Annotated in this window: 96 protein-coding genes and 1 pseudogene (2 of these 97 only partly in view); 49 read left to right on the top strand and 48 right to left on the bottom strand. The window is 70.2% G+C overall.

Annotation, left to right across the window (positions count from 1 at the left end; all coding sequences use genetic code 11):
- Window positions 1-920: the 3' portion of a 2-hydroxyacid dehydrogenase gene (locus BKK81_RS21890; RefSeq protein ID WP_071017682.1), read on the top strand. It extends 16 nt beyond the left edge of the window; the window shows 920 of its 936 coding nt (coding positions 17-936); its start codon lies beyond the left edge, outside the window; it ends in the stop codon at window positions 918-920.
- Between the two features lie 74 nt (window positions 921-994).
- Here BKK81_RS21890 and BKK81_RS21885 read toward each other — a convergent pair whose 3' ends face one another.
- From BKK81_RS21885 to BKK81_RS21860, 6 genes are all read right to left on the bottom strand, one after another.
- Complete coding sequence (locus BKK81_RS21885; protein WP_071017680.1) at window positions 995-2,317, bottom strand: sensor histidine kinase; 1,323 nt, start codon at window positions 2,315-2,317, stop codon at window positions 995-997.
- Window positions 2,317-3,030 carry a response regulator transcription factor gene (locus BKK81_RS21880; protein ID WP_071017679.1) on the bottom strand — a complete coding sequence of 238 codons (714 nt, stop codon included), beginning with the start codon at window positions 3,028-3,030 and terminating at the stop codon, window positions 2,317-2,319. The genes BKK81_RS21885 and BKK81_RS21880 overlap by 1 nt, the downstream gene beginning before the upstream one ends.
- Before the next feature lie 96 nt (window positions 3,031-3,126).
- Window positions 3,127-4,140 (bottom strand): glucokinase, encoded by a 1,014-nt coding sequence (gene glk / locus BKK81_RS21875; RefSeq protein WP_071017677.1) that lies wholly within the window; start codon window positions 4,138-4,140, stop codon window positions 3,127-3,129.
- Window positions 4,141-4,153: 13 nt separating this feature from the next.
- Window positions 4,154-4,834, bottom strand: coding sequence for a 6-phosphogluconolactonase (gene pgl, locus BKK81_RS21870; protein WP_071017676.1), 681 nt, complete (start codon window positions 4,832-4,834; stop codon window positions 4,154-4,156).
- A gap of 101 nt (window positions 4,835-4,935) precedes the next feature.
- Entirely contained in the window at window positions 4,936-6,384 is a 1,449-nt protein-coding gene (gene zwf, locus BKK81_RS21865; protein ID WP_071017674.1) for a glucose-6-phosphate dehydrogenase, read from the bottom strand.
- Window positions 6,385-6,557: 173 nt separating this feature from the next.
- Window positions 6,558-7,373, bottom strand: coding sequence for a PaaX family transcriptional regulator (locus BKK81_RS21860; protein WP_071017673.1), 816 nt, complete (start codon window positions 7,371-7,373; stop codon window positions 6,558-6,560).
- Window positions 7,374-7,660: 287 nt separating this feature from the next.
- On the opposite strand from BKK81_RS21860, the gene BKK81_RS21855 reads away from it, so the two are divergent.
- The 3 genes from BKK81_RS21855 (at window position 7,661) to edd (ending at window position 12,149) form a co-directional block, all read left to right on the top strand.
- Window positions 7,661-8,458: a crotonase/enoyl-CoA hydratase family protein gene (locus BKK81_RS21855; protein WP_071017671.1), complete on the top strand. Its 798-nt coding sequence runs from the start codon at window positions 7,661-7,663 to the stop codon at window positions 8,456-8,458.
- A 93-nt stretch (window positions 8,459-8,551) separates the two neighbouring features.
- The gene (locus BKK81_RS21850) at window positions 8,552-10,114 is read left to right on the top strand and encodes a class I adenylate-forming enzyme family protein (protein ID WP_071017669.1); all 1,563 of its coding nucleotides are present in this window, start codon (window positions 8,552-8,554) and stop codon (window positions 10,112-10,114) included.
- Between the two features lie 208 nt (window positions 10,115-10,322).
- Window positions 10,323-12,149, top strand: a complete 1,827-nt coding sequence (gene edd / locus BKK81_RS21845; RefSeq protein ID WP_071017667.1) for a phosphogluconate dehydratase — start codon at window positions 10,323-10,325, stop codon at window positions 12,147-12,149.
- Window positions 12,150-12,198: 49 nt separating this feature from the next.
- On the opposite strand, the gene BKK81_RS21840 is transcribed toward edd, so the two are convergent.
- The 4 genes from BKK81_RS21840 to BKK81_RS21825 form a co-directional block, all read right to left on the bottom strand.
- Window positions 12,199-13,275 carry a porin gene (locus BKK81_RS21840; protein WP_197524034.1) on the bottom strand — a complete coding sequence of 359 codons (1,077 nt, stop codon included), beginning with the start codon at window positions 13,273-13,275 and terminating at the stop codon, window positions 12,199-12,201.
- A gap of 172 nt (window positions 13,276-13,447) precedes the next feature.
- The gene (locus BKK81_RS21835) at window positions 13,448-14,338 is read right to left on the bottom strand and encodes a mechanosensitive ion channel family protein (protein ID WP_071017665.1); all 891 of its coding nucleotides are present in this window, start codon (window positions 14,336-14,338) and stop codon (window positions 13,448-13,450) included.
- A 538-nt stretch (window positions 14,339-14,876) separates the two neighbouring features.
- The gene (locus tag BKK81_RS21830) at window positions 14,877-16,130 is read right to left on the bottom strand and encodes an MFS transporter (RefSeq protein WP_071017664.1); all 1,254 of its coding nucleotides are present in this window, start codon (window positions 16,128-16,130) and stop codon (window positions 14,877-14,879) included.
- A gap of 278 nt (window positions 16,131-16,408) precedes the next feature.
- Entirely contained in the window at window positions 16,409-17,329 is a 921-nt protein-coding gene (locus tag BKK81_RS21825) for a LysR family transcriptional regulator (RefSeq protein WP_071017662.1), read from the bottom strand.
- 266 nt (window positions 17,330-17,595) lie between these two features.
- Here BKK81_RS21825 and BKK81_RS21820 point away from each other — a divergent pair, with 266 nt between their 5' ends.
- Window positions 17,596-18,384 carry a sulfite exporter TauE/SafE family protein gene (locus BKK81_RS21820; protein WP_083384332.1) on the top strand — a complete coding sequence of 263 codons (789 nt, stop codon included), beginning with the start codon at window positions 17,596-17,598 and terminating at the stop codon, window positions 18,382-18,384.
- 54 nt (window positions 18,385-18,438) lie between these two features.
- Here BKK81_RS21820 and BKK81_RS21815 read toward each other — a convergent pair whose 3' ends face one another.
- Window positions 18,439-20,013, bottom strand: coding sequence for a peptide chain release factor 3 (locus BKK81_RS21815; RefSeq protein WP_071017660.1), 1,575 nt, complete (start codon window positions 20,011-20,013; stop codon window positions 18,439-18,441).
- A 131-nt stretch (window positions 20,014-20,144) separates the two neighbouring features.
- On the bottom strand, window positions 20,145-21,119 hold the full coding sequence (locus BKK81_RS21810) for a YihY/virulence factor BrkB family protein (protein ID WP_167366701.1): 975 nt from the start codon (window positions 21,117-21,119) through the stop codon (window positions 20,145-20,147).
- 334 nt (window positions 21,120-21,453) lie between these two features.
- Here BKK81_RS21810 and BKK81_RS36095 point away from each other — a divergent pair, with 334 nt between their 5' ends.
- Window positions 21,454-21,612 (top strand): hypothetical protein, encoded by a 159-nt coding sequence (locus BKK81_RS36095; RefSeq protein ID WP_167366692.1) that lies wholly within the window; start codon window positions 21,454-21,456, stop codon window positions 21,610-21,612.
- Window positions 21,613-22,634: 1,022 nt separating this feature from the next.
- On the opposite strand, the gene BKK81_RS21805 is transcribed toward BKK81_RS36095, so the two are convergent.
- The 3 genes from BKK81_RS21805 to BKK81_RS21795 form a co-directional block, all read right to left on the bottom strand.
- Window positions 22,635-24,005: a sigma-54-dependent transcriptional regulator gene (locus BKK81_RS21805; RefSeq protein ID WP_071021984.1), complete on the bottom strand. Its 1,371-nt coding sequence runs from the start codon at window positions 24,003-24,005 to the stop codon at window positions 22,635-22,637.
- Window positions 24,006-24,115: 110 nt separating this feature from the next.
- A complete protein-coding gene (locus tag BKK81_RS21800; protein ID WP_071017656.1) occupies window positions 24,116-24,574 on the bottom strand; it encodes a hypothetical protein in 459 nt (152 codons plus the stop codon).
- A gap of 485 nt (window positions 24,575-25,059) precedes the next feature.
- Entirely contained in the window at window positions 25,060-26,412 is a 1,353-nt protein-coding gene (locus tag BKK81_RS21795; RefSeq protein WP_071017654.1) for an NCS2 family permease, read from the bottom strand.
- Between the two features lie 344 nt (window positions 26,413-26,756).
- Between BKK81_RS21795 and BKK81_RS21790 the strand changes: the two genes are divergently transcribed.
- Window positions 26,757-26,960: a cold-shock protein gene (locus BKK81_RS21790; protein WP_071017653.1), complete on the top strand. Its 204-nt coding sequence runs from the start codon at window positions 26,757-26,759 to the stop codon at window positions 26,958-26,960.
- Between the two features lie 1,638 nt (window positions 26,961-28,598).
- On the top strand, window positions 28,599-29,693 hold the full coding sequence (locus BKK81_RS21785) for a replication protein RepA (RefSeq protein WP_071017651.1): 1,095 nt from the start codon (window positions 28,599-28,601) through the stop codon (window positions 29,691-29,693).
- 137 nt (window positions 29,694-29,830) lie between these two features.
- Here the strand turns inward: BKK81_RS21785 and BKK81_RS21780 are convergent, their stop codons facing one another.
- A complete protein-coding gene (locus BKK81_RS21780) occupies window positions 29,831-30,034 on the bottom strand; it encodes a cold-shock protein (RefSeq protein ID WP_029045138.1) in 204 nt (67 codons plus the stop codon).
- Window positions 30,035-30,408: 374 nt separating this feature from the next.
- Between BKK81_RS21780 and BKK81_RS21775 the strand changes: the two genes are divergently transcribed.
- Window positions 30,409-31,065, top strand: coding sequence for a ParA family protein (locus BKK81_RS21775; protein WP_071017650.1), 657 nt, complete (start codon window positions 30,409-30,411; stop codon window positions 31,063-31,065).
- A 16-nt stretch (window positions 31,066-31,081) separates the two neighbouring features.
- On the top strand, window positions 31,082-32,098 hold the full coding sequence (locus tag BKK81_RS21770) for a ParB/RepB/Spo0J family partition protein (protein WP_071017647.1): 1,017 nt from the start codon (window positions 31,082-31,084) through the stop codon (window positions 32,096-32,098).
- Window positions 32,099-32,219: 121 nt separating this feature from the next.
- Here the strand turns inward: BKK81_RS21770 and BKK81_RS21765 are convergent, their stop codons facing one another.
- Window positions 32,220-33,812 (bottom strand): phage integrase family protein, encoded by a 1,593-nt coding sequence (locus BKK81_RS21765; protein WP_071017645.1) that lies wholly within the window; start codon window positions 33,810-33,812, stop codon window positions 32,220-32,222.
- A 569-nt stretch (window positions 33,813-34,381) separates the two neighbouring features.
- Between BKK81_RS21765 and BKK81_RS21760 the strand changes: the two genes are divergently transcribed.
- From BKK81_RS21760 to BKK81_RS21710, 11 genes are all read left to right on the top strand, one after another.
- Window positions 34,382-35,131 (top strand): helix-turn-helix transcriptional regulator, encoded by a 750-nt coding sequence (locus BKK81_RS21760; protein ID WP_071017644.1) that lies wholly within the window; start codon window positions 34,382-34,384, stop codon window positions 35,129-35,131.
- A gap of 235 nt (window positions 35,132-35,366) precedes the next feature.
- Window positions 35,367-35,870 (top strand): response regulator transcription factor, encoded by a 504-nt coding sequence (locus BKK81_RS21755; protein WP_071017642.1) that lies wholly within the window; start codon window positions 35,367-35,369, stop codon window positions 35,868-35,870.
- Between the two features lie 95 nt (window positions 35,871-35,965).
- On the top strand, window positions 35,966-36,238 hold the full coding sequence (locus BKK81_RS21750; RefSeq protein WP_071017640.1) for a hypothetical protein: 273 nt from the start codon (window positions 35,966-35,968) through the stop codon (window positions 36,236-36,238).
- A 681-nt stretch (window positions 36,239-36,919) separates the two neighbouring features.
- Window positions 36,920-37,576 (top strand): phosphatase PAP2 family protein, encoded by a 657-nt coding sequence (locus tag BKK81_RS21745; RefSeq protein WP_071017638.1) that lies wholly within the window; start codon window positions 36,920-36,922, stop codon window positions 37,574-37,576.
- Window positions 37,577-37,718: 142 nt separating this feature from the next.
- Window positions 37,719-39,122 carry an undecaprenyl-phosphate glucose phosphotransferase gene (locus BKK81_RS21740; RefSeq protein ID WP_071017636.1) on the top strand — a complete coding sequence of 468 codons (1,404 nt, stop codon included), beginning with the start codon at window positions 37,719-37,721 and terminating at the stop codon, window positions 39,120-39,122.
- Between the two features lie 101 nt (window positions 39,123-39,223).
- Window positions 39,224-39,475, top strand: a complete 252-nt coding sequence (locus BKK81_RS21735; protein WP_071017634.1) for an acyl carrier protein — start codon at window positions 39,224-39,226, stop codon at window positions 39,473-39,475.
- Window positions 39,472-40,677 carry an acyl-CoA dehydrogenase family protein gene (locus BKK81_RS21730; RefSeq protein WP_071017632.1) on the top strand — a complete coding sequence of 402 codons (1,206 nt, stop codon included), beginning with the start codon at window positions 39,472-39,474 and terminating at the stop codon, window positions 40,675-40,677. Before BKK81_RS21735 ends, BKK81_RS21730 begins: the two co-directional genes overlap by 4 nt.
- A 10-nt stretch (window positions 40,678-40,687) precedes the next feature.
- A complete protein-coding gene (locus BKK81_RS21725; RefSeq protein ID WP_071017630.1) occupies window positions 40,688-41,641 on the top strand; it encodes an amino acid--[acyl-carrier-protein] ligase in 954 nt (317 codons plus the stop codon).
- A complete protein-coding gene (locus BKK81_RS21720) occupies window positions 41,641-42,618 on the top strand; it encodes a DUF1839 family protein (protein ID WP_071017628.1) in 978 nt (325 codons plus the stop codon). Before BKK81_RS21725 ends, BKK81_RS21720 begins: the two co-directional genes overlap by 1 nt.
- On the top strand, window positions 42,615-45,203 hold the full coding sequence (locus BKK81_RS21715) for a glycoside hydrolase family 2 protein (protein ID WP_071017626.1): 2,589 nt from the start codon (window positions 42,615-42,617) through the stop codon (window positions 45,201-45,203). The genes BKK81_RS21720 and BKK81_RS21715 overlap by 4 nt, the downstream gene beginning before the upstream one ends.
- Before the next feature lie 400 nt (window positions 45,204-45,603).
- On the top strand, window positions 45,604-46,326 hold the full coding sequence (locus BKK81_RS21710) for a Crp/Fnr family transcriptional regulator (protein WP_071017624.1): 723 nt from the start codon (window positions 45,604-45,606) through the stop codon (window positions 46,324-46,326).
- A gap of 32 nt (window positions 46,327-46,358) precedes the next feature.
- Here the strand turns inward: BKK81_RS21710 and BKK81_RS21705 are convergent, their stop codons facing one another.
- The gene (locus tag BKK81_RS21705) at window positions 46,359-47,399 is read right to left on the bottom strand and encodes a DUF1839 family protein (RefSeq protein WP_071017623.1); all 1,041 of its coding nucleotides are present in this window, start codon (window positions 47,397-47,399) and stop codon (window positions 46,359-46,361) included.
- 356 nt (window positions 47,400-47,755) lie between these two features.
- On the opposite strand from BKK81_RS21705, the gene BKK81_RS21700 reads away from it, so the two are divergent.
- The 5 genes from BKK81_RS21700 to BKK81_RS21680 all read left to right on the top strand — a co-directional run bounded on the left by BKK81_RS21700 (window position 47,756) and on the right by BKK81_RS21680 (window position 55,625).
- Window positions 47,756-49,282: a mannose-1-phosphate guanylyltransferase/mannose-6-phosphate isomerase gene (locus BKK81_RS21700; RefSeq protein WP_156811416.1), complete on the top strand. Its 1,527-nt coding sequence runs from the start codon at window positions 47,756-47,758 to the stop codon at window positions 49,280-49,282.
- An 85-nt stretch (window positions 49,283-49,367) separates the two neighbouring features.
- Window positions 49,368-51,761 (top strand): polysaccharide biosynthesis tyrosine autokinase, encoded by a 2,394-nt coding sequence (locus BKK81_RS21695; RefSeq protein WP_071017619.1) that lies wholly within the window; start codon window positions 49,368-49,370, stop codon window positions 51,759-51,761.
- A 98-nt stretch (window positions 51,762-51,859) separates the two neighbouring features.
- On the top strand, window positions 51,860-53,731 hold the full coding sequence (locus tag BKK81_RS21690; protein WP_071017617.1) for a serine aminopeptidase domain-containing protein: 1,872 nt from the start codon (window positions 51,860-51,862) through the stop codon (window positions 53,729-53,731).
- A 168-nt stretch (window positions 53,732-53,899) separates the two neighbouring features.
- Entirely contained in the window at window positions 53,900-54,718 is an 819-nt protein-coding gene (locus tag BKK81_RS21685) for a class I SAM-dependent methyltransferase (RefSeq protein ID WP_071017615.1), read from the top strand.
- 16 nt (window positions 54,719-54,734) lie between these two features.
- Window positions 54,735-55,625, top strand: a complete 891-nt coding sequence (locus tag BKK81_RS21680) for a glycosyltransferase family 2 protein (protein ID WP_071017613.1) — start codon at window positions 54,735-54,737, stop codon at window positions 55,623-55,625.
- A 100-nt stretch (window positions 55,626-55,725) separates the two neighbouring features.
- Here the strand turns inward: BKK81_RS21680 and BKK81_RS21675 are convergent, their stop codons facing one another.
- The 3 genes from BKK81_RS21675 to BKK81_RS21665 are packed head-to-tail and all read right to left on the bottom strand — an operon-like array spanning window position 55,726 to window position 59,545.
- Window positions 55,726-57,963, bottom strand: coding sequence for a polysaccharide biosynthesis tyrosine autokinase (locus BKK81_RS21675; protein WP_071017611.1), 2,238 nt, complete (start codon window positions 57,961-57,963; stop codon window positions 55,726-55,728).
- A complete protein-coding gene (locus tag BKK81_RS21670; RefSeq protein ID WP_071017609.1) occupies window positions 57,960-58,424 on the bottom strand; it encodes a low molecular weight protein-tyrosine-phosphatase in 465 nt (154 codons plus the stop codon). Before BKK81_RS21670 ends, BKK81_RS21675 begins: the two co-directional genes overlap by 4 nt.
- Before the next feature lie 11 nt (window positions 58,425-58,435).
- The gene (locus tag BKK81_RS21665) at window positions 58,436-59,545 is read right to left on the bottom strand and encodes a polysaccharide biosynthesis/export family protein (RefSeq protein ID WP_071021981.1); all 1,110 of its coding nucleotides are present in this window, start codon (window positions 59,543-59,545) and stop codon (window positions 58,436-58,438) included.
- A 336-nt stretch (window positions 59,546-59,881) separates the two neighbouring features.
- Between BKK81_RS21665 and BKK81_RS21660 the strand changes: the two genes are divergently transcribed.
- Window positions 59,882-61,072, top strand: a complete 1,191-nt coding sequence (locus BKK81_RS21660) for a glycosyltransferase (protein ID WP_071017607.1) — start codon at window positions 59,882-59,884, stop codon at window positions 61,070-61,072.
- Window positions 61,073-61,177: 105 nt separating this feature from the next.
- On the opposite strand, the gene BKK81_RS21655 is transcribed toward BKK81_RS21660, so the two are convergent.
- Together BKK81_RS21655 and BKK81_RS21650 are read right to left on the bottom strand one after the other, a co-directional pair.
- Window positions 61,178-61,732 carry a putative colanic acid biosynthesis acetyltransferase gene (locus BKK81_RS21655; protein WP_071017605.1) on the bottom strand — a complete coding sequence of 185 codons (555 nt, stop codon included), beginning with the start codon at window positions 61,730-61,732 and terminating at the stop codon, window positions 61,178-61,180.
- A gap of 154 nt (window positions 61,733-61,886) precedes the next feature.
- Window positions 61,887-63,155 carry a glycosyltransferase WbuB gene (locus BKK81_RS21650; protein WP_071017603.1) on the bottom strand — a complete coding sequence of 423 codons (1,269 nt, stop codon included), beginning with the start codon at window positions 63,153-63,155 and terminating at the stop codon, window positions 61,887-61,889.
- Between the two features lie 283 nt (window positions 63,156-63,438).
- Here BKK81_RS21650 and BKK81_RS21645 point away from each other — a divergent pair, with 283 nt between their 5' ends.
- Window positions 63,439-64,740: a lipopolysaccharide biosynthesis protein gene (locus tag BKK81_RS21645; RefSeq protein WP_071017602.1), complete on the top strand. Its 1,302-nt coding sequence runs from the start codon at window positions 63,439-63,441 to the stop codon at window positions 64,738-64,740.
- A gap of 78 nt (window positions 64,741-64,818) precedes the next feature.
- Here BKK81_RS21645 and BKK81_RS21640 read toward each other — a convergent pair whose 3' ends face one another.
- From BKK81_RS21640 to BKK81_RS21610, 7 genes are all read right to left on the bottom strand, one after another.
- The gene (locus BKK81_RS21640; RefSeq protein WP_071017600.1) at window positions 64,819-65,946 is read right to left on the bottom strand and encodes a glycosyltransferase family 4 protein; all 1,128 of its coding nucleotides are present in this window, start codon (window positions 65,944-65,946) and stop codon (window positions 64,819-64,821) included.
- Between the two features lie 7 nt (window positions 65,947-65,953).
- Window positions 65,954-66,724 carry a glycosyltransferase family 2 protein gene (locus BKK81_RS21635; RefSeq protein ID WP_071017598.1) on the bottom strand — a complete coding sequence of 257 codons (771 nt, stop codon included), beginning with the start codon at window positions 66,722-66,724 and terminating at the stop codon, window positions 65,954-65,956.
- Between the two features lie 4 nt (window positions 66,725-66,728).
- Window positions 66,729-68,045, bottom strand: coding sequence for a hypothetical protein (locus BKK81_RS36090; RefSeq protein ID WP_071017597.1), 1,317 nt, complete (start codon window positions 68,043-68,045; stop codon window positions 66,729-66,731).
- Between the two features lie 237 nt (window positions 68,046-68,282).
- Window positions 68,283-69,323 (bottom strand): GDP-L-fucose synthase family protein, encoded by a 1,041-nt coding sequence (locus tag BKK81_RS21625; RefSeq protein WP_071017595.1) that lies wholly within the window; start codon window positions 69,321-69,323, stop codon window positions 68,283-68,285.
- Window positions 69,316-70,518 (bottom strand): GDP-mannose 4,6-dehydratase, encoded by a 1,203-nt coding sequence (gmd, locus tag BKK81_RS21620; protein WP_083384328.1) that lies wholly within the window; start codon window positions 70,516-70,518, stop codon window positions 69,316-69,318. Before gmd ends, BKK81_RS21625 begins: the two co-directional genes overlap by 8 nt.
- Window positions 70,519-70,760: 242 nt before the next feature.
- Window positions 70,761-71,636: a response regulator transcription factor gene (locus BKK81_RS21615; RefSeq protein ID WP_071017593.1), complete on the bottom strand. Its 876-nt coding sequence runs from the start codon at window positions 71,634-71,636 to the stop codon at window positions 70,761-70,763.
- Window positions 71,637-72,365: 729 nt separating this feature from the next.
- Window positions 72,366-72,689 carry a YXWGXW repeat-containing protein gene (locus tag BKK81_RS21610; protein ID WP_071017591.1) on the bottom strand — a complete coding sequence of 108 codons (324 nt, stop codon included), beginning with the start codon at window positions 72,687-72,689 and terminating at the stop codon, window positions 72,366-72,368.
- A 599-nt stretch (window positions 72,690-73,288) separates the two neighbouring features.
- Between BKK81_RS21610 and cynS the strand changes: the two are divergent.
- Both cynS and BKK81_RS21600 read left to right on the top strand, forming a co-directional pair.
- A pseudogene (gene cynS, locus BKK81_RS36530) lies at window positions 73,289-73,540 on the top strand (cyanase); the annotation flags it as partial.
- A gap of 144 nt (window positions 73,541-73,684) precedes the next feature.
- Window positions 73,685-74,380: a phosphoribosyltransferase gene (locus BKK81_RS21600; protein WP_071017589.1), complete on the top strand. Its 696-nt coding sequence runs from the start codon at window positions 73,685-73,687 to the stop codon at window positions 74,378-74,380.
- Between the two features lie 27 nt (window positions 74,381-74,407).
- Here the strand turns inward: BKK81_RS21600 and BKK81_RS21595 are convergent, their stop codons facing one another.
- From BKK81_RS21595 to BKK81_RS21580, 4 genes are all read right to left on the bottom strand, one after another.
- Window positions 74,408-74,920: a LeuD/DmdB family oxidoreductase small subunit gene (locus BKK81_RS21595; RefSeq protein ID WP_071017588.1), complete on the bottom strand. Its 513-nt coding sequence runs from the start codon at window positions 74,918-74,920 to the stop codon at window positions 74,408-74,410.
- Window positions 74,917-76,203, bottom strand: a complete 1,287-nt coding sequence (locus BKK81_RS21590) for a 3-isopropylmalate dehydratase large subunit (protein ID WP_071017586.1) — start codon at window positions 76,201-76,203, stop codon at window positions 74,917-74,919. Before BKK81_RS21590 ends, BKK81_RS21595 begins: the two co-directional genes overlap by 4 nt.
- 28 nt (window positions 76,204-76,231) lie before the next feature.
- Complete coding sequence (locus tag BKK81_RS21585) at window positions 76,232-77,233, bottom strand: tripartite tricarboxylate transporter substrate binding protein (RefSeq protein ID WP_156811533.1); 1,002 nt, start codon at window positions 77,231-77,233, stop codon at window positions 76,232-76,234.
- A 139-nt stretch (window positions 77,234-77,372) separates the two neighbouring features.
- Window positions 77,373-78,155 (bottom strand): GntR family transcriptional regulator, encoded by a 783-nt coding sequence (locus tag BKK81_RS21580; protein WP_071017582.1) that lies wholly within the window; start codon window positions 78,153-78,155, stop codon window positions 77,373-77,375.
- A gap of 606 nt (window positions 78,156-78,761) precedes the next feature.
- Here BKK81_RS21580 and BKK81_RS21575 point away from each other — a divergent pair.
- The 7 genes from BKK81_RS21575 (at window position 78,762) to BKK81_RS21545 (ending at window position 85,534) form a co-directional block, all read left to right on the top strand.
- On the top strand, window positions 78,762-80,249 hold the full coding sequence (locus BKK81_RS21575; protein WP_071017580.1) for a hypothetical protein: 1,488 nt from the start codon (window positions 78,762-78,764) through the stop codon (window positions 80,247-80,249).
- Between the two features lie 201 nt (window positions 80,250-80,450).
- Window positions 80,451-80,867 carry a hypothetical protein gene (locus BKK81_RS21570; RefSeq protein ID WP_071017579.1) on the top strand — a complete coding sequence of 139 codons (417 nt, stop codon included), beginning with the start codon at window positions 80,451-80,453 and terminating at the stop codon, window positions 80,865-80,867.
- A complete protein-coding gene (locus BKK81_RS21565; RefSeq protein ID WP_071017577.1) occupies window positions 80,864-81,562 on the top strand; it encodes a C39 family peptidase in 699 nt (232 codons plus the stop codon). The genes BKK81_RS21570 and BKK81_RS21565 overlap by 4 nt, the downstream gene beginning before the upstream one ends.
- 11 nt (window positions 81,563-81,573) lie before the next feature.
- Window positions 81,574-82,407: a hypothetical protein gene (locus BKK81_RS21560; protein WP_071017575.1), complete on the top strand. Its 834-nt coding sequence runs from the start codon at window positions 81,574-81,576 to the stop codon at window positions 82,405-82,407.
- 85 nt (window positions 82,408-82,492) lie between these two features.
- A complete protein-coding gene (locus BKK81_RS21555) occupies window positions 82,493-83,917 on the top strand; it encodes an acetate kinase (protein ID WP_071017573.1) in 1,425 nt (474 codons plus the stop codon).
- Between the two features lie 157 nt (window positions 83,918-84,074).
- Entirely contained in the window at window positions 84,075-84,587 is a 513-nt protein-coding gene (locus BKK81_RS21550) for a DUF1269 domain-containing protein (protein ID WP_071017571.1), read from the top strand.
- Between the two features lie 212 nt (window positions 84,588-84,799).
- Window positions 84,800-85,534 (top strand): SDR family oxidoreductase, encoded by a 735-nt coding sequence (locus BKK81_RS21545; protein WP_231908190.1) that lies wholly within the window; start codon window positions 84,800-84,802, stop codon window positions 85,532-85,534.
- A gap of 2 nt (window positions 85,535-85,536) precedes the next feature.
- On the opposite strand, the gene BKK81_RS21540 is transcribed toward BKK81_RS21545, so the two are convergent.
- Window positions 85,537-86,487 carry a LysR family transcriptional regulator gene (locus BKK81_RS21540; RefSeq protein WP_071017569.1) on the bottom strand — a complete coding sequence of 317 codons (951 nt, stop codon included), beginning with the start codon at window positions 86,485-86,487 and terminating at the stop codon, window positions 85,537-85,539.
- Window positions 86,488-86,621: 134 nt separating this feature from the next.
- Between BKK81_RS21540 and BKK81_RS21535 the strand changes: the two genes are divergently transcribed.
- The 4 genes from BKK81_RS21535 to BKK81_RS21520 all read left to right on the top strand — a co-directional run bounded on the left by BKK81_RS21535 (window position 86,622) and on the right by BKK81_RS21520 (window position 90,028).
- Window positions 86,622-87,986: an acyclic terpene utilization AtuA family protein gene (locus BKK81_RS21535; protein WP_071017567.1), complete on the top strand. Its 1,365-nt coding sequence runs from the start codon at window positions 86,622-86,624 to the stop codon at window positions 87,984-87,986.
- Window positions 87,983-88,321 (top strand): AtuA-related protein, encoded by a 339-nt coding sequence (locus BKK81_RS21530; RefSeq protein WP_071017565.1) that lies wholly within the window; start codon window positions 87,983-87,985, stop codon window positions 88,319-88,321. Before BKK81_RS21535 ends, BKK81_RS21530 begins: the two co-directional genes overlap by 4 nt.
- Window positions 88,322-88,379: 58 nt before the next feature.
- Window positions 88,380-89,360 carry a Bug family tripartite tricarboxylate transporter substrate binding protein gene (locus BKK81_RS21525; RefSeq protein ID WP_071017564.1) on the top strand — a complete coding sequence of 327 codons (981 nt, stop codon included), beginning with the start codon at window positions 88,380-88,382 and terminating at the stop codon, window positions 89,358-89,360.
- A gap of 110 nt (window positions 89,361-89,470) precedes the next feature.
- Window positions 89,471-90,028 (top strand): hypothetical protein, encoded by a 558-nt coding sequence (locus BKK81_RS21520; RefSeq protein ID WP_071017562.1) that lies wholly within the window; start codon window positions 89,471-89,473, stop codon window positions 90,026-90,028.
- Window positions 90,029-90,060: 32 nt separating this feature from the next.
- Here BKK81_RS21520 and BKK81_RS21515 read toward each other — a convergent pair whose 3' ends face one another.
- The 3 genes from BKK81_RS21515 to BKK81_RS21505 all read right to left on the bottom strand — a co-directional run bounded on the left by BKK81_RS21515 (window position 90,061) and on the right by BKK81_RS21505 (window position 91,526).
- Window positions 90,061-90,561, bottom strand: coding sequence for a cupin domain-containing protein (locus tag BKK81_RS21515; protein WP_071017560.1), 501 nt, complete (start codon window positions 90,559-90,561; stop codon window positions 90,061-90,063).
- Between the two features lie 123 nt (window positions 90,562-90,684).
- On the bottom strand, window positions 90,685-91,119 hold the full coding sequence (locus BKK81_RS21510; protein ID WP_071017558.1) for an EamA family transporter: 435 nt from the start codon (window positions 91,117-91,119) through the stop codon (window positions 90,685-90,687).
- Window positions 91,120-91,136: 17 nt separating this feature from the next.
- Window positions 91,137-91,526: a GNAT family N-acetyltransferase gene (locus BKK81_RS21505; protein WP_071017557.1), complete on the bottom strand. Its 390-nt coding sequence runs from the start codon at window positions 91,524-91,526 to the stop codon at window positions 91,137-91,139.
- Between the two features lie 254 nt (window positions 91,527-91,780).
- On the opposite strand from BKK81_RS21505, the gene BKK81_RS21500 reads away from it, so the two are divergent.
- Window positions 91,781-93,265: an AMP nucleosidase gene (locus BKK81_RS21500; RefSeq protein WP_071017555.1), complete on the top strand. Its 1,485-nt coding sequence runs from the start codon at window positions 91,781-91,783 to the stop codon at window positions 93,263-93,265.
- Between the two features lie 113 nt (window positions 93,266-93,378).
- Here the strand turns inward: BKK81_RS21500 and BKK81_RS21495 are convergent, their stop codons facing one another.
- From BKK81_RS21495 to BKK81_RS21475, 5 genes are all read right to left on the bottom strand, one after another.
- Complete coding sequence (locus BKK81_RS21495; protein WP_071017553.1) at window positions 93,379-94,023, bottom strand: OmpW/AlkL family protein; 645 nt, start codon at window positions 94,021-94,023, stop codon at window positions 93,379-93,381.
- 1,165 nt (window positions 94,024-95,188) lie between these two features.
- Window positions 95,189-95,479, bottom strand: coding sequence for a DUF6587 family protein (locus BKK81_RS21490; RefSeq protein WP_071017551.1), 291 nt, complete (start codon window positions 95,477-95,479; stop codon window positions 95,189-95,191).
- Between the two features lie 38 nt (window positions 95,480-95,517).
- Complete coding sequence (gene feoB / locus BKK81_RS21485) at window positions 95,518-97,371, bottom strand: ferrous iron transport protein B (RefSeq protein ID WP_071017549.1); 1,854 nt, start codon at window positions 97,369-97,371, stop codon at window positions 95,518-95,520.
- 17 nt (window positions 97,372-97,388) lie between these two features.
- The gene (locus BKK81_RS21480; RefSeq protein ID WP_071017547.1) at window positions 97,389-97,697 is read right to left on the bottom strand and encodes a FeoA family protein; all 309 of its coding nucleotides are present in this window, start codon (window positions 97,695-97,697) and stop codon (window positions 97,389-97,391) included.
- A 306-nt stretch (window positions 97,698-98,003) separates the two neighbouring features.
- A complete protein-coding gene (locus BKK81_RS21475) occupies window positions 98,004-98,930 on the bottom strand; it encodes a LysR substrate-binding domain-containing protein (protein ID WP_083384325.1) in 927 nt (308 codons plus the stop codon).
- A gap of 182 nt (window positions 98,931-99,112) precedes the next feature.
- Here BKK81_RS21475 and BKK81_RS21470 point away from each other — a divergent pair, with 182 nt between their 5' ends.
- From BKK81_RS21470 to BKK81_RS21455, 4 genes are all read left to right on the top strand, one after another.
- A complete protein-coding gene (locus tag BKK81_RS21470; protein ID WP_071017545.1) occupies window positions 99,113-100,939 on the top strand; it encodes an acyl-CoA dehydrogenase family protein in 1,827 nt (608 codons plus the stop codon).
- 161 nt (window positions 100,940-101,100) lie between these two features.
- A complete protein-coding gene (locus tag BKK81_RS21465) occupies window positions 101,101-102,096 on the top strand; it encodes a Bug family tripartite tricarboxylate transporter substrate binding protein (protein WP_071017543.1) in 996 nt (331 codons plus the stop codon).
- Between the two features lie 99 nt (window positions 102,097-102,195).
- A complete protein-coding gene (locus BKK81_RS21460) occupies window positions 102,196-102,636 on the top strand; it encodes a PaaI family thioesterase (RefSeq protein ID WP_071017542.1) in 441 nt (146 codons plus the stop codon).
- A gap of 54 nt (window positions 102,637-102,690) precedes the next feature.
- Window positions 102,691-103,839, top strand: a complete 1,149-nt coding sequence (locus tag BKK81_RS21455; protein ID WP_083384324.1) for a CaiB/BaiF CoA transferase family protein — start codon at window positions 102,691-102,693, stop codon at window positions 103,837-103,839.
- Window positions 103,840-104,162: 323 nt separating this feature from the next.
- On the opposite strand, the gene BKK81_RS21450 is transcribed toward BKK81_RS21455, so the two are convergent.
- From BKK81_RS21450 to BKK81_RS21435, 4 genes are all read right to left on the bottom strand, one after another.
- Complete coding sequence (locus tag BKK81_RS21450) at window positions 104,163-105,872, bottom strand: lactate permease LctP family transporter (protein ID WP_071017540.1); 1,710 nt, start codon at window positions 105,870-105,872, stop codon at window positions 104,163-104,165.
- 323 nt (window positions 105,873-106,195) lie between these two features.
- Window positions 106,196-107,641, bottom strand: coding sequence for a LutB/LldF family L-lactate oxidation iron-sulfur protein (locus BKK81_RS21445; RefSeq protein ID WP_071017538.1), 1,446 nt, complete (start codon window positions 107,639-107,641; stop codon window positions 106,196-106,198).
- Window positions 107,638-108,420, bottom strand: a complete 783-nt coding sequence (locus BKK81_RS21440) for a LutC/YkgG family protein (protein WP_071017537.1) — start codon at window positions 108,418-108,420, stop codon at window positions 107,638-107,640. Before BKK81_RS21440 ends, BKK81_RS21445 begins: the two co-directional genes overlap by 4 nt.
- Window positions 108,417-109,199 carry a (Fe-S)-binding protein gene (locus BKK81_RS21435; RefSeq protein WP_071017535.1) on the bottom strand — a complete coding sequence of 261 codons (783 nt, stop codon included), beginning with the start codon at window positions 109,197-109,199 and terminating at the stop codon, window positions 108,417-108,419. Before BKK81_RS21435 ends, BKK81_RS21440 begins: the two co-directional genes overlap by 4 nt.
- A 195-nt stretch (window positions 109,200-109,394) precedes the next feature.
- Here BKK81_RS21435 and BKK81_RS21430 point away from each other — a divergent pair, with 195 nt between their 5' ends.
- On the top strand, window positions 109,395-110,117 hold the full coding sequence (locus BKK81_RS21430) for a FadR/GntR family transcriptional regulator (RefSeq protein WP_231908189.1): 723 nt from the start codon (window positions 109,395-109,397) through the stop codon (window positions 110,115-110,117).
- A gap of 99 nt (window positions 110,118-110,216) precedes the next feature.
- On the opposite strand, the gene BKK81_RS21425 is transcribed toward BKK81_RS21430, so the two are convergent.
- The gene (locus BKK81_RS21425) at window positions 110,217-111,254 is read right to left on the bottom strand and encodes an AI-2E family transporter (RefSeq protein ID WP_071017533.1); all 1,038 of its coding nucleotides are present in this window, start codon (window positions 111,252-111,254) and stop codon (window positions 110,217-110,219) included.
- A gap of 240 nt (window positions 111,255-111,494) precedes the next feature.
- Between BKK81_RS21425 and BKK81_RS21420 the strand changes: the two genes are divergently transcribed.
- Window positions 111,495-112,877 carry an ethanolamine ammonia-lyase subunit EutB gene (locus BKK81_RS21420; protein ID WP_071017531.1) on the top strand — a complete coding sequence of 461 codons (1,383 nt, stop codon included), beginning with the start codon at window positions 111,495-111,497 and terminating at the stop codon, window positions 112,875-112,877.
- 116 nt (window positions 112,878-112,993) lie between these two features.
- On the top strand, window positions 112,994-113,318 hold the 5' end (the start) of the coding sequence (gene eutC / locus BKK81_RS21415) for an ethanolamine ammonia-lyase subunit EutC (RefSeq protein WP_442873319.1). 482 nt of this gene lie beyond the right edge of the window; only the first 325 of its 807 coding nucleotides appear in the window; the start codon lies at window positions 112,994-112,996; its stop codon lies beyond the right edge, outside the window.

The following is a 113,318-nucleotide window of genomic DNA, read 5'->3' as shown; positions in this document are numbered from 1 at the left end:
TCCTGCTGATCCACGTCTCGCCCAAGCATCTCGAACAGCTCGGCACCGCCTTCACCGTCCACTACGCCCCCGATGCGGTCCGCCGCGCGGCCTGCGTGGCAGCCGAAGGCGCGCGCATCCGCGCGGTCCTCACCAACGGCTCGACCGGGCTGCGCGCGGACGAGATCGACGCCATGCCGGCGCTGGAACTGCTGGGCGCGCTGGGCGCCGGCTACGAGAACCTGGCGGTGGCCCATGCCCGCGCGCGCGGCATCGCTGTGTTCAACGGCGCCGGCACCAACGATGCCTGCGTGGCCGACCATGCCATGGCCCTGCTGCTGGCCGTGGTGCGCGCGGTGCCGGCACTCGACCGCGCCACCCGGGCCGGGGTGTGGCGCAACGACCTGCCGCTGCAGCCCAACTTCTCGGGCAAGCGCCTGGGCATCCTCGGCCTCGGCACCATCGGCCGGCGCATCGCCCAGCGCGGCCAGGGTTTCGACCTCGAGGTCGGCTACCACAACCGCCAGCCGCGCGCCGACGCCCCCTTCCGCTATTTCGACAGCCTGGCGGCGCTGGCCGACTGGGCCGACTACCTGGTGGTGGCCACGCCCGGCGGCGCCGGCACGCGCCACCTGATCGACGCCGCGGTGATGCGCGCGCTCGGCCCCACCGGCTACCTGGTCAATATCGCGCGCGGCAGCGTGGTCGATACCGAGGCGCTGGCCGCGGCGCTGCGCGCGGGCGAGCTCGGCGGTGCCGGCCTGGACGTCTATGAGAGCGAGCCGGCGCCGCCGGCGCCGCTGCTCGATTGCCCCAACGTGGTGCTGACGCCGCACATAGCGGGCTGGTCGCCGGAAGCGATCGATGCCTCCTTCAACCAGTTCCTGGCCAATGCCGCGCGGCACGCCGCGGGCGAGCCGCTGCTGACGCCCATTCCCTGAGCGGGCAATCTCAAAGGCGCTTCCAGGGCAGGTCCAGGCCACTCAAGGCCACTCAAGGCCACTTCGGGTCCACCTCAGGCCGGCGGGAACACGATGCGCACGCGCAGGCCCGGCGCCGCGTCCTCCAGCGCCACCCGGGCACCGTGCGCCTGCGCGATCTCGGCGACGATGGCCAGGCCCAGCCCGCTGCCGCCGGTGGGTGCGTCGGCCAGCCGGTAGAAGCGGTCGAACACGCGCGCGCGCTCGTCCGCCGGGATGCCGGGCCCGTTGTCCGACACCGCCAGCTCCGCGCCGCCCGCCTCGGCCCGGCGCAGGTGCACGTCGACGCGGCCGCCGCGCGGGATGTAGCGCAGGGCGTTGTCGACGAGGTTGGTCAGCAGGATGCGCAGGGCATCGGCATCGCCCTTGACGGTGAGCTCGCCCGGGTCCGCGTCCAGGCCCAGGTCGATGTCGCGGTCGATGGCGGCCTGGGTCAGGTCGGCCACCACCGTGCCGGCCAGCGCGCGCAGGTCCACCGCTTCATGCGGCGGCGGCGTCGCGCCGGGCTCCTGGCGCGCCAGCGTCAGCAACTGGTTGACCAGGTGGGTCAGCCGCTCCAGTCCCTGGCGCAGCCGCGCCACCGCCTCCTGGCGGGCCTCGGCGCCGTCGGCGCGCTCGACCAGCTGGGCCTGCAGCTGCAGCGCCGCCAGCGGCGTGCGCAGGGCATGGGCGGCATCCGCCACGAAGGCACGCTGGGTGTCGATCGCCTGCGCCAGCCGCGCCAGCAGCTGGTTCAGCGCCTCGCTCAGCGGCGCCACCTCGGCCGGCATGGCGCGCGTGGCCAGCGGCGCCAGCGTGGCGGCATCGCGCGCGCCCACTTCCTCGGCGATCTCGCGCAGCGGCCGCAGGCCGCGGCCCACCGCCAGCCACACCAGCCAGCCCAGCAACGGCAGCAGCAGCAGCAGCGGCGCCACCGTGCGCAGGGCCATGCGCGCGGCCAGCGTGCGGCGCGCGCTCATCGGCTGCGCGATCTGCACCACGGCCGGCCCGAGCTGCACGCTGTAGATGCGCCATTCGCCCTGGTCGGTCCTGACGTCGGAGAAACCCAGCTCGGCCTGCGGCGGCAGCGCCGGATGGGCGTGCGACAGGTAGAGGCTGCGGCCCGAGCCGTCCCAGATATGGATCACCACGTCCTCGTCGCCATGCAGCAGCCCCACCGTGGGACCGGCCGTCAGCGGCGGCGCGACCGGGTCGCTGAACTGGCTGGGCAGGGCCGCCGCCACCTGCTTCATCTGGTAGTCGAACAGGGCATTGGCTTCCTGCCGCGCCTGTCCGTAGATCAGCACGGTGGCAATGGCGATGCCCGCCAGCAGGCCGGCGGCCAGCCACCACAGCAGGGTTTGCTGGATCGAGCGCATCAGGGGGCCGCCTCTGCCTTGCCCGCCACACCGTCGCCGTCTTCCAGGCGCGGCACCACGTAGCCGACGCCGCGGATGTTGCGGATCAGCGCCGCGCCGAGTTTCTTGCGCAGGGCGTGGACATAGACTTCCACGGTATTGCTGCCGACCTCGTCGTCCCAGCCGTACAGGCGCTCCTGCAGCTGCGGCACCGACCACACCTTGCCGGGCCGCGCCAGCAGCGCGGCCAGCAGCGCGAACTCGCGCGCCGACAGGTGCACCGCCTCGCCGGCCAGCGTCACCTCGCGCGTGACCGGGTTCAGCACGATGTCGCCATGGCGCAGCAGCGGCTCGGCGCGGCCTTCGGCGCGGCGGGCCAGCGCGTGCATGCGCGCGGCCAGCTCCTGCAGGTCGAAGGGCTTGACCAGGTAGTCGTCGGCCCCGGCGTTGAGCCCGGCGACGCGGTCGGCGACGGCGTCGCGCGCGGTCAGGATCAGGACCGGCGTGCGCACGCCGCGCGCGCGCAGCGTGCGCAGCACCTCCAGCCCGGAACGGCGCGGCAGGCCGAGATCGAGCAGCACGATGTCGTAGCAGCCCGCCTCGCCCTGGCCGCCTGCGGCGACCAGGCCGGCCTCGCCGTCCTGCACCCAGTCGACCGTGAAGCCCTCCTGGCGCAGCGCCAGCTTGACGCTGTCGCCGATCATGGCATCGTCTTCCACCAACAGTACACGCATGGTCTTGTGCGAGAAATCCTGATCAAGAAAACAAGAAAAGCAAGGGGAGCGGGGAAAAACGGGGAGCGCGGCACGACGGCCGCACGCGCGCCTGCCTCAGCCCCCGTCCTGCAGCGCCTGCGCCAGCGCCGCCGACAGCCCCCACAAGGCGGGATATTCCGCCGTGATGACATGGATCGGCAGCCCCGACAGGTAGTCGCGCATGCGCCCCTTGCCGTCGAAGCGCTCGCACAGGGGCGAGACCCGCAGCGCATCGACGAAGCGCGGCACGATGCCCCCGCCGAGATAGACGCCGCCGCGCGCGCCCAGCACCAGCGCGATATCGGCGGCCACCGAGCCGAGCAGCCCGCAGAAGACACGGAAGCTGCGCTGGCACAGCGGGTCGCCGCGCTGCAGGGCGCCGGCGGTGACCTGGGCCGGCGACAGCGGCGCCAGCAGGAGCGTACCCGTTTCTGCGGCCAGCGCGGCATGGATGCGCGACAGCCCGCTGCCGGACAGCAGGCGCTCGGCCGAGACGTGGCCGAAGGCGCGCTGCGCTGCGCGCCATGCCACCCATTCGTCGTCGGTCTCCGGCGTCAGGCCGATATGGCCGCCTTCGCCGGCCAGCGCCACCGGCGGCGCGCCGGCATGGCCGGGCACCAGCCCCGAGACGCCCAGGCCGGTGCCGGGCCCGACCAGGGCGCAGGGCGCGCCGAGTTGCGCCGCGCCGGCGCGCAGCTCGGCCAGGCCCTGCTTGGGCAGGTGCGGCAGCGCCAGCGCCAGCGCGGTGAAATCGTTGAGCGCCAGCAGGATGTCCAGGCCCAGCGAGCGCCGCATGCCTTCGATCGAGAAGGCCCAGTTGTGGTTGGTCAGCTTGACCTGGTCGCCGGTGATCGGATTGGCCAGGCCCACGGCGGCATGGCGCGGCGCCGCACCGCCGGCGTCGCTGGCGAGGAAGCGGCGGATGGCGGCTTCCAGCGAGGGGAAGTCCGCCACCCGGTAGGCGCTGACCGGGCCGAAGCGGCGCGGCGCGCTTTCCAGCACGAAGCGCACATTGGTGCCGCCGACGTCGGCCAGCAGGCGCGGGAAGTCGGCGGCAGAGGTGGCGGCAGAGGTGGCGGTGGTCGTCATGGCGCCGCCCGGCTCAGGCTTGGAAGACATCGAGGCCGGGGCGGCGCCGGGCCAGCACCAGGCTGACCGGCAGCGCCGGCGTGGCCTGCTGGCGCGCGCGCGCCAGCACGGCCGCCTTGGCCGGGCCGGAGACCGCCAGGAAGATGCGCTCGGCAGCCAGCAAGGCAGCCAGGTTCAGCGTGATGCGCGCGTGCGGCGCCTGCACCGGATGGGTGACGAGGAAGCCGGGCCGCGGCTCGCTCAGCCCGGCCTGCAGTTCCGGCGCGTCGGCGAACAGCGAGGCCGTGTGGCCGTCCTCGCCCATGCCCAGCACCACCACGTCCGGCTGGCGGTAGGCCGCGTTCAGGCGGGCCACGGCGGCGGCGGGATCGGCGGCATCCGCCGCGTCGGCCACCAGCGGCTCGAAATGGGCGCGCCCGGCATCCTCGCGCAGCAGGTGCTGGCGCACCAGCGTGCCGTTGCTGTCGGCATGGCCTGGCGGCACCGCGCGCTCGTCGACCAGCGTGACCGTGACGGATTCCCAGCGCACGTGCCGATGGCGCAGACGCTCGAACATCGCCACCGGCGAGCGTCCGCCCGACACCGCCAGCACCGCCCAGCCCTTGACGCCGATGACCAGCTCCAGCGCATTGCCCACGGAGATCGCCAGGGACTCCGCCTGGTCGGCCGCCGATGCATGTTCGAAGCACCGCATCGATGATTCCTCCTTTCGTCCTGTCCTCACGCCTTCCGGTCTGCCTCCGGGCGGCGGCGCATCGCTGCGCGCCGGGGCGCGCAGCACACCCGCCGCACCCGCTACACCTCTTCGTGCCACAGCGCGCCGTCGCGCGACAGCAGCGCCGACGACGAGGCCGGTCCCCAGGTGCCGGCCGTGTAGGGCTTGGGCGGCACCAGGCTGTCGCGCCAGGTCTCCAGGATCGGCTCGACCCAGCGCCAGGCCTGCACCTGCTCGTCGCGCCGCACGAACAGTCCCAGGCGGCCGCGGATGACGTCCAGCAGCAGGCGCTCGTAGGCGCCGGCGCGGCGCGCCTTGAAGGAGTTGGCGAGGTCGAGGTCGAGCGAGGTCTGGGTCAGCGTCACGGTATCGCCGGGCTGCTTGACGAGGAAGTACAGCCGGATGCTCTCCTCCGGCTGCAGCCGGATCACCAGCCGGTTCTGCGGCGACAGGCCCAGCGGGCGCGGGAAGATCGCATGGGGCACGTCGCGGAAGTGGATCACGATCTCGGCCACGCGCGCCTGCATGCGCTTGCCGGTGCGCAGGTAGAACGGCACGCCGGCCCAGCGCCAGTTGGCGATTTCGGCCTTGATGGCGACGAAGGTCTCGGTGCGGCTGTCCGGCGCGATGCCGCGCTCGTCCAGGTAGCCCGGCACCGGCCGGCCGCCGACGGCCCCGGCCCGGTACTGCCCGCGCACCGTCTTCTCCGCCACCTCCTGCGGCGTGATCGGCTTGAGCGCCTTCAGGATCTTGATCTTCTCGTCGCGGATGGCGTCCTCGGACAGGCTCGCGGGCGGCTCCATCGTCACCATGCACAGCAGCTGCAGCAGGTGGTTCTGCACCATGTCGCGCAGCGCGCCGATGCGGTCGTAGAAGTCGCCGCGCGTCTCCACGCCCAGTTCCTCGGCAATGGTGATCTGCACGTCCTGTATCCACTCGCGCCGCCACAGCGGCTCGAACAGGGCGTTGCCGAAGCGGATCGCCATCAGGTTCTGCACCGACTCCTTGCCCAGATAGTGATCGATGCGGTAGATCTGGTCCTCGGCGAAGTCGCGCGCGACCTCCGCATTGATGGCCTCGGAAGATTCAAGGTCATGGCCCAGCGGCTTTTCCAGCACCACGCGCACACCCGGGTGGTTCAGGCCGGTGCGGCCGAGCTGCGCGCAGATCGGCGCGAACAGCTGGGGCGCGGTCGCCAGGTAGCACACCACCACTTCCGGCGCCCGCTGCAGCACGCGGCGCGCCAGCACGTCGAAATGGGCCGGCTCGTCGGCGTCGACCTGCACGTAGTCGATGCGCGCCAGGAAGGCGGCCCAGGCGTCCGGCGGCGCGTGCTCCAGGCCCGGGCGCACGCTTTCTTCCAGCGCCGCGAGGTAGGCCTCGGTGGTCGACGCGCGGCTGCCGGTGGCGAGGATGCGCGCAGCAGGATGCAGCAGCCCCGCGCAGTGGGCATCGAACAGGGCCGGCAGCAGCTTGCGCCGCGCCAGGTCTCCGGTGCCGCCGAACAGCACCATGTCGAAATCGGGCATGCTCACCCTGGACTCCTTGTCTTGCACGATCCCGTGCGACGCACGCGGCATAGAACACGCGGACATAGAACTGAGTGCGAGTCTGCGCCGCATAAGTTCCAGCCAGTTTACGTGAGTCGCCTGCGCTTGGCGAGCGCGGCGGCTGCGGCACTTCGCCGGGTCCGGCGCCGGGCTCAGTCCGCCTCGGATTGCAGCAGCGTCTCCCAGATCGCCAGCGCGCCGGCCTGGTAGGCGCGCGTGGCGTCGATCAGGGCGTGGCGCTCGGCGCCGGGCTGGATGGCCTCCGGCAGCAGGGGATCGCGCACGATGGCGCGGATCACCGCGCGCCCGACCAGCAGGGTCTCGCGCGCGGCCGCCGCCGGCGACAGGCGCGCCAGCCGCGCCGTGCTGCGCGCCAGCAAGGCGTGCGCATGGCGGTAGCCGGCCAGGATGCCCGGCACGTTCCACAGGCCGGTCATGCGCTGCGCGCTGGCAGGGTCGAACTGCCGTGCGCTGAAGACCAGCGCTTCCCGGGCCAGGCCGAGGCGGCGCAAGGCCGCCTCCATCGTCGGCGCGCCGCCGTCGAGATTGTCAGGCCTCACCCACAGCGCGGTGTCGAGCATGCGGAAGCCGTACAACTCCAGCGCGCGCTGGTGGTGCCGCCACAGCGTCTTGGCGCTGCGCGCCACGGCGGCGTCATGCACCACCAGCCAGTCGCCTTTCCAGTCGCGCAGGCGGCTCTCCTTGTCGAACCAGTACTGCACTTCGTGGTGGGCCGGGTTGCCTTCGAGGCGCACCGCATAGCTGCCGCGGCCGGTCTTGGCCACGCGGCCCTGGCGCTGCAGGCGCGTCAGGGCCACGCGCACGGCGGGCGTGGCGATGTCCATCACTTCGGCGGCGCGCGCCAGCGCCTGCACGGTCAGCGCCTGGCGCGGATGGGTGAACAGCAGGTCGAGCACCAGGTCGGTGGCGGACGGTGCTTCGATTTTGATACCAGCCTTGGCGGCCATGGTGGTTCGGTCGATCGGTCGATGTGTCGGAGGGAATGCGGGGTCGCAGGCCGGATTGTGACATGTGCCGCACGGCCGCCGGCATCGCCGCGACATAGCGCCGGCATCGGGGGGCAGGCCGGGGGGCGGGTAAACGATGAATATTTCCTTAAAATATGAAAATGCCCATTTCATGTAATATTTATGGCAGCGCGATCCCATGTCACGGCCGTAGGGCGGACCTCGAAAAGAACGGCACGGATCACGTCAAGAATCATCGAGAATCATCAAGAATCAGGAAGGAGACGATGCCCGATCCCTATGTCAGGACCGAGACGGATGGTCCGGTCTGCACCATCATCCTGGACCGCGCCGGCAAGCGCAACGCGGTCGACGGCGCCATGGCGGCCGCGCTGCGCGAAGCGTTCGAAGCCTTCGAGGCCGACCCCGCGCTGCGCGTGGCGGTGCTGTGGGGCGCCGGAGGCCACTTCTGCGCCGGCGCCGACCTGAGCGCGGTGGGCGACCCCGCGCGCCGCCATGAACTGGACCCGGCCGGCGGCGGCAGCGGCCCGATGGGGCCGACGCGGCTGGCGCTGTCCAAGCCGCTGATCGCCGCGGTGAGCGGCTACGCCGTGGCCGGCGGCCTCGAGCTGGCCCTGCTGGCCGACCTGCGCGTGGCCGAGCGCGACGCTGTCTTCGGCGTGTTCTGCCGGCGCTGGGGCGTGCCATTGATCGACGGCGGCACGGTGCGCCTGCCACGCGTCGTCGGCATGGGCCGCGCGCTCGACATGATCCTCACCGGGCGGCCCGTCGCCGCCGAGGAGGCGCTCGCGATGGGGCTGGCCAACCGGCTGGTCGCGCCGGGGCAGGCGCGCGCCGCCGCCGAGGCGCTGGCGCACGAGATCGCCGCCTTCCCGCAGCGTTGCATGCTGGCCGACCGCGCCTCGGCGTACACGCAGTGGGGCCTGCCGCTGGAGGCGGCGCTGCACGCCGAGGGCGCGGCCGGGGCGCCGATCGTGTTCGCCGAGGGTATCGACGGCGCCCGGCGCTTCGTCGACGGCGCCGGGCGCCACGGCCAGGCCGACCGCCCCGGTCCGGCCGGCTGACGGCGCGCCCGCCCCGCTTTCCCCCTCCCGGGCCACGGGCGTACCCATTTCTGCGAACCCCGTCCCCCCCTGCAAGGACTGCGAATCCCGACCATGTCCGTCACTACCCTCGAACTGATCCGCCGCGGCGCCGCCCAGCATGGCGCGCGCACGGCCCTCGTCCACGGCGAGCACCGCCTCAGCTTCACCGAGGTCGATGCGCTGAGCGCGCGCCTGGCCCACGCCCTGATCGCGGCCGGCGCCGGCCGCGGCGAGCGGGTCGCGCTGCTGGTCAACAACGGCCTCTACAGCGTGCCGCTGGACTTCGCCTGCGTGAAGGCAAGCATCAACCGCGTGCCCCTGAATGCCCGCCTGTCGCTCGCCGAGCACGCGCGCATGCTGGAGGAAACCGACTGCCGGCTGCTGGTATTCGGCGCCGACCTGGCCGAACGCGCCGCCGCGCTGCGCGCGGCGCGCCCCGGACTGGTCTGCCTCGGGCTCGACGCGAGCCTGCCCGGCGCCATCGACCTGGCTGCCGATGCCCGCGCCCGGCCCGCTACCGACCCGCAGGTCGCGGTGCACGAGGACGACGTGATCCTCACGCTGTTCACCTCGGGCACCACCGGCGTGCTCAAGGCCGCGCGCCACACGCAACGCTCCTACGCCGCGATCTGCCGCAACGTGCTGCTCAACCTGCTGCCGGCCACGCCCGACGACGTGATGCTGCACGCGGCCTCGCTGATCCACGCCAGCGGCGTCTTCGTGCTGCCCTTCTGGCTGCGCGGCGGCAAGACCGTGGTGCTGCCGGGCTTCGAACCCGCCGCCTTCCTGGCGGCGCTGGAGCGCGAGGGCGTCACCGCCATCAACCTGGTGCCGACCATGCTGCAGATGCTGCTGGATGCGCCGGCCCTCGCGTCCACCCGGGTCGATGCGCTGCGCTACGTCATCTATGGCGCTTCGCCGATGCCGCGCGCGGTGATCGAGCGCGCCATGGCAGTCTGGGGCCGGCACCGCTTCTGGCAGTACTACGGCCAGACCGAGGTGCCGCTGTGCCTGGCCGTGCTGCGCCCCGAAGACCACCAGGGCGAGCGCCTCGGCGCCTGCGGCCAGGTCGCGCTGGAGGTGGAGCTGCGCCTGGTCGACGAGGCCGGCCATCCGGTGCCGCCGGGCGAGCCGGGCGAGATCGCCGTGCGCGCGCCCTCGAGCGTGGCCGGCTACCACAACGCGCCCGAGCTGACCGCGCAGACTTTCCTGCCCGATGGGTGGGTACGCACGCGCGACGTGGGCGTGTTCGACGCGGACGGCTTCCTCTACCTGAAGGACCGTACCTCGGACATGATCATCAGCGGCGGCTACAACGTCTATCCGAGCGAGGTCGAGAACGCGCTGCTGAGCCACCCGGCGGTACGCGAATGCGCGGTGATCGGCCTCCCCGACGACAAATGGGTGGAGGCCGTCACCGCCGTGGTGGTGCTGCATGCCGCGCCGGACGCGCAGCGCATGGGCAGGGAAGGGCAGGAAGCGCTGGCGGCGGCGCTGGTCGAGCACGTGGCGGCGCAACTGGCCGCCTACAAGAAGCCGCGCGCGGTGCGCTTCGTCGCCGACATCCCCAAGACCGCGGTCGGCAAGCTCAACCGCCGCGCGGTGCGCGAGCGCCTGCGCGACAGCGGCGCCTGAGCCGCCTGAGCCGCCCGAGTACCTGAGCGGCGGGTCGCGGGCATCGCGCCGCTCGCCCTGCTCGCTCAGGGACCCGCTCAGGGACCCGCTCAGGCGGGATCGAAGTTCCGCCGCCCCTCGGCCACGCAACGCTGCAGCAACGGCGCGGCGCCGCTGCAACCGCCGACAAAGTGCGCTAGTCTGGAACCTCCCCCCGCAGGAGAAGCCCATGCCGCGCCACCCCGTCCTCGAACGGGTCACGTCCCGCATCGTGGCCCGCAGCGCCGCCACCCGGCAGGCCTACCTGGCGCGCACGCGCGCCATGGCCGGCCGCAAGGTGGAGCGCTCGCATCTTTCGTGTACCAATCTCGCCCACGCCATGGCGGCGATGCCCGACCAGGCCAAGTTCCGCCTCAAGGCCGAGGAGCGGCCCAATCTCGCCATCGTCTCTGCCTACAACGACATGCTGTCGGCCCACCAGCCGCTCGCGGCCTTTCCGCAATGGCTCAAGGAAGCCGCGCTGGAGTCGGGCGGCACCGCGCAGTTCGCCGGCGGCACGCCGGCCATGTGCGATGGCGTGACGCAGGGCCAGGAGGGCATGGACCTGTCGCTGTTCTCGCGCGACGTGATCGCGCTGGCCACCGCGGTGGCGCTGTCGCACCAGATGTTCGACGGTGTGCTGTGCCTGGGCGTGTGCGACAAGATCGTGCCGGGACTGGTGATGGGTGCGCTGTCCTTCGGCCACCTGCCTACGGTGTTCGTGCCGGGCGGACCGATGACCACCGGCATGGGCAACGAGGAGAAGGCGCGCACGCGCCAGTTGTATGCCGAAGGCAAGATCGGCCGCGCCGAACTGCTGGAGGCCGAGATGCACTCCTACCACGGCCCCGGCACCTGCACCTTCTACGGCACCGCCAACTCGAACCAGATGCTGATGGAGATGATGGGCCTGCACCTGCCCGGCACCGCCTTCGTCAATCCCGGCACGCCGCTGCGCGAGGCGCTCACGCGCGAGTCGGCGCGCCAGGCGCTGCGGCTGGTGCACGGCGGGCCGCGCTATACGCCCATCGCCGACGTGCTCGACGAGCGTGCCTTCGTCAACGGCATGGTCGGGCTGCTGGCCACCGGCGGCTCCACCAACCATACGCTGCACCTGGTGGCGATGGCGCACGTGGCCGGCATCCTGCTGAGCTGGGACGATTTCCACGAGCTGTCGGCGGCGGTGCCGCTGCTGGCACGCGTCTACCCCAACGGCAAGGCCGACGTGAACCAGTTCCAGGCCGCCGGCGGCCTGCCGGTGGTGATCCGCGCCCTGCTGGCGCTGGGGTTGCTGCACGACGACGTCACCACGGTGGCAGGCCGGGGCCTGGTGGACTACACGCGCGAGCCGGTGCTGCGCGACGGCGCGCTGACCTGGATCGACGGCCCCGAGGCAACGCTGGACGACAGCATCGTGCGCGGCGCCGACGCGCCCTTCGCGCCCGACGGCGGCATCAAGGTGCTGGTCGGCGAACTGGGCCGGGCCGTCATCAAGACCTCGGCCGTCAAACCCGAGCACCAGGTGGTGGAGGCGCCGGCGATCGTCTTCGCGCGCCAGGACGACCTGCTGGCAGCGTTCAAGCGCGGCGAGCTGGAGCGCGATTTCGTCGCCGTGCTGCCCTGGCAGGGACCGGCCGCCTGCGGCATGCCCGAACTGCACAAGCTGACGCCGACGCTGACCCTGCTGCAGGAACGCGGCTTCCGCGTCGCCATGGTGACCGACGGCCGCATGTCGGGCGCGTCCGGCAAGGTGCCAGCCGCCATCCATGTCTGCCCCGAGGCGATCTCCGGCGGCGACATCGGCAAGGTACGCGACGGCGACATCGTGCGCGTCGATGCGCCGGCCGGCACGCTCACGGTGAAGGTGCCGCCCGACGAGTGGGCGGCGCGCGAGCTGCGCCGCCCCGACCTGGAGGCCAACCGCCATGGCGTCGGGCGCGACCTCTTCGCCACCTTCCGGCGCCAGGTCAGCAGCGCGGAGACCGGTGCCTGCACGCTGTTCTCGGCGGAAGACTGAGGACGCTGGAGAGCACGGATGGCGCGGATGGCGCGGCGGCCGGGAACGGTCAGAAGCTGTGGCTCATGCCCGCGCCATACAGCGTGGCGCTGGGAGCGTGGCGGCTGTGGCGGGTCATGGCGGCACCGTACAGCGTGGTGCGCCTGGACAGCGCATAGTCGAAGCCGGCCGACACATAGTCGGTGGCACCCGCCTGGCCGTAGCCCTGGAAATCGCGCGCGGCGGACACTTTCAGCGTGGTCGCGCCGAGGCGCCAGTCCGCACCCAGCGTGGCCGCGCTGCGGTGCGCGCCGGCCTCGCCCAGGAAGCGCTGGCTGGCCGCGCCGAGCCGTGTCTGGCTGTACGAGGCCATCAGCTTGAAGGCGCCGCGCAGGTAGGCCAGGCCGGCGAACCATGTGTTGTCGGCGGCCGCGTTGCGCTCGGCGGCGACCATGGCCGACCAGGGTCCCGCGTCATAGTTGAGGGATGCCGCCAGCGGCCGCGCCTGGTCCACCTGGCCGTACGCATCCGGCACGGCCGAGCGCTCCACGCCCAGCGCGGCGTGGAAATGCAGCCCGCCCCAGGTCGGCGAATCGTAGAAGACGCCGTTGTTCAAGCGCGAATACTCGCCGGCCGGACCGTTGCGGTAGGGATCGCTGCGGTAGGACGGATGGAATACGTACCAGGCCACGGATGCCACGCGGTTGAAGTTGGACCAGTTGTCGTAGTTCCAGTCGTACTGCCACATCGGGGTCAGCGCGCGGCCCAGGCGGACATCGCCATAGGGGCTCTTGAGGCCGACCGTGGACTCGCCCTGGAAGAACGGCGTGGCGCCGCTGGCCTCCAGGCTTCCATTGCCGGCATCGAAGCGGGTCATCAGGTGGAACGTGGCGGCCCAGCCCTGGCCGAGGGCTTCCTGGCCGCGCAGGCCGACGTAGCTGCGCTGGATGGTGCCGAGCCGGGCCTCGCTGCCGGGGCCGGTCTTGAACAGGCCGGCGTCGACGAAACCATAGAGGGTCAGGCCGGATTGGGCGTGGGCTGCGCCGGCGAGGGCCAGCAGGGCCGGCAGGCAGCGGCGGATGAGCCGGCGTGGTGAATATCGATGGCGTGAAAAGCGTGGAGGGCGTGGATGGCGTGATGCAGGCAAATTCAGCAGTCCTTTCGCAAATCGTCGAGGGAGGGGAAAGCGGGAAATGAAGGAAGGGGGTGCAGCGCGCCCTCGGAACCTGCCCGGGCAGGTGGAGCAGAAGGGAGAGTACGCGGGTGCCGCGTCGCGGTCCCGGCCGGCCGGCACAGGCCTGGCCGCGACCGCGCCATGCTCAGCGTGGCGCAGGCGTGCCAGCCCCCGGGTCGGCGGCGCCGGCAAGCGGCCCGGCCCCGGCCGGCATCCGCAGCTCCTGCAGCGGCAGCGCGAGCGGGTAACCGGCCGCCGCCAGCGTCGCCTCGATGCGCCCGTAGAAGTCGAAGCGCACGCCCCAGTAGTCGGCACTGGCGGTCCAGCAGCGCACGTTGAGCGTGATGCCCTGCGGTGCGTAGTTGATCACCATGGCCTCGGCGCGCGGCTCGGCCAGCAGGCGCGGCTCGGCCGCCAGCATGGCGCGCAGCGCCGCCAGCGCGGCCTGCAGGTCGCTGCCGAAGGCCACCGTGGCCTCGATGTCGAGACGGCGGGTGGGGTTCTCGCTGTAGTTGGTGATGGCGCTGCCCCACAGCTTGCCGTTGGGCACGCGCAGGCAGACGCCGTCCGCGGTGGTCAGTTCGGTCATGAACAGGCCGGTCTCGCGCACGGTGCCGGCCACGCCCTGGGCGTCGATGTACTGGCCCACGCGGAAGGGCCGCAGCAACACCAGCATGATGCCGGCGGCGATGTTCTGCAGCGTGCCCTGCAGCGCCAGGCCGATGGCCAGCCCGGCCGCGCCCAGCATGGCGATGATGCTGGCGGTCTGCACGCCGAACTGCGACAGCACCAGCACCAGCGTCAGCACGCGCACGATCCACTGGGTGGCGCTGGCCAGCATCGGACGCAGCGTCACGTCGATGCCGGAACGCTCGAAGATGCGCCGCACGGCGCCGGCGGCACGGGCCGACAGCCACCAGCCCACGATCAGGATCAGCAAGGCGGCCAGCAGGTTCAGCCCCTGCTGCACGGCGGACTGCAGCAGGTAGGTCCAGGCGGCCTGCAGTTTGTCGGCTTCGATGATGTTCAGGTTCATGGGAGTCGGCTCCTGGCGGGAAAGAGGGTGGGAAGGAAGGGCGGCGGCGCGGTGGTCCGCCCACGCGCCCCGTACCCGTTTCTGCGTTGCCGCATGGCGGCTGCGCTGCGGGCCCGGCCTTGGCGGCGGCCGGCGGGAGTATGCGGAAATGCCAGACGATCAAGCCAGGTTGACCGTCTTTGACATATGTTCAGGACAACAGGCGGCGGCTTTGGTTTCATCACGGCACCGGTGCGGCGCGGCGAGAACCCGCGCCAGCCCTGAAGGAGCAAGGGCTGGCACCCGATCGGCTTTTTTTGTGGAGAGACCATCGGAAAGGCCGCTGGGCAGGCTCCGGCCGGGCCAGGGAGGGCGGCGGCCAGGCCCGGGAGCACGCGCCAGGCCTACGCAGAAATGGGTACGCTCCGGGCACGCGTGCGGGCTCGGAGAGGCGATCGGCCGGATGGATCGCCACCGAAGGCAGCGGAGAGGAAGAGGGGAAAGGGAGCGGAAGGAGGGGGAGAGCGCGGCGGCCGGCCCCGCGGCCGCCCGCCCGGTGTCAGGCGACCGCGGGCCGCTCGTGCAGCGCGTCGCGGCCGGCCAGCGTCGGGAACAGGCGCACCCACAGCACCACCACCAGCAGGGTGCCGAGACCGCCCAGCAGGACGGCGCCGACCGGGCCCAGCAGGGCCGCAGTCACGCCGGACTCGAATTCGCCGAGCTGGTTGGACGCGCCGATGAAGACCGAGTTGACGGCGCCGACGCGCCCGCGCATCTCGTCCGGCGTATCGAGCTGGACCAGCGTGGAGCGCACCACCACGCTGATCATGTCCGAGGCGCCCAGCACCACCAGCGCCGCCATCGACAGCGGCAGCCAGTGCGACAGGCCGAAAACCATGGTGGCCGCGCCGAACAGGGCGACCGCGCCGAACATGATGCGGCCCACGCGGCGCTGCAGCGGATGGCGCGCCAGCCAGAGCGCCATTGCCAGCGCGCCGATGGCGGGCGAGGAGCGCAGCAGGCCGAGGCCCCACGGGCCGGTGTGCAGGATGTCGCGCGCGTAGATCGGCAGCAGCGCCGTGGCACCGCCCAGCAGCACGGCGAACAGGTCGAGCGAGATGGCGCCCAGCAGCACCGGACGGCTGCGGATGTAGGCGATGCCGGCGAACAATGTCTGCAGGCTGACCGGCGTGGTGATACGCGGCGCCGCCTGGCGCAGCGTGAGGCCGGACACCAGCACCGCCGCCATGCAGAACAGCACGGCGCTGATCGCATAGACCACGCCCGGGCCGGCCACATAGGCGAAGCCGCCCACGGCGGGGCCGATGATGATGGCCGACTGCGCGGCCGAACTCGACAGCGCGACAGCGCGCGGCAACTGGCGCGGCGACACCACGCTGGGCAGGGTGGCCTGCAGCGTCGGCGTCTCGAAGGCGCGCAGCGCGCCGATCAGCGCGACGAAGACGAAGATGTGCTCGCGCGCCACCCAGCCCGACAGGCTGGCCACCGCCATCGCGCAAGCCACCAGCGCCTCCAGCACCTGGCAGGCGCGCACGATGCGGCGGCGGTCGAAGCGGTCGGCCACGTGGCCCGACATCAGCAGCAGCACCACCGACGGCAGGAACTGCACCAGCCCCACCATGCCGAGCATGAAGGCATCGCGGGTCAGGTCGTACATCTGCCAGCCCACCGCGACGGTGAAGATCTGGTAGGCGATGGTGGTACTGAAACGGGCAAGCCAGAAACGGCGGAAGGCGGGGTCGCGGAACACGCTGTCCGCATCGGCGGTCGGCAAGGGAGCGGAGGTCGACATGGGTGGTGGAGTGGCTCGGGAAGCGCGGCGGCAAAGGCCGCCGGCACGCCGGGGCCCCATCGTCGAAGCCTTGCGGCCGACTCGCCGCAGGGTCTTGACGGGCCCGGAAGCAGCGATTCTAGCCGAGCGCGCCGATGCATGCAGGCGCATGCATCGGCTTCCATGAATCAAAGTTGATACATTGGCACAATGTGAAAAATGCCATCCCGGGAAAGACCTTCATCCGATGGCAACGGCACCGATATGCGCCCTTAAGATCACATAGATCGCCCGCAGCCCTATCCCCGCACTGCGGCGGCGGCCGAAGGCCCCAGTCCTTGCCGCAGCCGCCGTGCCAGCGCCGCCGCGGCGGGGCCGGAATCGCGCCGGGACAGCAGCACCACGCGGGTCTCGCAACCGGGATCCGACAGCGGCACGAAAGCGACCCCGGGCGGTGCCAAGCGGCGCAGCGAGGCCGGTACCAGCGCCACGCCGAAGCCGGCCTCCACCAGCGCCAGCTGCGCCAGCTTGCGCGAGACTGCGGCAGCGGCGCGCGGATAGAAGCCGGCCTCCAGGCAGCATTGGGCGACCCGGTGGCTCAGTCCGCCGCGGTCGGGGTGCGGCAGCGAGACGAAGGCCTCCTCGCGCAGCGCGGCCAGCCCGATGCCGGACGCGCCGGCCAGCGCATGCGAGGCGGCCACCGCCAGCTCCAGCCGCTCCACATAGAGCGGGTCGACCTCGACCTCCGGATAGCGCCGCAGCACCGGCTCGCGCGCCAGCCCCAGGTCGGCGCGGCCCTCCTCGATCTCGATCGCCTGCTGCTCGCTCGAGGCCTGCGAGACGTCGAAGCGCAAACCCGGATGGTCGGCCTGGCAGGCGCGCAGCAGCGCCGTGCAGGCCGGCGTGAGCGGCACCGAGCTCGAATGCAGCAACCGCACCGTCCCCTGCTCGCCGCGCTCGACCTGGCGCGCCTGCGCCGAGGCCTCGCCCAGCGCATCGAGGATGCGGCGCGCCGAGGCATAGAAGGCGCGGCCCGCCGGCGTCGGTTCGACGTGGCGCGGCTTGCGCTCGAGCAGGGCCACCTGCAGCGTCGCCTCCATCTCCTTGACCTGCCGGCTCAGCGCCGGCTGCGCGATGAACAGGCGCTCGGCCGCCAGGCTGTAGCTGCCGGCGTCGACGATCTCGACGAAATAGCGCAATTGCTTCAGGGTGGGGTGCATCGGGAACGGAACCAGGGGAGCGGAAAGGATGGCCTGCGGGGCGGGTACTCTGGTACGCGGGTACGCGGGTACGCGGGTACGCACGGCAGTTTGCCATGGCGGCGGCATGCGCTGCCATGCCGCTTTGCGATCGATCGCTGCCCGATTTGATATTGGCCGGCGTCCCCCGGCCGCCTTACCCTGCCTGCAGAGGCGGTCCGAGGCGCGGACCGCCGTCGCCGATCCCGCCGGCCGCCGCCGCCGGCCAGTCACCTCCTCGATCCCGCATGGAAACCTCACCGCTTCTCGATCTGCCCGGCCTGCTGCTGCCGGGCCTGGCGCCCGCCGAGTTCTTCGCCATGTGCGCGGCCATCGCCTGCGCCTACGTCATCTTCGGCATGGCCGGCTTCGGCACGGCGCTGGTCGCCTCGCCCGTGCTGGCCTGCCTGATGCCGGTGGCGCAGATCGTGCCGCTGCTGGCACTGATGGACTGCAGCGCCTCCGCGCTGAACCTGCTGCGCGATGGCCGCAACGCCGACCGCGCCGAGTTGCGGCGCGTGCTGCCGTGGCTGCTGGCGGGCAGCCTGGCCGGCGCCGCGCTGTTGCTCAAGCTGCGCGCCGACCTGCTGCCGCCGCTGCTGGGCCTGTTCGTGAGCGGCTATGCGCTGTGGTCGTTGGCCGGCAAGCGCCCGGCGGCGCGCTTCACGCCGCGCGCGGCGCTGCCCTTCGGCTTGTTCGGAGGCGTGTGCTCGGCGATGTTCGGCAGTGGCGGCTTCCTCTATGCCATCTACCTGTCCGGACGCCTGGGCAAGGACGCGATGCGCGTCACGCAGTCGACGCTGATCGGTGCCAGCACCCTGACGCGCCTGCTGCTGTTCCTGGCCGCCGGGGTCTACGCCGGCGCTGCCCTGCTCAAGCTGGCCTTGGCCCTGGCGCCGGCCATGATGCTGGGATTGTGGGCGGGCCGGCGCATCACGCTGGGCCTGTCGCGCGAACAGTTCCTGCGCATGGTCAACCTGGTGGTGCTGGCCTCCGGCGTGGCGCTGCTGGCACGCTGGCTGCTGCGCCTCGCATGAGGCATAGGACGGAGCGGGGGCCGTGCGGCCGGACGGCCGCGCGGCGGGACGGGATCAGACGATCTCGCGCGTTTCCAGGAACTTCAGGTTGGGGAAGCGCTCCTGCGTCAGCCGCAGGTTGACCATGCTGGGCGCCAGGTAGACATGGTCGCCGGCACCGTCGAGGGCGACGTTGTGGCCGGCCTTGTCGATCAGCTTGTCGAGCTCGGCCGCGTCACCGTGGATCCAGCGCGCGGTGGCGCAATCATAGCTCTCGAAGATGGCGTCGACGCCGTACTCGTGCTCGAGCCGGTGCGCCACCACGTCGAACTGCAGGATGCCGACCGCGCCCAGTACCAGGTCGTTCGAGCCGAGCGGGCGGAACAGCTGCGTGGCACCTTCCTCGGCGAGCTGCTGCAGGCCCTTCTGCAGCTGCTTGACCTTGAGCGGGTTGTTCAGGCGCGCGCGGCGGAAGAATTCCGGCGCGAACGAGGGGATGCCGGTGAACTTCAGCCCCTCGCCCTCGGTGAAGACATCGCCCAGGCGGATGGTGCCGTGGTTGGGCACGCCGATGATGTCGCCGGCGTAGGCCTCCTCGGTGGTGTTGCGATCCTGCGCCATGAAGGTGATCGCGTTGTTGATGGCCACGGTCTTGCCGGCGGCCACGTGCAGCAGCTTCATGCCACGTTCGAAGCGGCCCGAGCAGACGCGCACGAAGGCGATACGGTCGCGGTGGCGCGGGTCCATATTGGCCTGGATCTTGAACACGAAACCGGTGAACTTCGGCTCCTGCGGCCCGACCTCGCGCGTCTCGGTCTTGCGCGCCAGCGGCGGCGGCGACAGTTCGCACAGCGCGTCGAGCAGCGACTGCACGCCGAAGTTGTTGATGGCCGAGCCGAAATAGACCGGAGTCTGCTTGCCGGCCAGGAAGGCGTCCTTGTCGAAGGTGTGCGAGGCGCCGCGCACCAGTTCGATCTCCACCCTCAACTCATCCGCCTGGCTGCCGAGGATGCGGTCCAGCTCGGGATTGTCGAGCCCGTCGACGATGGCGGCGGTGCCCTTGTCGCCGTGCGGGTCGAACAGTTGCACCTTGTCGTCGATCAGGTGGTACACGCCGCGGAAGGCCTTGCCCATGCCGATCGGCCAGGTCATCGGCGCGCACTGGATCTGCAGCACGTCCTCGATTTCGTCGAGCAGTTCGATCGGCGAGCGGCCCTCGCGGTCCAGCTTGTTGATGAAGGTCAGGATCGGCGTGTCGCGCAGGCGGCAGACGTTGAGCAGCTTGATGGTCTGCGCTTCCACGCCGTTGACGGAGTCGATCACCATCACCGCCGAGTCGACCGCGGTCAGCGTACGGTAGGTATCTTCGGAGAAGTCCTCGTGGCCCGGCGTGTCGAGCAGGTTGACGATGTTCTCGCGGTAGGGGAACTGCATCACCGACGAGGTCACCGAGATGCCGCGCTGCTTTTCCAGCTCCATCCAGTCGGAGGTGGCGTGCCGGTCCGCCTTGCGCGCCCGCACTTCGCCGGCGACCTGGATGGCGCCGCCGAACCACAGCAGCTTCTCGGTCAGGGTCGTCTTACCCGCATCGGGGTGGGAAATGATGGCAAAGGTGCGCCGGCGCGCAATTTCGGATACGAGCGAACTCACGGATTCGACTGGCAGGAAAGGGGGGAATCGGGCCCGGAATGCGGCCGCCCGGCCACGCGGCGCGATCTTTGCGCCGCTGGCGGCGCATGGATCGGGCGGTGGCACCGGAGGCACGCACGGGGAATTGGCCGCTATTCTACCGGGTTCGCCGTCGGCGGCTGCGGTCCCTGGCCGGGCTCGCGCCGGCCAGCGCGCACCGCCTCCGCGCGCAGGCTGCCGAATTGCAGCGCGTACTGGTGGGTCAGCTCGGCGCCGAAGAAGAAGATCTGGGCCGAGTAGTAGATCCACAGCATCAGCGCCACCACCGAGCCGGCCGCGCCGTAGGAAGAGGCCACCGCGCTATTGCCCAGGTAGAGCCCGATCAGGCGCTTGCCGACGCCGAACAGCAGCGCCGTGACGACGGCGCCCATGGCCACGTCGCGCCAGGCCACGCGCGCATTGGGCAGCATCTTGAAGATCACCGCGAACAGCAGCGTCACCACACCGAGCGAAAAGGCGCTCGACAGCGCCTCGGCCACCGGCGCGAACCATGACTCGGTCCAGATCGCGCCCCAGAAGCGATCGACCACGGCCAGCGCTGCGTTGACGATCAGGGAGACCAGCAGCATGAAGGCCAGCACCAGCACCAGGCTGAAGGACAGCAGGCGGGCGCGCAGCAGCTTGAGCCAACCCGCGCTGTGGTCGACCGGCGCCTGCCAGATTTCGTCGAGGCTGCCCTTGAGCTCGGCGAAGGCGCTGGTCGCGCCGACGAACAGGATGCCGGTGGCGACCACCGTGGCTACCCCACTGCCGCCGGCGCGGTGGGTGGCGGCCAGGATCTGCTGGATGGCGGCCGCGCCCTGCTCGCCGACGAGGTCGCGCAGTTGCGCGAAGATCTCGCCGCGCGCGGCCTCGGCGCCGAAGAACAGGCCGGCGATGGAAATCACCAGGACCAGGATGGGCGCCAGCGAGAACAGCATGTAGAACGACAGCGCGGCGCCCTTGCTGGCGGCGCGGTGTGCGAGCCAGGCGCGCACGGAAGCGCCCAGCACCACCAAGGTGCGCGCCAGCGTCAGGCGGTTAGGCAGCCATTGCGCAAAGCGCCGCCGCCAGTTCCCGGTACTCATCGGCATGGGCGGCCGCGCAGGCAGCCGGTCGGTGATGCGCGCATGGTCGCGGCTCCCTCCAAGAAGCGTGTCCCGCCCGGGCGGGCGCATGACGGGCGGGCGAGCGGAGCCGGCCCGACGAAAGTTCATGATAGCGCGCATCGCTCGCCGCGCCCAAACGCCGGCGGACGCTCCGGATCCTCGCTTGCGGTCCGCACGGGCCCGGCTGGGGATGCGCCGGACCGTGGGGGCCGGACCGTGGGGCTGCTACAGTACCGACGAGGGTGTCGCTGCGCACGCGCTGCCAGACTGCGCGCCCCGCAGGCGACACCCGATTTCGCGAGGAGGACGCCTCATGAACCGCTCGACCCGTGGACGGCTGGCCGCCGTCATTGCGCTGGCCCTGTGCGTGCTCGCCATCAGCGCCTGCGAGCGCGACAAACCTGGTCCAGGTCCACAGCCCATCTCAGGCCAGCCGCATTCGGCCGCCAGCCAGCCGGCGCCGGCGCGCTGAAGCGCGGCCGGAACGCACGCGTACGCGTACCCGTTTCTGCGAGCACTGGCGGGCCACCGCACGGAGCGGACCGCCCACGCCTTGCCTAGCGCCGGCCGCAGCGCCCAGGCCGCAACAGCTGTTTCGGCAACGCAACCATTGCACCGCCCGGTGGTAAGCACGGCGCCCCTGCCGGCGCGGGCGTGCGGGCCGCCTCCCGCGTAGCCTCGTCCCCCCCGGGGCTGCCGGCAGCGCCGACCATGCGGCGCCAACCCGGTTGCAGGGCCGCAACCGATCGGGCGCGGCCATCGCGGAATGTGTCGGTGGCGGCCCGTCAATCCTTCACAAATCAAGCATTTGCGCGCTCTGGCATGTTTGTCGCTCTCCCTGTGACTGTCAGCCAACAGGCATGACACGCGATCAAGACCAAGACAGACCAGGACCGAGAAGAACATCGTTTCGGGGGGAGTTCAGAGCCATGCGTCAACCGGCTGCATGCATGACGGCGCGCAGGCGCTTGCTTCGCCTCGGGCGCTTCGCGCCCGCGGTGATGCGTCGTCCGCTGCAGGATTCTTCCCCCCCGCGCTGGCCAGCGCGGAATGCACAGATGTGTTGCCCGGCGTCCAGCCACCCTCTTCCGCTGTCGTCCTATCGCGGCAGGACACCGCGATAGTCCGGCGGCAGCGCGGGACTTACCCGCACCGGGCATCGTCCGCTTGTGCTCCGTCCCCCGGCGGGCACTTTTTTATCGGCACCAGGGAGGCAGGCCATGCACCTTCGGCTCTGCAGCGGCGGACGGACGGCCTGCCTCCTGATCGGGACGGCCGAGCCGCCAGGCGGGGGCGCGGGCGGGAAGACGCGGCAATGCCGCCGTGCGGAGGGCAGGTGGAGCGCTGGCTGCGCGCGCACCGGTGCGCGGCCGCGGATGTGCGTCCGGCACGGCGACCGGCGAGATCGGGATGGCCGGCGCGGCGGCGACGTTGGTCGCGCCGTGCCCGCCCGGCCATGGCGTGGCCGGGCGGGCACGGCGCAGCGAGGCGGACCTACTCGCCGGTCACCGGCAGGCTCTCGACGCGGATATTGTGCTTGTGCATCAGCCGGTAGAGCGTGACGCGCGAGACGTTGAGTTCGCGCGCGGCGGGCACCACGTGGAAGCCGTGGCTCGCCATCACGGTGCGGATCGCTTCGCGCTCGGCTTCTTCGCGGATCGCGTCGAGCGTGCGCCGCGGGTTTTCCGCGCTGCCGTGCAGCTGCAGGTCGTCGGCCGTGATCTTGCGGTTGTCGGTCATGACGATGGCGCGGCGCACACGATTGATCAGCTCGCGTACATTGCCCGGCCACTCGTACTGCATCATGGCCTGGGTGGCGCATGGCGAGAAACCGCGGATGCGCCGCCGCGCCTCCTGCCCGTGCTGGGCCAGCACCGCGTTGGCGAGCAGCAGGATATCCTCGCCGCGCTCGCGCAGCGGCGGAATCGCCAGCGTCAGCACGCACAGCCGGTGGAACAGGTCCGAGCGGAAGCGCCCCTCCGCCTGCGCGGCCACCAGGTCCACGTGCGTGGCGGAGATGATGCGCAGGTCGAGCGGAATCGACTGGTGCCCCCCCAGGCGCGTGATGGTGCCCTGCTGCAGGAAGCGCAACAGCGCCACCTGGCTTTCCAGCGGCAGGTCGCCGATCTCGTCGAGAAAAAGCGTGCCGCCCTGGGCCTGCTCGATCCAGCCGATCTTGCGCTGGTTCGCGCCGGTGAAGGCACCCTTCTCGTAGCCGAACAGTTCGGACTGCACCAGATGGGAAGGGATGGCTCCGCAGTTGATGGCGACGAACGGTCCCTTGCGCCGGCTCGATGCTTCGTGGATGGCCTGCGCCGCAAGCTCCTTGCCGGTGCCCGACTCGCCCGAGATGAAGACGGGCGCTTCGTTATGCGCGACCTTGGCGAGCGAGCGGAACATGGCCCGCATCGGCGCGCAGTCGCCGATCATCTTGCCGTGGCCGACGGCCTCGCCGACCTGCCCGCCGTGCAGGCACGCCATGCCATGCGCGTGCTTGAGCGTGTAGAGCAGGTTGTCGAACGAGAACGGCGTGCGCACGTAATCGATGCAATAGTCGCGGATCAGGCGCCGCACGCGCTCGTCGTCCAGCATGCGGCTGTTGGTGATGGCCACCCACGCGACCTGCGGATGCTGCAGGCTCTGCTCGAGCAGCATGTACTCGGCATCGCTGTAGTCGGCCTCCAGGTCGATCACGCCGGCCATCGGCGTGCTGGCGCGCACGATGCGCTCGAGCTCGCGCAGCTGGTGCACGTGGCGGATATCCCAGCCGGCGCCGAACTGCGAAGCTTCGATACTGTAGTCTTCATGGCGCGACACGACCAGCACCTGCGCGGTGCGTGTCGCAGCCTTGCATAGCCGCTCCATGACGTTCTCCCGGATGTTGGCCTTGTTGTGGGATCCGGCTCGCGCCGCCGGCACGCCCAGGCGCGGGCGCGGCGTGACGGCGGCCGGATCGGGCACGCGCTGGGGGAACGTCATGGCTTGGACATGCGGCACGTTTGATCGCCGGGCACGGCCTGGTGCTCGCTGCCCGCGAACCACTGCTCGCGGATGTGCCGCCGCACCATCTCCTTCTCCTGCATCAGTCCTGCATGGGGAGCCTCGGGGCGCTGTCCGGAGTACTGGAAGTAGAGCGCCTTGTAGGTGAGCTGGCTGAGCATCCACTCCTGCAGCAGCGCGCGCAGGCGCATCAACTCGGCCTCGAGCAAGCGGTTGCGCTGGCGCAGCGCATCCAGCGTCTGCCGAACGCCGTCGGACAGCAGCGCATCGCGCGTCAGGATTTCGCCGAGGTCGACATCCTGCCCCTCGCCGGCGGCGTCGAAAGCGCCGCGGCTGCCGGGCTCACGCGGTGCGGCCCAGACTGGGTGAATGGAAAGGTTGGCTGACTCACTGCTGGGCCCGATTGCGGGTTGCTGAACTTCTCCTGCACTCATGGTGGATCCCCGTTTTACAACACCCCCGGCACTGCTCGTTCGCGATTACCACTTGTCTTAATTTGTATTCATCTGGCGCGCGTATGTTCGCGAGCGCTCTTGGTGGTGGCGAAGCCGTCTTTGCGACGGTCATTGTCTGGACCTGCTGCAGGCGGCCTGGCCTTGGCATCGCGGCAAGGCGCACCGGAGACTGCCGGAAGACCGGGAGTCAAGAAAGGGCGCCTGGAAGCGCCCTTGTATGTTTGCCACGTCTTTAGTTCAGTGCATTTGCTGGCGTTTGTCCAGCCTTCTCGGCACCGCTCGCCCGAATCTCATCCTTAAGGATGACGCTCATCCGGGGGGCAAATCCCCCCTACGCGATGTAATTGAGCGCTTACATCGCACGCAGAAACGGGTACGCCCCTCAATCGGGTGATGCGCAGAAACGGGTACGCTCGACGCGGCGGAACCGCCGGGCGGCGCGCAGGCGCGCCGCCCGGCCGGTGTCAATGGCCCGGCAGGTAGTAGAACTTGAAGACGAACACGAGGGCGATGATCCACACGATCACCGGCACCTCGCGCGCTCTGCCGGTCAGCAGCTTGAGCGCCGCATAGGTGATGAAACCGAACGCGACTCCGTTGGCCACCGAATAGGTGAAGGGCATGCCGAGCGCGGTCAGCACGGCCGGCACCACCTCGGTGGCATCGCTCCAGTCGATCTCCACCAGCTCGCGCAGCATCAGGCACGAAACATAGAGGAGCGCGGGCGCTGTCGCGTACGCCGGCACTGTGCCGGCCAGCGGCGCGATGAAGAGGCAGGCGAGGAATAGCGCGGCGACCGTGACCGCGGTCAGCCCGGTACGTCCGCCGGCCTGGACACCGGATGCGCTCTCGATATAGGCCGTGGTGGATGAGGTGCCCAGCAGCGAGCCGGCCATGATGGCGGTGCTGTCCGCCATCAACGCCTTGTTCAGGCGGTCCATGCGCCCCTGCTTGAGCAGGCCGGCGCGGTTGGCCACGCCCATCAGCGTGCCGGTCGCGTCGAACAGTTCGACCAGGAAGAACACCAGCACGACGTTGACGATGCCGATCGACAGCGCAGCCGGGATATCGAGCTGGAGCAGCGTCGGCGCGATCGACGGCGGCGCGGAGAAGACGCCGTGGAAGGTGTTGTCTCCCACCACGAAGCTCAGCACGGTGGTCAACAGGATGCCGATCAGGATGGCGCCTTTGACGCGCAGGTGATCGAGCGAGACGATCGCCAGGAAGCCGATCACCGCGAGCAGCGCCGGACGGGCGTGCAGGTCGCCGATGGTGACCAGCGTGGCGGGACTGGCCGTGATGATGCCGGCGTTCTTCAGCGCGACGATGGCAAGGAAGAGGCCGATACCTGCGGTGATCGCGACACGGATCGCATGCGGGATGCCGTTGACGATCATCTCGCGCACGCGCAGCAGCGTCACCAGCAGGAACAGGCAGCCCGAGATGAACACCGCACCGAGTGCGGCCTGCCAGGGCAGGCCCATGCCCTTGACCACGGTATAGGCAAAGTAAGCGTTCAAGCCCATCCCCGGCGCCATGGCGATCGGATAGTTGGCGAAGAAGCCCATCACCATGGTGCCGAGCGCGGCCGCCAGGCAGGTGGCGACGAACACCGCATCCTTCGGCACACCGGCATCGCCGAGGATGCTCGGATTGACGAAGATGATGTAGGCCATGGTCAGGAAGGTGGTCAGGCCTGCCAGCACTTCGGTGCGGACGTCGGTCTGGTGCTCGCGCAGCTTGAACAGCCGCTCGATCGGCGAGGTCGCCGCGGCGCCTTCGCGCGGCGAATTGGACACAGGTTCGGGAAGGGGCATGATGGTCTCCTGGCGCCGTCCGGTCGCATGCGCGGGTGTCGGCTCATGATGACACGGCGCGCGCGCGAGGCGATCGGCGAGGCCGGCGCAGACGCGACGAAAAAAGGCGTGATGATCCCACAGCGTGGCACGCATGCGAATCCCCGCAGGGATCACCCCGGCTTGACGATGGCCACAATCCGCCGTATAAGGTTCCGCTAGATTCAAGCGACGAGGCAACAGCACATTCGTTAGCCACCGTCTTGGTACTTCGGTTGTCCATGGTGTCCTTTCCTTGAGTTTCAGTTCTCGGCAGGCAGTAGCGCCCAGCCGTTCGTTTCTATATTTTTTTGGAAAGCAATCCCATGCAAACCGGTATCGTGAAATGGTTCAACGACGCCAAGGGTTTCGGCTTCATCAAGCCGGACGCCGGCGGTGACGATCTGTTCGCCCACTTCTCCGAAGTGCGCGCCGACGGCTTCAAGTCGCTGCAGGAAAACCAGCGCGTGCAGTTCGAAACCCGCCAGGGCCCGAAGGGTCTGCAGGCCGCGAACATCACCCCGCTGTAATCGGCCGCGGAGCGAGGCGCCTTAGCAGACGCTTCATCCACGCAAGAAAACCCGCCCTCGAGGCGGGTTTTTTTTCACCTCGATTCCGCCCCGCCTGGCAGGGTGCGCTGCGCGCCGGGCCCGATGCCAGCATGACTGGCGGCGCCCAGGCCGGGCCAGGTCGGCCACCGGTCGGCCACCATCTGCCCGCGCTGGCCGGTCGCGGCCGCCCCAAGGGCCGCAGAAACGGGTACGCCCTAAGGCGGCCCGAAGGAAAGGGGCGCAGAAATGGGTACGCCTCCCGCCTCCCGCCTCCCGCCTCCCGCCTCCCGCCTCCCGCCTCCCGCCTCCCGCCTCCCGCCTCCCGCCTCCCGCCTCCCGCCTCCCGCCTCCCGCCTCCCGCAGAAACGGGTACGCCCCAGGCATAACCGGACCAGCCCCTCTGCAGGTTCTCGCCCGCAGCCTCGCAGAAACGGGTACGCCCGCGAAGCCGGGAGCTCTTCGAGAAGCCCGCTTGGCGCCAGTCCCTCGCAGAAATGGGTTCGCGCGGCAGCGCACCGCTCTCTCCCTCGCAGAAATGGGTACGCCCAGGCCCACGCGGGCGTCTCCGCCTCGCCGCAGGGGCGACCCGCCGTACCTGTTTCTGCGTGAGATACGCCATGGCGCAGAAACAGGTACGCCAAGCGGGGGGCCGCAAGCGCGTTTTTGTCCGCAGAAGTAGGTACGCATGGCACGAACACTGGGCCGGCGGCGAGCGGACGAGACGCCGCGCTGGAGGAATGGCGCGCAGATTTGGGTACGCTCCACAATGCCCACGCACAGTCACCTATATATATGACGTGAGTACTAGCTTTCGATACAAAGCTTATGTATAATGGAAAAAGAATTTCCCCTGACAGTCGCGATGCAAGCGAATCACGCAGAAACAGGTACGCTTGCCTGACTCGGTCCGGAGTTTTCCACGCAGAAACGGGTACGCCGGCGTAAACAGGGCGACGTATACGGCATTCGCAGAAACAGGTACGGCGCAGAAACAGGTTCAGGGACGTATACGTCGCGTATACATGAAGCGGTCCGCAGAAACAGGTACGCGCCGCCTCTTCCAGTCCGCAGAAATGGGTACGCCGCGCGAGCCAGAGGGCAATTTCCAGGCGGCCTGCAGGCTGAATCCGGCAAAAAATCGCATTTCCGGGCCATCTGGCGCAGGAGTGCTCGCAGAAACGGGTACGCAGGGCGTCCACCGCCTGTGGACAACCTTGTGAGTCACCCGACTTGTCCCCGCAGAAAACGGTTCGGCCCCGGCGCTGAAACAGGTTCGGCCTGGCGCAGAATCAGGTTCGAGGGTTCGCAGAATCGAGTTCGACCCTGCGCAGAATCGGGTTCGGCGGGGCGTCGAGAGGGCAAGTGAATCAGGGACTTAGCCCCTCGTATACGGTTTACGAGTAGTTAACCCATACGCTTACTTTCTACCGGTAGTGGATGGATTCCGTCCGTGGACAACCCTCGCGGGTTGCCCACCGCCTGGTCTCCATGCCAGCCAGCAAGACAGCCAGACCCCCCAACCCAAGGGCTCTGACGAATTTCCTCGTTGTACCTGTTTCTGCGTGACAAGGCCGATAGCTTCGAGTACAAAGGCGGGTAATCCGAAGCCAGCCACCTATGCCTATCAAACGCTCCCCGGTCACCGCGGGGGATCGCCCGCAACCGGATGCGGACCGCGAGCCTCCCCGAATCATCGTTCCCGGCAACGAGAACAGCCTGATTCCGTCCGAGAAATTTCAGCGCCTGTTCGACGAAGCTCAGGCCATGGAACGCGAAGACGCCTGGCAAAGCGGGGAAGTCGGCTTCCTGAGCCGTGCCAGTGTGCAGGTCACGCTGCCTTATCGGGCGCCCAAGGGCGCTCCCCCCGTATGGACCCGCACCAGCGGCAATATCTCGCTGATGATCCAGCCGGGTTACTTCACGCAGCAGCGCTCTGAACGCGCCAGCAATGGCCGGCAGAAGCTCGTGTCGGAAACCGTTTCGCTCGGCTATCCCTATGGCTCCTATCCGCGCCTGATGCTGGCGTGGATCGGCAAGGAGATCATGGCGAAAAAGAAGCGCGGCGAGTTTACCGGCACAGTGGAGGACCGTCGGATCTCGCTCGGGAATTCGCTGTCGGAATTCATGTACAACCTGGGCATCCCGATGGCCACGGGAGGCAAGCGCGGCACCATGACGCTGGTTCGCCAGCAGATGATCCGGTTGTTCTCCGCCACCATTGCCATCGTCCAGAACAAGTCGACGCCGAACCCCAATCCGAACCAGAGCCACGAGCCGCTGGCGATCGACCGCGTCGGCTACCTGCTGGCCGACCAGCTGTCGACCTGGTGGGATCCGATGCAGCCAGGGCAGGGGTCGATGTTCGAGAGCTTCGTGGTGCTGTCGGAGCCGTTTTTCAACGAACTGGTGAACCGGCCGGTGCCGGTCGACATGCGGGCGCTGAAGGCGCTCAAGCAGTCGCCATTCGCACTCGATGTCTATTCCTGGCTCACCTATCGCTTTTTCACCATCCAGCGCCGCACCGAAATCCCGTGGGAGGCTCTGCAGATGCAATTCGGTACCGAAACCGAAAGCGAACGGAAATTCCGTGCCCTGTTCCGCAAGGCACTGAAGGACGTGCTGGTGGTCTACCCGGACGCCAAGGTGGATGCGGACTCATCGAAGGCGCTGATTCTCCAGCCTTCCAAGACCAGCGTGCGCAAGCTTTCCTGAGCCGCGCGGGGAAGCCCGCGCCTCAGGAAGCCGCAAATGAGAAAAGGCAAGCGCAAAGCGCTTGCCTTTCGCGTTTCAGGATCCGCGCAGCTCGGCCGGGTAGGCTTTGCGCGCGGAATCCGGCCAGGCACCGAGGATCAGGCGGGCTTGATGCCCGAGGCCTGCAGGCCCTTCGGGCCTTGCTTGACCTCGAAGGTAACGCGTTGCCCGTCTTTCAGGGTCTTGAAGCCGGAGCCTTGGATTTCAGAGAAATGCGCGAACAGATCAGCGCCACCGTCATCCGGGGTAATGAAGCCAAAGCCCTTGGTCTCGTTGAACCACTTGACCGTACCGGTTGCCATAGGGATTTCCTTTTTCGAAGCAAGTTCTTGTACACGACGTAAACAACCGTTCAAGCACGTTGAGTTCTCGTAGATACCGAACGGAAGCCGACGAGGTTGACACGACTTGACTCGACTGTCTCGGGCATCATAACCAGTTTGTCTGGTTGTGTCATGTGCGCCAGAGAGCGCACACCAGAATACTCTAGGCGGAACGGGGGCAAAGAGGCAAGTCCGCGTCAGGGGGAGGCCGTGAGAGGCTCGCCTGGAGGACGGATAAAAAACTCTGTATTTTTTATGAATCTGAATTCATAACGTGGTTGAATCATCGTGCCGCTTTGTCTAAAGTGGCGGCTAACGACAAACATACTTTCAGCGCTGAAAGAGAGGTCTCAGTGGCAGCGAAGATCATCACTGTCTTTAATCAGAAAGGCGGATGCGGCAAGACCACGGTCAGCATGCATCTGGCCGGCACCTTGGGCTTGCGCGGCGCCCGTTCGATGCTCGTGGACATGGACGAGCAGGGTACCGCGACCCGCTGGGCCGCACAGGCCAGCGACGAACGGCCATTTCCTGCATCCGTCATCGGTCTGGCGCCGTCCGGCGGTGCCATGCACCGCGAGGTGCGCAAATTCGTCCAGGATTACGACTACATCGTCGTCGACTGTCCGCCAGCAGTCCATTCCGCCGCGCCTTCGAGCGCTCTGCTGATTTCGGACTTGGCCATCATTCCCGTGGTCCCCTCGCCGCCCGACCTATGGGCGGCGGTGGCGGCCAAGAAGCTGGCCCAGCATGCCCAGGTCCAGAATGAAACGCTGCTGATCCGGGTACTGGCCAATATGGTCCAGCGGCGCGTATCGATTGCCCGCCAGGCCATCGAGATCCTTGGGGACGATGCTGACGTCCCGCTGATGCACTCGATGGTCGGGTCCCGCTCGGCCTTCCGCGAATGCCAGGCGATCGGTTGCACCGTTCATGGCGTGGCGGGCGCGCGCGAGTCCGTGCAGGAGGTCGACCTGATGGTTGACGAAATACTGTCCTTGATTGAATGAGCATTAGGCATTGGGTATGGCAACGAAACTGAAAAGTCTGAGGGCAGGCATGCTGGCGGGAATGGCAGCCGAGAAGAGCCGCAGCGATGGCCTGGACAGGTTTGCGCGCGCGGAAGCCGCCATCGCACAGCATCCCAACGGCCTGTTGCAGGGCAGGGCGAATGAGATCGCCGCTGTTTTCAGCGCTGAAAGTCCGCTGCCGACGGAATCCGGCGGGCGGATCCTGAAACGGATTCCGCTGACGGAGCTGCATGACAATCCCTTCAATGCCCGCCGGATCTACGATCCGGCCGTGGTGCAGGAACGTGCGGCCTCGATTGCCACCCACGGGCAGAAGACGCCCGGCCTGGCGGCGCCCGATCCCGCGCGTCCCGGCCATTACATCCTGATCGACGGCCACTACCGCAAGCGCGCGCTGGCTTCGGCCGGCAAGCTCGAGATGGAGTGCTTCGTCGAGGATGACCTCAGCGACCTCGATTTCTACCGGCTGTCCTTCCTGCTCAACGAGCAGCGTTCTGACCAGTCGGCCCTCGACAATGCCATCGCCTGGCGCCAACTGATCGACGAAGGCAAAGTGCAGAAGGAGGAGGAGATCTGCGAACTGACCGGCATGTCGGCTGGCACGGTCAACAAGACGCTGGCCTTGCTCAAGCTGCCCGAGAGCGTCCTTGCCGTGATGCGGGAACGCCCCAGCGCCATCGGTATCGCCGCAGGCTACGAGCTGACCCTGTATCACAAGACGGCGGGAGAGGAACGTACGCGCGAACTGGCGGTGCGCATCATGAACGACGGCCTGTCGAGCCGCGAGGTCGAGGCCATCCGCAAGCAGGCCCAGGAGAACAAGCCGCGCAAGGTCAAGGAAATCAGCCGTCAGTACAAGATCCGCGCGAGCGGCGGACAATTGCTCGGCACCATCAAAGAGTGGGATTCCGGCCGCGTGATGCTCGATGTGCAGATTGCCGACCGCAGCACCCGCGAGGCGTTGGTCGAAGCCTTGAAGACGCGCTTCGGCCTGGACCAGACAGCCGGCTGACGCCAGCGGTGCCAGGTCCGGGATGGTGCCGGGACCTGGCCAAGACAAAAGCGGCTTCGCCCGCGCCGTCCGCGCCGGTTAACGCAGCCGGTCCTCTTCCGGGCCTCCTACCCCAGGCCCCTCATTCCCTGCCACCCCGGACCAGCGCGCGCGGCGTAAACCGCGCCGCGCCGGCGGTGCTGCCGCCATCCTGGCGGACGAACTCCCCCCACATCGCTCGCAACAGCGTCTCCAGCCCGCTGCCGGAATAGGCCGCGAGCGCGCCGGCCAGGGCCTTGGTGCGGCCGCGCTGCGTGTCGGGCTGCTGCAACGGCCCGACCAGGGCGCAGTGCGAGGGGATATCGTCTTCGCCCAGGCCGCGATCCTGCCAGTGCGTACGCAGCACCGCGAACGTTTCCGGATCGAGCGGACGCCGTCGCCGCAGCGGATTGCGGGCCTCGATCTGGATCCAGGTGGCATGGCCCTCCATGCTGAGCTGGCTCCAGCGCAATGCGGCGATCTCCCTGACACGCAAGCCGCTGCGGCGCATCAGCAGGGCGACCGCATGCGCGGCCCGGTGCCTTGCGCCATGCGCAGGCTGCCCCAGCCAACGCACGAAGGCATCCAATGCATCGGCTGCCGCCATGCCGCTCGCGCGCGTACCTGCCGCCGGCACGGGGCTGCCGGCAGGCGCGGCCATGTCGGCCACCGGATTGCGCTCACTGTGGCCTTGCCGATACAGGAAACTGTAGAGCGCACGCAGGATACGCAGCGCCGCGCGCCGGGATGGCTGGGACAAGGCGCCTTCGAATGGGCGCCAGTGCAGCCGGTCGCGCGGCCCTGCCGGGCCTTGCCAGAAATCCGCTGGCTGGGGATCAGCAAGAAATCTGTCGTATTCCTGGATATCGTCCGCTGTCAGCCCGACCAGATTCCTGCTGCCCATGGCGCACCATAGCAGCAGGCGCTCGCATTCGCGCCGGTAGCCCTGGTAGGTGCTGGCACTGCGGGCGCGGTGGGCCAGCCATTGCCTGACCAGCCGCAGCGGCTCGGTATGCCCGGCCGGTCCGCCAGCCGGGCGGCCCGGCAACATGAACTCGAGCGGCACGGGATGCGCCATGTCCGCTGTCAGCGGCAAGGGCTGCAGCCGTGGCCTCGCCGCATGGGCACTATTCGGCATAATATGTGGAGCAAGCGACACTTTTCCTCCGGCGGAGCGGAGGTAGGCTTTCTGTGCCAGCAGCCATCGCGTGACCACCTCGCCGGATAGCGCGCCGATCCGCGGGACTGCTCGCCACCATCCCGCGCCACGCCGGTTAGCCAGTGCCACCAGGTCGGCGATCCTGCCGATTCCCGCGGCGTGCAGGCGCCGCGCCAGGCTGGGCCCGAACCACAAGCTCACCGCATGCTCCATCCGCGGCGTGCCCTGACCGAGCCGTTCCAGCTGCGACAGGGCATCCACCCGCCGCCCCATCCCGGTGTTCGATCGCCCCTTGAGCGCGTCGAACATCTCGGCGATATCCTGGCGCTCATGCTGCAATGCAAACTGGATCAGGCGGTCGCGCAGGCCGAGGATGCGCTGGATGGCCTGGTGTTCGGTCAGTTCGCCATCGTCATCCGGATCGAGCAGGTAGCGGTTGGCGATGTCCACCGGGCGCATACCCTGCGCATAGGCCCGCACGACGGCGAATTCGGTGCGTGTGAGCTTGGTGGCGGCGGCATCGTGGCTGGTGGACATGGGCGGGTTCTTTGCTAAGTGATTGACGCAAAACCTTTTTTTCCAGGATCAACTTCGATCCGGTCGATTTCGTCACTTGAAGTGCAATGTAAATTATTTTCGATCCGCATGGAAGCCTGGATGGGCGGGCATAGGCCTGATCCAGGCCTGCTTGCGCCACGCCGGCGCCGGAGGTTTCCACGCATTTATCTGCCGCATCGTTCCTGCCTGGGTCTGTCATGATGCACTTTTATGGCGATTCCGACAGCACCCGGGCCCCATTCGGATACAGTCCTGCAACATTCTGCCGCCGGGAATCCTTGAACTCGATGGGGTCAATGCCTATCCTGACCTCAAGAATTAGATTTCCTTAAATCTGATTTAAACAGTTCGAAAGCGCCGTCGAGGCGCACCGGGGGGGCCGGAAGTCGTCCCGGAGGGAGGCAGCACGGCCGCACCACGCAGGCGGGGCCGCCATCCCGGATCGCAACCGGCCGTTGGGATGCGCAGTCGCAGCATAGCGGCGCGTCTCCAGTCGCGCCCGATATCGCAATGCGATGCCGGCGTGCCAAATAAGAAAGAGAGCGGCCATGGCTTCCATCCTGTTGATCGAGCCTCATCCACTCTTGCGCCTGGGTCTGCGCCATCTGCTGGCGCAATCGCGGTTGCATGACGTCATCCTCGACATCGATCCCGACCAGCAGCTTCCCCTCCCCGCCGATGCGTGCGGTGCGGACCTGCTGCTGCTCGGCCTGCCGGCCGGGTCGGCCAGCGCAGGCACCATGCTGCTCGAGGCCGTCGCGCGCTTGCAGCCGAAGCGCATGCTGCTGCTGGCCGAATCGGTCGACGGGCTGGACCTGGGCGAACTGCCCGAGGGCGTGCGCGGCATCTTGAGCAAGCACAGCAGCGCCGATCTCCTCGACGCCGCGATCCACCTCGTGCTGGCGGGAGGCGAATGTTTCCCGGGGCATGTCACCGCCCCGGCCGCCCCGGCCGCCGAGCCCGCCCGCCACCCCGCGCCGGCTGGCCCATCGGCATCCGGCAGCGGCGAGACGGAGACCGAAACGCCGCTGTCGGGCTCGCACCTGCTGAATATCACCGAGCGGCAGTACGAAGTCCTCGTGCTGCTCGCGCGCGGCTACCCGATCAAGACCGTCAGCCGTGTCCTGAACATCTCGGTGGCGACTGCCAAGACGCACGCCTGCACGCTCTACCAGCGCCTGCAGGTGCGTAACAAGGGTGAGGCTGTCTACGTGGCCCTGCAGCGGGGCGCCACGCTGAACTGGCCGGGCCCGCAGCTATCGCTGCTGCCGCAGTCCTGCGTGCGCGAAGCGGCCTGAGCCGCGGCGGCAGGGCCCGGCCGCCGCCTCGCGCAGAGGCGGGCAGCGCGCGCCGGGCCAGCGCCTGCCTCATCCATTTGTCGGAGTCCTCTCGGCCAAACGCACGAAGCGTCGGCGGCTGCCGCTTGCTAGTCTTCGGACAGATCGCCCCGCTGCGCCGGCGGGGCGCGACACCGCCGTCCGTGCCGTCCACCAGGCGCGGCCCTGGTGCGGCCCCTGTCGAGAGAACACGTCAATGACGATCCTGCTGCTCGCCCACAATCGCCTGCTGTGCCAGACGCTGATGCGGCGGCTGCGCGCCGTGGCGCCCGCCGGGCCGGTCGCCCCGATCGCCCCGGTCGCGCGGCAGGAGCCCGAATGGCTGCTGGGCGCCGCCGCGGCAAGGCATCCCGAGGTCAAGGTGGACTTTGCCTTGCTGGACTGCAGCGATGCGCGCGCCGATCCGGCGGTGCTGCTGCGCGCCCTGCAGGCCCGCGTGGCACCGGCGCGCTGGCTGGTGCTGCTGCCGGCGCCGGACGTGGCGCTGATGCGCCTGGCGCTGGCACTGGGCGCTGGCGGCTGCATCGTCGGGCCGGCCCCGATCGAACGCGTCTGCCGGGCGAGCGATCTGGTGCGGGCCGGCGGGCAGTGCTTTCCCCGTGCGCTGCGGGGCGCGGGCGCTGCCGGCACCATGCCGCCGCATGCCTGCGCTGGCACGATCTCCTCCGTTTGTGCGAGGGGCGCTCCACCCCTCGGATGAGGCGGACCGGAGCATCGGCGGCTATGCTGTATTCCAGGTTGTCAATGAGGCAGCGCCCGACAAGCAGGCGCGCCCGGGTTGTGGCAGGGGGTCACATGAACGGCAGTCTCGATGTGCTCGTGGTGCGCGGCTTCGCCATGCGCGAGGGCCGCGGCAAATGGGCGTGTTGCTACGAAGTCCGGCTCGCCACCGCGCGTGATGAGCCCTTGCTGTATCGCGGGGAACTGCACGGCAGGTCCTTCGCTTCGGAGTCGGCCGCCGTCCTGGCAGCGCGCGAAGCGGGGGAGCGCGAAGCCTTGCTCCGGGTCGACTCGATCCGTGCGCAGATGCTGGCTTTGCACGCGTATTGCAGCATCAACGACGGGTGACGGCGGGTGCGGCAGCCTGGACTTCAGGCGGTATCCGGGACGTCACCGGCAGGAATCTGGAGGGGCGATAGATAGCGCGTGTTCGGGGGACCCGGAGCGATCCGGGAGCGCAATCGCCAAGGGCGATGCGCACATGCGCACTTCGGCGGCAGTGCCAGGCTGCGCCGGACCTCGGTGGCCGCGGCGGAGCCGGCAGCGACAAGCCGGTACGCCGTGGCCCATTTCTTTTGTTTCCGTCCCCAGCGCGGCCGCTGCGGCGAGTCCGCCTCTGCCCGGCGCCGGATGCGCGCCGCCCGGCTGCGCACGCTTCGGCGCGCCGGCAAAAAAGAAGCCCGCCGACCGGGGGACCATGCGGGCTCTGGAAAGCGGCGGGCATACTGCACGCCCGGCCGCTTCATCGAACATAGCGAATCGCCGCCGGCGCCTGTATCAACCAGAAGCAGCATGGCGGTTCAGGCGCGGATGTCAGGAGGGGCCTGCCCCGCCGCCGGCACGGCGCCTCTCATTCTTCTGGCTGGGTCATGCGTTCGCGTCCCCGCACAAGGGGGCGCCGGCGCACGGAGCACGGCCCGCTTCCCGTGCTATGTTGGGCCCCGCTTCGATTGCCATACGCGCCATACGCGCCACGCTTCCACCACGCGCTCCGCTGCCTTCGTTTCACGCGTCCTGCTTTTCGCCTTCATGCACTTCTGGCACCTTGTCACCCGCTTCGGCGAGAGTACCTACCTGCTGCCGAGCGCGCTGCTGATCGCGCTCTGGCTCTGCTATCGCCGCGCACCGGGCAGCGCCGTGCGCTGGCTGCTGGCGATCGGCCTGGCCGCGGGCCTGACGCTGGCGTCGAAACTGGCCTTCATGGGCTGGGGCGTGGGGATCGAGTCGCTCGACTTCACCGGCTTCTCCGGCCACAGCGTGATGTCCGCTGCCACCCTGCCGGTCCTGTTCTACTTGTGTACGCCTTCGTCCAGTCCGCGCCTGGCGCATGCCGGCACCGTGCTCGGCATTGCGCTGGCGCTGCTGATCGGCGTCTCGCGCCTGGCCGTGCACGCGCACAGCGTGTCCGAGGTGTTGGGCGGGCTGGCGCTGGGGCTCGGCGCCAGTCTGGTCTTCCTCGCCTGGCCCGGCCGTGCCGCCCTGCCTCGCAGCGTGGTGCCGCTGGCCGCCGCACTGGCGGCCTTCACCGCGTTGCACACCTTGCCGGTGCCAGGCCTCGGCGGCGCGACGCACCGCTGGGTGGAGAGCGTCGCAGTCTACCTGTCCGGCCGCGACCGCCCCTTCCATCGCGGCGAGTGGCGCGCCTTCGCGGCGGATGTCCTGCCCCTGCCGGCGGCACCCGCCTGAGCCGACGCCAAGCCGCCGCGCTCGCCATGCCCGGCGCGCGCCTTCCGAGCGCGCGCCTTGTGTGCGCGGCCCCACAGACACCGGTCAACCGTGACCGGAGCATGACGCCATCGGACCTGACTGTCGGGATGGAGATGGAATCATGGCGACCATCACCTCGCCTGCCGCGGAGCGCCGCACGGCCTTGGACTACCTGTACCGCATCGGCGACGGCGTCTGGGTGGCCACGTGCGGCATCCTGCTCGGCGCGCTGTACTTCCCTGACGGCTTGCGCGGCGCCTCGCCGGTACACGGTTTCCTGACGCTGTTGTGCGCCGTCGGCACGCTGCTGGTGTTTCCCGCCTTCGGCCTGTATGACTCCTGGCGCGGCCGCAGCCAGGCGGTGCTCGCTCTGCGGGTGCTCGCGGCCTGGAGCCTGGTCTATGTCGCAGGCCTGGTGGCAGCCTTCCTGATGCACCAGATCGGCCTGGTCTCGCGCTTGTGGTCGCTCGGCTGGTTCGCCAGCGTGGCGTGGGTGCTGGTGCTGACGCGCGTGATCGCCTTCCGCATGCTGGCCAGCGTGCGCGAGCTCGGCATCAACGCCAAGCGGGTGGTGATCATCGGCTATGGCCCGCTCGGCCACGAGCTGTTCCAGCGCGTGCTGCTGGCCAGGGATACCGGCTATCGCGTGGTCGGCATCTACCACGAGGGCCAGGGGCCGGTGCCGGGCGGCGTCGCAGCCTTGCATACCCTGGAGGACGTGTGCGCCTTCGTGCGCGCCCAGGGCGTCAGGGAGATCTGGCTGACGCTGCCGATGGCGGCCTGCCGCGACCTCTACGACGTGGTGCGGCATTTCCGCAACGACCTGGTCGACATCCGCTGGGTGCCGGACATCATGTCGGTCGAACTGCTCGGCCATCGCTTCAGCGAGTTCCTCGGGCTGCCGGTCATCGACCTGAACAGTCCGCCGGTGTCGGGCATCACCGGCACGTTGAAGAGCGGCTTCGACCGCGTCTTCGCCGCCGCGGCACTGCTCGGGCTGTCGCCGCTGCTGCTGCTGATCGCCTTGCTGGTCAAGTTGACGTCGCCAGGTCCGGTGCTGTTCTGCCAGACGCGCCTGGGCATGGACGGGCGCCCCTTCGAGGTCTACAAGTTCCGCACCATGCGCCTGCATGCCGACCACGGCGTCACGCAGGCGGTGCCGGGCGACGCGCGCGTGACGCGCATCGGCAGGATGCTGCGCCGGACCAGCCTGGACGAGCTGCCGCAGTTCTTCAACGTGCTGCGCGGCGACATGTCGGTGGTCGGTCCCCGTCCCCATGCGATCGAGCACAACGAGCTGTACAAGGAGCTGATCGACCGCTACATGCTGCGCCACCGCGTCAAGCCCGGCATCACCGGCTGGGCGCAGATCAACGGCCTGCGCGGGCAGACCGATACGGTGGAGAAGATGCGGCGGCGCATCGAGTTCGACATCTACTACATCCAGCACTGGTCGTTCCGGCTGGACCTGCTCATCATCCTGCGCACCGCGCTGCACGGCTGGACGGGCTCGGAGGTGTTCTGAGCGGCGGCCGGCCCTGGCGTGCCGCCTTGGTGCGGCAGCACACCGATGGGTGCGGCTCCGGTAGGTTCAATAAGACACGGGATTCCACCAGGAGGTCAGCAATGAAGGCAACGATCCGCAGCATCCTAGGCGAAGTGGCCCGACTGGACGTGCCGCTCGACTCCCTCGAGGACAAGTCGGACCTCTACGAGGCCGGTCTCTCCTCGCTTGCCACGGTCCACGTCATGCTCGCCATCGAGAACGCGTTCGATATCGAGATCCCCGACCGCATGCTGACCCGGCAGCTGTTCCGCAGCATCGATTCGCTGGCCGCCGCCGTCGAGCAGCTCAAGCAAGAGCAGGAGGCAGCATGAACGCACCCATTGCCAAGGACGAACTGGCGCAGGTCGGCGGCGAGTCCGCGCCGGCCTCCGCCCTGCTCAGCGCGGCACATGCCGCGGCGGCTGAAGCCGCCAGGCACGTCGAGCAGGTCGATCGCGATGCCTCCTTCCCGCACGATGCCTTTGCCGTGCTGCGCACGCATGGCCTGCTGGGCGCGATGGTGCCGCCCGCCTTCGGCGGCCCCGGGGCTTCGCTGGAGACGATTGCTGCCATCTGCCGCATCCTCGGCGCGGCCTGTTCGTCCACCGGCATGATCTACGCCATGCACCAGATCCAGGTGGCCTGCATCCTTGAGCACGGCGCCGGCAGCCCCTGGCACGAGGCGCTGCTGGCGCGGCTGGCGGGCGAGCAGCTGCTGCTGGCCTCGGCGACTTCCGAGGAAGCGATCGGCGGCGCGCTGCGCAACAGCGGCTGCGCGGTCAACGCCGAGAACGAGCGCTTCCGCCTGCTCAAGATGGCCACCACGATCTCCTACGGCGCCCATGCCGACGGCATCCTGGTCACGGCGCGGCGTCACGCCGACGCCGCCCCCTCGGACCAGGTGCTGGTGTGCGCGCTCAAGCCGGATTACACGCTGCAGAGCCTGAACGCGTGGGATACGCTGGGCATGCGCGGTACCTGCAGCAACGGCTTCCGCGTGGAAGCGGCCGGACACGTCGAACAGATCCTGCCGGTGCCCTTCGGCGAGATCGCCGACCTGACCATGACGCCGGTCTCGCACATGCTGTGGAGCGCGATGTGGATCGGCATTGCCGGCGATGCGCTGCAGCGCGCCAAGGGCTTCTTCCAGGGCCAGGCGCGCGCGCGTCCCGGCGCGCTGCCGCCCTCGGCCGCGCGCGTGGCCGAGGCGGTCAGCCTGCTGCAGATGATGGAAGGCCGCCTGGAGATGGCACTGGCGCACCAGCGCCAGCGGCGCAGCGGCCAGTCCACCCAGGGTGCGTTCGCGCTGGCCGCGGAGATGAACGGCCTGAAGACCGCGGTGTCGACCATGGCGCTGCAGGTGGTGCAGCAGGCCATGCTGGTGTGCGGCATGGCAGGCTACAAGCACGGCACGCCATTCAGCCTCGGGCGCCACCTGCGCGACCTGTGGTCGGCGCCGTTGATGATCAACAACGACCGCATCCTGAGCAATACCGCCGGCCTGCTGCTGGCGGACCGTTCCGATCGTCCCTGAAGGAGCCGACATGGATGCCAACCTCTCGCGTGGCGAAGCCCCTGCCGGCGGCTCGGCGTACGCGCCCGCCTTCCTCGACGCGCTGGTCGGCGCAGGCCTGCTGGTGCCGACCGGCGTACAGGGCCTGTACGGGCGCAGCGCCGTCTTCGAAGCGGTCGGCGACGGGCTCAACGGGGCCATCACCGCACTCGGCACCGACCAGCTGGCGGAGGTGCTGCGCTTTCCGCCGGCCATGGGCCAGCGCGATTTCGAGACCAGCGAGTACCTGCAGAGCTTCCCGCAGCTCGCCGGCACCATCCACAGCTTCTGCGGCGACGAGCGCGGCCACCGCCGCCTGCTGGCGCGGCTGCAGGACGGCGAGGACTGGACCGACCAGCAGCAGCCCAGCGGCGTGGTGCTGACCCCGGCGGCCTGCTATCCGATCTATCCGGTGATGGCGCGGCGCGGCCCGCTGCCGGAGGCGGGCAAGGTGGTCGACGTGCTGTCCTACTGCTTCCGGCACGAGCCCTCGCTCGAGCCGACCCGCATGCAACTGTTCCGCCAGCGCGAGTACGTCTGCCTCGGTTCTCCCGAGCGCATCGTGGCCTTCCGCCAGCTCTGGATGGAGCGCGGCCAGCAGCTGGCCCGCGCGCTGCAGCTGCCGCTCGAGGTCGACGTCGCCAACGACCCCTTCTTCGGCCGCGGAGGCAAGATCGTCGCCGACAGCCAGCGCGAGCAGAAGCTGAAATTCGAGCTGCTGATCCCGGTCAACGACGGCGCGCCGCCGACGGCGTGCATGAGTTTCAATTACCACATGGACCATTTCGGCGCGCTGTGGGATATCCGCCAGGCCGATGGCGGCGTGGCCCACACCGGCTGCGTGGGCTTCGGCATCGAGCGGCTGGTGCTGGCCCTGCTGCGCCACCATGGCCTCGACCCCGCGCGCTGGCCGTCAGGCGTGCGCGCCACGCTCGGGAGTGCCTGATGTACGGCGGCGCGAAAGGCAAGGCAGGCGCAGGCGCGTCGCTGCACGACGGCAACCCGGTGTGGTCCCACGCCAACCGGCACGTCGACCTGTGGGTCGAACTGTTGCACGGTTGGGAACTGGAGCCCATTGCCGCCTTGCCCTTCACGGTAGCGCAGGATTTCGAAGGGGACCAGTTCACGCTGTCGAGTTTCCCCGCCAGCGACCTCGAGCGGCTGTACGGCATCACCATGCACGAGCTGTCCGTCTACGGTGATCTCGAGTCCCATGTGGTGGCGCAGACCTGCCGCGGCAACGTGGTGCTGCTCGAAGTCGACAGCTACCACCTGCCGCAGCCGGGCGCCTACCGGCGCCAGCACGGCCTGTCGAGCATCGCGGTCGACGTGCTGGTGCCCGAGGCGGCCGCAGTCGGCTACTACCACGCGGATGGCTACCATACCGCCAGCGGTCCCGACTATGCCAACATCTTCCGCCGCCGCGGCGGCCTGCGCGACCCCGACGCGACCGCCCAGCCGCACGCCGAGGTGGTGCGGCGGCGCTTTGCGCCGCAGGACGGTGCTGCCATCCTGCGCGTCTCGCTCGACCTGCTGCGCCAGCACCTGGCGCACCGGCCGCAACAGAACCCCATCGCCACGTTCCGACGCGCCTTCCCGGCCCACCTGGAGCAGCTGATGGCACACGGCGAGCCGAACTTCCAGAGCTATGCGGCGAGTGTGCTGCGCCAGCTGGGCGCCAACTTCGAGCTGCTCGGATGCTACCTGCGCTGGCTGGCCGGGCAGGGCCAGCCGCTGCCCGCCGGGCTGGCGGAGGCCTGCTACACGGTGGCGTCGGAGGCCATGGTGATGCAGTTCCGCCTGATGCGCGCCGTCATCAGCCACAAGCCCGACCCCTGCCACGATTGCCTGGAGCAGCTCGAGCTGTCCTACCAGGCCAGCGTGCCGGCGCTGGCCGCGCATTTCGGCGTGGGGGCCGGATGAGCGCACGCGACCCGGCACCGGGCCCGCTCCAGGACGCGCCGGACGTTCCCGCCGGCATCGCCCTGGCCGACGCCACCTTGCGCGGCGAGTGGGGCTGGCTGCAGACCCTCGCCGGCGCGGCGGCCTCGCCCGAGGCGCTCGATGCACAGGCTGTCTGGCTGCCGGCGCCGGTGCCCGGCACCGTGGCCACGGCCATGCGCGCGGCCGGGCGCTGGGACGATGGCGCGCCGCCGCCGCTGCACCAGCACGATCACTGGTACCGCATCCGCTTCGCCGGCCACGGCCAGCGCCTGCTGCGCTTCAACGGCCTGGCCACGCTGGCCGAGGTATGGCTCAACGGCCGCCTCGTGCTGACCGCTCGGCACATGTTCATCGCCCACCAGGCCGAGGTGGATCTGGCCGGCGACAATACGCTGCACCTGTGCTTCCGTGCGCTGTATCCCTGGCTGCGCACGCAACGCGGCCGCGCGCGCTGGAAGCCGCGCATGATCACGCCGCCGTCGCTGCGCGCCGTGCGTACCACCCTCCTCGGCCATATGCCGGGCTGGTGCCCGCCGGTGCACGCAGTGGGGCCTTGGCGCGGCGTCGAACTGCTCGACCCGGCCGCCTGCGGTTCCTGGTCCGGCGTGCGTGCCGAATTGCGCACCAGGCTGGATGACGGCGGCGACGGCAGCGTCCGCCTGCTGCTGCGTTTTCCGGGCCCGGCGCCGCTGGCCGGCCACTTCGCCGTGCGCTGCGGCGCCGACGGCAGCGGCGGTGCCGATGGTCCCCTGCACCGCCTCGACGCGCATACCCTGGCCGGCGAACTGCTGCTGGCGCGGCCTCGGCTGTGGTGGCCGCACACGCATGGCGAGCCCCACCTGTACCGCGTCACGGCACGGCTGCCGGGTGGCGAGCTGGACTGCGGGCAGGTGGGCCTGCGCACCGTGGCGCTCGACGGCGACGCCGCGCAGGGCGCTTTCGCCCTGCGCGTGAACGGCGAACGCGTGTTCTGCCGCGGGGCCTGCGTGTCCAGCCACGACCTGCCCGGCCTGGCCGACACGGCCGAGGCGGTCGGGCCCTGGCTGGCGCTGGCGCGCGCGGCCGGCATGAACATGGTGCGTGTGAGCGGCGTCACCTGTTATCCCGGCGAAGCCTTCTACCGCCATTGCGACGAGGCCGGGCTGATGGTGTGGCAGGACTTCATGTTCGCCAATTTCGACTACGGCGACGACCCCGAATTCATGGAGGCGGCCGCGCGCGAAGTCGGCCAATGGCTGGTGTCGACAGGCGCGCATCCGAGCGTCGCCGTGCTGTGCGGCGGCAGCGAGGCCGAGCAGCAGGCGGCGATGCTGGGGACCGCGCGCGCCGACTGGCGCCAGCCCCTGTTCGACGCGCTGATCCCGCGCCTGGTGTCGGAACACCGTCCCGACGCCGTCTACGTACCCAATTCGCCGAGCGGCGGCGCCTGGCCCTTCCAGCCCGACACCGGCGTCAGCCACTACTACGGCGTGGGGGCCTATGAGCGGCCGCTGGCCGACGCACGCCTGGCCAATGTGCGCTTCGCCTCGGAATGCCTGGCCTTCGCCAACGTGCCGTGCGCGCGCACCCTGGCCGAACACGGCCTGACCCAGCCGCTGCACGATCCGCGCTGGAAGGCGCGCGTGCCGCGTGACGCCGGCGCGGCGTGGGACTTCGAGGACGTGCGCGACTACTATCTGCGCGAGCTGTACGAAGTGGATCCGCCGCGGCTGCGCTACGAGCGGCCGCAGCGCTACCTGATGCTGTCACGCGCGGTGGTGGCGGAATTGATGAGCAGCGTGTTCGCCGAGTGGCGCCGCGCCGGCTCCACCTGCGCGGGTGGCCTGGTCTGGCAGCTGCAGGACCTGCTGCCCGGCGCCGGCTGGGGCATCGTCGATGCGTGCGTGCGCCCCAAGTCGGCCTGGCATGCGTTGCGCGACGTGTGGCAGCCCTTGCAGGTGCTGCTGAGCGACGAAGGGCTCAACGGGCTGCATGTACACCTGATCAACGAAGGGCCACGGGCGCGGCGGGTGCGCCTGGAGCTGCGTTGCCTGCGCCAGGGCGAGACCGTGGCCGCCGAGGCGCGGCGCGAGCTGGAACTGGCGCCGCGCGCGGTGTGCCGGCTGGAGGCCGCCGCGCTGCTCGACCGCTTCTTCGACATGACCTATGCCTACCGCTTCGGCCCGCCCGCGCACGACGTCGTGCTGGCGGCGCTGTACGAGCCGGCGCCGGACGGGAATGCCGGGGCCGCCGGAGCGGCCGGGGCGGCTGCGCCGCTCAGCCAGTCGGTCTACCTGCCGGAGCGGCGCGCCGATGCGCTGCTGCCGGCCGAGCTGCGCGCCGAACTGGCCTGCGAAGACGGGCAGTGGTGGCTGACCGTGGCCACGCGCCGCTTCGCGCGCTGGGTCCATGTCGAGGACCACACCTGGCGCGCCGAGCAGGATTGGTTCCACCTCGGCCCGGGACAGTCGCGCCGCCTCCGCCTTTTGTATGATGGCCCGGCCGGCGCGGCGGCGCGCCTCATGCCTTCGGGCGAGGTGCGTGCCCTCAACGATGGAGGCCGCCCAGCCCGCTACGATGCCTAGTCCACTGAAACCCTGAAACCGGTCGATGCCTGCCATGCCATGCGGGCGCATCGCGTCGTTGCAAAGGCCGCCATCGCCGCGCTATGGCTGCGTTTTGCGCCTAACCGTGCGACATGGAGGCACCGCCGCCCGGGTGCGCTTGCCCGGGCGCAATGGACCAGCGCCGCAAGCGGCGCCCGCAACCCCGCCCGGGGCCGCATCGCGCACAGGGTCGCGCCGGGCCTCAGACCTACCGATGGAGGAGGCGGTATAGGCCTTATGCCTACTAACGCCGGCCCTTGGCTTGCCCCTTAATACAGTCAACGGCGCCGCCGCAGCGGGCGGTGCCGGAACGGAAACAAGGGCCGCCACGGCGCTGCCCGGGACATGCGGCGGCGCCTGCAGGCAAGGGGGCATCATCATGATCACGCATCGTTCTGACCTGCACGTCAATCACCTGCTCGGCGCGATTCCGCGCGCGGAATGGGAGGCGCTCGCTCCGTACCTGGAACTGGTGCGGCTGCGCGGCGGCGAGTTGCTGACCGGCGCCGGCCAGCGCATCGTCCATGTCTACTTTCCGACCACCGGTGTGGTGTCGCTGCTGTCGCTGCTGGAGGACGGTGCCACCGTCGAGTTCGCCGCGGTGGGCAACGAGGGGCTGGTCGGCATCCCGGTGGTGACCGGGGGCGACACCATGCCGTGCCGCGTCGAGGTGCGCAGTCCCGGTTTCGCCTACCGCCTGCCGGCGCGCGTGCTGCGCGGCGAGCTGGAGCGCCTGCACGTGCTGCAGCGCGTGACCCTGCTTTACGTGCAGGCGGTGCTGACGCAGATCGCGCAGACGGCGGCCTGCAACCGGCACCACTCGCTGAACAAGCAGCTGTGCCGCTGGCTGCTGCTCGCGCTCGATCGCATGGACTCCAATGAGCTCGTCATCACCCAGCAGGTCATCGCCAACATGCTGGGCGTGCGCCGCGAGGGGGTGACGGAAGCCGCCGGCAAGCTCGAAGACCTGGGCCTGATCCACCACAGCCGCGGCCACATCACCGTGCTCGACCGTTGCGGCCTGGAGCGCCATGCCTGTGAATGCTACAAGCTGGTCAAGCGCGAGTACGACCGCCTGCTGCCGGCGCTGGGAAACGCTTGAAGCGCCCGGAGCGCCCGGAGCGTACCGCCATCTCAGTCCGGCGCAGGCGTGCCGAAGTGCCGCACCAGGCCATCCATCACCTGCGCGTAGGCGCCCTCCAGTGCGTCCAGGCATTCGTGGCAGCCGTCGTGGCGGCGGCGCGCCACGGCGCGCGCCAGGCGGAACTGCAGCACCTTGCACTCCTCGGCGATGGTGCGCGCGGCCTCGGCCACCGGCGCGGGCACGGCGTGGCCCTGCGCCGCCAGCCATGCCAGGAAGTGATGCAGCATCTCGAAGTTGGCGCCGAGCTGGCGCGGCAGGTTGAAGCCGTAGTGATGGAAGTAAGCGTCGCCGCGCTCGAGAACGGACGCCACCTGGCCGTCGAAGACCTGGCGCCAGCGGCTCAGCGGATTGTCCGCCGGCCGTCGCGCCAGATGCAGCCGCAGCAGGTCGAGCGCGCCGTCGGCGAGCGCCTGGCCGCGCAGCGCCGGACGCACGCGCTTGACGCATTCGGCATAGGGAAAGAGCACGTCGCCGTTGCCGCTCAACGCGGGCGTCAGGCGCAGCAGCCCCTGGTAGTCGTCGCCCTCGGCACGGTAGTGGCCCAGGCTGTGGTAGTAGTCGAGCCATTGCGCGCCGGTATCGATGGCGTCGACCGCCGCCGTGGTCTTGACGTGGGCGCTCCGGTAGGACGTGGCGCGCGTGTCGGGCAGGTAGAAGCTGTCGAACTCCACCAGCACCACATGCCCGCGGCCCACCTGTGCGGCGACGTGGGCCTCCAGCGTGTCATAGACCGCCATCTCCTGCACCACGGTGCCGTACAGCCGCTCCAGGTCCATCGGCGGATACTTGAAGAAGGTGAAATGGTCGCCTTCGAAGTCTTGGGTCACGGTGAAGGGCAGGGCTGCCCGCGGCTCCAGCCGCCAGCCCTGCAGCAGCTCGATCCACAGGTCCATGTAGCAGTTGGTCTCCTGCCAGACCGCGTCGGCGCCGTGCAGGCTGCCGGTGGCCTGCGCGTCCTGCGGACTCTCCGCGCGCGCAGGCTCCAGGCAGCCGGCGCCCCCGTCTTGCTCGATCACCGCGTTCCGCTCCATCTCGCGCCTCCGCACAGTTCGGCTCCGCCTGCACCCGCTCCGGGCGGGCGCGCGGCAGCCTCCATTGCAGCCCGCGGCGCGGCGTCCTTCGGTGCGCTGTCGAACACTGGCGCACGCCTGGATGCCGGCGTTGCCGGCCGCGCGCGGCGGCCGGCAGCGTGTGCGGAAGCGAACAGATTCCGGCGACGCCACTTTCTACACTGCCTTTCATCCGCCGAACGCGCCGCGCCCGCGCCGGACGGCCCTGCCGCCGCTCCCGCCCGCTTCCTGCCCACTGCTTCCCTCGCGCCGCCGCCGGCAAGCGTACCCAATTCTGCGAGTGATCGCGCGCTGCCGGGCACGGCCGAGGAGGCATGATGAAGGCAAGGATCGGAGACAACGCCGCAGGCCAGGCGCAAGCAGGCGCGGCCGAGACCGCCCGGCTGCCACCGGTGCGCCCGGTGATCCTGGCCGGCGGCTCGGGCACGCGCCTGTGGCCGCTGTCGCGTGAGCACTACCCCAAGCAACTGCTCAACCTGGTGGCCGAGGACACGCTGCTGGAAGCCACCGCGCGGCGCCTGCAGGGCATCGCGGAACTGGCGGGGCGCGCGGCCGGCGCCGAGTCGCGCGCCATCGTGGTGTGCGGCGAAGAACACCGCTTCATGATCGCGCAGATGCTGGCGCATGCCGGCACGGGTGCCAGCATCCTGGCCGAGCCCTGCGGGCGCAATACCGCGCCCGCGCTGACCATGGCGGCGCTGCATGCCGTCGCCGAGGGCGGCGAAGGGGGCGATGCCGTGCTGGTGGCGGCCCCGGCCGACCACGCGGTGGCCGACACCGAGGCCTTCCGCCGCGCCGTCGCGCTGGCCGTGCGGCATGCCGACTGGGGTGCCATCGTCACACTGGGCGTGCGCCCGCTCGCTGCCGAGACCGGCTATGGCTACATCCGCACCGCCAGGCGTGAACGCATGGGTGCCTACCGCCTCGAGCGCTTCGTCGAGAAGCCCCACCTGGAGCTGGCCAAGCACTACGTCGAGGCCGGCGGCTACTGGTGGAACAGCGGCATCTTCGTGGTGCTGGCCTCGGTCTGGCTCAAGGCGATGCGCGAACTGCAGCCGGAGATCCTGCGCTGCTGCCAGGCCGCCTACGGCGCCGGCGCGAGCCAGGGCGATACCGTGCGTCTCGGCGCCGAAGCCTTCAGCGCCTGCCCGTCCGATTCGATCGACTATGCGGTGATGGAGAAGCTGCACGGCCAGCATGACCTGCACGCGATGCTGGTGCCGCTCGAGGCCGGCTGGTCGGACGTGGGCTCATGGGCCGCGATCTGGGACATCGCCGCCAAGGATGCGGCCGGCAACGTCGGGCGCGGGCGCGTGGTCTTCGACGGCGCCAGCGCCTGCCTGGCCCATTCCGAGGGCCGCCTGATCGCCTGCGTGGGCGTGCAGGACGTGGTGGTGGTGGAGACCGCCGACGCGGTGCTGGTGGTCGCCAAGTCGCGTGTGCAGGACGTCAAGAACGTGGTGCAGCGGCTGCGCGCCGAGCACGGCAGCGAAGTGGTCAACCATCGCAAGGTGCGCCGGCCGTGGGGCTGCTTCGACGCGATCGATCGGGGCGAGCGCTTCCAGGTCAAGCGCATCGTGGTGGATCCGGGCGCGAGCCTGTCGCTGCAGATGCATTACCACCGCGCCGAGCACTGGGTCGTGGTGCGCGGCACCGCGCGCGTGACCTGCGGCGACACCGTCAGCATCCTGTCGGAGAACCAGTCGACCTATATCCCGATCGGCACGCTGCACCGGCTCGAGAACCCGGGCCGGACGCCGCTGGAGATCATCGAGGTGCAGTCCGGCTCTTACCTCGGGGAGGATGACATCGTGCGCTTCGACGACAACTACGGACGACGTTGAGCGCGACGGCATAGCGCGTGCGGGAAGGAGGCCGGCGCCCCGGGGGGGCGTCCGGCGCGGAGTACAGCAGGACTGGGGATTTGCCGTGAGCAGACTATCGCATGCCGGCGTGGGGCCGGCCTCGGACAAGGCGGGCGGCGCGCAGTCGCATCCGGCGCGCCTCCTGGTCGATCATGCCGGCACCATCGCGGCGGCCGGCGTGTGCGGCATGCTGGCGGCCGCGCTGGTGGCCTTCTCGATGCCGTCGCAATACCGCGCGCAGGCACTGGTGCAGATGGAAGCGGCGGATGCCGGCCAGGGCGCCGGCCCTGCGCCGTTCGAGCCCGACATGCTCAGGAGCCGTACCGTGGTCGGGCCGGTGGTGGAGCGGCTGCGGCTGGACATCGTCGCCCTGCCCCAGCGCGCGCCCTTGCTGGGCGGACTCGCCGCGCGGCTGGCCGAGCCGGGCCACAGGTTCGGCCCGTGGCCGGAGAGCCTGGGCTATGCCTGGGGCGGCGAGCGCATCGCAGTGGACAGCCTGGCGGTGCCGGAGCGGCTGCTCAATGTGCCGATGCTGCTGGAGGTGCTGGCGGCCGGCGAGTACCGGGTATCGGCCGATGGCCACGAACTGCTGAACGGGCAGGTCGGCAAACCTGCCGCCGGCAACGGCGTGGAGATGCTGGTGGGCGCCATCGACGCGGCACCCGGCACCCGCTTCACGCTGGTGCGGCAGGACCTGCAGGGCGTGGTCGACCGCATCGCCCGCGAACTGCAGGTGGAAGCGTCGGCCGGCGCCGCCCGCACGGTGCGCATCGCCTGGGAAAGCGCCGACCGCCGCAATGCCGAGGCCCTCGTCAACGGCGTGGCGAACTCCTACATCCTCGGCCAGGCCACGCTGCGCCGCGACGACGTGGCCAGCACGCTGGCCTTCCTCAGCAGGGAATTGCCCCTCGCCAAGGCCGAGCTCGACCGCGCCGAGGAGGCACTGACGGACTACCGGTCGCGCTCCGGCACCTTGCAGCCGACCGCGGAGGCACAGTCCTTCCTCAACGGCAGCATGGATTACCAGCGCCAGATCGCTGCACTGCGGCTGCAGCGCACCCAGTTGCTGCAGCGCTTCACCACCGACTCCAACGAAGTGCGTACGGTGGACAGCCAGATCCAGCAGCTGGCCCAGGAACGCCGCGACATGGATGCGCGCCTGAAGAACGTATCGTTGTCGGAGCGGGAGGCGGTCGGCCTGACGCGGGACGTCAAGGTGGCCGAGGAAACCTATATGCAGCTGCGCAACAAGGTCCAGCAGCTGTCGCTGCGGGAGTCGGACAGCACCAGCGCGATGCGCCTGGTCGACAGCGCGGTGGCTTCGATGACGCCGGTCGGCGTCGGGCCGTGGCCGCTGACCGCCGGCGGCGGCCTGCTCGGCCTGGGCCTGGGGATGATTGGCGTGAGTGCGCGGCGGCGCTGGAAGCCGGCGGTGGCCGATGCGGGCGAGGTCGAGGACGAGTTCGGCGTGCCGATCCTGGGCGAGGTGGTGTTCAGCCGTGAGCAGGTCGAGCTCGAACGCCAGGTCGAAGCCAAGGCCAGCCTGGCCGGCGTGGCGGTGCTGGGCGGGCCCGATGCGCATGCGCTGGCACGCCTGGGCGATGCCGTGGCGCTGGCGCGCACGCGCGACGGCGTCGGCGAGGACGAGCCTCTCGCCGGACTGGAAGAGGACGGCAGCATGTCCCTCGCCGGCGACGAGCCGTGGCGGCTCGGCTTGCATGACCGCTTCCTGCTGGCCCGCTGCGCGCCGCATTCGCTGGCGGTGGAGGGGCTGCGCAATGTACGCGCCGCCTTGCACTTCGCTGTGCGTGGCGCGCCCGACAAGGTGGTGGCCGTGACCAGTCCGGCGTCCGGCGCCGGCAAGACCTTTGCCGCGGTCAACCTGGCCGTGCTGTTCGCCGAGGCCGGCCAGCGCGTGCTGCTGATCGATGCCGACCTGCGCCGGGGCAAGGTGGCGCGCTGGTTCGACCAGCCCGCCGAAACCGGCCTGGCCGAAGTGCTGGCGGGGCACATGCCGTTCATGCACGCGGTGCGCCCGACCGCGGTCGGCAACCTGTCGCTGCTGACCGCCGGCGCAATACCGCTCAATCCCTCCGAGCTGCTGATGCTGCCGCTGCTGGGCGATTGCCTGCGCGCGGCCAGCGCCTGCTTCGACCTGGTGCTGGTGGACACGCCCCCGGTGATGGCGGTGGCCGATGCCACGCTGGTCGCCAACCTCGCCGGCTCGACGTTGCTGGTGGTGCGCGCCGATGTGACGCCCCCCGAGCAGGTGCAGGAGACCCTGAAGCGGCTCGCGCGAGCCGATGCGCGCCTCGGTGGCGGCATCCTCAACGGCGTCACGCCCCGGCGCAGCAACCGCACCGACTTCGACGCCATGAATCCCTACCTGAGCCTGCCCCTGCCCCCTGCCGCGCAGCAGCGGCTGACGCAGACCCGGGCGATCGAGCGCAAGCCCTGAGCGCGCGGCCCGCGGCGGCGGGTCGGCGTACCCATTTCTGCGGGCACGTCCCGCCGGTGTGCGGCCCGCCAGCGCGCACCGTCCGCCAAGGAGCCGGCATGAAGCACATCGTCTTCGAGGGCTGCACCGGATGGCTGCATGGCGCGGCCGGCGACACCGGCGTCGTGCTGTGCGCGCCGCCCGGCCATGAGGGCATGTGGTCGCACCGGGCCTTGCGCCACCTGGCCGACGATCTTGCCGCCGCTGGCGTGCCGGTGCTGCGCTTCGACTACCACGGCACCGGCGATGCGGCGGGCAGCGACGAGGCGCCCGAGCGCCTGGCCTGCTGGATCGGCAATATCGTGGCCGCGGCTGCGCAGTTGCGCGCGCGCGCAGGCGTGCGGCAGGTGGTGCTGTGCGGCCTGCGCCTGGGTGGCAGCCTGGCCGCGCTGGCGGCCGAGGCGCTGGCCGGGCGCAACGAGGCGCCGGCCGCACTGGTGCTGCTGGCGCCGGTCGTCAGCGGTCGCGCCTTCCTGCGCGAGATGCGCGCCCTGCACGTCAACTGGCTCAACAGCATGGCGCCGGACCTGGCCTCGCGCGCCCCGCGGGAAGGCACGCTCGAGGTACTGGCGTATCGCCTGGGCGCCGACACGGTGCGCGCGCTGGAAGGGCTGCGCCTGGACCGCCGCGCCGGCTGTCCGGCACCGCGCGTGCTGGTGCTGGACCCATGGCCGGGTGCCGCCTCGACGGTGCAGGCCTTGTGTGCGCACTACCGCGCGGCCGGCGCCGAAGTGGAGGAGGAGGGGTTCGCCGAGTATGCCGCGCTGATGCAGTCGACCGAGAATGCCGCGGTGCCGGAACAGGCGTGGCGGCGGGTGGCGGCGTGGATCCGGCAAGCTGCGGCCACGGCCGCCGAAGCTGCCGCCGGCCAGGCGATCGCCGACGCGCCGGGGCCTGATCGGGCCGACGACACGGAGTTCGCCGTGGAGGGCGTGCGCGAGCGCGCCGTGTGGCTGGACGCGGGCCGGCAGTTCGGCATCCTGTGCATGCCGGCCGGAGCCCGCCGCGCTCCGCTCGGGGTGATCTTTCCCAATACCGGCGGCAACCATCACGTCGGCGACGGCCGGCTCTTCGTCTCGCTGTCGCGCCGCCTCGCGCGCAGCGGCGTGGCGGCGCTGCGGCTCGACCTGGCCGCGCTGGGCGACAGCCCGCAGGCGCGGCGGCGCATGAGCATTCCGGAGATCTACGCGGTCGCACCGCGCGAGCAGCTTGCCGCAGCGGTGGAGTGGATGCACGGGCAGGGCTTCGAGCACATCGTGCTGGCCGGTGTCTGCTCCGGCGCCTTTCTCAGCCTGCATGCCGGGCTGGCCAGCGACAAGGTCTGCGGGCTCGTGCTGGCCAACCTGCTGAAGTACACCTGGGGCGAGCAGGACGTGGCCACGCTCGGCCAGGCCGAACAGCCGCTGAGCCTGCTGTGGTATGCCGCGCGCCGGCCCGGCAACTGGCTGCGGCTGCTGCGCGGCGATATCCGCCTGCTGCCCTTGCTGATGGGCTGCGCGCGCCGGGTACGCGCGCTGGTCGCCTACCGCCTGGAGCGCGTGCAGGCGGCGTTGCGCGGCGGAGCATCGCGCAAGGCGGCCGGGGAGGACGATGGCGAGGCACGCACGGCGCGCGAATTCGCCTGGGCCGCGGTGCGCAAGCTGGACCGGCGCGGCGTGCGCACGGAGTTCCTGTACGGTGCCACCGACATCGGCCTCGAAGAGACCGCGCAATGCCTGGGCCGCAACCTGGAAGCGCTGCAGGGACTGTCCCACGTCGCCGTGCAGCGCCTCGATTGCCTGGATCATGCGCTGTTCCTGCGCGAAAGCCAGGACAACTTCGGCGACCACGTGGTGCGGCACGTCGAGGCGCTGCTGGCGCGCCAGGCCGACCCCGGCCGCCCGGCCGAAGGCACCGCCACGCCGCCCTTGGCGGCGCGGGCGCAGTCATAGTCCGCGGAATCGCGGAATCGCGGAATCATGGAACGCCCGCACGCCGCCCCGGCGCGCCGCGCGCGGACCCGGCGGGCGGGCGCAGCGTACGCTGTCGCACCGAATCCCGCGCGCCACGCCGGCACCATGAGGAAGGGCGCAGAGGCCGCGCGCCGCGAGGAGGGCGACATGATTGCCGACACCGTGCAGGACCGCATCAACAGGAAGGCATGGACCAGCTGGGGCGCGCGCCACTGGTTCGCCGTGGCGGCCGATGTCACCGATCCGGGCGAGGCGGCGGCGCTGGCGCTGGTGGCCGATGCCGCGCGCGGCGCGCCGCTGCTCGACGTCGGTGTCGGCGGCGGACGTACGGTGCCGATGCTGCGCGCGCTCAGCCAGGACTACGTGGCGATCGACTACACGCCGGAGATGGTCGAGATCTGCCGGCGCAACCATCCCGGCGTGGCCGTGCACCAGATGGACGCGCGCGACCTGTCGGCCTTTCCCGACGACCATTTCGGCCTGGTCATGTTCAGCTTCAACGGCATCGACGCGGTGGATCCCGCCGGACGCGCGGCGATCCTGCGCGAGTTCGCCCGCGTGCTGCGTCCGGGCGGCCTGCTGCTGTTCTCCACGCACAACCTGCGCGGCCCGAGCTACCGCGAGAACCTGACGCGCTTCCTGCGCCTGCCGCGCTGGTCGCCCAATCCCCTGCGGCTGGGCTTCGACACGGCGCGCATCGTCGTCAACCTGCCGCTGGCCACCATCAACTACCTGCGCCACTCGCGGCTGAACCGCGAGTTCGATGGCTATGCGCTGCGCGTATGCGCTGCTCACAAGTTCGGCATCGTCATCCACTACATCGAGCTGGCCGCGCAGCAGCGCGCCCTGCTCGAACTCGGCCTGCGTACCGAGGCCATCTTCGGCAACCTGGACGGCCATGCGCTGCGCGGGCAGGAGGATCTCAGCCAGGTCTACTGGTTCCACTTCGTCGCCAGGAAAGGTTGAGGGGCGGGCGTCGGCCATGAGCGGCATCTCGGTCCTGATCCTGACCAAGAACGAGCAGCAGGACCTGCCAGGCTGCCTGCAGTCCGTGGCCTGGTCGGACGATATCCATGTCTACGACTCGATGAGCACCGACCGGACCGTGGAGATCGCCCGCGCGCACGGTGCCAAGGTAGTGCAGCGTCCGTTCGACAACTGGTCCGCGCACCAGAACTGGGGGCTGCGCAATATCCCTTTCCGCCACGAGTGGGTCTACTACACGGATGCCGATGAGCGCGTGACGCCCCAGCTCGCCCACGCCATGCAGCTGGCCGTGACGGACCCGGGCGATGCGGTGGCCTTCCGCGTCTCCCGCCGCGACCACCTGCAGGGGCGCTGGCTGCGCCACGTCACGCCGACGTCGTTCTACATCCGCCTGTTCAAGCCGGCCAGCGTTCACTACGAGCGGCTGATCAACCCGGTCACCATTGTCGACGGCGAGGTGCGCGACCTGGCCGCGCACATGGACCACTTCCCGTTCAGCAAGGGGATGTCGCACTGGTTCGACAGGCACAATCAATACAGCTCGCTGGAAGCCCGCCAGATCGTGCAGAACCGGCAGCAAGGCACGTCGTTCAGCGTGCGCAGCGCCCTGCTCGAAAAGGACCCCGGCCGGCGCCGCTATCACCAGAAGGAACTCTACTACCGGCTGCCGATGCGCCCGCTGCTGATGTTCCTGCTTCTCTATGGCTTGCGGCGCGGCTTCCTCGACGGCTCGGCCGGCCTGACGTACGCGCTGCTGCGGGCCTACTACGAATACATGATCGTGCTGAAGGTACGAGAACTCGATCGCGCCGACGGCAGCCAGGACAGTCAACGCAGCCAAGGCAAGCAAGGCAGCCAGGGCAGCCAGGGCAGCCAGGGCGGCTGACACCGGATGACACCTGAGCGCGGTCCGCCGCGCATGCGTGGCCGCGCCTTGTCTCGCCTCGGACGGCGCCGCATGCCGGCGGCGCCGGATTGCCGCGGCCTCAGGCCTGCCTGCTGCCGGTGCCTCCGTACTGGTTCAGGTAGCGGTACTTGCCGAAGCGGTAATGGGCCCGGTACCAGCGGCCATCGACATTGAGGCCGTTGAACAGCACGCCCTTCACTTCTCCGCCCGCCTGCTGGATGGCCCGCTGCGAAGCGATCAGCTCGTCGGGCGTGGTCTTGTCCGCGCGCGCGACGAGGAAGACGGCGCCCGCCCGTGCGGCCAGGATGCCGGCATCGGCGGCGGCGAGGACCGGCGGCGTGTCGAGCAGGACGATGTCATAGCTTGCCTGCAGCAGGTCGAACAGGCGGTCCATGTTCGGGCTCTGCAGGAGGTCCGCGGCCTGGGGCGGCTGGGCGCCGGTCGCGATGAAGTCGACGCCCGGCAGCACGTCGCGCTGCAGCACGGCATCCAGCGCGGTCCCGGCCAGGTACTCGCTGAGTCCGGGGCTGCGATGCGTGCTGAAGCGGTGGTTGAGCCCGCCGCGACGCAGGTCGGCGTCGACCAGGACCACCCGGCGTCCGCTGCTGGCCATCACGGCGGCGAAGTTCGAGCACACGAAGGACTTGCCGACGTCGGGGGCCGGGCCGGTGACCAGCACCACGCGGTTGCGGCTGTTCAGCAGGGCGAACTGCAGGGCCGTGCGGAAGCCGCGCAGGCTTTCCAGGGCGGGGTCGTCCGGGCTGTCGCGCGCCAGCAGGCCGCGCGACGGCGCGTCGCCCTGCCGCCTGCCCTGCTGGGGAGAGAACGGGATCGTGCAGTAGACCGTCATGCCGGTGAGCCGCTCGATCTCGTCCGCGTCGGTGATGCCGCCGTCGAGCGTGCGGCGCAGGACCACCGCCAGGACGCCGGCGACCAGGCCGAGCACGATGGCGGCACCGCCGATCATCAGGCGCTTCGGCCGCACCGGATAGAGCGGGACGTCGGCCATGTCCACCAGGCGCGAAGTGCCGATCTTGCTGGCCCGCACCAGCCGCAGCTGCTGCACGTCGTTGAGCAGGGACTGGTACAGGTCGGTGCTGACCTTGACGTCACGCATCAGGCGCAGCACGTCCTGCTCGACCTCGGGCAGCTTCTCGATCTTGCCGGTCACGCCATTGAGCTGGGAGCTCAGGCTGGCGATCTGGCCGTCCAGGATGGCGATGATGGGGTGGTTCGGCGTGAAGCGGGCGATCAGTTCCTGGCGCTTCTGGCGCAACTCCTGCAGGCGCGTCTGGATCTGCACCGATTGCGTCAGCACCAGCTTGGATTCCTCGCTCAGGTCGATCGTGCCGCGCCTGTTGCGCATGGCGTTGTAGCGGCTTTCGGCGTTCTCCACCTGCTGCTTGAGCAGCGGCAGCTGGGTCTCGAGGAACTCGAGCGATTTCTCTGCCTCGGCGGCCTTGCGCCGCACGTTCTGGTCGACATATTCGGTGCCGATCGCGTTCAGGATGGCCGCGGTGCGCTCGGCGGAGCTTCCCTCCAGCGAGATGCCGATCACGCCGCTCTGCTTGCCGCGCTCGAGGATCACGAGCTGGTTCTGCAGGTTGTCGATGGCCACGCTGCGGGCAATGTGGCGCACCACGAATTTCGCGCCCGGGCGTCCGTCCAGCTGGCTGATCAGGATCGTCACCGGGCCGCCCGGCGTCGGGATGACGAGCGGCGTTCCCACGGTGCCGGTGGCCGTCACGCCCTCGCTGTGCAATTCGGCACGGAATTGGTCCGAGGCCAGGGCGGTCACCATGATGGGACGCCCCTCCACCCGGACCGGCACGTCGAGCCTGGCGACGGAGATCGCTTCGGCACCCCACGCAAAGCCGCCCCAGCCGAGCAGGCCCGGCTCGGAGAGCACCGGGTTGTAGCGCGCGATCGCGGTCCCGAGCAAGGGGAAGTAGCGCGGCGCCGCCTCGATGTTCAGGTGCAGGGAGTCGACCGCCTTGCCGACCACCATGCGCGAGCGCAGCAGCTCGATTTCCGCGGCCGCCGCCGGCTTGACATCGAGCGCGGGGGAGACGCTGGCGACCAGCTTGGCGGTGCTGCTGGGCGTGGCGCCTTCCTCCACCTGGATCAGGATATCGGTGCGGTACACGGGCTTGGCCAGGAAGGCGTACGCCAGTCCGGAGCAGGCGATGACGCCGACCATCAGCAGGAAGGTCCAGCGGTAGCGGACCAGCACATCGAGGCACTCGGTGAGGTCGATCGGCCTGCTGTCCTGGCCGGTCGGCTCGTAGTCCCGGCCCGTCGCATTCTCTGTGCTCATGATGTCTCCCGGAAGCCAGCCGGAGACGCATCCCCGGCGATCTTGCCCGCCCACGAATCGACGCCCTGACGGATCAGGCTGAAGGCGAGGAGGAACAGGCCGTGCGTGCCGCCGTAGGGGTCGGGAACATCGAGGTCCAGCGACTCGCACAGGCGGAACGTCCTGCCGTGCGCGGCAGGAAAGCTCTGTTCGACCATTTCCATCTGCTGCGCCTCCATCACCAGGATCAGGTCGGCGAAGTCGACCATGGCCGCGTTCAAGCGCTGCGCCCGATGCTCGTCCATGGCGATGCCTTCGAGCGCCAGCAGCCGGCCGGCGCGGGGATCGACCAGGGCGCCCACCGCCGGCGCGATGCCCGCGGAGATGACCTGGCACGCGGGCAGGCTGCGCCGCAGCAGCGCTGCCGCCATCGGGCTGCGGCAGCGGTTGCCGAGGCAGACCACCAGGATGGATCGGATCATCTACCGTTCCTTCAAGGCTTGATGAAGCTGGAGGTGCCCACCACCGGCTGCACCAGCAGGCTCATCACGCGGCTCCAGCGGACCACGCCGCGCGCGTCCACGTAGACCACGTCCTTGGGCTGCAGCTCGAAGCCTTCGGCGATGGCCAGCGCGGCGGGCGACGTGCCGTCCAGGTGATAGACCTTGGGGGCGTCGCTCAGTCCTTTGCGGATGACGAAGATCTCTTCAGCGTTAGCGGTGGCCGGATTGACACCGCCGGCATCGCCCAGGGCCTCGTTCAGCGTCATGCGGCCGTTGCGCATCAGCAGCGAGGTCGGGCGCACCACCTCGCCGGTGACGAAGATCTTGCTGTCTTCGCGCTGCTCGACGCGGACGATGTCGCCGGACTTCAGCAGGATGCGCGCCGGATCGACGCCCTTGGCCAGCAGGGCCGGGATGTTGACGTACCAGCTGCGGTCGCCGCGCGTGACGCGGATGCGGCTGTTGTCGCCGGTCTGGTTGAGCACGCCGCCGGCGCGGTTCAGGGCCTCCACCAGGGTCATCGGCGCATCGTCGATCGCCAGCATGCCCGGCGTCTTCACTTCGCCGTCGACGTAGACGCGCTGGCTGCGGAAGCCCAGCACGCGCACCGTCATCTGCGGATCCCTGACGACGCGCGACAGCACGCGCGCCATCTGTGCGCGCACTTCGTTGGCGGTCTTGCCGGCGACCCGCATGACCCCGGCGTACGGAAACTGGATATCGCCCTGGGGACTGACCACGTACCCCGGCATGTTCGAGCCGCCGGTCGAGGTGGGGATCTCGAAGGCCGCGCCGATGCTGTAGGTCTGCGTCGGGAAGACCAGTTCCGGATGATCCCAGACCACCACGGAGATGATGTCGCCGGTGCCGATCCGGTACGGCTGGGGCTGGCCGAACAAGGCTTCGACGTCCTGGTTGGCGACGGGGGCCTTGTTACGCAGTTCGCGCACCAGCTCCAGCGTGATCGGGGTGACCTCGGGAATCGCGTCCGGTCCCATGGCGCTCACCGGCGCGCCGGCGCTGAAGTGCATGCCCGGAGACGCCGCGCAGGCGCCCAGCAGGATGCAGGCGCCGAGCGCGAGGCAGCGCGCGCGCGCCATGGCCCGCGCCGTGCCGGCGGCATCTGTGCTGGAGAGCGAGCGGCTTGGATGCATGACGGTACCTCCCTGCTGAGGCAACGGCAGCATGGGCTGGGCGACCACGCTGGCCTATGGGAGCAGAGTAGGCGGCCGTTGGCGCCGTTTCGGTGCGCTTTCGCACAGTTTCGTGCGCGCGGAGCCGCACCGTACCGCCCGGCACCCTGCGCCGGCGCCGGCGCAGGGTGCCGGGCGCCTTGCGTGTGCCTGCGCACCGAAGGGGGCAGCGGGCCGGCCATAGTCTGGAGCAGCCTGGCCGGCGCACCGGCCGGTCGACCCCATCCGAGCGAGCCAGCGAACATGAAGATCCTCCATGTCATATCGTCGATCGACCCCGCCTCCGGAGGCCCGCCGGAAGGGCTGCGGCAGTTGCGGCAATCGCTGACGCTGCAGGGCGTGCAGTCCGACATCTGTTGCTGCGACCCGCCCGACGCCGGTTACCTGGCGGCGGGCAGGCCGGGCCTGGTCGCACTCGGGCCATCGCAACTGCGCTATGCCTTCAATCGGCGCCTGTTCGGCTGGCTGGCGCGCTACAGCGCCGGCTACGACGCCGTCATCGTCAACGGCATCTGGCAATTCCACGGACTGGCGGTCTGGCTCGCGCTGCGCGGCGGGAACGTACCGTACTTCGTCTTCACGCACGGCATGCTCGATCCCTGGTTCAGGCAGCGCTATCCGCTCAAGCATGCCAAGAAGCTGCTGTACTGGACGCTGTGCGAGCGGCACATCCTGCGCGATGCCCGCGCCGTGCTGTTCACCGCCGAGGAAGAGCGGGTGCGCGCGCGCCAGTCCTTCCCCTTCTATCAATGCCGGGAACTGGTGACCTCGTACGGGACCGCGCTGCCGCCGCAGGACGGCGAGCGCCTGCGCGCGGGCTTCCTCGCCGCACATCCCGGGCTGCGCGGGCGCCGGCTGCTGCTCTTCCTCGGCAGGATCCATGAGAAGAAGGGGGGCGACCTGCTGGTGCAGGCCTTCGCTGCCGTGGCGGGCAGCGACGCCGCGCTGCACCTGGTCATGGCCGGCCCCTGCGATGCCGAGATGCGCGCACGGCTCGAACGGATCGCCGGGCTGTGCGGGGTCGGCGCAAGGATCACCTGGACCGGCATGCTGGAGGGCGATGCCAAGTGGGGAGCCTTCTACGCGGCCGATGCGTTCTGCCTGCCGTCGCACCAGGAGAATTTCGGCGTCGCGGTGGCCGAGGCGCTCGGTTGCGGCCTGCCGGTGCTGATCTCGGACAAGGTGAATATCTGGCGCGAGACAGAACGGAGCGGAGCCGGCCTGGTTGCACCGGACTCGCTGGCCGGGACCATCGACGTCCTGCAGCGCTGGCTGGGCCTGGACGCGGCACGGCGGCGCGCGATGGGCGCCAACGCGCGCCGCGCCTTCGACGAGTCCTTTCACAGTGCCCGGGCCGCGGCCCGGCTGCGCGAGCTGATCGAAGCGGAAACAGTGGCCGCGCGGGAAGAGCGGCTCATGCAGTACAGCCGGTAGTGGCAAGCCGGCAATGGCGGGGGGCAAAGGGAGCGTCTACGCCGCATGACGGTCCGCCGGTGGCCGCCGAGCCACGTCCCGGGCCCGACCGATCTGCCGGCTTGGTCAGGCCTGCCGCCGCCGTTGCCCGATCGGCCTGGCCGGAACGCCCCCATATACCGTCCAGGCGTAGGGCAGCGACTTCGTCACCACCGCGCGGGGCGCGACCACGGCGCCTTCGGGTACCGTCACGCCGGGAGACAGGAAGGCCTCCGCACAGATCCATGCGTGCCGCTGGACCACGATCGGCGCGGCGATCAGCTGGAACGTCGGATTGTTGTAGTCGTGCGAGCCGGTGCAGAGATGGGCGCCCTGGGACACGATGCCGAATTCGTGGATGGTGATGGGGCTGATGTTGTACAGGGTGGCGCCGTCGGCGACCGCGGCATGATCGCCCATGCGCAGGTTCCACGGAGCCCACACCTTGGCCGAGGGATAGACGTGCACCTGGCGCCCGAGCTGCGCGCCGAACAGCCGCAGCAGGCCGGCGCGCCAGCGGTGCAGCGGGCGCGGGCTGGGACGGAACAGCAGCAGCCAGGCACAGTTCCAGAGCTGGCGCACGGCGCGGTTGCCGAGGGGGAATGACGGACCGGCGACCCGGTCCCGGCGTTCGATGATCATATGACGGCCCCGCTGTAGTCTCGAGGATGATGCCGGGCGTGCTGCCCCTTGCCTTGCCATCCTGCGCCGGCGCGCCGCGCGGCTCGGTGTGGAGGCCCACATTGGGCCCGGTGCCGGCGCCGGCCTGCTTCTCGCCGGCCTGCTTCTCGCCGGCCTACTTCTCGCCCAGCCCCTCGAGCGTGGTGCCGCGCGTGCCGGCGCCGCCGTCCTCGGTCAGCCGGCGGAGTTCGCTTTCCAGCCGCGCCAGCACGGCGTGCCGGTCGAGATGGGAGGCGGCCCACGCTTTGCCGGCGGCGCCGAACAAGCCGCGCCGGGCCGGCCGCTCGGCCAGGGCCTGGAGCGCCCTGACCATGGCCTGTGCGTCGCCGGGAGGCGTGACGATGCCGAATTGCGAGACCAGGCTGGCCAGTTCGGTGCCGGCCTCCGCTGTGGCGATCACGGGCCGTCCGCTCGCCAGCATGCCGGCCAGCTTCGAGGGCAGGACCAGGTCCGCGGCGTCGGCGCGCTGCGGCAGCAGGTGGATATCGGCGGCACCGAGCAGTGCCGGGAACTGCTCGGCGGGCTGCAGCGCCAGGAAATGCACCTGGGGCAGGTCCTGGCAGCGCTGCTCGAGCAGCGCCCTGCCCGGCCCCGCGCCGCAGAAGATGAAGTGGATCCCGGTCTCGCCGGCGAGCAGGCGCGCGGCCTCCGCGAGGATCTCCAGGCCCTGCTTGTTGCCCATATTGCCCGAGTAGAGCGCGGCCACGGCATGCGCGGGGATGCCGAGCGCGCTGCGCAGGGCGACGCTGCTGGCCGAAGGGGCGATGGCAAGATCGGCCCAGTTGGGCAGGTAGATCAGCCGTTCATCCGGCACGGCCTTGCGGCGGGCCAGTGACAGCATGGACGAGGAGATCGTCGAGATGCGGTCGAAGTGCATCAGCGCGTGGCGTTCCAGCGCGCTCGCCGCCAGTTCGAGCCAGGGATGCTTGAGCAGTCCCAGGGCGAAGGCGGCCTCGACCTCGTAGTCCTGGATATGGAGCCAGGCCTTGCAATGGCGCAGGCGCGCGAAGGCGAGCGCGGCCGGGCTGCAGGCGAGCGGCGGCTCTACCAGGAAGATCACCTCGGGACGCCAGCGCCACTGCGCCGCGAGCAGGGGCAGGCTGCACAGCGCGAAGCTGGCCAGGTGGAGGAGCCGCTTGATGCTGGATGGCGTGTGCGGTACCCAGAGCGGTGCGCGGAACACCGTCACGCCAGCCCGCTGCTCGCGCTGGTAGCGCCAGCCGCAGTGGTCGTCTGCCACGCGCCATGCGGGATAGTAGGGGTGCGAGGTGATGACCCTGACATCGTGTCCGTGCATGGCCAGCCACTCGGCCTGCTCGGCGGCGTACTTGCCGATGCCGGTCAGTTCCGGGGCGTAGTTCAGGCAGTAGATGAGCAGTTTCATGACGGCGATGGACGTGGGGTTGGCTGACGGCCGGGCCGTGTCGTCGATGAGGCGCGCGGTGGCAAGGCGCGGCTCATGCCACCTTACGGCCGCGCGCCGCCCGCCACCGTTGGCTAACGCACGCACGCAGACTGGCGTGGCGCCGCGCCCGCGCCGGAACCGGCGCCGCGCCGATGTGCGCTAGCGAACCGAGGGGCCCGGGCGGCAGCCGCAAAGTGGCGTGGTCCGTGCCGTGCTGCCGGCAAGCGCGCGGCGGCCACGGCCGGGGGATCACGGGGGAACCATGAATCGAATCGCCCGCAGCATCGGCGCCAACGTCTTCGCCCAGGCGTCGACGGTGGCGACCCAGTTGCTGACTGTTCCCCTGCTGCTGATGGCGTGGGGGCCGGAACGCTTCGGCGCCTGGATCATGATGGCGACCATCGCCGCCTATCTGTCGCTGGCCGACCTGGGCTTCACCGGCGTGGCACTGAACCGCATGATCATGTGCATTGCCGCGGACAATGCCAGGTCGGCGGCCGTCAGTTTCCAGTCGGCCCTGCTGCTGCTCGTCGTCGTCGGCACCGTGTTGACCGCCGCCGCCGTGCCGATCGGCCTGCTGCTCGGCGCGCCGGTGGCAGGCTGGTTCGGGCTGGCGCGTGCCGAAGTCGCGCCCGCCCTGGTGATGATCGCGCTGCAGTCGAGCCTGCAGATGCTGGCGGTGCTGCTGTGCGGCGTGTTCCAGAGCGAGCGGCGCTATGCCGAGTCCACCCTGTGGATGAATGTGGCCCGCCTGCTGGAGTTCGCCCTGGTGGTGATCGGGGCGCTCGTGTTCAAGGCGGGTTTCGCCGTGCTGCTCGGCGTGATCGCCGCGGTGCGCGTGCTGCTCGTGCTGGTGCTCTACCTGCGCTCGCGCACGTTCGCCGCCTGGTCCGTGGCGGGGTTCGCGCTGGCGTCGTGGCGGGAGCTGCGCGAGATGCTGGTGCCGGCGATCGCCTTGCTGGCGTTCTCGCTGGGCGGCGCGCTGAACCTGCAGGGCATCGTGCTGCTGACCGGCACGCTGTTCGGCCCGGTCGCGGTGGCGCACTTCAGCGCCATGCGCACCCTGGCGCGCGTGCCCTACCAGCTCTCCCAACTGGTCAATCTCGCCCTGGCACCGGAGATCGGCCGCCTCTACGGCGAGGGCAAGGCGCACGCGCTGCGTTCGCTGTACCGGCGCGCCACCGCGGGCTGCATCCTGCTCGCGGCGACCTCGAGCCTGGCCCTGTATCTCGCCGCGGACGTGATCTGCCGCTACTGGACGCATGGCAAGCTGCAACCGGTGGAGCCGGACTTCGGCCTGCTGCTGGCCGCTGCCGTGGTCAACTCGCTCTGGTACACGGGTTCGTTGATGTTCACCTCGACCAATAATCACGTGCGCTACGCGGTGGTCTACCTGGCGGCCAATGCCAGCGGGCTCGCCATCGCGCTGATGGCGGGACCGCTGCTGGGAACTGCCGGCGCCGCGCTCGGCGTGCTGGGAACCGAGGTGCTGCTGCTGGTGGCCCTGCTGCCGCGCCTGCGGGGATTCTCGCGCGAAGGCATGGCGGCGCCGCGCTCTGCCTAGCGCGGGCGCGGCAGGACGCACGGGATACGCGAGGCGCGCAGGGGCACGAGGCGGGCGCGCCGCCGGCCGGCATCCCTGTCAGGATGCCGGCGCATCCTTCCAGGCGCCTTGCTCCGCTCCGGGCGGCGCGGCCGGACGGACGCCACGGCCCCGGGTGGGCGCAAGCGAGCGCATCAGGTTGTCGAACCACAGCGACGGGTGGAACTGCATCGCCAGGGACAGGCTGCCGCGCGACATCCGTAGCAGCGCCTCGTCTTGCTGCGTGGCGACCGCCGTCATGGCGGCGAGCAGCTCGTCGACGCTGCCCTGCGGGAACTTGTAGCCGTTGAAGCCGTTCTTGACGAGATGGACCGAGGCGCCGCAGCGGGTCGTGCAGACGATAGGCAAGGCCAGGGCGGCGCCTTCCTGGATCGCCACGCACCACGGATCCCGATCGCTCGGCATGAGCAGGACCCGGTGGCGCGCCAGCGCCGCGGGCAGGTCCTCCGGCTGGACGAAGCCGTGCCGCACCACGCCCGGCAGGCGTTCGGCCTCGCCCAGGCTGCCCGCGCCGTAGACGTGCAGGTTCCAGGGCGCTTCCTGGTTCGCGCGATAGGCCTGATAGGCCGCCATCAGGGTAGCGAGCCCTTTCTCGGGGGACAGGCGGCCGACGAAGACGAAGCCTTCGCCGTCGAGCGGATCGCGTGCCGCGCCGGTCTCGTAGAAGCGCTTGTCGCAGGTGAACAAGCCGTCGATGATCTCGCCGTCGTCGAAGCCCAGCCTGCGCGCGAACTGGTACTGCCGCTCGCCGGGCACGAAGGCGCGGTCGAAGTAGGGCGCGATCAGGAAGCGGGACAGCAGGCAGCCGCCGATCTGCTTGAGGCGTGCCTCCCACGGGTTGTCCATGGCGAGCACGCGGACCGTGCGGCCCCGCATCGCCGTGCAGATCTTCAGGTAGGAGCGGAAGTTCCAGCCGGATACGATCATCACGTCCGGCGCGAAGCGCGACACCTCGTCGAGCAGACTGGCGTCGTCGATCTGTCCGCGCGTCCATTCCAGCAGCCGCACGCTTTCCCGCCGCCCGCGCGCCAGCGCCTGGTAGGGCGAGGCCGGATGCGGCGTGAAGCAGGACAGCAGGACGGCGGCACCGTGGTCACAGGCGGTGTTGATCGCAGCGTTCAGGTATCCGGAGCCTTGTGGCCAGAGGATGGCAAGACGGGTCGGCATGTCGGGGTCATCTCCAACGGGACGGCAGTCGGGTGAGCAGGTGCTTTTCCAGCAGGAACACGCCGGCGGGGATGCAGTCGTACAGGCGGCGCTCCCTGTGCATCGCTTTGCGGAACAGGCGCTCGCCATCCTGGCGGTAGGACTCGACCAGGCGTCCGGTCCCCGAGATGGAGGCATCGTGGATGCGGAACAGGGCCAGCGGCCTGCGGGTGCTGCGGAAATGCGCGCCTTGCAGGGCCATGTCGAGGATCAGCTCGCCGTCCCAGCAGGTCCGGTTGTCCACGTTGAAGCCGTTCACCTGGCGGAAGCTGCCGGCGCGGAAGAACATGCCTTGCTGGAAGAAGTTGACGGCCCCGTAGGCCAGGCGCAGCAGCGAGAGCGGCGAGGCGCGGATTTCCCGCAGCGTGCGGTCGTCGCCGTCCACCTTCATGCCGCTGCCGCACAGCACGTCGACACGCGGATTCGCCTCGAACACAGACGCCACGTACGCGAGCGAACCGGGCAGCAGCGCGTCGTCCGCGTTGAGGAAGTGGAAGATGTCGCCGGTGGCGCGCGCGAAGCCGCGGTTGAGCCCGTCGGCGGGACCGCGGTCCGGCTCGTAGATGCGTTCGACGCGGTCGCCGCAGGCATCGATCAGCGTCCTGCTGGCATCGCTGCTGCCCGGGTCGACGACGATGTACTGCAGGTCGGGATAGTCCTGCGACAGCACCGAGTCGAGACAACGCTTCAGGTAGTCTCCCTGGTTGTAGGAAATGGTCACCACGCTGATCTTGAGCACGTCGTCATTCCTGGGCGGGTCTACGGGAAAGAGCCGGCCGGCGCTTCGGCGTGCGTGGCTGCGCGGCCTGCCGGCCGCGCGGCCGGGGCCAGGTCCAGGCGAACAGCAGGCCGATGTAGAGCGCCGCCAGCCAGCGGTTGTCGGCACCGAAGGGGGAGAAGAAGGCATCCCAGAGCAGCTGCGGCATGCCGACGCAGAAGTAGACCGGCAAGCGCCGCAGGTGGAGCAGGAAGGTGCGCAGGCAGGAGCCCAGCAGCCCCGCCCAGAAGATCCCGCCGGTGATGCCGGCCCAGACCATCGCGCTCATGATGAACGAGTGCGTCGGGATCAAGGTGGAATCGAGCTCCGGGAACTTGTCGGTCAACGACATGCCGAGCTGGTGCGACAGCAGGTTCAGCTCATCCACGTAGCCGCCCGTGTCGAGCGCCCACGAGCCGTGGCCGAGCAGCGGCGCGTCGGCGAAGGCGCGCAGCGAGACCAGCAGCTCCGGCCTGCCGCCCAGCAGGATGCCGAGATCGCTGGTGGCCTGCACGGTGTACTTGTGCGCGGCATCCTGCGACAGGAAGCCGAAATCGGCGGAGTGAGCGAAGAGGAAGGAAAAGACCTCGTTGAGCAGGTAGATCCCCATCGCGAGCGTGAGCGCGATGACGATCATGCCGCCGCTGGCGCGCGCCGCGCGCGCGAGGTAGGCGGCGGGTCGCGAATCGCGGTACAGGTAGGCCATGGCGCCGAACAGCGGCAGCGCGGCATTGCTGCGGAAGTCGAACACGATGGAGACGGCGCTGAACATCAGCAGGCAGACGAGCACCTTCATATTGCTGGCGCGCCTCAGCGACAGGTACGCCAGCAGCAGGCTCAGCACCGGTACCGCGTAGCCCCACTTCCACGGATTCTCGATCGCCACGTCGATCGGGTTGAAGGTGGTGTCGTAGAGCCGGTAGAGGGTGGTGCCGGCGACGAAGAACCACAGTGACTTCTCGTGCCGGCTGTCGAAGCCGTTGCCGACCGCGTAGATGGTCGCGAAGAACACCAGGGGCGCCAGCACGCCCTTCATGGAGGTGGAGACATCGGTGCCGTTCTCGAGGTCGGAGAAGATCTGCGCGATCGACCACAGCAGCGTGAGCCCCAGGATGCCGGCGAACCTGCGCTCGACCTGCAGCGAGCAGAGCAGGTAGATCGTATAGACGGCCGCGATGAACTCACCCATGTAGATCTCGCCCAGCAGGTTGAGCTTGATCGAGGCGATGCCGCCGAGGATCAGGTAGGCGATGGGGTGTTCCGAATCCGCGGAGCGCTTTCGGATGGAGGTCTGTTGCAGCATCGCGTCGTCCACTTGCCATCCGTCGCGCCTTCCGCCGGAACGCCGCCGCGCGGGCGGCGCCGCCGGTGCGCCGGGGTGGCTGGCCACTGGGTCCGGCCGCGCCCGGCGTGCGGCCGGTACGCGTCCGCCTGCCGCGCCTGGCGGCCGGGCTCCTGCGAGGCCGGGCTGTGGCGGGCGGCTCGCCCTGGTTCGATGGGAGCAGCATTCCACGAACCGGGTCGATCCATCTGTGCGTCCTCACACATTGGCGTGCGGGGCGGCCGCATGGCCGGCGGCGCCGCATGCCGCATCCGGCGCCGCCTCGGCCGGGCAGGAGGCCAGGGCAGCCGAGCGTACCGCCTCGGCATAGGTGCTGCGCAGGCCCGCTTCCAGTCCGATGCGCGCTTGCCAGCCGAGGCGGCGGATGGCGCCGCTGTCGAGCAGCTTGCGCGGCGTGCCGTCCGGCATCGATGCGTCGAAGTCGATCGCGGCGCGGCAGCCGACCACCGAGGCGATCATGCCGGCCAGGTCGCGGATGCTGATGTCGTCGCCGCTGCCGACGTTCAGGTGGGTTCCGTCCGGTCCGGTGCAGTCGCGATAGGCCGAGACCGGCGCGCGCATCGTGAGCAGGCAGGCACGTGCCAGGTCATCCACGTGCAGGAACTCGCGCCGGGGCTGCCCGCTTCCCCAGATCGCGACGCGTTCCGCGCCGTGTTGCCGCGCTTCGTGGAAGCGCCGCAGCAGCGCCGGGATCACGTGGCTGTGCGTCGGGTGGTAGTTGTCGCCGGGACCGTACAGGTTGGTCGGCATCAGGCAGCGGAAGTCGGTGCCGTACTGCCGGTTGTAGCTGTCGCACAGCATCACCCCGGCGATCTTCGCCAGCGCGTAGGGCGCGTTGGTGGGCTCCAGCGCGCCGGTCATCAGTGCGCCTTCGGCGATCGGCTGGCTGGCGAACTTCGGGTAGATGCAGCTCGAGCCCAGGAACAGCAGCCGCGCGACGCCCGCGGCGCGGGCCTGGTGGATGACGTTGGCGGCGATCATCAGGTTCTGGTAAAGGAACTCCGCCGGGAAGCTCTGGTTGGCATGGATGCCACCGACGCGGGCGGCTGCCACGTAGACCTGATCGATGCGTTCGCGCGCGAAGAAGTCGCGCACGGCCTGCTGGTCGCAGAGGTCGAGGCCGGCATGCGGGCGGGTGACGCACTCCACATCGCCCTCGGCCTGCAGGGCGCGCACGATGGCCGATCCGACCATGCCCCGGTGGCCGGCGACGAAGACGCGCAGCGAGCGGCTACTCATGATGATCGTAGGCGCGGAAGCCTGCCATGCGTACCAGTGCGTCGCGCCGCGCGGCGGCATAGTCCGCCTCGGTCATCTCGCGCACCAGCTCCGCGAAACCGACGCGCGGGGTCCAGCCGAGCCGCTCGCGCGCGCGGCTGGCGTCGCCCAGCAGCGTTTCCACCTCGGTGGGGCGGAAGTAGCGCGGGTCGACGCGTACGATCACGTCCCCCACCTTGCACGCGGGACGCGTGCGGCCGTCGCGCACGTCGATGGCCTCCACGATGCCGACCTCGTCGCTGCCGTTGCCGTGGAAGGCCACGGCAATGCCGAGGACGCGCGCAGCCTGCGTGACGAATTCGCGCACGCTGTGCTGCTGCCCGGTGGCGATGACGAAGTCCTCGGGCTGCGGCTGCTGCAGCATCAGCCACTGCATCTCGACGTAGTCGCGCGCATGGCCCCAGTCGCGCAGCGCCGACAGGTTGCCCAGGAAGAGCGTGTCCTGCAGCCCCAGCGCGATGCGCGCCAGGGCCCGCGTGATCTTGCGGGTGACGAAGGTCTCGCCGCGCACGGGGCTCTCGTGGTTGAACAGGATGCCGTTGCAGGCATACATGGCGTAGGCCTCGCGATAGTTGACGGTGATCCAGTAGGCGTAGAGCTTGGCCGTGGCGTAGGGGCTGCGCGGATAGAAGGGCGTGCTTTCCCTTTGCGGCGTCTCCCGTACCAGGCCGTAGAGTTCCGACGTCGATGCCTGGTAGAAGCGCGCATGGCGCTCCATGCCGAGGATGCGCAGCGTTTCGAGCATGCGCAGCGTACCCAGCGCATCGGTGTTGGCCGTGTACTCCGGCTCTTCGAACGAAACATGGACGTGGCTCTGCGCGGCGAGGTTGTAGACCTCGTCTGGCTGGGCCAGCTGGACCACGCGCAGCAGGCTGGCGGTGTCGGTCATGTCGCCGTGGTGGAGGATCAGGCGGCGCTCGGGTTCCTGCGGATCCTGGTAGAGGTGGTCGATGCGTTCGGTGTTGAACTGCGAGCTGCGCCGCTTGATGCCATGCACCTCGTAGCCCTTGGCCAGCAGCAGTTCGCACAGGTAGGAGCCGTCCTGGCCCGTGATGCCCGTGATCAGCGCGCGCCTGGGGCGTGATGGCTGGCGCGTGTCGGCGTCGCTGATCCCGGCAAGGGGTTGGAGGTCGTTGTGGAGGTCGTTGGCACCCATGTTTTCCGTCGCTCCCCGAGTGGCCCGCAGGCGTGTGCATGTCGGCGGCGTACCGCGCGTGTGTGAACCGACTGTAGGCCGGCGCGGAGCGCGTCTCTGTTGGCTAGCCCACAGTGGCGGAGAGGGGGGAAGCCGGCCTCGCAGGCGCGCATGGGCCGGCTGGAATGCCTACGCAGAAACGGGTACGCCGGGGGCGCGTCGGACGCAGAAGCGGGTACGCCCGGTCCGTTTGCGCCGGCGGACTAGACGACGGCGGCGTCGGCGCCGTGGCGCGCGGCCTCTTCGCGCCGGCCCGGCGCCAGGCGTGCCGCGTGCTCGTCGCCATTGACCCAGTCGAGCGTGGCGCCGCGCTGCAGGGCGGCGTACACGGCCTCGCCCTTGTTGCGTACCTTGAGCCGCTGGTAGAGCGTGCAGGCGTGGCTCTTCACGGTGGCCACCGAGATATTGAGCATGCGGCTGACGGTCTTGATCGGGTAGCCGCGCGCGAGCAGCACCAGCACCTCGTACTGGCGCGGCGTGATCTTGAGCATCTCCGCTTCGTCATAGCTCGGCTCGTCGTCCATCGACGCCGCCGGCGCGGCGTGCACCGGCAGCACGGCGTGGTGGCCGGTGCGTGCCGACGACAAGCGCGGGTCGCCGCCGGTGGCCGCCGGCAGCGGCAGGGGCACGGAAGAGGCGAGCGACGGCGTGGCTGGCAGCCCGAGCCGCGAGGCGGCTGGCGGGCTGGCGCTCTCGCTCGCCATCACCAGGGCCTGGCTGCCGGACACCGCCAGGCGGATGGCAGCCTCCAGCACCGCCAGCGAGGCGGTCTTGGGCAGGCAGCCGCAGATGCCGGCCGCGCTCTCGGCAGACGGGGCATGCAGCGGCAGCGCGTCGGCCAGCACCAGGATGCGCACCGGTGCGAACAGTTCGCGCGCCTGGTCGAGTTGCCGCCAGCCGTGCGCGGTGTCGCCGGTCATGCCGAAGATCATCAGGTCGATATTGCCGCGATAGCTTTCGTACGGGGCCATTTCCGCAGGCGAGAGTGCGAAGGCCTGGTCGCAGCACTGGATGCTCCCGAGCATCTGGTAGAGCCCGAGGCGGAGCAAGGGATGCTCCTCGATCAGCAAAGCGTTCATTTTGTTGTTGCTCCCCGTTCAACCGGTTGGAGGCGTTTGGTGCCTTGCTTGACGGAATATTGGATGACGTGGCAGACCTGCGCGCCACGACTGCGGCAACCCCGTTGCGTCCATGACCGCGTGCCGCCCACTATGGTTGGAGGCTGTCGCTCTGCCTGGAGGCCTGACCCGACCCTTACCCGGAAAACCTAGCTGATAAATCAGCGTAAAACCATCTTATGGGCTGATTGAAATGAATGCAAGCGAGCCTAAATCCCTCATTCGGGGGTCGCAGAAAAATATTCCTGATGTGGCGAAAAGCCTTTGCTGTCGCGGGTTTGCGGTGTCGGCTATGCGCCATCCGTGGTGCCTGGAAATCCGTTTCATCGCTGCAACAGATTGGCCAGGATTATGTTTCAGCCATGAAACTGATTATCGGGAATTCTGCTGGAGATGCCGTGATTAATGACCCGCATGGGGGAGCCTGGATTATCGGTGGCGGCAATCCTGCTGCATTTCTGAAACGAACCGGCCGGGTGGGGCGCGTGTGGCCCGGACTGGACCGTCAGGGCCCGGCGAGGAGGGCGGGGAGGGCGGGCCTCATGCAAAAGGACGATGCCCCCTCCGCCTTGTGGGGGAGAGGCTTGGAAGGGGTCCGCAGGGGTGGAAAAGGGCGCCAAGAGGTGGAAGGCGGGGTGGACGGCTGGCGGCGCCGACCCGCCTGCCCGGGGCGGGGCAGGCGCCGGGCGCTCAGCGGGTCCAGCGGCCGGGGCGCAGGACCCAGCCGTGCGGTCCCCTGACCCATTGTTCGGGCACATAACGGTAGCCGGGGCGGCCGTGCGCCCAGTAACCGCCGGCCCAGGTGTAGCGCGGACCGTCGGCGCGCCAGTGGCCCGGCACCCAGACCTGGCCGGGCCGGGCCGGCGGGCGGTGTTCATAGCGCGGCGGCGGCGGGCCGTCGCGCCGAGCATAGGGCGGGGGGCCGCCCACGGGTTGCGCCTGGGCGGGGGCGACCAGGCCGGACAGATTGCCGGCGGCCAGTACGGCGGCGGCGAGCATGAGTTGACGCTTCATCATTTTCTCCGGATCGGCTTTGTCATCGCTGCCGCGCCATGGCGGCAGGCTCTGCTTCCCTATGTCCTTCCGCTTGCCGCATCAGTAGCGGTAGTAGTGGTAAGGCGGCGGGCCGCCGCGCGGCGGTACCACGATGCAGGCGGAAAGCATGGCGGCTGCGCCGGTCAGCAGCACGACGAGGGCGAGGGCGCGTTTCATGTCTTGGCTCCGAGAAAGGCTCGCGTTGAACATGGCTCCAATCTAGCGGGGCACGCGCGGTGCCGGCGTTAGCACTTGTAAGCCGCGCCGGCCATGCCGCCGGGGCTGTGCGGCCCTGCTGCGCTCCCCGGCAACGCCCGCGGGGCCTTGCGGGCGCTGGGCTGGCGGGTGGCACAGGGGGCCGGTTGGGGGCCGGCGGGGTCTCGCGCGCGGCGCCGCGTCTTAATCCGGCGTTACATCGGAAATGATTGCCGCAACGGTTGGCCGTCCGTGCCCGCCGGGCGCGGGCCGGAAGTCACCGTTTTGCGCACGCAGCAGGTACGCAGAAACGGGTACGCCCGGGGGTGTCCGGGCAGTGGCGCGCGGTGGTGTCGTTGTTCGGCCTGCCCGAGGAGGCGCTGCCGTGGCTGATGCGGGTGCCCTGCAAGGGGTCGCTGCCGGGCGCGGTGCCCACCGACCCGCTGATCTACCGTTTCTATGAACTGGTCAGCGTCTGCGGCACCACCTTCAAGGAGTTGATCCACGAAGAGTTCGGCGACGGCATCATGAGCGCCATCGATTTCCGCATGGACCTGCGGCGCGAGGCCGATCCCGCCGGCGACCGCGTGCGCATCGAGATGTCGGGCAAGTTCCTGCCGTACAAGACCTACTGAGTCCGCAGAGCCCGCGGCGCTCGCTGAGCCTGCGAAGTGCCGGTGCCGCCGGCGCTGCTGCCGCGCACTATAGTGGTTAGCGCGGGCGCCCGCGCCGCAGCCGCGGCGGCGGATTGCGCCACGCAGCCATGCCGGAGTGTGCCGATGCCCGTGCCGCCCTGCTTTGCCGACCGTCGCGAGGCCGGCGCCTACCTGGCGCGGCGGCTGGCCGAACTCGGCCTGGCGGCGCCGGCGGGCGGCACGCCTCCCCTGGTGCTGGCGCTGCCGCGCGGCGGTGTCCCGGTGGCCTTCGAGGTCGCGCGCGCGCTGGCGGCGCCGCTGGATGTCCTGCTGGTGCGCAAGATCGGCGCGCCAGGCTATCCCGAGCTGGCGCTGGGCGCGGTGGTGGAAGGGGTTCCGCCGGCCGCCGCGCCGCACACCGTGGCCAACGACGACCCGTGGGCGCGCCGGGCCATCGACAGCGGCGCCTTCGATGCCGAGCGCGGGCGGCAGCTCGATGAGATCCGGCTGCGGCAACGGCGCTACCGCGGCGGCGCACCGCTGCCGCCGCTGCAGGGCCGCACCGTGATCGTGGTCGACGACGGCGTGGCCACCGGCGCCACCATGCGCGCCGCGCTCGAAGCGGTGCGCGCGGCCGGCGCCGCGCGCGTGGTGGCGGCGGTGCCGGTGGGGGCACTGGACGGGCTGGCGGCCCTGCGCGCGGCGGCCGACCAGGTGGTCTGCCTCAATACGCCGGCGGTGTTCGGCGCGGTCGGCGCCTTCTACCTGGATTTCACGCAGACCGGCGACGAGGAGGTGCTGCGCCTGCTGCGCGCCGCCGCCGGTGGCGCCGCGCCATAGGGAGTCGGGAGCCGCGGACGGCGCGGCTCAGCCCGCGCCGGCCAGCCGGGCCTTGAGGTGTGGCATCAGGCCACCGGCGCGCAGCAGGTCGAGCAGGAAGGCGGGGATCGGCTCGCAAGCCAGGCGCCGTCCGTCCTCCAGGGCCAGGGTGGCGCTGTCGAGGTCGAGCCGGGCCATCGCGCCGTCGCGCAGGGGCGAGGTGTCGTGGCAGACCAGCACCGGCAGGCCCAGGTTGATGGCGTTGCGGTAGAACAGGCCGGCGAACGAGGGGGCGATCACCGCGGCCACGCCCAGGTGCTTGAGCGCCTGCGGTGCCTGCTCGCGCGAGGAGCCGAGGCCGAAGTTGCATCCCGCCACCAGCAGGTCGCCCCGCCGCACGGCGGCGGCGAAACCGGGGCGCGGGCCTGCCAGGCAATGGCGCGAGAGCTCTTCGATGCCGGCCTTCATGTAGGCACCGGGTGCCATCGCGTCGGTGTCGACGTTGTCGCCGAAGCGCCAGATGCGGCCGCCAGGCTGGGGTTCGGGGAGGGCGGTGGTCATGCGAGCAGGGAGCGGGGATCGGTGATACGGCCGGTGACGGCACTGGCCGCCACGGTCATCGGCGAGCCCAGCCAGACCGCGCTGCCGGCGCCGCCCATGCGGCCGGCGAAATTGCGCGCCGTCGACGCGATGGCGCGGCTGCCGGCGGGGAAGCGCGAGGGCCCGTAGCCGGCGCAGGCATTGCAACTGTTGCCCAGCAGGGTCGCGCCGGCATCCAGCAGCACGCCCAGCGTGCCCTCGGCCTCGGCCTGGCGCTGGTCGCGCAGCGATGCCGGCGCCACCTGCAGGCTGATGCCGGCGGCCACGCGGCGCCCGCGCAGCACGCGCGCCGCCATGCGCAGGTCTTCCAGCTTGGCGCCGGTACAGGCGCCCAGGTAGGCGATCTGCAGCGCTTCGCCCTCGGCCTGTGCCACCGGCACGCTGTTGGCCGGCGAGTGGGGGGCGGCCACGTGGGGCGCCAGTGCCGCGGCGTCGAAGACATGGCTGGCCAGCAACGGGGCCTCGCCATCGCTGCGCCAGTGCGCCAGGTCGATGCCGGCCAGCGCGCCGGCATCGACGCCGGCGGCGGCGAGCCAGTCCAGCGTGGTGCGGTCGGGGGCCACCAGGCCGGTCTGCGCGCCGAGCTCGGCGCTCATATTGGCCAGCGTCATGCGTTCCTGCATCGGCAGCGCCGCCACTGCCGGACCGGCATACTCGACGGCTTCGTAGCGGCCGCCGCCGAGGCCGAAGCGCGCGCACAGGAACAGCATCATGTCCTTGGCGCAGACGCCGTCGCCGAGGCGCCCGCTCCAGTGCACGCGGATGGTGTGCGGCACGCGCAGCCAGATCTCGCCGGTGGCCAGCACGCTCGCCATTTCGGTGGCGCCGATGCCGAACATGTAGGCACCGAAGGCGCCGCCGGTAGGACTGTGGCTGTCGCCGCCGACGATGAAGCGGCCCGGCAGCACGTGGCCGTGCTCGGGCAGCACCAGGTGGCAGATGCCCTCGCCGTCGATGAAGTGGGGCAGGCGCTGTTCGCGCACCCAGTCGCGCGTGAAGCGCACGATGGCCTGCGCCTCGGGGTCGACGGCGGGCAGGTAGTGGTCGGTCACCACCACGTAGCGCTGCGGGTCCCACACCTTCGCGCCCAGCTCGCGCAGCAGCGGCGCCACGCGGCGCGGGCCGCTCGAGTCATGCGACATGGCCAGGTCGACCCGGCACATCACGATGCTGCCGGGCTCGACGTGGGTGCGGCCGGCAGCGCGTGCCACCAGTTTCTGGGCGAGGGTGGCGGGGACCGTCATGCCTTCATTCGTTCCTTCGGGTTCCGTCTCAATCAGGGCTCGCGCCCGAGTAGCGCACCACCTTGGCCCAGCGCTTGATGTCCTCGCGCACGAAGCCGGCGAAGGCCTCGGGCGTGCTGCCCACCGGCTGCGCGCCGTCGTTCTCCAGGCGCTTGCGCACGGCCGGCGAATCCAGCCCGTGCCGCACTGCCTGGTTGAGGGCCTGCGTCACCTCGCGCGGCAGCCCGGCCGGGCCGAACAGGCCGAACCAGGCATTCGACTCGAAGCCCTTGACCGTGTTGCCGATCGGCTCCGCGCCGGGGAACTGCGGCAGCGGGCCGGGACTGGTCACGCCGAGCACCTTGAGCTTGCCCGCCTTGACGTGCGGCATCACGTTGACCGTGCTGGCGAACATCAGGTCGACCTGGCCGGCCAGCAGGTCGGTGATCGCCGGCGCGGTGCCCTTGTAGGGGATGTTGACGATGTAGGTGCCCGTCATCATCTTGAACATGTCGCCGGCCATGTGCAGCGAGGAGCCGACCGAGCCGATGGCGAAGTTGTACTTGCCGGGATGGGCGCGCGCCAGCCGGATCAGCTCGGCCACATTGCTGGCCGGCAGGCCGGGCGTGGCCACCAGCACGCTGGGCACGGTGGCCACCAGCGAGATGGGGGTGAAGTCCTGCACCGGATCGAAGGGCAGCTTCTTGTACAGCGAGGCGTTGATGGTATGGCTGGTGAAACTCATCAGCAGCGTGGTGCCGTCGGGCGTGCTCTTGGCGACCTGGTCGGCGGCGATGTTGCCGCCGGCGCCGGGACGGTTCTCGACCACCACCGGCTGGCCGAGCTCGCGCGAGATCTCCAGGCCGATGGTGCGCGCCATCAGGTCGGTGGTGCCGCCGGCCGGGGCGCCCACCAGGATGCGGATCGGCTTGCCACCGGCGATCTCGGCGCGCGCGGCCGGGGCCGCGAGGGCCAGGCCGGCGAGCGCGGCGAGCGCGCCGAGGGCTGCGGAGACGGCGCGCCGGCGGCGTGCCGCCGGCAGCAAGAACATCGGACGGAAGCGGCGTGAATCACGCTGGCTGCGGATCGGCATGCGGATGGCTCCTTGTTCCGGGATGGTTGGAACCGTGCAGTATCGCCCATCCGCCGACCGGCAGGGCAGGGCCGGGCCGGCCCGTTCCCGGCGGTCCTCAGTCGTTCAGGCCCGCGCGCATCTCGCTTTCGACCCAGACATTGGCGCTGTCGCCGCCGGCCGGCGACAGCTCCATGCGGTATTCGTAGCGGTCGGGGCGGTACTGGCCCAGCAGGAACTGCACGGGACGTCCCTGGCTGTCCTTGACCACGCGGCGCACCGCCAGCAGCGCGCCGCCGACGGGCACGTCCAGCAGCGGCGCGACCACCACGTCGGCCAGGCGCGCGCTCAGCACCTGGGTGGCCCGCCCCAGTTCCACGCCGCCGGCTTCGAGCAGGCGCAGCATCGGCGTGGTCTCCAGGTCCTTGCGGGTCAGCGGCCGCCCCAGCGCCGCCGGCAGGTAGGCGGTGATGTGCGACAGGGGGCGGTTGCGGTAGTGGCGCACGCGCACCACCTTCAGCACCGGGTCGCCGGGCTGGAGTTCGAGCGCCTCGGCGACCTCGGGCGTGGCATGCACCTCGTCGATCGAGATCACCTTGACCGAGGTCTTCTCGCCCATGTCGATGATGTTGTCGAGCAGGCTGCTGGTGCGCTCCTCGGCCGTCACCGCGGGCTTGGGCGGTTGCGGGTTGACGAAGGTGCCCAGGCCGCGGTGGCGCCGCACCAGGCCTTCCTGGACCAGCCGGTCGAACACACGGCGCATGGTGACGCGCGATGCCTGGAACTGCTTGGCCAGGTCGATTTCGCCGGGCAGCGGGCCCTGGCCGAAGCGGCCCTCCACGATCTGTTGGCGGAGTACCACGTAAATCTGGTGATACAGGGGGACGACGGCTTCACTCATGGCTTACCTTGCAGACGCTGGCAGGGACGGAATGGTGTAATGTACGTTGCATCATACATGGAGCCGGGCGCCGTTGCACGAAGGCCGCACTCGGGCGCCTATGCTAGCGCGTATCCTGCTGTCGGCGAGGCGGGATGCGACCGAAAAACAACATCTACCGCGGTGCGCGCCCGTGTCTCCGCCATACCCGCGCCAGGGTCTCTCAACCGTGTTGCAGCCGCGAAACAGCCGCCATGAGCCTAGGCGGGCGCTCGTCCGCTTCTGCTAATGCGCTGAAAGTGAAGGGATTTTCCTCAACCGCCTGGCGGGAAAACCATGGCCCGAAATTCCCATCTGTCACGCTGATGTGACACGGGGCCAGCATTTTCCCGGCCGCGGGACCCGGCCACCTTGGCCGGGTCCGCGCCCTGCCATTCTGCCCCGGCGCAAGCTCTTGTATCTGTTGGGTTTGCGCCGGTATCGCGCACGGGCGGCGAGAGCTGGCATCGAATATGCGGAGTGTGTGGCCGGTCCGGCAATGCGCGGACCAGGACCGGTTGCCGCCAATCCCCGAAAACGGCGTCAACCGGTGATGTGGAAGTCTAAAGACGTTCCTGGGAGCACTTCATGAACAAGACTCTACTAGCGTCAGCCATCGCGCTCGCGTTGGGCGCGGGCGGCCAGGCTATGGCGAACCCAACGGCCACCAATACGGCAGGCAGCAACAACAGGGAGACCGCAACCGCAACGTCGGCACAGTCCGGTGCCGGCGCGTTGGCGAATGAAAATTCCAGCGCATCGCAGGACAACAGCCAGCACAACTCGGCCGCCATCAATGTGACGGCCAACCGGACCACCACCACCACCACCACCAAGACGAAGGGCTGGAACACCTTCAGCGATGCCTATGGCAACGCCGGCGCCAACAACGGGAGCACGGCCGTTGCCAGCTTCAGCAACGCATTCAATACCAGCAAGGCGGTGGCGATCAGCAAGCTGCAGGGTTCGGTCAGCGGCCTGTCGATCAGCAACATCGGTAACTGGGCGCAGAACAACGGCAACGCCAACGGCGCGCGCGGCGGCATGGGCGGTACCGGCAACGGCGGCATGGGCGGCACCGGCAACGGCGCAGTCGGTGCGGTGGGCGGTGCTGGCGGAACGTCGACCAATCATGGCGCACAAGCCGGCAATTCGACCAACGGCGGCGCAAGTGCCGGCAATGGTGGTGCCGGTGGCGCGGCGTCCGGCAGTGGCGGCGACGGCGGTTCCGGCCGCGGCTCCGGCGGTGACGCGCTCAGTGCCAGCGTCGGCGTTGGCGGCAGAGGCGGGAGTGGCAGCGGCACCGGTGGCGATCCGCAGGCCGCGACTGGATCCGGCAGCGGTGGCGCCGGTGGCGGTGCGGGCAGCAGGGGCGGCGGTTCGCTTGGCGTAAGCGCTGGCGCAGGTGGCGATAGCGGCGCTAACGGTGGTGTTGCCCTCGGCGGCCTGCTCGGTGGTGCGAACCATCACTCCAGCAGCAGCGGCACGGGCGGTTCAGCCAACTCTGGCGCGACCGCTGGCAACGCCGGTAACGGCGGCGGCGGCGCGGTCAGCACCGCAGGCGGCAACTCGGCCGCAGGCGGCGGCGCAGGCGGTGGCGCCACCGGCGGTTCGTCGATGGCCAGCGGCGGCAACGCTGGTGGTACTGGTGGCACTGGCGGCAATGGCTCCGGCGGTATGTCCGTGGCCACTGGCGGTGCCGGCAGCGGCACCGGCGGCGCTGGTGGCGATCAAGCCAGTGTCGGCGGCAACGGCGGCGCGGGCGGCTCGGCCAGCAACGGCAGTTCGTCCACCATGGCCAGCAACGGCAGCGCGACGGCCGGCAATGGCGGCAATGGCGGCAGTGGCGGCTCCGGCGCGGGCGGTACCGGTGGCGTAGGCAATGGCGGTGTGGCAGGCGCCGGCGGCGCGGGCGGCTCGAACTCCGTCAACGCCGGTACCTTCAACATGTCCAGCACCATGTCCGCGGTCGGCAATGCGGCGGCCGGCATCATGGTGGTCAGCCAGAACAGCGGCCTGGCCTCGCTGGCGCAACAGGCTGTCACGGTGCAGTCGAACCTGACCGTGGGTCACTAAGCGGCAGGTGAGACAAGGCGGGATCCCGGAGGATGGCGGGATCCTGCCCATGCCCGATGTCATGCAGTGCGATGCACAGGCCGCGGTACGCGCGGGAAAGCGGCGCGTGCCGCGGCCTGTGCCGCCGCGGTCAAATGCCATTACCAGGGCGCGGTGCGGCGCGCGTGCCGGCGGGCGGTGGTGGCGGAAGGAGAGAACATCATGCGCATGTTCCGAATCGCCCTTGCGACGCTGAGCGGGGTTGCCTTGAGCTGGCCCGCGGCGTTCGCCTTGGCCGGACCCGCCGCGATGGACGCGGCGCAGGGCCAGGCGGCGGCCTTGCAGGCACCCGCGGCGGGATCGGCCGAGGGCGGCGCGGCGGCGAGTGCCGACCCGTTCGGCAAGCCCGTGGCCAGCGATCGGCTCGGCGATCTGCGCGGCGGCGCGCTGACGATCAGCGATATGGATGTGGCGGGCACGGTGGCGAACAATACCGCCAACCGGGTGATGACGGGATCGAACGCCATCAACGAAGGTTCGTTCGCCAATGCGAGCGGCCTGTCGACCGTGGTCCAGAACACCGGGGCGAACGTGCTGATCCAGAACGCGACGATCCTCAATATCCAGTTCAAGCCATGAGACTGGCACGCTCTCTGCTGATCGCCGCGCAGCTCTCGCTGGCGCTGCTGCCGGCCGGCGTGGCATATGCGGATATCGCCAACGTGCAGGGCAGCCAGGGCGAGAATTACCAGGTCCGGGTGGTCAGCCTCAAGCAGGCGCGTTTCAAGACGACCATCCAGCAGCAGTATGACTTCAGTTGCGGCTCGGCCGCAGTGGCCACCCTCCTCACTTACCAGTACGGCTACAAGATCAACGAGGAGACGGTGTTCCAGGAAATGTACCAGAGCGGCGATCAAGCGAAGATCCGCCGCGAAGGATTCTCGCTGCTCGACATGAAGCGCTTCCTCGAATCGCGCGGCTTCATGGCGGACGGCTACGAGCTGCCCCTGTCAAAGCTCGAGGAAACGCAGATACCGGCCATCGTGCTGGTGATCGAGAACGGCTACCACCACTTCGTTGTCGTCAAGGGCGTGCGCGGCTCCCGTGTGCTGATCGGCGATCCCGCCACCGGCACGCGCGCGATCTCGCGCGAACACTTCAACGCGATCTGGGACAGCCAGTTGCTGTTCGTGATCCACAACCACGAGGAGGCGGCGCGCTTCAACCTGGCCGCCGACTGGCGGGTCGCACCGAGCGGGCCGCTGGAGATGGGGGTGAACCGCGACAGCCTGTTCTTCACGGTCATGCCGAAGCATGGCCCTGGGGATTTCTAGGAATCGAGATCATGTTGCGAACCCCACTGCCCCGCCCGCGCTCCGGCGCCGGTGCGCGGGCCGCTGCGGCGCTGCTGGGCCTCGGACTGGCCTGGTGCGGCGCCGCGCAAGCGATCAATCCGCTGCAGCGTGAAGACGGCGCTGGCGATGCGATGGATGGCGCGTCGGCTAGGTCCGGGCAGGGCAGTGCGCTGTCGCGCGCTCGAGACGGCATGGCGGCCTGGGAACCGGTCGCGGCCGAGCGTCTGGAAGCGCTGCGTGGCGGCTTCGATGTCGGCGCGGGCTTGCAGGTGTCGTTCGGCATCGACCGCGCCGTGCTCATCAACGGCCAGCTCGTGGTGTCGACCAGCCTGAACATTCCCGATGTCAGCCAGATCACGGCGGCGCAGGCCAATAAGCTGGCCTCTCTGCTCGGCAATGTCAGCGCCGTGGTGGCGAATGCCAACAATGCCGCAGCCGCGGCGGGCAGCAATGGTCGCGGCGGTAATGGCGCCAACGGTGGCAACGGTGGCAGCGCAAGCGTGCCGGGTACGTCCGGCGCGGCCGCGGCGGCGGCACTGGTCGGAGGTGCCGGCCTGCCGACCAGCGTGTCCAGCAATGGCACCACCACCGTAGCCACCAACGGCCTGCTGACGCTGGTACAGAACGGCGGCGGCAACAGCATCGCGCCCGGAGCCATTCCCGCCTCGCTGGCTGCCACGGTGATCCAGAATTCACTGAACAACCAGGCCATTGCGAGCCTGACCAGCATCAATGCCGCCGTCAATACCCTGGGCGCCTTCCGTGCGATGCAGGCTGGTGCGTTACTGAACAGTACGCTGATCCAATCGGCGGTATCACGGTGATGGTTTGATGCAGTGAAGCCCGAACAGGCGAGCAGGTAGCGGACGCCTGCGCAATCAGTCCGCCGTCCTGGGGAGGAGAGACGTGATGAAGACTTGGTCGTTACGGGGGATCGGCCTGGCCGGATGTTCCACCTTGCTGCTTGGCTCGCTGGCGCATGCGCAGACGCAGCCTGCAGTGGAAGACGTCGACACATCGGCCACGAAGCTGGAGGCGCTCAAGCGCGAGGTGGCCGAGCAGGCCGCGGCGCTCGATGCGATGAAACAGTCGATGGCGCAGCAGGAAGCGACCATCCGGGAATTGCGCGGCGTGCTCGGGCTCGATGTGCTCGCGCGCAAGCGGGGCGGCCAGCGTGCCGGCAGCGGCACGCCGGTGACGCCGAGCGATGCCGCGACCGCGGCCACCGCCGGCGCGGCGGCGACCAGTGCGACGCAGTCCGTACCCAATTTGCCAGCCAATGTCGTGCAGGGCGCACAGCCCGGCAGCGCGCAGGGCGACGGCATGCCGCTGGCCGGCGATCCGGAGCCCGTCGGTGTGGCGCCGCAGCGCGACGCGCGCCCGCCGGAGGTGGCGCCGATCTTCGACCAGCCCGGCGTGCTGACGCCAGCGAAGAAGCTGGTGATCGAGCCCTCGTTCCAATATGGCTATTCCTCAAGCGATCGCGTGGCGCTGATCGGCTACACCATCATTCCCGCCATCCTGATCGGCCTGATCGACGTGCGCCAGGTCAAGACTTCGACCTATGTGTCGGCGCTGGCTTTCCGCTACGGACTGACCAACCGGCTCGAGATCGAGGCCAAGGTGCCCTATGTGCATGCGACCACCGACACGATCAGCCGCGAGATCTTCACGGGCTCGGCCAATGACAACGCCTTCGGTGCCTCGGGCTCGGGCCTCGGCGACGTCGAAGCGACCATCCGCTACCAGCTCAACCAGGGCACCGAGCGCCTGCCCTACTTCATCGGCTGGCTGCGCTACAAGTCGCGCACGGGGCGGGACCCCTTCGAGGTCACCACCGATTGCGTGACGCGCTGCGTGGCCAATACGACGGGCACGGGGCTGCCGCTGTCGATGCCGACCGGCACCGGCTTCCAGGCGATCCAGCCCGGCATCACCTGGCTGTTCCCGAGCGACCCTGCCGTGTTCTTCGGCACCTTCAGCTATCTGCACAATTTCACGCGCAGCAATGTGAGCCGCACCGTGTTGGGCGGGCAGCAGGAGTTCCTCGGCGACATCCGTGCAGGCGACATCTTCGAGTTCAGCTTCGGCGTCGGCCTGTCGCTCAACGAGAAGGCATCGTTCAGCATCGGCTATGACCAGAGCATCATCTGGCCGACCAAGCAGAACGGTGCGACGGTGCCGGGGTCGGTGCGCGTCACCCTGGGCACCTTGCTGGTGGGTTACTCGTACCGGTTCAGCAAGCGCTATACGCTGAACGTGTCGGTGGGCGCGGGCCTGACGCGCGACACGCCGGACCTGCAGGTCACGGTCCGGCTACCGATCACTTTCTGATGGCGCGTGCCGCACCGGGTGAAGCGTGCGAGCCTTTCACCGGATGCCGCCTTGCGCCGGCCATGCCGCTGGCGTACAAAGAAGTCAGCCACTCTTCCCGAGCGGCGCAAGCCGGCGGGGTGCAGAGGAGGCAACGTCCTCAAAGGAGGAGACGACCATGCGCAAACGTATCTTCTGGTTGTTGCCGGACACGGCTTGCGCGCGTCGCGCAATGGACGACCTGCTGCTGGCCCGCATCGAGCACAGCCGCATCCATTTCGTGGCGCGCGAGGACACGGACATGACGGGCCTGCACGAGGCCAATCTGTTCCAGACTTCCGACATCGTCCACGCGGCCGAGATGGGCCTGATGGTGGGCGGCGGCGTGGGCATCGTGGCCGGGGTGGTGGTGGCGATGTTCCCGATCGTCAGCGATTCGCCGCAGTGGGGCCTGGTGGGGGTGCTGGCGGTCCTGGGCGCGATCATCGGAGCCTGGGCGTCCAGCATGATCGGCAGTTCGGTGCCCAACAGCCGTCTGCGCTCGTTCACGACCGACATCGAGGCCGGCAAGATCCTGCTGATGGTGGACGTGCCGCGCGGCCGCGTAGACGAGATCGAACAGCTGCTGCAGCGGACCCATCCGGAAGCCCGCTTCGCCGGCCTGGATCCGGCCATACCGGCCTTCCCCTGAACCGTTCCGGCCCGGCATGCCGGGCATGCTGACGCGGCCGGCCTGCGGGCCGGCCGCGTCGTTGCCGGCTGCGGTATAGTCTGCGCATGACTACCGCACCCGACATGCCCGCAGCCTCCGCGGCATCCGCTTCGTCAACTTCGTCAGCCTCGTCCGCAACTTCCGCCGCTTCATCTCCTGCGGCCGGCGCGCCATTCGCGCTGCACGGCCGCGTGGCTCTCGTCACCGGCGGTGCGCAGGGCCTGGGCGAGGCCATTGCCGCGGGCCTGGCCGCGGCGGGCGCCCACGTGCTGGTGGTGGCGCGCTCGGCGCCGCGCGTTGCCGCCGCCGTCGACCGCTTGCGCGCGCTAGGCGGCAGCGCCGAAGGACTGCCGCTGGACATCACCGACGATGCCGCCGTGGAGGCCGCCTTCGCGCACATCGATGCCGCGCACGGCCGTCTCGACATCCTGGTCAACAATGCCGGCGCGCGCCAGCGCAGTACCATGGCAGAGCTCGGCGCGGCCGAGCTGCGCAGCATGCTGGAGACCAACCTGGTGGCACCGTATGCGCTGTGCCGCCACGCCGCGCAGCGCATGCGCGCGGGGGGCTACGGGCGCATCGTCAACGTCAGCTCGATCGCCGGCCAGGTAGCGCGCTATGGCGACGTGCTCTATCCGGCCACCAAGGGCGGGCTCGATGCGCTCACCCGTGCCATGGCCGCCGAACTCGGCCGCGAGGGCATCACCGTCAATGCCGTCGCGCCGGGTTATTTCGCCACCGAACCCAACCAGCCGATGGTGGCCGATGCCACCGTGGCGCAGTGGCTGCGCGACCGCACCTCGCTGGGCCGCTGGGGCAGGCCGGACGAAGTGGCCGGCGCGGTGGTGTTCCTGGCCTCGCCGGCCGCCTCCTATGTCACCGGCCACGTGCTGGCCGTCGACGGCGGCTACCTCGGCCACTTCTAACTCTAACGCGGCTGACGCGGCTGACGCGGTTTCAGGCGCGGACCCGGACCCGTCCCGGCGCCGGCCCGGCCGTCGCCGTAGTGCGCGCGCAGGTCCTCGATCAAGGCCGCCGCCGCGGCGGTGTCGCCACGCTCCTTCAGGCGTATCAGGCAGATATCGCGCGACAGTCCGGGGATCTGCAGCGGCCGCACCACGAGGCCCTCGCGGCGGAACTGGAACAGTGCCAGCGTCGGCACCGCGGTGATGCCGAGGCCGGCCGCCACCAGCCCCGCGACCGTGGCGAGCTGTTCCACCTCCATCACGCCTTCCAGGCGCTCCGGGTGCAGCGCGGCGTCCAGGTGCTGGCGCACGCTGCTGGTGCGCGAAAGATGGATGAAGGGATGGCCGGCCAATGCCTGCGGCGTGACGCTGCGCCGCGCGGCCAGTGCGTGGCCGGCCGGGCAGACCAGGTGGAAGCGCTCGCGCAGCAGCGGCTCGACGCGCAGGTCGGCGGCCTGGGCCGGCGCCGGCGCCAGCGCGAAGTCGGCGCGGGCGCGCCGCACGAGGTCGATGCAGCCGTCGGCCAGCAGGTCGAACAGTGCGATCTCGATGCCCGGATAGCGCGCGCGGAAGGCCGCCAGCAGCGGTGGCAGGTCGCCCGCCGCCAGCGACGGCAGGGCGGCGATGGAGACGCGCCCCTTGCGCCGCAGCGCGTGGTCGCGCAGGTCGGCCAGCGCCGCCTCGAAGTCGGCCAGCAGGCGCCGCGCCACTTCCTCGAAGCGCCGTCCGTCCGCGCTGAGCTCGACATGGCGCGTGGTGCGCTCGAACAGGCGGCTGCCGGCCTGCTCTTCGAGCGTGTGGATCAAGGTGCTGAAGGCCGACTGCGACAGGTGGCAGGCCTGTGCCGCGCGGGTGAAGTTGCGTTGCTCGGCGAGCGCCACGAAGGCGCGCAGGTGCTTGACCGACAGGTTCATGCGGCGGACCCGTTCTGTTCATCCAGGATTTCGATAGATTAATCCAAACTATCCATTTCTGAGATAACTGCGTCCAACCTAGAATGGCCTGGCCGGCGGGAATCGTCCCGCCGCGATCCAGGATGGTCCGTTCCATGACCGCATCATTGTTGATCGGCTCGGGCGCCGGTTTCTCCGGCGACCGTACCGATGCCGCCCTGCCGGTGGTCCGCACGCTGATCGCGTCCGGCCAGCCGGGCGTGCTGATCTTCGAGACGCTGGCCGAGCGCACCTTGGCGCTGGCCCAGCTCGCGCGCCGCCAGGACCCGGCAGGCGGCTACGAGCCGCTGCTCGACGCCCTGCTGAGCCCCGTGCTGGGGCCTTGCCTGGCGCACCGCATTCCCATCGTCGGCAATTTCGGCGCGGCCAATCCGCGTGCGGCGGCGCGGCGCGTGCTGGCGCTTGCCGCCAGCCTCGGCCTGCCGGCGCCGCGCGTGGCGGTGGTCGAGGGCGACGACCTCTCGCATCCTGCCGGCCGCACGCTGCTGCAAGGCATCGTCGGCGCGGACTTCGATGCGGCGCGCCTGGTCTGCGCCAATGCCTATATCGGCGCCCAAGGCATCGCCGACGCCCTGCGCGCCGGGGCCGACGTGGTGGTGTGCGGCCGCGTGGCCGACCCGGCATTGGCGGTAGGGCCGGCCATGGCGCACTTCGGCTGGTCCTGGCAGGACTGGGACCGGCTGGCATGCGCGACCATCGCCGGCCACCTGCTCGAATGCGGGGCGCAGGTGACCGGTGGCTACTTTGCCGATCCCGGTTTCAAGGACGTGCCCGACGTGCACGCGCTCGGCTACCCGATCGCGCAGCTCGGCGCGGACGGCGGCATCGAGATCTTCAAGGCCGCCGGCACCGGCGGCTGCGTAGACCTGCGCACGGTGAAGGAGCAACTGCTGTACGAAGTGCACGACCCCGCCGCCTACCTGACGCCGGACGTGGTGGCAGACATCAGCGCGGTTACGCTCGCACAGGCCGGCCCGGACCGCGTGGCGGTGCGGCAGGTGCGCGGCCACCCGCGTCCCGAGCAGCTCAAGGCCAACCTGTTCTACGAAGGGGGCTGGATCGCCGAAGGCGAGATCTCGTACGCCGGTCCCAATGCGGCCGCGCGCGCGCGTCTGGCGGCGCAGATCGTGCGGCGGCGCATGGAGGGGCTCGGCCACGCGGTGCCGATCCGCTTCGACCTGATCGGCGTGCTCAGCGTGTTCGCCGACGATGCCGGCGCCTTGCTCGGGCAGCCGCGGCCGGGCGAGGACGCGGCCGCCGACGTGCGCCTGCGTGCCGCGCTGGCGCACGACGAGCGCGAGGTGGCGCAGGCGCTGCTGCGCGAGGTGAACGCGCTCTATACCTGCGGTCCCGCCGGCGGCGGCGGCGTGCGCACGGCGCTGCGCCCGCGCCTGAACGCCACCTCATGCCTGGTGCCGCGCGGCGCCGTGTCCCCCAGCCATACCCTGATCGCATCATGACCGAGACCGTCGCGCTCCACCGCCTTGCCCACGGCCGCACCGGCGACAAGGGCAATCGCTGCAACATCAGCGTGATCGCCTACGAGGCGGAGGATTTCGCCCACCTCGCCGAGCACGTCACCGAGCAGGCTGTCGCCACCCTGTTCGAGCACCGCCGGCCGAGCGCCGTGCGCCGTTACCTGGTGCCCTCGCTGCAGGCGATGAACTTCGTCATCGACGGTGTGCTCGACGGCGGCGTCAACGACGCGCTCAACCTCGATACGCACGGCAAGGCCCTGGCCTTCCTGCTGCTGCAACTGGAGATCCCGTTGCCGCCGCGCCTGCGCGCCGCCTGACCTCTGCCGCGCGCGCGGCCCCCTGCAAGACCCTCAGCAAAACACAGGAGACAACCCCATGCCAGCCATTTCCCGCTCCGCGCGCGCCGCGGCGCTCGCCGCCGCCGCCTTCGCCGCCCTTGCCCTGCCCGCCGGCGCGCACGCCGAGTTCCCCGACAAGCCGATCCGCTTCGTGGTGCCGTTCGCCGCCGGCAGCGCCACCGACCAGCTCGCCCGCGCCATCGGCCAGGCCATGAGCGTGGAGGCCAAGGTGAGCGTGGTGGTGGACGACAAGCCGGGCGCCAACGGCTTCATCGCGGCCGGCGACGTGGCCAAGGCCAGCCCGGACGGCTACACGGTGCTGATCACGACCAACACCACGCACGCCGCCAACGAGCACCTGTACAAGAAGCTGCCCTACGACCCGGTCAAGGATTTCGCGCCGCTGAGCGCGCTCGGCCGCGGCGGCCAGATCATGGTGGTCAATCCGCAGCTGCCGGTGAAGACGGTGGGCGAGTTCATCGCGCTGGCGAAGAAGCAGCCGGGCAAGCTCAGCTTCGGCAGCGGCAGCTCGTCCTCGCGCATCGCCGGCGAGCTGTTCCAGCAGATGGCGCATGTGGAACTGCTGCACGTGCCCTACAAGAGCAATCCGCTTGCCGTCACCGACCTGCTCGGCAACCAGATCCAGATGATGATCACCGACACCGCGACCGGCCTGCCGCAGGTCAAGAGCGGCAAGCTGCGCGCGCTGGGCGTGTCGGGCAAGGCGCGCTCGCCGCTGGCGCCGGACGTACCCACCATCGACGAGGCCGGCGTCAAGGGCTATGAGATGAGCTACTGGTTCGCCGCCTATGCCCCCGCCGGCACGCCGCCTGCCGTGGTGGGCCGGCTCAATGCGCTGCTGGTGAAGGCCGCGCACAGCGAGACCGCGGCCACCTTCTACCAGACCACCGGCACCGAGGTGTTCACCGGCAGTCCGGCGGAGCTGGCGAAGTTCCAGGCGCAGGAGTCGGCCAAGTGGGGCCGCATCATCAAGGCGGCCAACATCCAGCCGGAATGACGCGGCGGCGCCGGGCGGCGCCCGGAGCCCCTGCCGGCGGCAGGGGCTCGCCGCCGCGCGGGTCGGCGCGCGGCTAAGATGCGGCGGTCTCCCACCTTTTCCCGCTTGCCATGTCCCATCCCGCCAGCAGCGCGCAGGCGCTGATCGAAACCTATATCCGCGCCAAGGACGAGAACCGCCCGCACCGCATGGCTGCCGCCTTCGCCGCGGACGCACAACTGCGCATGACGGTGAAGACCGAGGCCATCGCCTTCCCCGCGGCCACCGAAGGCCTGGCGCAGATCAGCGACGTGCTGGTGCGCCGCTTCGGCCAGCGCTACGACAATGTCTACACCTTCTGCCTGGGCACGCCGCCGGCGCCCGACGCGGATGCGTTCACCTGCGCCTGGCTGGTCGGCATGAGCGACAAGGACAGCGGCGGCGTGCGCGTGGGCTGCGGCAGCTACGACTGGCGCTTCGCCATGGGCGAGCCTCGCCGCGTGCAGTCGCTGGAGATCGTCATCGAGGCGATGGAGATCCTGGCGCCCGAGGCCGCGCACGACGTGCTCGACGGCTGGCTGGCCCGGCTGCCTTATCCCTGGTGCGGGGCGGCGCAGGCGCGCGCCCGGGCGCCGGCCCTCGACGGCCTGGCGCCGGTGCTGCAGTTCCTCGCGGCCGTCGGCTCCTGAGTGTTGCCGGCGCCTCTCGCGGCGGGGCGGCGTCAGCGTGCCGTACCCGCGTCGGAGGCGGGCGACCCCGGCGGCGGGGTGCCGGGGCGATCGAAGACCTCCACCGTGTCGCCCGTGCGCACCGAACGCTTGCCCAGGCGCGGGAAATCCACGATCTCGGCCTCGCGGTGCTCACCGCCGCACAGGTAGACCAGGTCCTGGTCGCCGGCATTGACCAGGTGGTGGGCCACGCCCGTGGCCGGGAAGGCCATGAAGTCGCCCGCGCCGACCTCGAACACCTCACCGTCGATTTCCGCGACGCCGCGTCCCGAGAGGATGTAGATCCACTCTTCCTCGAGGTGATGCGCGTGATACACGAAGGATTCCTTGCCCGGCGGCACCGTGGTGAAGTTGACGCCGGTGCGGCGCAGGCCGAGCATGCGGCCGAGCCTGGCGCCGGTGATCTCGGAGTTGGGGTTCCAGGGGTGGCGGAAGGTGTGCAGGCCGGCCTGGACCTGGTCGGCACGCAGCAGCAGGGGATGACCGTCTTTCATGGCTGCGCTCTCCTCGACGGAAGCTCCAGCCTCCAGTCTAGAACCTGCGCAGGGCGTGCGCGGGATCTGCGCACGATGTGCGCACGGTGGGCGGATCTGCGCCGGACCCGGGCTCCGCCCCGGTCAGCGTTTGAAACCCAGCACCAGCACGCCAGCGCCGACCAGCAGGATGCCGGCCCACTCGCGCAGGCTGGGCCGCTCGCCGAGGAAGATCACGGCGAACACGGCCACCAGCAGCAGGCTGAGCTTGTCCACCGGCGCCACCTTGGAGGCATCGCCAATCTTGAGCGCGCGGAAGTAGCAGACCCAGGAAGCGCCCGTGGCCAGCCCGGACAGCACCAGGAAGGTCCAGGTCCTGGGCGAGAGCGCGAGCGGATTGCTCCACTTGCCGGTGTAGAACACGAACAGGCTCAGCACGACGATGATCACCCCGGTGCGGATCAGCGTGGCAAGGTCGGAATTGACGCCTTCCAGGCCGATCTTGGCGAAAATCGCGGTGAGCGCGGCGAAGGCCGCCGACAGCAGGGCCCAGTGGAACCAGGTGGTGGAAGCGCTCATCGGTGGCCGCGCCGCGTTCAGGAACGGCGGCGTTCCATGGCGACCATCGACGGGGTGAAGCCGAGCTGGCCGAAGAAGGCCGCTTCGGACGAGCGCGCCGCGCGCAGCACCCAGGTGATGTCGGGATCGTCGCCCATGACGTGGCGCATCAGCGCCCGGCCGACGCCCTGGCGGCGGTGGCTCGGGGCGACCGCCACCATGGACAGGTAGCCGTCCGAGATGCCGTCGCACAGCGCCCGCGCGAAGCCGACGATGCGGCCGCCGTCGACCGCGACCGCGACGCGCTGCGAGTTCGCCACGAGTTGCGCGAAGCGCTCGGGATTGTTGACCCGGTGGGCCCAGCCGTTCTCTGCAAGGAGTTGCCTGGCGGCCTCGATGTCTGCGGGCACCAGATTTCGGATTTCCATCAACGGCTCTCCTTGCCAAACGTGTACAGCACTCCGCCGTGCCGCCATGCCGTCGGTGGCGCGGTGAGTCCGGACGCCGTCCGCGCGGGGCGGGCGGCGTAATTGGCGCAGAGTTTAGCGAGCGGGTGCGCCAGCGTCAATTTTGCCGGTGCCGGGCCGGCCGGCGTTCCACCGGCGGCGGGCTCCGCGGCGGGTGCCTGGCGCACGCACCACCGGCATGCCCGCGCCGGCGGGCGGCACGGTATCATCGGTCCATGAACGCCGCCATCTATTCCCCCGCCCATCCCGCCGACCAACTGGCCGAATTCACCGACGCGGACGCCGCGCTGACGCGCATCACCGAGATCTACCGGCACTCGGTCAGTGCCATCAAGGCACGTTTCGATGCCTTCGCGCAGGGCCGGCCCCTGCCCTCGGCGGCCCATGCCTGCTATCCCTACCTGGGCATCTCGGTCAACCTGGAAACCATGGTGACCGACAGCCGGCCATCCTGGGGCACGGTGGCCTATCCGGGGGTCTATGGCACCACGCTGACGCGGCCGGACCTGTTCGCCGACTATTTCCGCGACCAGATCGAGCGCCTGATGCGCTATCACCGCGTGCCGGTGGTGGTCGGCACCAGCCGGCGCCCGATCCCGCTGCCCTTCGTCATCGAGGCGTCCACCACCGACATCAACCACACGCAGGCGCGCGAACTGGCGGCATCGTTCGTGCTGCCCGAACTGAGCCGCATCGACGATGCCATCGCCAACGGCACCTACGAATCGGTGCCGGGCGAGGCCGATCCGCTGTCGATGTTCCCGGCCGAGCGCGTCGATCTCGCGCTGCAGCGGCTGTACCACTACACCGGCACCGCACCCGAGCACTTCCAGCGCTTCGTGCTGTTCACCAACTACCAGCGCTACGTCGACGAGTTCATCGAGCTGGGCCGCTCGCACATGGCGGCGGAGCACGACGACGGCAACGGCTACGTGCGCTTCGTCGAGCCGGGCGACGTGGTGCAGGAGCGCGGCGGCGCGGTGCCGGACGACGCCGCGCGGCCGCGCGCCTTGCCGCAGATGCCGGCCTACCACCTGGTGCGCGGCGACAAGCTGGGCGTGACGCTGGTCAACATCGGCGTCGGCCCGTCGAACGCCAAGACCATGACCGACCACCTGGCCGTGCTGCGTCCGCACTGCTGGCTGATGGTCGGCCACTGCGGCGGCCTGCGCCGCTCGCAGCAGCTCGGCGACTACGTGCTGGCGCACGCCTATGTGCGTGACGACCACGTGCTCGACCAGGACCTGCCGCCGTGGGTGCCGGTGCCGCCGATCGCCGAGATCCAGGTGGCGCTGCAGGAGGCGGTGGCACGCGTGACCGGCCTGTCGGGGACCGAGATGAAGACGCGCATGCGCACCGGCACGGTGGTGTCCACCGACGATCGTAACTGGGAGCTGAAATCGAAGGCGCTGTACGCGCGCTTCAACCAGTCGCGCGCGATCGCCATCGACATGGAAAGCGCCACCGTGGCAGCCAACGGCTTCCGCCTGCGCGTGCCCTATGGCACGCTGCTGTGCGTATCGGACAAGCCGCTGCACGGCGAGCTGAAGCTGCGTGGCATGGCCAACGCGTTCTACCGCCAGCGCGTCAGCCAGCACATGACCATCGGCCTGGAGGCGATCCGCATCCTGCGCGAGAACGGCGTCGAGCAGCTGCATTCGCGCAAGCTGCGCAGCTTCGACGAACCGGCCTTCCGCTGAGGCGGCCTTCGTGCGGACGCCGCACGAAGGTCGGCATGAACGCCGGCGCGGCGGCAGGGAGCCCCTGCCGCCGCGCCGGGTAGGAAGAGGGAGGCGGGCCGGGCCCGCCGCCTTCAGAAGCGGTAGCCCACACCCATGCTGAACAGCCACGGGTCGAGACTGACCGACGAGATCTTGGTGCCGTTGGACTTGATGTCGCTGGAGATCCAGGTCTTCTTGATGTCCGCGTTCAGGAACCAGTGCTTGGTCAGCCTGTAGTCCATGCCGATCTGCAGCGCGGGCCCCACGCTCCACTGGTCGAGCGCCAGGCCGCCGGCGATATCGGCACCCCAGATGCGCGTCACGTTCACGCCCACGCCCACGTAGGGGCGGAAGGTGCCTTCGGGCTGCAGGTGGTATTGCAGCATGAGGGAAGGCGGCAGGTGCTTGAACGAGCCGATCTTGGTGCCGCCCAGGTAGACGTCCTGCTTCTGCGGCACGGTCAGCACCAGCTCGGTGGCGATGTGCGGCGTGATGAAGTACGTCACGTCCAGTTCGGGGATCCACTTGTTGTTGACCGTCACGAGGTCGCTGGGGCCGACGCCGCCGATCGGGGCGGACGTATTGTCCATGTTCAGGTAGGTGCCGCGCAGGCGCACCATCCAGTTGCCTTGCGGCTCCACATCGGCGGCGGAGGCCGGCACGGCGGCGAACAGGGACAGCGCGGCGATGGCGAGGCAGGCGGCGCGGGTGGGGAGGAGAGGTCTGGCTTGGCTCATGGTCTTCTTGCTCTGGTTGCTCAATCTGCGAGGCCGGTCAGGTCGGCCGTTTGACGAGACCAGTGTGACCGAGGCCACTTTCCGGGGCTTTGACGCAACGCAATAAGTCGGCCGCGGTGTCTCGCCGCTGCCACAGCCCGCCACGCGAGCGCGCAGCGGCATCGCTCATGCGCCGCGCATGCCTCGTGCACACATCCCGCGCGCACATCCCGCGCACATCCCTCACGCGCTGTCTATCCACATGCGGAATGATTCGTGGCGCCGCGCGGCGCCCGCCCTTACGCTATGCGCACGGTCTGATCGCCGCGTGCCAGGCGCGCGGCGGCGGGCCAAGGAGCATGTCGTGGGCGTCCGCAAGGACGTCTTTGCCGGCGCGTCCCGTGGGGGCGGGACGCACCGGCATTCTTTTTCCACGGCGTTTTCCTGTCCTGCCCACTGCGGCCACGTCGTGCCCTCGTGCCCTCGTGCCCTCGGGCCCCCGTGTTCCGCGTCCCGTTCGCTGCGTCCGTTCCATCCCATTCCCGATTCCCTTGATCGCTGCGGCCACGCCCGCTCGCCTCGGCGCGGGCTCGCGCAGGCGGCACGGCGATGCTGCCACGGGAACCTCGTCGTCGCTGGGCTGGGATGGGCGCGACATGGCGGGCGTACCCATTTCTGCGTGCATCACCCGAGGGGGTGGCAGGCCCCGAAAACGGGGCGCCGGTGCGGCCCGAAGGCTGCGCACGGCCCAGCCCAGCGGTATCCGCCGAGGGCATTGATGCCAGCGTGGGCATGACGGCAATGTGGTGGGCGTACCCGTTTCTGCGTGCGCCGGCTCCGGCCGGTCCGGGGGGCGGATGCTGCTGGAGCGAGGCCGGAATGACGGGCCGGAAGCGCGCCGAAAGAGTACCTCCGGCGGTGGCTCACCCCGGCGCTGACGTGGCGGCTCGGCTGTCGCGGCGCCGCTCCGGGAGCGAAAGCGTACCCGTTTCTGCGTGCCCGGGCGGAGGCAGGAAAGGCCTGTGGCTGCGCGGCGGATGGGCGTGCGTGTCCCGGGGCGCGGGTGCGTCCGTGGCCGGGATCGTGCGAGGGGAGCGGGTGGGACCGGGGAGGGTCGGCGAGGCGGGCCCGGCGCCGGAGGACAGGTGAGCAGTGCGGGCGCGGCGGCAGCCGCCGCCGGCGTGGCTCAGGGCTTGCGTACCAGCCGCACCGGCTGCTCGGCCGGCGGCGTGCTCGAGGCGCAGGTATTGCAGCCGCCGCTGTCGCAGCCGCTGGCGCAGCCGGCGGCCGCCTGCGGGGCCAGCCATGCGACCAGGCGTGCGCGCCAGCCGGTGGCGGCCGGGCCGCCCAGGCCGGCTGCCAGTGCGGCCTTGAAGCGCTCGCGTGTGCGCGGCGCATAGCGGGCCGCCACCGACAGCGCGCAGGCCAGCACGATCAGCGGCACCAGCAGGCTTTCGAAGGCGTGGTAGAGGCTCATGGCTTGGGCTCCCGGGTTCCTGGAATCGAGCGGGCCGCTCAACTGAACAGCAGCGCGATACGGTAGGTCAGGAAGGCGGCCAGGTAGGCCAGGCCTGCCTGGTAGGCCACCGAGAGGGCCATCACCTTCCACGAATTGGTCTCGCGGCGGATCACCGCCATGGTCGAGATGCATTGCGGCGCGAACACGTACCAGGCCAGCAGCGCCAGTGCGGTGGCCAGCGACCACTGCGCGGCGATGACCGGGGCGAGCTGCGCGGCCATGGCGTCGTCGCCGCCGCCGCCGGACAGTGCGTAGACCGTGGCCAGCGCGCCCACGGCGACTTCGCGTGCGGCCAGGCCGGGTACCAGCGCCACGCAGATCTGCCAGTTGAAGCCGATCGGGGCGAACACCTTCTCCAGCGCCTGGCCGATCATGCCGGCGAAGCTGTAGTCGATGGCGGGGCCGGTGGCGCCCGCCGGCGGCGCGGGAAAGCTGCCGAGGAACCACAGCAGCACGGTCAGCGCCAGGATCACCTTGCCCACGCGCGACAGGAAGATGCGGGCGCGCTCCCACAGGCCGAGCGCGAGGTCGCGCAGGTTGGGAATGCGGTAGGAGGGCAGCTCCATCATCAGCGGATGATCGGTGCGGTCGCGGCGGAAGTACTTGAGCACGTAGGCCACCACCAGCGCGCTGAGGATGCCCGTCAGGTACAGGCCGAACAGCACCAGGCCCTGCAGGTTGAACAGTCCCAGCACCGTGCGTTGCGGAATGAAGGCGCCGATCAGCAGCGTGTAGACGGGCAGGCGGGCCGAGCAGGTCATCAGCGGCGCCACCAGGATGGTGGTGAGCCGGTCGCGCGGGTCCTGGATGGTACGCGTGGCCATGATGCCGGGGATCGCGCAGGCGAAGCTCGACAGCAGCGGGATGAAGGAGCGTCCGGACAGTCCCGCGTTCATCATCAGGCGGTCTAGCAGGAAGGCCGCGCGCGGCAGGTAGCCCGATTCCTCCAGGGTCAGGATGAAGAGGAACAGGATCAGGATCTGCGGCAGGAACACCACCACGCTGCCGGCGCCGGCGATCAGGCCGTCGGTCAGCAGGCTCTTGAGCATGCCGTCGGGAAGGTAGGTGCCGATCAGCTCGCCGAAGGCGTGCACGCCGCCCTCGATGCCGTCCATCAGCGGCGTGGCCCAGGAGAACACGGCCTGGAACATCAGGAACAGCAGTACCGCCAGGATCAGCAGGCCGAACACCGGATGCAGCACGATGCGGTCGAGGCGGTCATCGAGCGCCGCCGTGCGCGCGGGCATGGAAATGGCCGCGTCCAGCAGGCGCTTGACCTCGCGGTGGACGTCGCCTTCCTCGGCCGGCACCGCCGGCACCGCCGGCAGGGTCTGGTCGAGCACCTGCAGCAGCGCCGCGGCGCCGTTGCGCTTGACCGCCACCGTCTCCACCACCGGCACGCCCAGCGCGGCCGACAGCTTGGCCACGTCGATGCGGATGCCGCGCCGTGCGGCGGCGTCGCTCATATTGAGCACCACCACCATGGGCAGGCCGAGGCGGCGCAGCTCGAGCACGAAGCGCAGGTGCAGGCGCAGGTTGGTGGCGTCCACCACCGACACCAGCAGGTCGGGGCGCGGCTCGTCGGCGCGGTGGCCCAGGCAGATATCGCGCGTGATGGCCTCGTCGAGGCTGGCGGCGTGCAGGCTGTACGCGCCGGGCAGGTCGAGGATGCGCACCTGGCGGCCGGCCGGCGAGACGAAATGGCCTTCCTTGCGCTCGACCGTGACGCCGGCATAGTTGGCCACCTTCTGGCGGCTGCCGGTCAGGCGGTTGAACAGCGCGGTCTTGCCGCAATTGGGATTGCCGACGAGCGCGATGCGCAGGGCCGGATGGGTCGAAGCGACAGGCATATTGGGCTGGGGGAGGCTCAGGCGACCGAACGGCGTGCCGTCGAGGCATTCGCGTCCTGGGCGGCCGGTTCGAGGCGGGAGACGGAGGCGCTGGCCACTTCGATCGCGATGCGCTCGGCCTCGGCGCGGCGCAGCGCGAAGCGGGTGAAGCCGACCTGGGCCACCAGGGGGTCCTTGCCGAAAGGGCCATGGGCCACGATCTGCACCGTTTCTCCCGGTACGAAGCCCAGCTCGCGCAGGCGGCGCGAGACCGGATCGTTCGGCATGGCGTCTTCCACTGAGGTCACGACGGCGACGGTGCGCCGCGGCAGTTCAGGCAACCGCATGATGCTTCCAGTGCAGGGACCGGCTTCGCCATCGGGGGCGCCCGCGCAAGCAGGGAAACCGCGTCCAGGATACGTGAATGAAAATCGTTTTCATTGTATCGCATTCTGGACCCGCCGCGCCGCCGGCGCCGTCGCGGGCGTGCGCCGCCGCCCGCAGCGGCGGGTGGAAGTGGCCGCAAGCCGCACAATTAACGCAATTGCGTTATTGGTCGCGCATTGCGCCGGGGGTAAGCTGCAGGCACGCTGAACACCCCGTTCCACGCGTACTTCAAGGCCACCGGCCCCGCGCGGCCGGTGGCCTTTTTCTCATGGCAGGCCGGATACGCCCACGCCATCGCCCGGTCCGTCCGGCAGCCCCTGCCCCTGCCCCACCATCTCGACGAAGCGCTCGCGCGCCGGGTGATCGGGCGTCAGCTTCCAGGCGCAGTAGACCTCCGACGGCACGGTGGACTCGGCCAGCGGGCGGAATGCCGCGCCCGCCATGCCGGAGCGCTGCAGCGCCGCCGGCACCACCGCCACGCCCATGCCCTGCGACACCAGCGAGACCACCGACAGCCAGTGGCGCACCTCGTGGCGGATCTGCGGGTAGAAGCCCTGCGCGGCGCACATCTCGAAGATGCGGTTGTAGTAGTCGGGCGATGCCTTGCGCGAGAACAGCACGAAGGGTTCGCCGCGCAACTCTGCCAGCGCCACCGCCGCGCGCGTTGCCAGCGCGTGGTCCTGCGGCATGCAGCAGACGAAGGATTCGCTGTGCGCCAGGATCGCGCCGAGTTCGTCGGGCAGGTGGCGCGTATGCACGAAGCCGGCGTCGAGCTGGCCGTGCAGCAGGGCATCGATCTGCTCCTGCGAATTCAGCTCGGTCAGGGCCACCTCGATGCCCGGATAGCGGGCCTGGAACGCCCGCAGGTGCTCGGGCAGGCCACGGTACAGCATCGAGCCGACGAAGCCCACGCGCAGCCGCCCCACCGCGCCGGCTTCGATCTGGCGCGCCAGCAGGCGCGCCTCCTCGGCCTGGGCCAGCAAGGCCGTGGCCGACTCGCGGAAGGCGCGCCCGGCCGCCGTCAGGCGCACGCCGCGGCTGTCGCGCTCGAACAGGCGCGCGCCGACCGAAGCCTCCAGCTGCTGGATGTTGAGCGACAGCGGCGGCTGCGAGATGGCGAGCCGGCGCGCGGCGCGTCCGAAGTGCAGCTCCTCGGCCAGCACGAGGAAGTAGCGCAGGTGGCGGAATTCCATGGCAATACAGAAAACATATTGATCGAGCCAATTTTAGAATTAGACACGAATCGGCGGGGTTTGAATAATGGGGTTCAGCCAGTCCCCGCGCCTGGCGCCCCGCCGGCCCGACCGGGATGCTTTCCCGGCACTTCCTGCCGGCGCGCGTGCCGGCAGCGGGGCCAAAGACCAGGAGACCCCTCATGCCGACCAGCGCCGCCCGCCAGGGCGTACCCGTTTCTGCGTCCCCCGATTCTGCCTCCCCGGTGCCCGTTGCCCAGGCCGCCGCCGCGCACCCCGTGCCCGACCGCCACGGCAGCAACCTGTTCAGCGACGACCCGGACCTGCGCGCGCTGCTGCCGCTCTATCTGCCGCAGGCGCTGGTCTCGCACCTGCTGCCCCATCTCGACCGCATGGGCGCCCTGGCCGGCGGCGTGCTCGACGAACTGGCCCGCACCGCCGACCACAATCCGCCCACGCTGTCGCACCGCACCCGCAGCGGCGTCGACGCGCAGCGGGTCGACAAGCACCCCGCCTATGTGCAGATGGAACGTGTGGCTTTCGCCGAATTCGGCCTGGCCGCGCTGTCGCACCGCGCCGGCGTGCTGGGCTGGGATGCGCCGATGCCGCCCGCGGCCAAGTACGCGCTGACCTACCTGTTCGTGCAGGCCGAGTTCGGCCTGTGCTGCCCGCTGTCGATGACCGACTCGCTGACGCGCACGCTGCGCAAGTTCGGCGATCCGGCCCTGGTCGAGCGCTACCTGCCGAACCTGACCACCCAGGTCTTCGAGGACCTGTACCAGGGCGCCATGTTCATGACCGAGCAGGGCGCCGGCTCCGACGTGGCGGCCACCGCCACGCGCGCCGTGCGCGACGCGCAGGCCGAGGGCGGCTGGCGCCTGTCCGGCGACAAGTGGTTCTGCTCGAACCCGGACGCCGGCCTGGCCATGGTGCTGGCGCGCGCCGAGGACGAGGCGGGCAACGCCGCGCCGGGTATCAAGGGCGTGTCGCTGTTCCTGCTGCCGCGCACGCTGTCCGACGGCAGCGCCAACCACTTCCGCATCATCCGCCTGAAGGACAAGCTGGGCACCCGCTCGATGGCCAGCGGCGAGATCCGCCTCGAAGGCGCGCATGCCTACCTGGTCGGCGAACTCGGCCGCGGCTTCGTGCAGATGGCCGACATGATCAACAACTCGCGCCTGTCCAACGGCGTGCGCGCGGCCGGCCTGATGCGGCGCGCGCTGACCGAGGCCCGGTTCATCGCGCGCGAGCGCCAGGCCTTCGGCAAGCGGCTCGACGGCATGCCGCTGATGCGCCGCCAGTTGCTCAAGCTGACCCTGCCCACCGAGCAGGCGCGCACCATGGTGTTCCAGACCGCCGAGGCGCTGCGCCGCGCCGATGCCGGCGAAGCCGACGCCTACCCGCTGATGCGCATCCTGACGCCGCTGATCAAGTTCCGCGCCTGCCGCGACGCGCGCAAGGTCACCGGCGACGCCATGGAAGTGCGCGGCGGCTGCGGCTATATCGAGGAATGGAGCGACCCGCGCCTGGTGCGCGACGCCCACCTCGGCTCGATCTGGGAGGGCACCAGCAATATCGTCGCGCTGGACGTGCTGCGCGCCATCCGACGCGAAGGCGCGCTGCCGGTGCTGCAGGCGCACCTGGCCGGCCTGCTGGCCGACACCCCGCTGCATCCTGAGGCGCGTCTCGCCTTCGCCGCCGCGGTGGCGCGCGCCGCCGGGCTGGCGCAACAGGCGGCCGAGGCTGGCGCCGACGGCGACGTGCTGGCGCGCCAGGCCGCCTCCGCCCTGTACCACGTCACCACCGCCGTCGCCATGGCGTGGGAGGCCGGCCGCATCGGCTCGGTGCGCCGCATGCGGCTGGCCCAGCTGGTGCTGGTGCATCGCGTGCTGCCGCAGGATCCGCTGGCCGGCGCGGCCGAGCCGGAATGGCTGGCCGAGACCGTCGACGCACCCGAGGACGGCCCGCTGCGCGCAGCGGGCGCGGTCGACGCCGTCAACCTCTTCTAGCCGCTTCCTCGCCGATCCATCGCTGGTTCATCGCCGGCCCTGGACCGGCCGCGTGCCAGGCCCGCGTGCCATGGCGCGCCGGCGCCACCGCCGCAGCGCGGCGGCGGCGCCGGTCCCGGCATACCCGCCGGGCCCACATAAGACAGACCCTGGAGACAAGCATGACCACGTCCAACACGCCCCTGTGGCGGCGCTTCGCCGCGTTCGCCGGCTGCGCGCTCTGCCTCGCCGCCGCCCCCGCCTTCGCCCAGAAGGACTTCCCCAGCAAGCCCCTGATGCTGGTGGTGACCTACCCGCCGGGCGGCCCCACCGACGCCATGGCGCGCACGCTGGCGGCCGCGCTCAAGAGCAGCCTCGGCCAGCCCGTGGTGGTCGAGAACCGCGCGGGCGCCGGCGGCAACATCGGCGCCGAGGCGGTGGCGCGCGCCGAACCCGACGGCTACACGCTGATGTTCGGCACCTCGGCGCCGCTGGCCATCAACGTCAGCCTGTACCGCAAGATCAACTACGATCCGGTCAAGAGCTTCGCGCCGGTGATCCAGATCGGCCACCTGCCCAATGTGCTGGTGGTCAACCCCGGCGTCCCCGCCAGGAACGTGCAGGAACTGGTCGCCTACGGCAAGGCGCACCCGGGCAAGCTCAGCTACGCCTCGTCGGGCAACGGTGCCTCGTCGCACCTGGCTGGCGTGATGTTCAACAACCTCGCCGGCACGGACTTCCAGCACATCCCCTACAAGGGCACCGGCCCGGCGCTCAACGACCTGCTGGGCGGCCAGGTCAGCATGGCTTTCACCGACGTGCTGACGGCGCTACCCTTCATCAAGAGCGGCAAGCTGCGCGCGCTGGGCGTGACCACGCGCACACGCTCGCAGGCACTGCCCGACCTGCCCACCGTGGCCGAGCAGGGCGTGCCCGGCTTCGACGTCTCGGTCTTCTTCGGCGTGGTGGCGCCGGCCGGCACGCCGGCGGACGTGATCGCCAAGCTCAACCATGCCTTCGCCGACGCGCTGCAGCAGCCGTCCGTGCGCAAGACCCTGCAGGCGCAGGGGCTGGAGTTCGCCGGATCCACAGCGCCGCAGCAGCTGGAGGGCTTCATCAAGTCCGAGGTGGTCAAGTGGCGCGACGTGGTGAAGAAGTCGGGCGCGCAGCTCGACTGAACGGGAGCGGGCAGGCTGGCCGGGCGCGGGCGGCGCGCTGCGCGAGCGGTGCCGCCGCCGTATCATGGCGGCTTCGATAGTCACCGCTCTGGAAAACCCATGCAACAACCTTCCGAACTCCCTGCCAACGCATTCGCCGGCGAAGCCCCCGGTGTGCTGTTCGGCCTGCCGATGCCGATGGCCAGGGCTTTCGGCCTGCGCGGCGAGGCGATCGGCAACGATCAGGCCCGCGTGCGCATGCAACACAACACCGACTACACCAACAGCCGCGGCGACGTGCATGGCGGCGCCATCGCCACCCTGCTCGACTGCGCGCTGTCGTGCGCGGCACGCTCGCACGATCCGGCCCGCTATGGCGTGGTCACCGTCGACCTGACCGTGCATTTCATCGCGCCGGGCCGCGGCGATGTCATCGGACTCGGCTTCTGCGAACGGCGCGGCCGCGCGCTCAGCTTCGTGCGCGGCGAGGTCCGCGACGAGGCCGGCGAGCTGCTGGCGCTGGCCACCGGCACCTTCAAGCTGGTCGAGCGCGCCGCCTGACGGCAGCGCCCGGTCGACCCGCCAACCCATCCGCCGCATCGAGGAACTCACAACATGAATGCTGCACCCGCTGCTTCCGCCGCCATGCCCGGCGCGCTTGCCGGCATCCGCGTGGTCGACCTGTCGCGCATCCTGGGCGGCCCGTACTGCGGGCAGATCCTGGGCGACCACGGCGCCGACGTGCTCAAGATCGAACCGCCGCAGGGCGACGACACCCGTACCTGGGGCCCCCCGTTCAAGGATGGCGTGGCGTCTTACTACTTCGGCCTCAACCGCAACAAGCGCGTGATGACGCTGGACCTGACCCAGCCCGCGGGGCGCGAGGCGCTGCTCGCGCTGCTGGCCGACGCCGACGTGCTGATCGAGAACTTCAAGACCGGCACCATGGAGAAATGGGGCCTGGGCTATGACACGCTGTCGCGGCGCTTCCCGCAACTGGTGCACTGCCGCGTCTCCGGCTTCGGCGCGGACGGCCCGCTCGGCGGCCTGCCCGGCTACGATGCCGCCATCCAGGCCATGACCGGCATCATGAGCATCAACGGCGAGGCCGATGGCGAGCCGCTGCGCGCGGGCCTGCCGGTGGTCGACATGGTCACCGGCCTGAACGCCGCGCTGGGCGTGCTGCTGGCGCTGCAGGAGCGCGGGCGCAGCGGCCGCGGCCAGTTCGTCGAGGCGGCGCTGTACGACTCTGGCCTGTCGCTGCTGCACCCGCATGCCGCCAACTGGTTCATGAACGGCAAGACGCCGGGCCGCACCGGCAATGCGCATCCGAACATCTATCCCTACGACACGGTCGCCACCGCTACCGACCCGATCTTCCTGGCGGTAGGCAACGACCGCCAGTTCCGCATCCTGTGCGAGCACCTGGGCGTGCCGGCACTGGCCGACGACGAACGCTACGCCACCGCCGGCGCGCGCTCGGTCAACCGCGCCGCGCTGAAGGTGGAGCTGGAGCAGCGCATGGCCGGCCGGGACGGCAAGGCCCTGGCCGACACGCTGGTGGCCGCAGGCGTGCCGTGCGCGCCGGTGCTGTCGGTGCCGGATGCGCTGAAGCACCCGCACACCGCGCACCGCGGCATGGTGGTGGAGATGGAAGGCGGCTATACGGGCCTGGGCGCGCCGGTCAAGCTGAGCCGCACGCCGGCCACGTACCGGCATGTGCCGCTGACACCGGGCGAGACGTTCCTGCCGCGGGAGGAATAGGCGGGATGGGATGCGGTCGCGCTGGACGCAGCCACCAGACACGCCAACGCCGTGGGCCAAGCATGGTGTCTTGGCTCCCTCGCCCCGCATGGGGAGAGGGCGGGGGAGAGGGGTCGTTTAGCAAGGCGCCACGCCCAGCGAAGCCAACGGTGTGATCCAGCACGCGAGCACGGAAACGAAGCCGATGGTGTCATCCCACCCGCCACGGTCAGCCAGCGCCTGCCCTCACCCCCGGCCCCTCTCCCGCAAGCGGGAGAGCGGAGCGGACCGGCGCGGCGCGAGCGCGGCCGCGCCGGGCCATGCCGCTTCGAACTCCGGATTCCCTAGCCCGGAATCATCCCCGTCAGCCAGTAGGCCTGCACCATCGTGATGAGGCCCACGATCACCGCGAACAGCAGGCTTTGCTTGACCGTGAAGCGGAACAGCTCCGACTCCTTGCCGACCAGCCCGGTGGCCGCGCAGGCCACGGCGATCGATTGCGGCGAGATCATCTTGCCGGTCACGCCGCCGGTGGTGTTGGCGGCCACCAGCAGCGTGTCGTGCACGCCGATCTGGTGGGCGGTGGTGCTCTGCAGCGAGCAGAACAGCGCGTTGGACGAGGTGTCCGATCCGGTCAGGAATACGCCCAGCCAGCCCAGGAAGGGCGAGAAGAAGGGGAAGGCCGCGCCGGTGCCGGCCAGCAGCAGGGCCAGCGTGGATGACATGCCCGAGTAGTTGGCGACGAAGGCGAAGGCCAGCACCAGGCCGATCGACAGGATGGGGCGGCGCAGTTCCAGCAGGGTCTCGCCGAAGGTGGCCAGCAGCGCGCCGGGCTTCATGCGCAGCAGGACGGCCGATACCAGCGCCGTCAGCAGGATGGCGGTGCCCACGGCCGACAGCAGGTCGAGCTTCAGCACGGCTTCGTAGGGCTTGGGCGAGGCGACGATCGGCGCCGCCTTCAGCACCATCTGGTCCAGCCCGGCGATCTTGAACTTCAGCACCGTGCCGGCCAGCGCGCCGTTGGCGGCGAACAGGGCCTTGAACGGCGCCAGGCTCCACACCGTGACCACGGCGGTCAGGATCAGGAAGGGCGACCACGCGCGCAGCGTCTGGCCGGCGCTATAGGGCGAAGGCGTGCGCGGTCGCGCCGCCTTGCCGCCCAGGCCGCCACCGAAGCCCGCCAGCGCCGCGGCACCGCCGCCGACGCCGACCGTGCCGCCGGCTGCCTGCCGCGCGCTGCGCGGTTGCCACACCTTGAGAAAGGCCGCCAGCGACACCAGGCTGACCAGTGCCGAGGTGATGTCCGGCAGTTCCGGCCCGATATGGTTGGAGGTGAAGTACTGCGTCACGGCGAAGCTGCCGCCGGTGACCAGCGCCGCCGGCCAGGTTTCCTTCACGCCCTTGGCGCCGTCCATCATGAACACCAGCCAGAACGGCACCGCCAGCGACAGCAGCGGCAGCTGGCGGCCGGCCATGGCGCCGATGTGCATGGCATCGATGCCGGTCACCTGACCGGCGACGATGATGGGGATGCCCATGGCGCCGAAGGCCACCGGCGCGGTATTGGCGATCAGGCACAGGCCGGCGGCGTACAACGGGTTGAAGCCCAGGCCCACCAGCAGCGCGGCGGTGATTGCCACCGGCGCGCCGAAGCCCGCCGCGCCTTCGAGAAAGGCGCCGAAGGCGAAGCCGATCAGCAGCATCTGCAACCGCTGGTCGTCGGTGATGGCCAGCACCGAGGCGCGGATCACGTCGAACTGCCCGGTCTTGACCACGATCTTGTAGAGGAACACCGCCGTCACGATGATCCAGGCGATCGGCCACAGGCCGTAGGCGAAGCCGAAGCCGGCCGCCGCCAGCGCCTGCTGCGCCGGCATGCCGTAGGCGAACACCGCCACGGCGAGCGCCAGCAGCAGCGTGATGGCCGCCGCCACATGGCCCTTCAGGCGCAGCACGGTCAGTGCGAGAAAGAAGAACAGGATGGGAACGGCGGCCGCCAGCGCCGACAGCCAGAGGCTGCCGAGCGGCGTGTAGAGCTGGGTCCAGGGTTGCACAGTAGTCTCCTGAGGGATGGCGATGGATTGGTGGTGGTTGTTTTTGGGGGGGCGGTGGCTTTGGCTGCCGTTGTCTTGTCTGGAGCAATCGCTTTGCCGGCGTCTCGTGCCGATCTCGTGTCGGTCCTGTCCTTGCGCGTCGCATCGCGTGCCCGCTTGTTTGCTCCCCTCTCCCGCTTGCGGGAGAGGGGTTGGGGGAGAGGGCAGGCAGGCGCCAGAACGACGGCACTCACTTCGCGCGAGCGCCCGCCCTCTTCCCCGGCCCCTCTCCCACCGGCGTGGGAGAGGGGAGCAAGCCATTGGCTACGCGCGCGGCTTCAGCCCTACTCCGCCTGCCCGCGCTCGCGCAGCAGGTCGGCCAGGCTGCGCTCGGCCGGCACCAGCGGCGCGCGATGCCGCGTCCAGCCCATCTGCTGCGCGGGCGCCAGCGCGCGCAGCCGCGTGGCGGCCCAGCGGAACAGGCGGTAGCGCGACGGATGGGCGAAGGCGCCGCTCCAGAAGCGCCAGATCAGGTGTTCGCCGCGGCGGTACTTCGCGCCCTGGCCGCGCAGCGGGTGTGCCACCTGCTCGTGCGGGTCGCGGTTGGCCTCGGTGCGCAGCCGTACCAGCAGTTGCGGGATCGGGATACGCACCGGGCACACCTCGCCGCAGGCGCCGCACAGGCTCGATGCGGTGGGCAGGTCGGCGGTGGCCTCCAGTCCGAGCAGGTGGGGCGAGATGATCTTGCCGATCGGGCCCGGGTAGGTGGTGCCGTAGGCATGGCCGCCGATGCGCGTGTAGACCGGGCAGTGGTTCATGCAGGCGCCGCAGCGGATGCATTGCAGCGTGGCGCGCAGCTGCGCGTCGGCGTAGGCCTGGCTGCGGCCGTTGTCGAGCAGCACCAGGTGCAGTTCGCGCGGGCCGTCCAGCTCGCCGGCGCGGCGCGGGCCGGAGATCAGGTTGAAGTAGGTGGTGATGGCCTGGCCGGTGGCCGAGCGCGTGAGCAGGCTCGACAGCGGCACGATGTGCTCCAGCCTGGCCACCACCTTTTCCATGCCCATGATGGCGATGTGCACGTCGGGCACGGTGGTGGACAGGCGGCCGTTGCCTTCGTTCTCCACCAGCCACAACGTGCCGGTATCGGCGGCGGCGAAGTTGACCCCCGACAGCCCGATGTCGGCCTCGACAAAGGCCTGGCGCAGCGCGCGCCGGCCCGTCTGGATCAGCTCGTCGACATCCTCGGTGTAGGGCGTGCCGGGAATGTGCTGCGCGAACAGTTCGGCGATATCGCCGCGCGTCTTGTGGATGGCCGGCATGACGATGTGCGAGGGCTTCTCGCCGGCGAGCTGGACGATGTACTCGCCCATGTCGGACTCGATGCAGTCCACGCCGCGCTCGGCCAGGTAATGGTTCAGCTCCATTTCCTCGCTCGCCATCGACTTGCCCTTGATCACACGGCGCGCGCCGCGCGCCTGGGCGATGCCGTGGATGATGGCATTGGCCTCGTCGGCGGTCTCGGCCCAGTGGACCTGCACGCCGGCGGCGGCCAGCTTCGCCTCGAGTTGCACCAGCAGCTCGGGCAGCCGCGCCAGCGCGTGCTGGCGCACGGCTTCGCCGAGGTCGCGCAGCTGCTCCAGTTCCTCGCCGTCGGGGAACTGCACGGCGCGCTTGCCTTGCAGGAAGTCCATGGCGCCGCGGAAGCTGGCGCGCAGCTTGTCGTCCTCCAGCGCGGCGCGGGCGCGCGCCTTGAAGTCGGCGGCGGGCACGAATTGCATGGGGCGGGCGTTCATTGCGGCTCTCCTTGCGGCGTGGCCGGCGCGGGGGCCTCGTCGACGATCCACACCCACAGCCGGCGCGGGCCGTGCGCGCCGTAGGCCAGGGTCTGCTGGATGTCGGAGGTCTTGGAGGGGCCCGACACCATCACCAGGTTGGTCGGCATGCCGTCGGCCCAGCGCTCGGCCTGCACGGCCGCGTGCAGGTCGGCATGCAGGGTGCTGGCATGGACCAGGGCCACGTGCAGCGGCGGCACCAGCGAGACCGTGCGCGGACTGCCGGCGTCGGGCGCCAGCACCAGCGTGCCGGTGGCGGCGAGGGCGGAGCGCGCGACGGTGAACCCGGCGTCGATGGTGTCGAACAGCTCGGCCTTCCAGGCTTCGAGCGGCTGCTTGTAGGCGCGGGCCTGCACCGAGGGCGGCAGCGCGCGCGCCAGGGCGGCGCCTTCGCTGCCGGCCGGGTCGAGCAGCAGGCGGCGCACGCCGGCCTCGGCCAGCCGGGCCGCCAGCTGCCCGGGCCAGGAGACGGCGTCGCTGCGCCAGACCTCGGCATGCGAGGCTTCCAGCGCGCGCTGCAGGGTGTCGGCCAGCGCGGCAGTGGATGGTGCCAACGCGGGCCGGCGCGCGGCGTAGTGGGCGTCGATGCGCCGGCTCAGTGCCTGTGCGCCTGCCGCATCTGCCGTAGCTGGCGCCGCGCCGGCCTGGGCCTCGGCGCGGGCCGCGCGCAGGCGGCCGAGCATGCGCTCGCGCGCGCCCTGGCCGGGCTGGCCGTTGCGGGTGGGAGCGGGGGCGCTCATGCCTGCCCCTCCCCGCCGGTGCGGCGCCACAGGAAGCTGGCCAGGTGCTCCACCGGCAGCGGCGCGCCCTGGTGAACGGCGGCATGGCCGATATTGAGCAGGCAGCCGCAGTCGGCCGAGACCAGCCGTTCGCAGCCGGTGGCGCAGGCCGAGGCGATCTTGTCCTGGACCATGGCGCCGGAGATATCGGGGTGCTTGAGCGAGAAGGTGCCGCCGAAGCCGCAGCACTCGCTTTCGCGGGCGTGCTCGACGCGGGTCACGCCCGGCAGCGCGTCGACCATGGCCACGCCGTGCTCGCGCGTACCCATTTCTCGACGGGCTCCGCAGGAGGTGTGCAGCACCACCCGCTCGTGCGGCTGGCCGGCCGGCGCGCGTGCCGCCAGGTCGAGCTTCAGCACATGCAGCAGGAATTCGGTGAGTTCGAACACGCGCTCGGCGAGCGCGCGCGCCTTGGGGCCGAGCACCGGGTCGTCTTCGAACAGCCGCGGCCAGTGGTGGCGCATCATGCCGGCGCAGGAGCCGGAGGGCACCACGATGGGCCAGGGTTCGGCGAACAGGTCGAGCTGGGCGCGCGCCACGGCGCGGGCCTCCTCGGGATTGCCGCTGCTGTAGGCGGGCTGGCCGCAGCAGCTCTGCTGGCGCGGATAGTGGACGGTCAGGCCCTCGCGCTCGAGCAGCCGGACCGCATCGAGCCCGGCCTGCGGCACGAACAAGTCGACCAGGCAGGTGGCGAACAGGTAGACCTGCGCCGGGGCGGCGGGATATTGCCGATGAATCATGTCTCGCTCCGCAAGGCTTGGGCTGCGCCTTTGTCTGAGGGTGGGGGACGCCGGCACGCCGGCGCGGCGGACTGCTGCGCGGCGTGTTTGGGCGCATAATTCACGCTTCCGCGCGCCAGTTCAAATTGGTTGGACCAGAGGCAGCGCAGGCGCAGGGGACCAGGGGGAAGCGATGCAGGGAGCGGGGAACGGACCATGGCGGGGATGAGCCCGGCCGGCGGCGCGCGCGGGCGGGTCGAGGCGGTCATGCGCCGCATGGAGACCGCCCTGCTGGACGGCACCTGGGCGCCGGGCACGCGGCTGCCCGCCGAGCGCCAGCTCGCCGAGCAGTACGCGGTGGCGCGCAACACCGTGCGCGAAGCGATCCAGCGGCTGGCCGCGCGCGGCCTGCTGCAGAGCCGGCGCGGCGCCGGCGTCTACGTCACCGACCAGCTGCGCGCCGGCATCGCCTCGCCGTGGGGCCAACTGGTGGCGGACCACCCCGCGCTGCGCGACGACATCCTGGAGTTCCGCCGCGTGCTCGAAGGCGCCACCGCCTATTTCGCCGCGCTGCGCGCCGACGCCGGCGACATCGCGCGCATCCGCGCGCTGCTGCGGGAACTGGAGCGCACCCGCGCCGAGGACGACAAGGCCGCCGAGGCCGATGCCGACGCGCGCCTGCACGACGCCATCGCCCAGGCCTCGCACAACACCATGTTCCTGCACCTGCATACCAGCGTGATCGGCATGCTGCGCGAACACATCACCATCAATGGCACCGGCCTGCGCGAGCAGGACGCCGCCGCCTCCGGGCAACTGCTGCTGCAGCACCGCACGCTGTGCGAGGCGATCTGCGCGCGCCGCCCCGAAGAGGCGCGCACGGCCATGCAGACCCATATCGATTTCGTGCGCAGCCACGTCGAGCGGGACGGCGGCTGAGGCCCGCCGGCCATTTCGCCGGGGGCGATGCGAGCGGAATTGGTCCAACCGCTGGCGCCGCGCGGCGTATGCGCCGCGGGCCCGGCGGCCGATGCCGCCTCAGACCAGCTCGACGGCGGCCAGTTCGCGCTTCAGGTAGGCGTAGAAGATCGGGCCGGCGATCACGCCCGGGATGCCGTACAGGGTTTCCATCAGCAGCATCACGGTCAGCAGTTCCCACGCCGCGGCCTGGATGCGCGCACCGATGATGCGGGCGTTGAGGAAGTACTCCAGCTTGTGGATCACCACCAGGTAGAACAGGGACAGCACGGCGATCGGCAGGGATACCGACAGCGAGGAAACCACGATCGCGGTATTGGAGATCAGGTTGCCCAGCACCGGCAGCAGGCCGACCACGAAGGTGATGACCACCAGCGTCTTGCCCAGCGGCAGGTGCACGCCGAACAGCGGCAGCACCAGCAGCACGTAGGCCGCCGTCATCACCGTGTTGATCAGGGAGATCTGCACCTGCGCGAAGATGAACTGGGCGAAGGCGCGCTGCAGCATGCGCGCCCGCTCCACCAGCGCGGCCGCCAGCGGGCGCCGGTTGGGCTTGGAGATGGCGCGGTAGAGCGCGACCATGGCGCCGATCACGCAGCCCACCAGGATGTGCACCAGCGTGCGCAGCACCTCGGCCCCCAGCTTCTGCGCCATCTGCGCGTGCTCGCGCAGCCAGTGGATCAGCGTGTTGGCCAGCTCTTCCACGCCGCGCGGCAGGGCATCGCTGATCCAGGGCGGCAACTGCCCGCGCGAGCGGTCGATGATGTCGGCCACGTGGTCGAGCAGTCCGTCCAGGGTCCTGCCCTCGCCGCCGATGAAGCGGGCCAGCGCCCAGCCCGCCAGCCCCAGCGCCAGCAGCAGCAGGGTGCTGAGGATGGCGACGGCGAGCGCGTCGTGCTTCTGGTGAAGGCGGGTCAGTTTCGGCGCCAGCACGTCGACCAGCGAATACAGCAGCAGTCCCGACAGCAGCGCCGCCACCAGGTTGGCCTGCAGCACCATCCAGAGCGCCAGCGCGCTGAGCGCGTAGGCGACCGTGCCGACATGGGCCCAGGCCGGCAGCGGGGTGCGCGGCGATGGGGTGGGATCGGGTTCCGTCATGCGTTCTCCAAATGGGGATGGGGTACCGATGTGCCGGCACCGTCTCTCTGCAACGATTGTCGGTGGCGCCGGAGCCGAAGGCAAGGCCGCCCGGCTGGCGCCGCGGGTCGGGTTTGCGCGATGATGTGGCTAGTCCACTGCAGGAGCCGATGTGCCAGCCCAGACACTGCCTGCCCCCGCCCTGTCCTGCGACGCCGTCCGGCCCGGCGCGATGGCCGCGCCGCGCGGAGGCTGAGCGCCATGGCCTTCACCCGCACCGTGGGCCTCGAGCGCCACGTCTTCGCCGACCTCAAGACCCTGCTGGCCAAGGCCGGTCCGGCGCGCTCCGGCGACAGCCTGGCCGGCGTGGCCGCCGCCAGCGAGGCCGAGCGCATGGCCGCGCGCCTGGCGCTGGCCGACCTGCCGCTCGCGCATTTCCTGGCCGAGGCCGTGGTGCCCTACGAGGACGACGAAGTCACCCGCCTGATCATGGACAGCCACGACCGCGCGGCATTCCGCGAAATCGCCTCGCTGACGGTGGGAGACTTCCGCAACTGGCTGCTGCGGCACGAGACCGACGCCGCCGTGCTGGCGCGCGTGGCGCCGGCCATCACGCCGGAGATGGCGGCGGCGGCCAGCAAGCTGATGCGCAACCAGGACCTGGTCTCGGTGGCGCGCAAGTGCCGCGTGGTGACCCGCTTCCGCAATACCATCGGCCTGCCCGGCCGGCTGTCGGTGCGCCTGCAGCCCAACCACCCGACCGACGATCCGAAGGGCATCGCCGCCGCCATCGTCGACGGCCTGCTGTATGGCTGCGGCGACGCCACCATCGGCATCAACCCGGCCTCCGACAGCCTGCCCGCCATCGTGGCCCTGCTGCGCCTGGTCGACGCGCTGCGCCAGCGCTTCGACATTCCCACCCAGTCCTGCGTGCTGACCCACGTCACCCACACGCTGCGCGCCATCGAGCAGGGCGCGCCGGTGGACCTGGTGTTCCAGTCGGTGGCCGGCAGCCAGCGCGCCAATGCCGCCTTCGGCATCGACCTCGCGCTGCTGGCCGAGGCGCGCGCGGCGGCGCGCGCGCTGGGGCGCGGCACGGTGGGCGACAACCTGATGTACTTCGAGACCGGGCAGGGCAGCGCGCTGTCGGCCAATGCGCACCACGGCGTCGACCAGCAGACCATGGAGGCGCGCGCCTATGCGGTGGCGCGCGCGTTCTCGCCGCTGCTGGTCAACACCGTGGTCGGCTTTATCGGGCCGGAGTACCTGTATGACGGCAAGCAGATCATCCGCGCCGGGCTGGAGGATCACTTCTGCGGCAAGCTGCTGGGCCTGCCGATGGGCTGCGACGTCTGCTATACCAACCATGCCGAGGCCGACCAGGACGACGTCGACACGCTGCTGACGCTGTTCGGCGTGGCCGGCATCCACTTCATCATGGGTGTGCCGGGCGCCGACGACATCATGCTCAACTACCAGAGCACGTCCTTCCACGACGCCCTCTACCTGCGCGAGACGCTGGGCCTGCGGCCGGCGCCCGAGTTCGAGGCCTGGCTGCAGCGCATGGGCCTGGCCGATGGCAGCGGCCGCCTGCTGCCGCCGGGCAGCCGCCAGCCGTTGCTGCGGCTGGCGCATGAGCTGTGAAAGGCGCTGCGAAGCTGCCCCGATGCGCCCCGATGCGCCATGACAAGCCCCGAGAGGAGCCCACCGTGACCACGTCTTCCCCGTCCGATATCCCGCCTGCCGGCGCAAGCGTACCCATTTCTGCGTCCGCCCCGGAGCCGGGCGCCGCCGGGTCCGGGGCCGCGCCGGACGAAGCCTGGCAGCGCCTGCGCGCCTTCACGCCGGCCCGCATCGCGCTCGGCCGCGCCGGCCACAGCCAGACCACGGACACCGTGCTGGCCTTCGGGCTGGCGCATGCGCAGGCGCGCGACGCGGTGCACGCGCCGCTGGCGCGCGCGGCCATCGGGCAGGCGCTGGAGGCCGCCGGCTTCGCCCGCCTCGACGCGCACAGCGCCGCGGCCGACCGCCAGCAGTACCTGCGCCGCCCCGACCTGGGCCGCCGCCTCGACCCGGCCAGCCGCG

The sequence above is a fragment of the Cupriavidus sp. USMAHM13 genome (assembly GCF_001854285.1).
Lineage (GTDB): Bacteria > Pseudomonadota > Gammaproteobacteria > Burkholderiales > Burkholderiaceae > Cupriavidus > Cupriavidus malaysiensis.
This window is presented reverse-complemented; position numbering and strand designations above follow the sequence as displayed.

Excerpts from the sequence above, each read along its gene's own strand:
- BKK81_RS21885 (WP_071017680.1), bottom strand. The coding sequence starts at position 2,317 with ATGCGCTCGATCCAGCAAACCCTGCTGTGGTGGCTGGCCGCCGGCCTG.
- BKK81_RS21880 (WP_071017679.1), bottom strand. The coding sequence starts at position 3,030 with ATGCGTGTACTGTTGGTGGAAGACGATGCCATGATCGGCGACAGCGTC.
- glk (WP_071017677.1), bottom strand. The coding sequence starts at position 4,140 with ATGACGACCACCGCCACCTCTGCCGCCACCTCTGCCGCCGACTTCCCG.
- pgl (WP_071017676.1), bottom strand. The coding sequence starts at position 4,834 with ATGCGGTGCTTCGAACATGCATCGGCGGCCGACCAGGCGGAGTCCCTG.
- zwf (WP_071017674.1), bottom strand. The coding sequence starts at position 6,384 with ATGCCCGATTTCGACATGGTGCTGTTCGGCGGCACCGGAGACCTGGCG.
- BKK81_RS21860 (WP_071017673.1), bottom strand. The coding sequence starts at position 7,373 with ATGGCCGCCAAGGCTGGTATCAAAATCGAAGCACCGTCCGCCACCGAC.
- BKK81_RS21855 (WP_071017671.1), top strand. The coding sequence starts at position 7,661 with ATGCCCGATCCCTATGTCAGGACCGAGACGGATGGTCCGGTCTGCACC.
- BKK81_RS21850 (WP_071017669.1), top strand. The coding sequence starts at position 8,552 with ATGTCCGTCACTACCCTCGAACTGATCCGCCGCGGCGCCGCCCAGCAT.
- edd (WP_071017667.1), top strand. The coding sequence starts at position 10,323 with ATGCCGCGCCACCCCGTCCTCGAACGGGTCACGTCCCGCATCGTGGCC.
- BKK81_RS21835 (WP_071017665.1), bottom strand. The coding sequence starts at position 14,338 with ATGAACCTGAACATCATCGAAGCCGACAAACTGCAGGCCGCCTGGACC.
- BKK81_RS21830 (WP_071017664.1), bottom strand. The coding sequence starts at position 16,130 with ATGTCGACCTCCGCTCCCTTGCCGACCGCCGATGCGGACAGCGTGTTC.
- BKK81_RS21825 (WP_071017662.1), bottom strand. The coding sequence starts at position 17,329 with ATGCACCCCACCCTGAAGCAATTGCGCTATTTCGTCGAGATCGTCGAC.
- BKK81_RS21820 (WP_083384332.1), top strand. The coding sequence starts at position 17,596 with ATGGAAACCTCACCGCTTCTCGATCTGCCCGGCCTGCTGCTGCCGGGC.
- BKK81_RS21810 (WP_167366701.1), bottom strand. The coding sequence starts at position 21,119 with ATGAGTACCGGGAACTGGCGGCGGCGCTTTGCGCAATGGCTGCCTAAC.
- BKK81_RS36095 (WP_167366692.1), top strand. The coding sequence starts at position 21,454 with ATGAACCGCTCGACCCGTGGACGGCTGGCCGCCGTCATTGCGCTGGCC.
- BKK81_RS21805 (WP_071021984.1), bottom strand. The coding sequence starts at position 24,005 with ATGGAGCGGCTATGCAAGGCTGCGACACGCACCGCGCAGGTGCTGGTC.
- BKK81_RS21800 (WP_071017656.1), bottom strand. The coding sequence starts at position 24,574 with ATGAGTGCAGGAGAAGTTCAGCAACCCGCAATCGGGCCCAGCAGTGAG.
- BKK81_RS21795 (WP_071017654.1), bottom strand. The coding sequence starts at position 26,412 with ATGCCCCTTCCCGAACCTGTGTCCAATTCGCCGCGCGAAGGCGCCGCG.
- BKK81_RS21790 (WP_071017653.1), top strand. The coding sequence starts at position 26,757 with ATGCAAACCGGTATCGTGAAATGGTTCAACGACGCCAAGGGTTTCGGC.
- BKK81_RS21785 (WP_071017651.1), top strand. The coding sequence starts at position 28,599 with ATGCCTATCAAACGCTCCCCGGTCACCGCGGGGGATCGCCCGCAACCG.
- BKK81_RS21780 (WP_029045138.1), bottom strand. The coding sequence starts at position 30,034 with ATGGCAACCGGTACGGTCAAGTGGTTCAACGAGACCAAGGGCTTTGGC.
- BKK81_RS21770 (WP_071017647.1), top strand. The coding sequence starts at position 31,082 with ATGGCAACGAAACTGAAAAGTCTGAGGGCAGGCATGCTGGCGGGAATG.
- BKK81_RS21765 (WP_071017645.1), bottom strand. The coding sequence starts at position 33,812 with ATGTCCACCAGCCACGATGCCGCCGCCACCAAGCTCACACGCACCGAA.
- BKK81_RS21760 (WP_071017644.1), top strand. The coding sequence starts at position 34,382 with ATGGCTTCCATCCTGTTGATCGAGCCTCATCCACTCTTGCGCCTGGGT.
- BKK81_RS21755 (WP_071017642.1), top strand. The coding sequence starts at position 35,367 with ATGACGATCCTGCTGCTCGCCCACAATCGCCTGCTGTGCCAGACGCTG.
- BKK81_RS21750 (WP_071017640.1), top strand. The coding sequence starts at position 35,966 with ATGAACGGCAGTCTCGATGTGCTCGTGGTGCGCGGCTTCGCCATGCGC.
- BKK81_RS21745 (WP_071017638.1), top strand. The coding sequence starts at position 36,920 with ATGCACTTCTGGCACCTTGTCACCCGCTTCGGCGAGAGTACCTACCTG.
- BKK81_RS21740 (WP_071017636.1), top strand. The coding sequence starts at position 37,719 with ATGGCGACCATCACCTCGCCTGCCGCGGAGCGCCGCACGGCCTTGGAC.
- BKK81_RS21735 (WP_071017634.1), top strand. The coding sequence starts at position 39,224 with ATGAAGGCAACGATCCGCAGCATCCTAGGCGAAGTGGCCCGACTGGAC.
- BKK81_RS21730 (WP_071017632.1), top strand. The coding sequence starts at position 39,472 with ATGAACGCACCCATTGCCAAGGACGAACTGGCGCAGGTCGGCGGCGAG.
- BKK81_RS21725 (WP_071017630.1), top strand. The coding sequence starts at position 40,688 with ATGGATGCCAACCTCTCGCGTGGCGAAGCCCCTGCCGGCGGCTCGGCG.
- BKK81_RS21720 (WP_071017628.1), top strand. The coding sequence starts at position 41,641 with ATGTACGGCGGCGCGAAAGGCAAGGCAGGCGCAGGCGCGTCGCTGCAC.
- BKK81_RS21715 (WP_071017626.1), top strand. The coding sequence starts at position 42,615 with ATGAGCGCACGCGACCCGGCACCGGGCCCGCTCCAGGACGCGCCGGAC.
- BKK81_RS21710 (WP_071017624.1), top strand. The coding sequence starts at position 45,604 with ATGATCACGCATCGTTCTGACCTGCACGTCAATCACCTGCTCGGCGCG.
- BKK81_RS21705 (WP_071017623.1), bottom strand. The coding sequence starts at position 47,399 with ATGGAGCGGAACGCGGTGATCGAGCAAGACGGGGGCGCCGGCTGCCTG.
- BKK81_RS21700 (WP_156811416.1), top strand. The coding sequence starts at position 47,756 with ATGAAGGCAAGGATCGGAGACAACGCCGCAGGCCAGGCGCAAGCAGGC.
- BKK81_RS21690 (WP_071017617.1), top strand. The coding sequence starts at position 51,860 with ATGAAGCACATCGTCTTCGAGGGCTGCACCGGATGGCTGCATGGCGCG.
- BKK81_RS21685 (WP_071017615.1), top strand. The coding sequence starts at position 53,900 with ATGATTGCCGACACCGTGCAGGACCGCATCAACAGGAAGGCATGGACC.
- BKK81_RS21680 (WP_071017613.1), top strand. The coding sequence starts at position 54,735 with ATGAGCGGCATCTCGGTCCTGATCCTGACCAAGAACGAGCAGCAGGAC.
- BKK81_RS21675 (WP_071017611.1), bottom strand. The coding sequence starts at position 57,963 with ATGAGCACAGAGAATGCGACGGGCCGGGACTACGAGCCGACCGGCCAG.
- BKK81_RS21670 (WP_071017609.1), bottom strand. The coding sequence starts at position 58,424 with ATGATCCGATCCATCCTGGTGGTCTGCCTCGGCAACCGCTGCCGCAGC.
- BKK81_RS21665 (WP_071021981.1), bottom strand. The coding sequence starts at position 59,545 with ATGGCGCGCGCGCGCTGCCTCGCGCTCGGCGCCTGCATCCTGCTGGGC.
- BKK81_RS21660 (WP_071017607.1), top strand. The coding sequence starts at position 59,882 with ATGAAGATCCTCCATGTCATATCGTCGATCGACCCCGCCTCCGGAGGC.
- BKK81_RS21655 (WP_071017605.1), bottom strand. The coding sequence starts at position 61,732 with ATGATCATCGAACGCCGGGACCGGGTCGCCGGTCCGTCATTCCCCCTC.
- BKK81_RS21650 (WP_071017603.1), bottom strand. The coding sequence starts at position 63,155 with ATGAAACTGCTCATCTACTGCCTGAACTACGCCCCGGAACTGACCGGC.
- BKK81_RS21645 (WP_071017602.1), top strand. The coding sequence starts at position 63,439 with ATGAATCGAATCGCCCGCAGCATCGGCGCCAACGTCTTCGCCCAGGCG.
- BKK81_RS21640 (WP_071017600.1), bottom strand. The coding sequence starts at position 65,946 with ATGCCGACCCGTCTTGCCATCCTCTGGCCACAAGGCTCCGGATACCTG.
- BKK81_RS36090 (WP_071017597.1), bottom strand. The coding sequence starts at position 68,045 with ATGCTGCAACAGACCTCCATCCGAAAGCGCTCCGCGGATTCGGAACAC.
- BKK81_RS21625 (WP_071017595.1), bottom strand. The coding sequence starts at position 69,323 with ATGAGTAGCCGCTCGCTGCGCGTCTTCGTCGCCGGCCACCGGGGCATG.
- gmd (WP_083384328.1), bottom strand. The coding sequence starts at position 70,518 with ATGGGTGCCAACGACCTCCACAACGACCTCCAACCCCTTGCCGGGATC.
- BKK81_RS21615 (WP_071017593.1), bottom strand. The coding sequence starts at position 71,636 with ATGAACGCTTTGCTGATCGAGGAGCATCCCTTGCTCCGCCTCGGGCTC.
- BKK81_RS21610 (WP_071017591.1), bottom strand. The coding sequence starts at position 72,689 with ATGAAGCGTCAACTCATGCTCGCCGCCGCCGTACTGGCCGCCGGCAAT.
- BKK81_RS21600 (WP_071017589.1), top strand. The coding sequence starts at position 73,685 with ATGCCCGTGCCGCCCTGCTTTGCCGACCGTCGCGAGGCCGGCGCCTAC.
- BKK81_RS21595 (WP_071017588.1), bottom strand. The coding sequence starts at position 74,920 with ATGACCACCGCCCTCCCCGAACCCCAGCCTGGCGGCCGCATCTGGCGC.
- BKK81_RS21590 (WP_071017586.1), bottom strand. The coding sequence starts at position 76,203 with ATGACGGTCCCCGCCACCCTCGCCCAGAAACTGGTGGCACGCGCTGCC.
- BKK81_RS21585 (WP_156811533.1), bottom strand. The coding sequence starts at position 77,233 with ATGTTCTTGCTGCCGGCGGCACGCCGCCGGCGCGCCGTCTCCGCAGCC.
- BKK81_RS21580 (WP_071017582.1), bottom strand. The coding sequence starts at position 78,155 with ATGAGTGAAGCCGTCGTCCCCCTGTATCACCAGATTTACGTGGTACTC.
- BKK81_RS21575 (WP_071017580.1), top strand. The coding sequence starts at position 78,762 with ATGAACAAGACTCTACTAGCGTCAGCCATCGCGCTCGCGTTGGGCGCG.
- BKK81_RS21570 (WP_071017579.1), top strand. The coding sequence starts at position 80,451 with ATGCGCATGTTCCGAATCGCCCTTGCGACGCTGAGCGGGGTTGCCTTG.
- BKK81_RS21565 (WP_071017577.1), top strand. The coding sequence starts at position 80,864 with ATGAGACTGGCACGCTCTCTGCTGATCGCCGCGCAGCTCTCGCTGGCG.
- BKK81_RS21560 (WP_071017575.1), top strand. The coding sequence starts at position 81,574 with ATGTTGCGAACCCCACTGCCCCGCCCGCGCTCCGGCGCCGGTGCGCGG.
- BKK81_RS21555 (WP_071017573.1), top strand. The coding sequence starts at position 82,493 with ATGAAGACTTGGTCGTTACGGGGGATCGGCCTGGCCGGATGTTCCACC.
- BKK81_RS21550 (WP_071017571.1), top strand. The coding sequence starts at position 84,075 with ATGCGCAAACGTATCTTCTGGTTGTTGCCGGACACGGCTTGCGCGCGT.
- BKK81_RS21540 (WP_071017569.1), bottom strand. The coding sequence starts at position 86,487 with ATGAACCTGTCGGTCAAGCACCTGCGCGCCTTCGTGGCGCTCGCCGAG.
- BKK81_RS21535 (WP_071017567.1), top strand. The coding sequence starts at position 86,622 with ATGACCGCATCATTGTTGATCGGCTCGGGCGCCGGTTTCTCCGGCGAC.
- BKK81_RS21530 (WP_071017565.1), top strand. The coding sequence starts at position 87,983 with ATGACCGAGACCGTCGCGCTCCACCGCCTTGCCCACGGCCGCACCGGC.
- BKK81_RS21525 (WP_071017564.1), top strand. The coding sequence starts at position 88,380 with ATGCCAGCCATTTCCCGCTCCGCGCGCGCCGCGGCGCTCGCCGCCGCC.
- BKK81_RS21520 (WP_071017562.1), top strand. The coding sequence starts at position 89,471 with ATGTCCCATCCCGCCAGCAGCGCGCAGGCGCTGATCGAAACCTATATC.
- BKK81_RS21515 (WP_071017560.1), bottom strand. The coding sequence starts at position 90,561 with ATGAAAGACGGTCATCCCCTGCTGCTGCGTGCCGACCAGGTCCAGGCC.
- BKK81_RS21510 (WP_071017558.1), bottom strand. The coding sequence starts at position 91,119 with ATGAGCGCTTCCACCACCTGGTTCCACTGGGCCCTGCTGTCGGCGGCC.
- BKK81_RS21505 (WP_071017557.1), bottom strand. The coding sequence starts at position 91,526 with ATGGAAATCCGAAATCTGGTGCCCGCAGACATCGAGGCCGCCAGGCAA.
- BKK81_RS21500 (WP_071017555.1), top strand. The coding sequence starts at position 91,781 with ATGAACGCCGCCATCTATTCCCCCGCCCATCCCGCCGACCAACTGGCC.
- BKK81_RS21495 (WP_071017553.1), bottom strand. The coding sequence starts at position 94,023 with ATGAGCCAAGCCAGACCTCTCCTCCCCACCCGCGCCGCCTGCCTCGCC.
- BKK81_RS21490 (WP_071017551.1), bottom strand. The coding sequence starts at position 95,479 with ATGAGCCTCTACCACGCCTTCGAAAGCCTGCTGGTGCCGCTGATCGTG.
- feoB (WP_071017549.1), bottom strand. The coding sequence starts at position 97,371 with ATGCCTGTCGCTTCGACCCATCCGGCCCTGCGCATCGCGCTCGTCGGC.
- BKK81_RS21480 (WP_071017547.1), bottom strand. The coding sequence starts at position 97,697 with ATGCGGTTGCCTGAACTGCCGCGGCGCACCGTCGCCGTCGTGACCTCA.
- BKK81_RS21475 (WP_083384325.1), bottom strand. The coding sequence starts at position 98,930 with ATGGAATTCCGCCACCTGCGCTACTTCCTCGTGCTGGCCGAGGAGCTG.
- BKK81_RS21470 (WP_071017545.1), top strand. The coding sequence starts at position 99,113 with ATGCCGACCAGCGCCGCCCGCCAGGGCGTACCCGTTTCTGCGTCCCCC.
- BKK81_RS21465 (WP_071017543.1), top strand. The coding sequence starts at position 101,101 with ATGACCACGTCCAACACGCCCCTGTGGCGGCGCTTCGCCGCGTTCGCC.
- BKK81_RS21460 (WP_071017542.1), top strand. The coding sequence starts at position 102,196 with ATGCAACAACCTTCCGAACTCCCTGCCAACGCATTCGCCGGCGAAGCC.
- BKK81_RS21455 (WP_083384324.1), top strand. The coding sequence starts at position 102,691 with ATGAATGCTGCACCCGCTGCTTCCGCCGCCATGCCCGGCGCGCTTGCC.
- BKK81_RS21445 (WP_071017538.1), bottom strand. The coding sequence starts at position 107,641 with ATGAACGCCCGCCCCATGCAATTCGTGCCCGCCGCCGACTTCAAGGCG.
- BKK81_RS21440 (WP_071017537.1), bottom strand. The coding sequence starts at position 108,420 with ATGAGCGCCCCCGCTCCCACCCGCAACGGCCAGCCCGGCCAGGGCGCG.
- BKK81_RS21435 (WP_071017535.1), bottom strand. The coding sequence starts at position 109,199 with ATGATTCATCGGCAATATCCCGCCGCCCCGGCGCAGGTCTACCTGTTC.
- BKK81_RS21430 (WP_231908189.1), top strand. The coding sequence starts at position 109,395 with ATGGCGGGGATGAGCCCGGCCGGCGGCGCGCGCGGGCGGGTCGAGGCG.
- BKK81_RS21425 (WP_071017533.1), bottom strand. The coding sequence starts at position 111,254 with ATGACGGAACCCGATCCCACCCCATCGCCGCGCACCCCGCTGCCGGCC.
- BKK81_RS21420 (WP_071017531.1), top strand. The coding sequence starts at position 111,495 with ATGGCCTTCACCCGCACCGTGGGCCTCGAGCGCCACGTCTTCGCCGAC.